The 112484-nt window shown below is 61.6% G+C and carries 107 protein-coding genes and 1 pseudogene (1 of these 108 only partly in view); 33 read left to right on the top strand and 75 right to left on the bottom strand.

Features of this window, described 5'->3' with window-relative positions:
• The 3 genes from R3355_RS01105 to recX form a co-directional block, all read left to right on the top strand.
• A protein-coding gene (locus R3355_RS01105; protein ID WP_318959700.1) for a CinA family protein crosses the window boundary here: on the top strand, positions 1-233 show its 3' end. Its footprint begins 280 nt before the window's first position; 233 of the gene's 513 nt are visible here — the last part of the coding sequence; the start codon falls outside the window, past its left edge; its stop codon occupies positions 231-233.
• A 90-nt stretch (positions 234-323) separates the two neighbouring features.
• The gene (recA, locus tag R3355_RS01100; RefSeq protein ID WP_318946111.1) at positions 324-1361 is read left to right on the top strand and encodes a recombinase RecA; all 1038 of its coding nucleotides are present in this window, start codon (positions 324-326) and stop codon (positions 1359-1361) included.
• Positions 1362-1551: 190 nt separating this feature from the next.
• Positions 1552-2016, top strand: a complete 465-nt coding sequence (recX, locus tag R3355_RS01095; protein ID WP_318959699.1) for a recombination regulator RecX — start codon at positions 1552-1554, stop codon at positions 2014-2016.
• Between the two features lie 117 nt (positions 2017-2133).
• Here the strand turns inward: recX and R3355_RS01090 are convergent, their stop codons facing one another.
• Positions 2134-3213 (bottom strand): LOG family protein, encoded by a 1080-nt coding sequence (locus R3355_RS01090; protein WP_318959698.1) that lies wholly within the window; start codon positions 3211-3213, stop codon positions 2134-2136.
• 505 nt (positions 3214-3718) lie between these two features.
• A complete protein-coding gene (locus R3355_RS01085) occupies positions 3719-5122 on the bottom strand; it encodes an MBL fold metallo-hydrolase (protein WP_318959697.1) in 1404 nt (467 codons plus the stop codon).
• A 129-nt stretch (positions 5123-5251) separates the two neighbouring features.
• On the opposite strand from R3355_RS01085, the gene R3355_RS01080 reads away from it, so the two are divergent.
• A complete protein-coding gene (locus R3355_RS01080) occupies positions 5252-7657 on the top strand; it encodes a xylulose 5-phosphate 3-epimerase (protein WP_318959696.1) in 2406 nt (801 codons plus the stop codon).
• A 112-nt stretch (positions 7658-7769) separates the two neighbouring features.
• On the opposite strand, the gene R3355_RS01075 is transcribed toward R3355_RS01080, so the two are convergent.
• Positions 7770-8168, bottom strand: a complete 399-nt coding sequence (locus R3355_RS01075) for a quorum-sensing-regulated virulence factor family protein (protein WP_318959695.1) — start codon at positions 8166-8168, stop codon at positions 7770-7772.
• A gap of 187 nt (positions 8169-8355) precedes the next feature.
• Between R3355_RS01075 and R3355_RS01070 the strand changes: the two genes are divergently transcribed.
• Positions 8356-9066: a tRNA-uridine aminocarboxypropyltransferase gene (locus R3355_RS01070; RefSeq protein WP_318959694.1), complete on the top strand. Its 711-nt coding sequence runs from the start codon at positions 8356-8358 to the stop codon at positions 9064-9066.
• Here R3355_RS01070 and R3355_RS01065 read toward each other — a convergent pair.
• The gene (locus tag R3355_RS01065; protein ID WP_318959693.1) at positions 9002-9955 is read right to left on the bottom strand and encodes a DMT family transporter; all 954 of its coding nucleotides are present in this window, start codon (positions 9953-9955) and stop codon (positions 9002-9004) included. The genes R3355_RS01070 and R3355_RS01065 overlap by 65 nt on opposite strands.
• Before the next feature lie 203 nt (positions 9956-10158).
• On the opposite strand from R3355_RS01065, the gene erdR reads away from it, so the two are divergent.
• Both erdR and R3355_RS01055 read left to right on the top strand, forming a co-directional pair.
• Positions 10159-10809 (top strand): response regulator transcription factor ErdR, encoded by a 651-nt coding sequence (gene erdR, locus R3355_RS01060; RefSeq protein ID WP_318959692.1) that lies wholly within the window; start codon positions 10159-10161, stop codon positions 10807-10809.
• Positions 10810-10933: 124 nt separating this feature from the next.
• Entirely contained in the window at positions 10934-11299 is a 366-nt protein-coding gene (locus R3355_RS01055; RefSeq protein ID WP_318959691.1) for a diacylglycerol kinase, read from the top strand.
• Positions 11300-11329: 30 nt separating this feature from the next.
• Here the strand turns inward: R3355_RS01055 and R3355_RS01050 are convergent, their stop codons facing one another.
• Entirely contained in the window at positions 11330-12256 is a 927-nt protein-coding gene (locus tag R3355_RS01050) for a LysR family transcriptional regulator (protein ID WP_318946121.1), read from the bottom strand.
• Positions 12257-12362: 106 nt separating this feature from the next.
• Between R3355_RS01050 and fpr the strand changes: the two genes are divergently transcribed.
• On the top strand, positions 12363-13142 hold the full coding sequence (fpr, locus tag R3355_RS01045) for a ferredoxin-NADP reductase (protein WP_318946122.1): 780 nt from the start codon (positions 12363-12365) through the stop codon (positions 13140-13142).
• 156 nt (positions 13143-13298) lie between these two features.
• Here fpr and R3355_RS01040 read toward each other — a convergent pair whose 3' ends face one another.
• From R3355_RS01040 to R3355_RS00985, 12 genes are all read right to left on the bottom strand, one after another.
• A complete protein-coding gene (locus R3355_RS01040) occupies positions 13299-14666 on the bottom strand; it encodes a bifunctional diguanylate cyclase/phosphodiesterase (RefSeq protein WP_318959690.1) in 1368 nt (455 codons plus the stop codon).
• A gap of 169 nt (positions 14667-14835) precedes the next feature.
• The gene (gene tsaA, locus R3355_RS01035) at positions 14836-15531 is read right to left on the bottom strand and encodes a tRNA (N6-threonylcarbamoyladenosine(37)-N6)-methyltransferase TrmO (protein ID WP_318959689.1); all 696 of its coding nucleotides are present in this window, start codon (positions 15529-15531) and stop codon (positions 14836-14838) included.
• 111 nt (positions 15532-15642) lie between these two features.
• Positions 15643-16431, bottom strand: coding sequence for a DUF2182 domain-containing protein (locus R3355_RS01030; RefSeq protein ID WP_318959688.1), 789 nt, complete (start codon positions 16429-16431; stop codon positions 15643-15645).
• A gap of 2 nt (positions 16432-16433) precedes the next feature.
• A complete protein-coding gene (locus R3355_RS01025; RefSeq protein WP_318959687.1) occupies positions 16434-17069 on the bottom strand; it encodes a DUF1326 domain-containing protein in 636 nt (211 codons plus the stop codon).
• A 128-nt stretch (positions 17070-17197) separates the two neighbouring features.
• Positions 17198-17968, bottom strand: a complete 771-nt coding sequence (locus R3355_RS01020; RefSeq protein ID WP_318959686.1) for an SDR family oxidoreductase — start codon at positions 17966-17968, stop codon at positions 17198-17200.
• Between the two features lie 284 nt (positions 17969-18252).
• Positions 18253-18714 carry a DUF1456 family protein gene (locus R3355_RS01015; protein WP_318959685.1) on the bottom strand — a complete coding sequence of 154 codons (462 nt, stop codon included), beginning with the start codon at positions 18712-18714 and terminating at the stop codon, positions 18253-18255.
• A 50-nt stretch (positions 18715-18764) separates the two neighbouring features.
• Positions 18765-19475, bottom strand: a complete 711-nt coding sequence (locus tag R3355_RS01010; RefSeq protein ID WP_318946129.1) for an rRNA pseudouridine synthase — start codon at positions 19473-19475, stop codon at positions 18765-18767.
• Positions 19476-19650: 175 nt separating this feature from the next.
• Entirely contained in the window at positions 19651-20352 is a 702-nt protein-coding gene (locus R3355_RS01005; protein ID WP_318946130.1) for an ABC transporter ATP-binding protein, read from the bottom strand.
• On the bottom strand, positions 20352-21119 hold the full coding sequence (gene livG / locus R3355_RS01000) for a high-affinity branched-chain amino acid ABC transporter ATP-binding protein LivG (protein ID WP_318946131.1): 768 nt from the start codon (positions 21117-21119) through the stop codon (positions 20352-20354). Before livG ends, R3355_RS01005 begins: the two co-directional genes overlap by 1 nt.
• Positions 21116-22384, bottom strand: coding sequence for a high-affinity branched-chain amino acid ABC transporter permease LivM (locus tag R3355_RS00995; RefSeq protein ID WP_413243467.1), 1269 nt, complete (start codon positions 22382-22384; stop codon positions 21116-21118). The genes livG and R3355_RS00995 overlap by 4 nt, the downstream gene beginning before the upstream one ends.
• Positions 22381-23304, bottom strand: coding sequence for a high-affinity branched-chain amino acid ABC transporter permease LivH (gene livH, locus R3355_RS00990; RefSeq protein ID WP_318959684.1), 924 nt, complete (start codon positions 23302-23304; stop codon positions 22381-22383). The genes R3355_RS00995 and livH overlap by 4 nt, the downstream gene beginning before the upstream one ends.
• A 123-nt stretch (positions 23305-23427) precedes the next feature.
• Positions 23428-24555, bottom strand: coding sequence for a branched-chain amino acid ABC transporter substrate-binding protein (locus tag R3355_RS00985; RefSeq protein ID WP_318959683.1), 1128 nt, complete (start codon positions 24553-24555; stop codon positions 23428-23430).
• 307 nt (positions 24556-24862) lie between these two features.
• Between R3355_RS00985 and R3355_RS00980 the strand changes: the two genes are divergently transcribed.
• Both R3355_RS00980 and R3355_RS00975 read left to right on the top strand, forming a co-directional pair.
• Positions 24863-25180, top strand: coding sequence for a DUF2288 domain-containing protein (locus R3355_RS00980; RefSeq protein ID WP_318959682.1), 318 nt, complete (start codon positions 24863-24865; stop codon positions 25178-25180).
• 70 nt (positions 25181-25250) lie between these two features.
• Positions 25251-25619: a DUF5064 family protein gene (locus tag R3355_RS00975; RefSeq protein WP_318959681.1), complete on the top strand. Its 369-nt coding sequence runs from the start codon at positions 25251-25253 to the stop codon at positions 25617-25619.
• Between the two features lie 8 nt (positions 25620-25627).
• Here the strand turns inward: R3355_RS00975 and phnE are convergent, their stop codons facing one another.
• Genes phnE through R3355_RS00955 form a run of 4 tightly spaced genes read right to left on the bottom strand, consistent with a single transcriptional unit; the run spans position 25628 to position 28891 of the window.
• Positions 25628-26410 (bottom strand): phosphonate ABC transporter, permease protein PhnE, encoded by a 783-nt coding sequence (gene phnE / locus R3355_RS00970; RefSeq protein ID WP_318959680.1) that lies wholly within the window; start codon positions 26408-26410, stop codon positions 25628-25630.
• Entirely contained in the window at positions 26407-27234 is an 828-nt protein-coding gene (locus R3355_RS00965; protein WP_318959679.1) for an ABC transporter permease, read from the bottom strand. The genes phnE and R3355_RS00965 overlap by 4 nt, the downstream gene beginning before the upstream one ends.
• The gene (locus tag R3355_RS00960) at positions 27228-28031 is read right to left on the bottom strand and encodes a phosphonate ABC transporter ATP-binding protein (RefSeq protein ID WP_318959678.1); all 804 of its coding nucleotides are present in this window, start codon (positions 28029-28031) and stop codon (positions 27228-27230) included. Before R3355_RS00960 ends, R3355_RS00965 begins: the two co-directional genes overlap by 7 nt.
• Complete coding sequence (locus R3355_RS00955) at positions 28028-28891, bottom strand: putative selenate ABC transporter substrate-binding protein (RefSeq protein WP_318959677.1); 864 nt, start codon at positions 28889-28891, stop codon at positions 28028-28030. The genes R3355_RS00960 and R3355_RS00955 overlap by 4 nt, the downstream gene beginning before the upstream one ends.
• A gap of 132 nt (positions 28892-29023) precedes the next feature.
• On the opposite strand from R3355_RS00955, the gene R3355_RS00950 reads away from it, so the two are divergent.
• The gene (locus R3355_RS00950; protein ID WP_318959676.1) at positions 29024-29914 is read left to right on the top strand and encodes an NAD(P)-dependent oxidoreductase; all 891 of its coding nucleotides are present in this window, start codon (positions 29024-29026) and stop codon (positions 29912-29914) included.
• Positions 29911-30696 carry a hydroxypyruvate isomerase family protein gene (locus R3355_RS00945; protein WP_318959675.1) on the top strand — a complete coding sequence of 262 codons (786 nt, stop codon included), beginning with the start codon at positions 29911-29913 and terminating at the stop codon, positions 30694-30696. The genes R3355_RS00950 and R3355_RS00945 overlap by 4 nt, the downstream gene beginning before the upstream one ends.
• A gap of 4 nt (positions 30697-30700) precedes the next feature.
• Here R3355_RS00945 and R3355_RS00940 read toward each other — a convergent pair whose 3' ends face one another.
• From R3355_RS00940 to R3355_RS00925, 4 genes are all read right to left on the bottom strand, one after another.
• Complete coding sequence (locus R3355_RS00940; RefSeq protein WP_318959674.1) at positions 30701-32377, bottom strand: ABC transporter substrate-binding protein; 1677 nt, start codon at positions 32375-32377, stop codon at positions 30701-30703.
• Positions 32378-32699: 322 nt separating this feature from the next.
• The gene (gene mdoH, locus R3355_RS00935) at positions 32700-35288 is read right to left on the bottom strand and encodes a glucans biosynthesis glucosyltransferase MdoH (protein WP_318959673.1); all 2589 of its coding nucleotides are present in this window, start codon (positions 35286-35288) and stop codon (positions 32700-32702) included.
• Positions 35285-36811, bottom strand: coding sequence for a glucan biosynthesis protein G (locus R3355_RS00930; protein WP_318959926.1), 1527 nt, complete (start codon positions 36809-36811; stop codon positions 35285-35287). The genes mdoH and R3355_RS00930 overlap by 4 nt, the downstream gene beginning before the upstream one ends.
• A 162-nt stretch (positions 36812-36973) precedes the next feature.
• Positions 36974-38227, bottom strand: coding sequence for an acyltransferase (locus R3355_RS00925; protein ID WP_318959672.1), 1254 nt, complete (start codon positions 38225-38227; stop codon positions 36974-36976).
• Positions 38228-38575: 348 nt separating this feature from the next.
• On the opposite strand from R3355_RS00925, the gene R3355_RS00920 reads away from it, so the two are divergent.
• A complete protein-coding gene (locus R3355_RS00920) occupies positions 38576-39904 on the top strand; it encodes an MFS transporter (RefSeq protein WP_318950173.1) in 1329 nt (442 codons plus the stop codon).
• 140 nt (positions 39905-40044) lie between these two features.
• Here the strand turns inward: R3355_RS00920 and rapA are convergent, their stop codons facing one another.
• Positions 40045-42888 (bottom strand): RNA polymerase-associated protein RapA, encoded by a 2844-nt coding sequence (rapA, locus tag R3355_RS00915; RefSeq protein ID WP_318959671.1) that lies wholly within the window; start codon positions 42886-42888, stop codon positions 40045-40047.
• A gap of 176 nt (positions 42889-43064) precedes the next feature.
• On the opposite strand from rapA, the gene R3355_RS00910 reads away from it, so the two are divergent.
• The 4 genes from R3355_RS00910 (at position 43065) to ccoM (ending at position 44603) form a co-directional block, all read left to right on the top strand.
• Positions 43065-43361: an aspartate-semialdehyde dehydrogenase gene (locus R3355_RS00910; RefSeq protein ID WP_318959670.1), complete on the top strand. Its 297-nt coding sequence runs from the start codon at positions 43065-43067 to the stop codon at positions 43359-43361.
• A 41-nt stretch (positions 43362-43402) separates the two neighbouring features.
• Positions 43403-44005, top strand: coding sequence for an alpha-ketoglutarate-dependent dioxygenase AlkB (locus R3355_RS00905; protein ID WP_318959669.1), 603 nt, complete (start codon positions 43403-43405; stop codon positions 44003-44005).
• Positions 44002-44163 (top strand): hypothetical protein, encoded by a 162-nt coding sequence (locus tag R3355_RS00900; protein ID WP_318950450.1) that lies wholly within the window; start codon positions 44002-44004, stop codon positions 44161-44163. Before R3355_RS00905 ends, R3355_RS00900 begins: the two co-directional genes overlap by 4 nt.
• Before the next feature lie 323 nt (positions 44164-44486).
• A complete protein-coding gene (gene ccoM / locus R3355_RS00895) occupies positions 44487-44603 on the top strand; it encodes a cytochrome c oxidase subunit CcoM (protein ID WP_289637062.1) in 117 nt (38 codons plus the stop codon).
• Positions 44604-44713: 110 nt separating this feature from the next.
• On the opposite strand, the gene R3355_RS00890 is transcribed toward ccoM, so the two are convergent.
• The 7 genes from R3355_RS00890 to R3355_RS00860 form a co-directional block, all read right to left on the bottom strand.
• Positions 44714-45823 carry an ABC transporter permease gene (locus R3355_RS00890; protein ID WP_318959668.1) on the bottom strand — a complete coding sequence of 370 codons (1110 nt, stop codon included), beginning with the start codon at positions 45821-45823 and terminating at the stop codon, positions 44714-44716.
• Positions 45820-46758 (bottom strand): ABC transporter ATP-binding protein, encoded by a 939-nt coding sequence (locus R3355_RS00885; protein WP_318959667.1) that lies wholly within the window; start codon positions 46756-46758, stop codon positions 45820-45822. The genes R3355_RS00890 and R3355_RS00885 overlap by 4 nt, the downstream gene beginning before the upstream one ends.
• Positions 46745-47710 carry an HlyD family secretion protein gene (locus R3355_RS00880; protein WP_318959666.1) on the bottom strand — a complete coding sequence of 322 codons (966 nt, stop codon included), beginning with the start codon at positions 47708-47710 and terminating at the stop codon, positions 46745-46747. The genes R3355_RS00885 and R3355_RS00880 overlap by 14 nt, the downstream gene beginning before the upstream one ends.
• A gap of 1 nt (position 47711) precedes the next feature.
• Positions 47712-48362, bottom strand: coding sequence for a TetR/AcrR family transcriptional regulator (locus R3355_RS00875; RefSeq protein ID WP_318959665.1), 651 nt, complete (start codon positions 48360-48362; stop codon positions 47712-47714).
• A 103-nt stretch (positions 48363-48465) separates the two neighbouring features.
• Positions 48466-48972: a DUF1993 domain-containing protein gene (locus R3355_RS00870; protein WP_318950463.1), complete on the bottom strand. Its 507-nt coding sequence runs from the start codon at positions 48970-48972 to the stop codon at positions 48466-48468.
• Between the two features lie 165 nt (positions 48973-49137).
• Complete coding sequence (locus R3355_RS00865) at positions 49138-49608, bottom strand: MaoC family dehydratase (protein WP_318950464.1); 471 nt, start codon at positions 49606-49608, stop codon at positions 49138-49140.
• Positions 49605-50567 (bottom strand): alpha/beta hydrolase, encoded by a 963-nt coding sequence (locus R3355_RS00860; RefSeq protein ID WP_318959664.1) that lies wholly within the window; start codon positions 50565-50567, stop codon positions 49605-49607. The genes R3355_RS00865 and R3355_RS00860 overlap by 4 nt, the downstream gene beginning before the upstream one ends.
• A gap of 225 nt (positions 50568-50792) precedes the next feature.
• On the opposite strand from R3355_RS00860, the gene fadD2 reads away from it, so the two are divergent.
• The 5 genes and pseudogenes from fadD2 (at position 50793) to hrpA (ending at position 60718) form a co-directional block, all read left to right on the top strand.
• A complete protein-coding gene (gene fadD2, locus R3355_RS00855; RefSeq protein WP_318959663.1) occupies positions 50793-52481 on the top strand; it encodes a long-chain-fatty-acid--CoA ligase FadD2 in 1689 nt (562 codons plus the stop codon).
• 367 nt (positions 52482-52848) lie between these two features.
• On the top strand, positions 52849-54537 hold the full coding sequence (gene fadD1 / locus R3355_RS00850) for a long-chain-fatty-acid--CoA ligase FadD1 (RefSeq protein WP_318959662.1): 1689 nt from the start codon (positions 52849-52851) through the stop codon (positions 54535-54537).
• A 156-nt stretch (positions 54538-54693) separates the two neighbouring features.
• Positions 54694-55521 (top strand): annotated as a pseudogene (locus R3355_RS24250) (cache domain-containing protein); the annotation flags it as partial.
• Between the two features lie 102 nt (positions 55522-55623).
• Entirely contained in the window at positions 55624-56379 is a 756-nt protein-coding gene (locus tag R3355_RS24245; protein WP_413243474.1) for a methyl-accepting chemotaxis protein, read from the top strand.
• 313 nt (positions 56380-56692) lie between these two features.
• Entirely contained in the window at positions 56693-60718 is a 4026-nt protein-coding gene (hrpA, locus tag R3355_RS00840) for an ATP-dependent RNA helicase HrpA (RefSeq protein ID WP_318959660.1), read from the top strand.
• A gap of 114 nt (positions 60719-60832) precedes the next feature.
• On the opposite strand, the gene R3355_RS00835 is transcribed toward hrpA, so the two are convergent.
• Positions 60833-61300 (bottom strand): Lrp/AsnC family transcriptional regulator, encoded by a 468-nt coding sequence (locus tag R3355_RS00835; RefSeq protein ID WP_318959659.1) that lies wholly within the window; start codon positions 61298-61300, stop codon positions 60833-60835.
• 132 nt (positions 61301-61432) lie between these two features.
• On the opposite strand from R3355_RS00835, the gene R3355_RS00830 reads away from it, so the two are divergent.
• Entirely contained in the window at positions 61433-62341 is a 909-nt protein-coding gene (locus R3355_RS00830; protein WP_318959658.1) for a DMT family transporter, read from the top strand.
• A gap of 258 nt (positions 62342-62599) precedes the next feature.
• On the opposite strand, the gene R3355_RS00825 is transcribed toward R3355_RS00830, so the two are convergent.
• The 3 genes from R3355_RS00825 to R3355_RS00815 form a co-directional block, all read right to left on the bottom strand.
• On the bottom strand, positions 62600-62863 hold the full coding sequence (locus R3355_RS00825) for a hypothetical protein (RefSeq protein WP_318959657.1): 264 nt from the start codon (positions 62861-62863) through the stop codon (positions 62600-62602).
• A 492-nt stretch (positions 62864-63355) separates the two neighbouring features.
• Positions 63356-63928 (bottom strand): hypothetical protein, encoded by a 573-nt coding sequence (locus tag R3355_RS00820; protein WP_318959656.1) that lies wholly within the window; start codon positions 63926-63928, stop codon positions 63356-63358.
• Positions 63929-64013: 85 nt separating this feature from the next.
• Entirely contained in the window at positions 64014-64718 is a 705-nt protein-coding gene (locus R3355_RS00815; protein ID WP_318959655.1) for a glutathione S-transferase N-terminal domain-containing protein, read from the bottom strand.
• 309 nt (positions 64719-65027) lie between these two features.
• On the opposite strand from R3355_RS00815, the gene R3355_RS00810 reads away from it, so the two are divergent.
• Positions 65028-65465 carry an HIT family protein gene (locus tag R3355_RS00810; protein ID WP_318959654.1) on the top strand — a complete coding sequence of 146 codons (438 nt, stop codon included), beginning with the start codon at positions 65028-65030 and terminating at the stop codon, positions 65463-65465.
• A 261-nt stretch (positions 65466-65726) separates the two neighbouring features.
• Here R3355_RS00810 and R3355_RS00805 read toward each other — a convergent pair whose 3' ends face one another.
• Positions 65727-68024: an ATP-dependent DNA helicase gene (locus R3355_RS00805; protein ID WP_318959925.1), complete on the bottom strand. Its 2298-nt coding sequence runs from the start codon at positions 68022-68024 to the stop codon at positions 65727-65729.
• Positions 68025-68050: 26 nt separating this feature from the next.
• Positions 68051-69712 (bottom strand): VRR-NUC domain-containing protein, encoded by a 1662-nt coding sequence (locus tag R3355_RS00800; protein ID WP_318959653.1) that lies wholly within the window; start codon positions 69710-69712, stop codon positions 68051-68053.
• Positions 69713-69966: 254 nt separating this feature from the next.
• Here R3355_RS00800 and R3355_RS00795 point away from each other — a divergent pair, with 254 nt between their 5' ends.
• Complete coding sequence (locus R3355_RS00795; protein ID WP_318959652.1) at positions 69967-70392, top strand: 3-isopropylmalate dehydratase; 426 nt, start codon at positions 69967-69969, stop codon at positions 70390-70392.
• Positions 70393-70581: 189 nt separating this feature from the next.
• Positions 70582-71535 (top strand): DUF808 domain-containing protein, encoded by a 954-nt coding sequence (locus R3355_RS00790; RefSeq protein ID WP_318959651.1) that lies wholly within the window; start codon positions 70582-70584, stop codon positions 71533-71535.
• Between the two features lie 43 nt (positions 71536-71578).
• On the opposite strand, the gene R3355_RS00785 is transcribed toward R3355_RS00790, so the two are convergent.
• A complete protein-coding gene (locus R3355_RS00785; RefSeq protein WP_318959650.1) occupies positions 71579-72421 on the bottom strand; it encodes an enoyl-CoA hydratase/isomerase family protein in 843 nt (280 codons plus the stop codon).
• Positions 72422-72743: 322 nt separating this feature from the next.
• On the opposite strand from R3355_RS00785, the gene R3355_RS00780 reads away from it, so the two are divergent.
• Positions 72744-73715, top strand: a complete 972-nt coding sequence (locus R3355_RS00780) for a YeeE/YedE thiosulfate transporter family protein (RefSeq protein ID WP_318959649.1) — start codon at positions 72744-72746, stop codon at positions 73713-73715.
• Between the two features lie 50 nt (positions 73716-73765).
• Here the strand turns inward: R3355_RS00780 and R3355_RS00775 are convergent, their stop codons facing one another.
• The 14 genes from R3355_RS00775 to R3355_RS00710 all read right to left on the bottom strand — a co-directional run bounded on the left by R3355_RS00775 (position 73766) and on the right by R3355_RS00710 (position 88607).
• Positions 73766-74149 carry a VOC family protein gene (locus R3355_RS00775; RefSeq protein WP_318959648.1) on the bottom strand — a complete coding sequence of 128 codons (384 nt, stop codon included), beginning with the start codon at positions 74147-74149 and terminating at the stop codon, positions 73766-73768.
• Between the two features lie 71 nt (positions 74150-74220).
• Positions 74221-74622, bottom strand: a complete 402-nt coding sequence (locus R3355_RS00770; RefSeq protein ID WP_318959647.1) for a methyltransferase domain-containing protein — start codon at positions 74620-74622, stop codon at positions 74221-74223.
• A 70-nt stretch (positions 74623-74692) separates the two neighbouring features.
• Positions 74693-75181: a GNAT family N-acetyltransferase gene (locus R3355_RS00765; protein WP_318959646.1), complete on the bottom strand. Its 489-nt coding sequence runs from the start codon at positions 75179-75181 to the stop codon at positions 74693-74695.
• A gap of 90 nt (positions 75182-75271) precedes the next feature.
• A complete protein-coding gene (locus tag R3355_RS00760; RefSeq protein ID WP_318959645.1) occupies positions 75272-76030 on the bottom strand; it encodes an ABC transporter substrate-binding protein in 759 nt (252 codons plus the stop codon).
• 383 nt (positions 76031-76413) lie between these two features.
• Positions 76414-76626, bottom strand: coding sequence for a DUF6434 domain-containing protein (locus tag R3355_RS00755; protein WP_318959644.1), 213 nt, complete (start codon positions 76624-76626; stop codon positions 76414-76416).
• Positions 76627-76839: 213 nt separating this feature from the next.
• Entirely contained in the window at positions 76840-77592 is a 753-nt protein-coding gene (locus tag R3355_RS00750) for a substrate-binding periplasmic protein (RefSeq protein WP_318959643.1), read from the bottom strand.
• 49 nt (positions 77593-77641) lie between these two features.
• Positions 77642-78922, bottom strand: coding sequence for a GGDEF domain-containing protein (locus R3355_RS00745; RefSeq protein ID WP_318959642.1), 1281 nt, complete (start codon positions 78920-78922; stop codon positions 77642-77644).
• Positions 78923-79410: 488 nt separating this feature from the next.
• Complete coding sequence (locus tag R3355_RS00740) at positions 79411-81402, bottom strand: patatin-like phospholipase family protein (protein ID WP_318959641.1); 1992 nt, start codon at positions 81400-81402, stop codon at positions 79411-79413.
• A 14-nt stretch (positions 81403-81416) separates the two neighbouring features.
• The gene (locus R3355_RS00735; RefSeq protein ID WP_318959640.1) at positions 81417-83672 is read right to left on the bottom strand and encodes a di-heme-cytochrome C peroxidase; all 2256 of its coding nucleotides are present in this window, start codon (positions 83670-83672) and stop codon (positions 81417-81419) included.
• A 27-nt stretch (positions 83673-83699) separates the two neighbouring features.
• Positions 83700-85313 (bottom strand): di-heme-cytochrome C peroxidase, encoded by a 1614-nt coding sequence (locus R3355_RS00730; RefSeq protein ID WP_318959639.1) that lies wholly within the window; start codon positions 85311-85313, stop codon positions 83700-83702.
• 615 nt (positions 85314-85928) lie between these two features.
• The gene (locus R3355_RS00725; protein WP_318959638.1) at positions 85929-86531 is read right to left on the bottom strand and encodes a GNAT family N-acetyltransferase; all 603 of its coding nucleotides are present in this window, start codon (positions 86529-86531) and stop codon (positions 85929-85931) included.
• 152 nt (positions 86532-86683) lie between these two features.
• On the bottom strand, positions 86684-87043 hold the full coding sequence (locus R3355_RS00720; protein ID WP_318959637.1) for a nuclear transport factor 2 family protein: 360 nt from the start codon (positions 87041-87043) through the stop codon (positions 86684-86686).
• Positions 87044-87461: 418 nt separating this feature from the next.
• Positions 87462-88091, bottom strand: coding sequence for a class I SAM-dependent methyltransferase (locus R3355_RS00715; RefSeq protein ID WP_318959636.1), 630 nt, complete (start codon positions 88089-88091; stop codon positions 87462-87464).
• A 30-nt stretch (positions 88092-88121) separates the two neighbouring features.
• Positions 88122-88607: a hypothetical protein gene (locus R3355_RS00710; protein ID WP_318959635.1), complete on the bottom strand. Its 486-nt coding sequence runs from the start codon at positions 88605-88607 to the stop codon at positions 88122-88124.
• A gap of 139 nt (positions 88608-88746) precedes the next feature.
• On the opposite strand from R3355_RS00710, the gene R3355_RS00705 reads away from it, so the two are divergent.
• Positions 88747-89787, top strand: coding sequence for an IS110 family transposase (locus R3355_RS00705; protein ID WP_318959634.1), 1041 nt, complete (start codon positions 88747-88749; stop codon positions 89785-89787).
• Between the two features lie 292 nt (positions 89788-90079).
• Here R3355_RS00705 and R3355_RS00700 read toward each other — a convergent pair whose 3' ends face one another.
• The 15 genes from R3355_RS00700 to R3355_RS00630 all read right to left on the bottom strand — a co-directional run bounded on the left by R3355_RS00700 (position 90080) and on the right by R3355_RS00630 (position 100295).
• Positions 90080-90499 carry a hypothetical protein gene (locus R3355_RS00700; protein ID WP_318959633.1) on the bottom strand — a complete coding sequence of 140 codons (420 nt, stop codon included), beginning with the start codon at positions 90497-90499 and terminating at the stop codon, positions 90080-90082.
• 151 nt (positions 90500-90650) lie between these two features.
• Entirely contained in the window at positions 90651-90884 is a 234-nt protein-coding gene (locus tag R3355_RS00695; protein WP_318959632.1) for a hypothetical protein, read from the bottom strand.
• Between the two features lie 149 nt (positions 90885-91033).
• A complete protein-coding gene (locus R3355_RS00690; protein WP_318959631.1) occupies positions 91034-91522 on the bottom strand; it encodes a hypothetical protein in 489 nt (162 codons plus the stop codon).
• Between the two features lie 99 nt (positions 91523-91621).
• Complete coding sequence (locus tag R3355_RS00685) at positions 91622-91966, bottom strand: hypothetical protein (RefSeq protein ID WP_318959630.1); 345 nt, start codon at positions 91964-91966, stop codon at positions 91622-91624.
• Between the two features lie 43 nt (positions 91967-92009).
• Positions 92010-92690, bottom strand: coding sequence for a DUF2268 domain-containing putative Zn-dependent protease (locus tag R3355_RS00680; protein WP_318959629.1), 681 nt, complete (start codon positions 92688-92690; stop codon positions 92010-92012).
• Positions 92691-92921: 231 nt separating this feature from the next.
• Positions 92922-93248: a hypothetical protein gene (locus tag R3355_RS00675; protein ID WP_318959628.1), complete on the bottom strand. Its 327-nt coding sequence runs from the start codon at positions 93246-93248 to the stop codon at positions 92922-92924.
• Positions 93249-93345: 97 nt separating this feature from the next.
• On the bottom strand, positions 93346-94224 hold the full coding sequence (locus R3355_RS00670; RefSeq protein WP_318959627.1) for a hypothetical protein: 879 nt from the start codon (positions 94222-94224) through the stop codon (positions 93346-93348).
• Positions 94225-94309: 85 nt separating this feature from the next.
• Positions 94310-94660, bottom strand: coding sequence for a hypothetical protein (locus tag R3355_RS00665; protein WP_318959626.1), 351 nt, complete (start codon positions 94658-94660; stop codon positions 94310-94312).
• Between the two features lie 714 nt (positions 94661-95374).
• The gene (locus tag R3355_RS00660; RefSeq protein ID WP_318959625.1) at positions 95375-95830 is read right to left on the bottom strand and encodes a hypothetical protein; all 456 of its coding nucleotides are present in this window, start codon (positions 95828-95830) and stop codon (positions 95375-95377) included.
• A 401-nt stretch (positions 95831-96231) separates the two neighbouring features.
• Positions 96232-97131, bottom strand: a complete 900-nt coding sequence (locus R3355_RS00655) for a hypothetical protein (RefSeq protein WP_318959624.1) — start codon at positions 97129-97131, stop codon at positions 96232-96234.
• Positions 97132-97213: 82 nt separating this feature from the next.
• Entirely contained in the window at positions 97214-97573 is a 360-nt protein-coding gene (locus R3355_RS00650; protein ID WP_318959623.1) for a hypothetical protein, read from the bottom strand.
• An 87-nt stretch (positions 97574-97660) separates the two neighbouring features.
• Positions 97661-97936, bottom strand: a complete 276-nt coding sequence (locus R3355_RS00645) for a hypothetical protein (protein ID WP_318959622.1) — start codon at positions 97934-97936, stop codon at positions 97661-97663.
• A 94-nt stretch (positions 97937-98030) separates the two neighbouring features.
• Positions 98031-98906: a DUF2806 domain-containing protein gene (locus R3355_RS00640; RefSeq protein ID WP_318959621.1), complete on the bottom strand. Its 876-nt coding sequence runs from the start codon at positions 98904-98906 to the stop codon at positions 98031-98033.
• A 107-nt stretch (positions 98907-99013) separates the two neighbouring features.
• Entirely contained in the window at positions 99014-100120 is a 1107-nt protein-coding gene (locus R3355_RS00635) for an LPO_1073/Vpar_1526 family protein (RefSeq protein WP_318959620.1), read from the bottom strand.
• Positions 100110-100295, bottom strand: coding sequence for a hypothetical protein (locus R3355_RS00630; RefSeq protein WP_318959619.1), 186 nt, complete (start codon positions 100293-100295; stop codon positions 100110-100112). The genes R3355_RS00635 and R3355_RS00630 overlap by 11 nt, the downstream gene beginning before the upstream one ends.
• Positions 100296-100524: 229 nt before the next feature.
• On the opposite strand from R3355_RS00630, the gene R3355_RS00625 reads away from it, so the two are divergent.
• Positions 100525-101490, top strand: coding sequence for an integron integrase (locus tag R3355_RS00625; RefSeq protein WP_318959618.1), 966 nt, complete (start codon positions 100525-100527; stop codon positions 101488-101490).
• Between the two features lie 224 nt (positions 101491-101714).
• Here R3355_RS00625 and R3355_RS00620 read toward each other — a convergent pair whose 3' ends face one another.
• The 4 genes from R3355_RS00620 to R3355_RS00605 all read right to left on the bottom strand — a co-directional run bounded on the left by R3355_RS00620 (position 101715) and on the right by R3355_RS00605 (position 107680).
• Positions 101715-103100 (bottom strand): alpha,alpha-trehalose-phosphate synthase (UDP-forming), encoded by a 1386-nt coding sequence (locus R3355_RS00620; RefSeq protein WP_318959617.1) that lies wholly within the window; start codon positions 103098-103100, stop codon positions 101715-101717.
• Complete coding sequence (locus R3355_RS00615) at positions 103082-104878, bottom strand: glycoside hydrolase family 15 protein (protein WP_318959616.1); 1797 nt, start codon at positions 104876-104878, stop codon at positions 103082-103084. Before R3355_RS00615 ends, R3355_RS00620 begins: the two co-directional genes overlap by 19 nt.
• Positions 104875-105696 (bottom strand): trehalose-phosphatase, encoded by an 822-nt coding sequence (gene otsB, locus R3355_RS00610; RefSeq protein ID WP_318959615.1) that lies wholly within the window; start codon positions 105694-105696, stop codon positions 104875-104877. Before otsB ends, R3355_RS00615 begins: the two co-directional genes overlap by 4 nt.
• A gap of 640 nt (positions 105697-106336) precedes the next feature.
• Positions 106337-107680 (bottom strand): erythromycin esterase family protein, encoded by a 1344-nt coding sequence (locus R3355_RS00605; RefSeq protein WP_318959614.1) that lies wholly within the window; start codon positions 107678-107680, stop codon positions 106337-106339.
• A gap of 326 nt (positions 107681-108006) precedes the next feature.
• On the opposite strand from R3355_RS00605, the gene R3355_RS00600 reads away from it, so the two are divergent.
• Complete coding sequence (locus R3355_RS00600) at positions 108007-108255, top strand: hypothetical protein (protein ID WP_318959613.1); 249 nt, start codon at positions 108007-108009, stop codon at positions 108253-108255.
• Positions 108252-108554 (top strand): cell division protein ZapA, encoded by a 303-nt coding sequence (locus tag R3355_RS00595; protein WP_318959612.1) that lies wholly within the window; start codon positions 108252-108254, stop codon positions 108552-108554. The genes R3355_RS00600 and R3355_RS00595 overlap by 4 nt, the downstream gene beginning before the upstream one ends.
• A 40-nt stretch (positions 108555-108594) precedes the next feature.
• Here R3355_RS00595 and R3355_RS00590 read toward each other — a convergent pair whose 3' ends face one another.
• On the bottom strand, positions 108595-109509 hold the full coding sequence (locus R3355_RS00590; RefSeq protein WP_318959611.1) for a LysR family transcriptional regulator: 915 nt from the start codon (positions 109507-109509) through the stop codon (positions 108595-108597).
• A 118-nt stretch (positions 109510-109627) separates the two neighbouring features.
• Between R3355_RS00590 and R3355_RS00585 the strand changes: the two genes are divergently transcribed.
• Together R3355_RS00585 and R3355_RS00580 are read left to right on the top strand one after the other, a co-directional pair.
• On the top strand, positions 109628-110068 hold the full coding sequence (locus tag R3355_RS00585) for a carboxymuconolactone decarboxylase family protein (RefSeq protein ID WP_318959610.1): 441 nt from the start codon (positions 109628-109630) through the stop codon (positions 110066-110068).
• Between the two features lie 5 nt (positions 110069-110073).
• Positions 110074-110493: a cupin domain-containing protein gene (locus R3355_RS00580; protein WP_318959609.1), complete on the top strand. Its 420-nt coding sequence runs from the start codon at positions 110074-110076 to the stop codon at positions 110491-110493.
• A gap of 690 nt (positions 110494-111183) precedes the next feature.
• On the opposite strand, the gene R3355_RS00575 is transcribed toward R3355_RS00580, so the two are convergent.
• Positions 111184-112410 carry an MFS transporter gene (locus tag R3355_RS00575; protein ID WP_318946687.1) on the bottom strand — a complete coding sequence of 409 codons (1227 nt, stop codon included), beginning with the start codon at positions 112408-112410 and terminating at the stop codon, positions 111184-111186.
• Positions 112411-112484 lie beyond the last annotated feature (74 nt).

Below are 112484 nucleotides of genomic sequence, written 5' to 3'. Positions count from 1 at the left end.
CGCAGAGCGGGGCGCGTTACGCCGTGGCGGTCAGTGGCGTGGCCGGGCCGGATGGCGGCTCGGCGGAGAAGCCGGTGGGCACCGTGTGGCTGGCCTGGGGTGACGGCGAGCGGCTGTTCAGTGCCCGTCGCCAGTTCGACGGCGATCGCGGCGAAATTCGCCGACAAACGGTTGAGGCCGCTCTGCAAGGGCTGCTGCGCGTGATTGCGCAAGAAAATCCAAATGCAGGGTAGGCGAGCGACTTGCCCTGTGGAATAATACTGTCTACTTATACAGTTGTTAGTGGCCGCTAGCAGGCCCTTCTTTATTACGTGAGGACTTCAATGGACGAGAATAAGAAGCGCGCCTTGGCGGCAGCCCTGGGCCAGATCGAAAAGCAATTCGGCAAGGGTGCGGTCATGCGCATGGGCGATCACGATCGCCAGGCGATTCCGGCCATTTCCACCGGTTCGCTCGGTCTGGACATCGCCCTGGGCATTGGCGGTCTGCCGAAAGGCCGGATCGTCGAGATCTACGGTCCCGAGTCTTCCGGTAAAACCACCCTGACCCTGTCGGTCATCGCCGAGGCGCAGAAGCTCGGTGCCACCTGCGCCTTCGTCGATGCCGAGCATGCCCTGGACCCTGAGTACGCCGGCAAGCTCGGCGTGAATGTCGATGACCTGCTGGTGTCGCAGCCGGATACCGGCGAACAGGCCCTGGAGATCACCGACATGCTGGTGCGTTCCAATGCCGTCGACGTGATCGTCATCGACTCGGTGGCGGCCCTGGTGCCGAAGGCGGAAATCGAAGGCGAGATGGGCGACATGCACGTGGGCCTGCAGGCTCGCCTGATGTCCCAGGCGCTGCGCAAGATCACCGGCAACATCAAGAACGCCAACTGCCTGGTGATCTTCATCAACCAGATCCGCATGAAGATCGGCGTGATGTTCGGTAGCCCGGAAACCACTACCGGCGGTAATGCCCTGAAGTTCTACGCCTCGGTGCGTCTGGACATTCGTCGCACCGGTGCAGTGAAAGAGGGTGACGAAGTGGTCGGCAGCGAAACCCGGGTCAAGGTCGTGAAGAACAAGGTGGCGCCGCCGTTCCGTCAGGCCGAATTCCAGATCCTCTACGGCAAGGGTATCTACCGCAATGGCGAGGTCATCGACCTCGGCGTGCAACACGGCCTGTTGGAAAAATCCGGTGCCTGGTACAGCTATCAGGGCAACAAGATCGGTCAGGGCAAGGCCAATTCGGCCAAGTACCTGGAAGACAACCCGGAAGTGGCACGCACCATCGAGGGCCTGATCCGCGAGAAACTGCTGGTAGTCAGCCCGCCAGTCAAGGCTGGCGCAGGCGATCTGGCCACCGCCGAGGCCTGAGAGGCTGTGAAAAAATCGCTTGCCTGCTGCGACCGTCGCCGGGCGGCTGCAACTGCGTTGCGCTACGCAAAAACTTCGGTCATTTGGCTCGCCAAACTCCCTCGTTTTCACGTAGCGCGCCTTGTTTCGCTCGCCCGACGGCGTCCTCGCGACGGCCTTCGATATTTTCCCAGCCTCTGATTCGTAGCTCATGCCTGTCGTACTGGATAACCTCGTCGCGGTGCGCCGCGCGGCCATGGACCTACTGGCGCGTCGCGAACATGGGCGTGTCGAGTTGACCCGCAAACTGGTTAAGCGCGGTGCCCCGCTCGAGTTGATTGACACCGCCCTCGAGCGCCTGGCGCAAGAGGGTTTGTTATCCGAGGCGCGTTATCTGGAAAGCTTTGTCGGCTATCGCGCGCGTGCTGGCTATGGGCCGTTGCGCATTCGTGAAGAGCTGATCCAGCGCGGCTTGCCGCGGGCCGATGTCGAGCAGGCATTGCGCGACAGCGGCATCGATTGGCGTGAACAACTGGAGCAAACCTGGCACCGCAAGTTTGCCGGTCAACTGCCGGGCGATACCCGTGAACGTGCCCAGCAGGGCCGCTTTCTCAGTTATCGTGGCTACCCGCCGGATCTGATCGCTCGTCTGTTGCGCGGCCTCGATCTGGATTGACGCACCCTGTGAACCCGGAGCCTGTGCTCCGGGTTTTGTGCATCTGGGCGGTGGTTGTTTGCACGGCTCTGCTGGCGGTACGCGTTACGGACAGTTGATATCGTTTGTCGATGATAATCAGCTTGGCTGTTCCCAGTGCTGCGGCTGGTTGATCAGGTTCAGCAATTCGCGCAGGCGGCCATGGTCGCGGCTAGTGAATGCGAATGCCAGGCGAGTCAGGTGGCAGAGTTCCGGCTCGTCCTGTTCGGACTCGCAATAAGTCTGCTGCTGGAAGCCACCGCTCTTGCACAGGTCGATGAACTCGCTATTCAGCTGCTGCATGGCCGCTTCATTGAGTGGGTGGTTGAGACGGATCACATAGCGATCCTTGAGCCAGCGGCTGGAGTGGTAATTGCGATAGAACTGGGCGATTTCATCGGCGGCCTCGGCGGCGCTGTGCACCAGGCGCACCAGATGCAGATCGCTGGGCAGGATGTAGCCGTTACCCACCAGTTGGTTGTCGATAAAGGCCATGGCCTCTTTCCAGAAACTGCCCCCCGGTTGATCGAGCAGTATCACGGGTACCAGTGGACTCTTGCCGGTTTGTATCAGGGTCAGCACTTCCAGTGCTTCATCCAGGGTGCCGAAACCGCCAGGGCACAGCACCAGACCATCGGCCTCCTTGACGAAGAACAGCTTGCGCAGAAAGAAGAAGTGGAACGACAGCAGATTGTTGGTGCCATGCACGGTGGCATTGGCCCCTTGTTCAAAGGGCAGGGTGATATTGAAACCCAGGCTGTTTTCCAGGCCGGCGCCCTCATGAGCGGCGGCCATGATGCCGCCGCCGGCACCGGTAACCACCATCAAGTCGTGCCGCGCCAGGGTGGCGCCGAGTTCGCGGGCCAAGGCATACAGCGGGTGATCGGGCGGCGTGCGGGCCGAGCCGAATACGGTCACTTTGCGCCGCCGTTTGAACTGTTCGAGCGAGCTGAATGCGTGCTCCATTTCACGCAGGGTTTGCAGCATGATCTTGGCGTCCCAGCGATTGCGGTCGGCCTGGGCCATGCGGATCACGGTGATCAGCATGTCGCGATACAGCGGCAGGTTCGGGCTGTCGCCAGGGGCGACCAGGTTTACCAGTTCGTCGACTTTGTCGGTGAGGTCGATACCGCTGGTCTGGAAGTGGCGGGATAAATAATCATCCGGTTCGTAAGGCATTCGACTTCTCCTTTCAGGATGCCGGCCGGATTCTTTCGCTGTCGTGAAAGCCCGGCCTTAGTCAGAGTATGGCTGGAGCTTGCGCCTTGGCGGGCTAAATAGCTGATCAGATTGCAGAAAATCTCCGGCCTGGGTAGGCGGCAGCAGATTCGGCTGGCCTGCCAGCGAATCTCTAACCGGCTCGCCAGCGCGAAGCAGTAGGGCTGAAGGGAGTGAAAATAACGCTCGTCTGCTGCAGTCCGGACGGCGATCCATGGCTGTCACTCGCCGCAGCCAATGCATCATGGTTAATCGGTGCGGCACAAAGTTGGCGGGCTGTTGCTGCGCTCCGAGGCCACCCTATCTCCGAACGGATCGCCGCCCGGGCCGGCCTAGGTTCCGAGCGGATCGCTACTCTGCGGCCGGGCTTGCGGGGACTGATTCGCTAGGCCCCAGGTGCGCAGGTAAAGCAGCCATGCACCTGTTGGCGAAGATGGCCCCGCAACCACTGCAGCTCCCGCATTGCTCAGATAGCGATCTGCTCGCCTGGCTCGGGAATACTGGCAATCCAGTTGAGGCGCTCGCGCAGGGCTTGCTGCAGCACCTGCATTTTCTCCAGTTCGCCATGCACCAGATACAGCTCGGGGTGATGGTCGAAATGACTGACCCAGTCGAGCAGCTGCGACTGCCCGGCATGGGCAGAGAAGCCGCCGAGGGTGTGGATCTGTGCTTTGACCGCGATGCGTTGGTGGAGCATTTTCACCGTGCTGGCGCCGTCGACTATGGCGCGTCCCGGGGTACCCCTGGCCTGGAAACCGGGGAACACCACATGGCAATTCTCGCGCCAGAGGTTGTGCTTGAAATGGTGGGCGATGCGCCCGCCGGTACACATGCCACTGCCGGCGATGATGATGGCGCCGCTCTTGACCCGGTTGATCGCCATGGACTCCTCCGGCGTCGGCGTGCAGCGCAGGATCGGCAGCCAGTCCTCGATGCGCCTGGCGGGCTTGTCCGCGATGGCCGCATGATCGTCCGGGTCGAACAGGTGTTGAAAGCGCGAATAGATGGCGTTGGCGCGAATGGCCATCGGGCTGTCGAGGAACACCGCCTGCTGTGGCAGTCGGCCTTCCTGGTAGAACCGCCCGAGGTAGTAGATCAGGTCCTGGGTGCGGCCGACGGCGAAGGCCGGGATCAGCACGTTGCCGCCGTCGCGATGGGCCTGTTGGAGAATTTCGGCCAGCTCATCCAGGGTGTCGTCGCTGTTGCGGTGATCGCGATCGCCATAGGTGGACTCGAGCAATACCAGATCGGCGCGGTCGAGCGTGGTCGGGGCGTGCATTAGCGGCGAGCAGGTGTTGCCGAGGTCGCCGGAAAACACCAGGCGCCGGGTCAGGTGGTGGTCCTGTACCAACAACTCGACGATCGCCGAGCCCAGGATATGTCCGGCATCGTGAAAGGTGACCTGTACGCCCCTGGCCACTTCGATTGGCTGGCCATAGGCCTGCGGGCGCCGTTGTTCGAGCGCCTGCTCGGCATCCTCGGTGGTATACAGCGGGCTGAGCGGCGGCTTGCCCAGGCGTGCACGCCACTTGTTCTCCCACTCGGTATCCTTCTCCTGGATCTGCGCCGCATCCAGCAGCATCAGTTCCATCAGCTCGCAACTGGCGTCGGTGGCGAAGATCGGCCCGCGATAACCGGCTCCGGCCAGTTTCGGCAGCAAGCCGCTATGGTCGATATGGGCGTGGGAAATCACCACGGCATCCAGACTCAGTGGGTCGAAGGGGAAGGGCGCGCGGTTGCCTTCCTCCTCCTCGCGACGGCCCTGGCGCATGCCGCACTCTAGCAGCACCTTGGCGCCATCGCGGCTTTCGATCAGGTAGCAGGAGCCAGTGACTTGCTGGATGGCGCCAAGGAAGCTGAGCAGAGCCATGTTGGAAATCCTTGATGAGGGTGAATGATCACAGGGTGCCGCGAACGGAGGGCGGCGGCCTTGATGCAGGTCAGGGTGTGGGCTGCTCTGCTTGTCCTAGACTGTGCGAAAACACCGGGAGAGCGTCCCATGCCGCAACTATTGCCGAGTGCCAGCGAGCTGGCCGCACATGCTCTGATCGAGCCCGGCTTCGCCGCATGGCAGCAGGGCTATGGCCCTGTACAGCATAGTCCAGAGACCTGTGCGGCGGTCTTTCGCATGGCCCACCAATTGGTCCAGGCGGGTCAGCAGCCCGACCTGGCCAGCGTCTATGCCCTGCTGCGCGCCCTGGACCGGCTGAACGCCGCCGGGTTATGGCTGGTGGTGCACATGACCTATGCCCGGCGCGTGCGCCTGGACGGTACAGACTTGGAACCTGACGACTTCAAGGTCAAGCCCGAGGGACACACCGGTGGTTCCTTGAACATGGTGCCCGGCTACGCCGCCTACCTGGCGTTGAATGCCCTGACGGGGGAAACCCGTGGCTGGCTGATGGGCCAGGGGCATTGTGTGGCGGCGGTCGAGGCGCTGAATCTGCTGACCGCCAACCAGCACCCCGAACAGGCCGCGCGTTACGGCTGCGATGAAAGTGGCATGAGCCGGCTGGTAGCAGATTTTTACAGCTATGCCCAGGCGCCCGATGGCGCACCGGGTGTGCCCCTGGGCAGTCACGTCAATCCGCATACCGCTGGCGGTATCGCCGAAGGGGGTTACCTGGGTTTTGCCGAGTTGCAGTACTGCCACTTGCCTCTGCCCGGAGAAAAACTGGTGGCCTTCCTGTCGGATGGCGCGGCCGAAGAGCAGCGCGGCAGTGATTGGATGCCGCGTTGGTGGCGGGCGGAAGACTGTGGCGTGGCGCTACCTGTGATGATCGCCAACGGCCGGCGTATCGAGCAGCGCACCGAGCTGGGTACGCAGGCGGGACTGGAGGGGTTTCGTCAGCATCTGCGCCACTGCGGTTTCGACCCGGTCAGTTTCGATGGACGCGACCCGGCGGCTTTCGTCTGCGCCCTGTGGCAGATGGAGCAGCGGCTGGGGCACCGGGTTGCCGAGTTGCACAGCGGCATCCTGCATTACCCGCTGCCGATGCCCTATGCAATTGCCGAAACCGAGAAAGGCTTCGGCTTTTATGGCGCCGGCAGCAACGCTGCGCACAACCTGCCGCTGCCGGCCAACCCGCACCACGACGCCGCCGCGCGTGCGCTGTTCAATCGGCATGCGGCCAATCTGTGGGTGGCGCCCGACGAGTTGACCCGGGTCTGTGCGCAATTCCGAGGTGGGCGCGCCGAGCGTCCGCTGGAGCGCGATCATCCGTTGGCGCTGCGCCAGCCGCCGGCGCCGCAGCTGCCCGAGTTGCACTATCACGGGCAAGACTGCTCACCGATGTCGGCGCTGGAGCGCTTTTTCGTCGAGCTGGTGCAGGCCAACCCGCAGCTGCGGCCGAGAGTGGGCAACCCGGACGAGCTGGCGAGTAATCGCCTGGAAGGTGTTCTGCATGCCCTCAAACACCGGGTCTGCGTGCCTGAAAGCGAGCTGGAAGCAGTGGACGGGGCGATCATTACCGTGCTCAACGAGGAAGCTGTGGTGTCCGCCTGCCTGGCCAATCAAGGCGGCCTGAACCTGGTGGCGAGTTACGAGGCCTTCTGCGTGAAGATGCTCGGCGCGGTGCGCCAGACCCTGATCTTCGCCAGGCAGCAGAAGGAGGTGGGGCGTCCCGCCGGTTGGCTTGGCTGGCCGCTGGTGGCGACTTCGCATACCTGGGAGAACGGCAAGAACCAGCAATCGCACCAGGACACCAGCTTTTGCGAGGCGCTGCTCGGCGAGATGAACGACATGCTGCGGGTGTTGTTTCCGGCCGACCATAACTCGCTGCTGGCCTTGCTGCCGGCGGTCTACCAGGCGCGCGGGCAACTGGCTTGCATTGTCAGTCCCAAGCGCGAACGCCCGGCCCAGTTCGATCGGCAGCAGGCCGAACAACTGGCCCGTGATGGTGCCCTCCTGCTGGACCAGCAGGAAGGCGCCGCCCCCGTGCTGCTGATCGCCACCGGCGCTTATCAGTTGAGCGAGATGCGCCGTGCGGCTGTGCGCCTGAGTGCGAAGAAATGCGCCTGGCGTCTGGTTTACCTGCAGGAGCCGGGGCGCTTTCGTGAGCCGCGCGATCACTGGGAAGCACAAGCCGTGGCGCCGGCCGCACTCTGCAACGCGCTGTTCCCGGCGCAGTATCCGTGCCGCGTGCTGCTGACCCATATGCGTCCGGAAGTGGCGCGTGGGCATCTCTGGCCGATCCTCGGCGATGCCCGCTGCAACCGGGTGCTGGGTTATCGCAATCGCGGTGGCACCCTGGATGAGGCGGGCATGCTGTTCGCCAACCAGGCTACCTGGGCGCACGTGTTGCAAGCGGTCGCAGAGCTGTTGGGTATCCCCGCACAGAAGCTCTTGAGTCGCGAGGAGCGGGCTGCGCTGGCTGGCCAGGGCAGCCCCGAATGCCTGCGCTAAAACCGTCCGGCAGAGGGCTGGAAATCAAGCGGCTGTGTGGACTGCAGCGCGGTGCGGGGCATCCGCGCGACATGGCAGCGCCGATCGCCATGCAGGTGCCCCGAAGCATGGCCTATTGGCCGCAGTCGCTGTTACTGAAGCGCTCGCTGACGACCGGGCGATTGCTCTTGTACTCGCTGAACTCGTAACGCAGAACGGCGCCGCGGGCCAATAACTGGCGATAACCCGGGTTGCGGCACACGCTGTTGGCCAGTTGCGCGCGCACGCTATCCGGGTTGCCGCGCATCTGTGCGGCGTGCTCGGGGCGCACACTCAGGTGATTGATCAGTTCATTGCCGTCGACGCTATAGCCTTGATCGAGAATATCTTCGTTGATCGCCCGTGGTGTGCCGACACTGCTTTCCTTGGCGACTTGTTCGAGGGTCTTGCTCAGCTCGAAGTTGTTCAGCGATGCGGCCTGAGTCAGCACGGGTAGGCTGAGGGCGAGGATTACAGCGATCATACGCAGCATGGAGTTCTCCAGAGTCAGTTCTGAACCCTTCGACAGGCATCGGCCCGCAGAGGTTCAGCAGGCCACTATCTTACTGGGCCGCCGGGGTTTGCCCCACCTGCAATAGTGGCGGCTTTGTTAGACTCGCGAGTTTTACCGTCCCAGGATCCAAGATGCCGTCCCTTTCTCGCCGTGGAACGTCGTGCCCATGAGCCATGCCGTCGCTCGTTTGCGCGCCGCGCGCATTGCCCGTAGTGAAAAACCCTTCCTGGCCCGTGGCTCCAAGGCCGTGCGTTGCCAGCGCTGCCGGCTGGCCCTGAGCCATTGCCTGTGCGCCTGGCGTCCGCAGATCGAGGCCAGGTCGGGCGTGTGCTTGCTGATGCATGATGTCGAGGCGCTCAAGCCAAGCAATACCGGCTGGCTGATTGCCGATGTAGTGGCCGATACGTCGGCCTTTGGCTGGTTGCGCACTGCGGTCGAACCCGCCTTGCCGGCGCTGCTGAGCGATCCGCAGTGGCAGCCCTATCTGGTGTTTCCAGGTGAATACGTCGAGCCTGGACGGGTGGTCAGTGAGGTGGATCATGCGCCTGGCAAGCGGCCACTGTTCATTCTGCTCGATGCGACCTGGACCGAGGCGCGCAAGATGTTCCGCAAGAGCCCCTACCTCGACAGCTTGCCGGTGCTCAGCCTGCAGCCCGAGCAATTGTCGCGTTACCGTCTGCGTCGTTCCACGCGCGACGATCATCTGTGTACCGCCGAGGTGGCGGCGCTCTGTCTCGAACTGGCTGGCGATCAGCATGCCGCCGATGCGCTGAACGCCTATCTGGATGTCTTCAGCCAGCACTACCTGGCGGCTAAAGCTCCACGTGCGGTTGATCTGGACGACGCCTTGCATCAGCACTTGCGGCTGTTTCTGTAACTAGTTGACTGGTTTTTTTCGGCCATAGTTGCGCCAGCAGCATGCCAGTGAGCATCAGCGCACAGCCGAAATAACCACGCAGTTGCAGCGCTTCGCCCAGTAGCCAGGCGCCTGCAATGGCGGCAAACACGGCTTCCAGCGAGAGGATGATCGCGGCGTGCGAGGCGATCGCATGCTTTTGCGCCACCACCTGCAAGGTAAAGCCGATGGCCACGCCGAACAGGCCGCCATACAGAATCGCCGGCCCGGCAGCGATAATCGAGTCGAGGCGGATGTCCTCGAAGATCAGCGCCAGCAGCAGGCTGATCAGCGCGCAGGTGGCGAATTGCACCACGGCCAGGCGCAAGGGGTCATGCCTTCTGGCGAAAACCCCCACCAGCAGCACATGCACGGCCCAGACGAAAGCACCGGCCAATTGCAGCCAGTCGCCGGAGGCGACCTGAAAGCCGTCGCCGACGCTGAGCAGGAACATGCCGAGCACCGCCAGCAAGGCGCCCAGCCAGATGCCCAGGCCAGTCTTGTGGCCGAGCAGCAGGCCGAGCAGGGGCACGATGATCACGTACAGGCCGGTGATGAATCCGGCGTTGGTGACACTGGTGAAGAGCAAACCGACCTGTTGCAGGTTGATCCCCAGGGCCAGTGCCAAACCCATCAGTCCGCCCCCCAGCAGCAGGTGGCGGTTCAGCGGCGCGATGGGCGTGCTGCGCGAGCGGCGCTCGAGCAGCGGTAGCAGAGGCAGCAGTATCAATACCGCCAGGGCAAAGCGCAGGCCGCTATAGAGGAAGGGGCCGATCGAGTCCATGCCCAGGCGCTGAGCGACGAAGGCCGAACCCCAGATCATCGCCGTGAGCAGCATCAAGAGGTCGGCGCGCAGGGCCTGGCTTCGCATAAAATAGCCTCGTTGGGAAAAAGTGCAGACTGTGCCGCAAAGTAACGCGCTTGACCACTCCGTGATCGCTCGGCATGCTGGGCGCCGCCTTAGGCGCATTTGCGCTTGGCCGTGTACTATGCGCGGCTCAATCGAGCGGCCTGTCATGTTTCATCCGGCAGGCCTGGGCTAGCGGTATTCACATAACAAGAACAGGACCTGCAATGGCCGCTTATGAAATCCTGATTGCCGACGATCATCCTCTCTTTCGCAGTGCGCTTCAGCAGGCACTGACCCTGGGTCTTGGCCCGCAGGTACGGTTGGTAGAAGCTGCCAGCATCGCCGAGTTGGAAACCTGCCTGGCGGCAAAAGCAGATTGGGATCTGGTTTTGCTCGACCTCAACATGCCCGGTGCCTATGGTTTCTCCGGCCTGGTGCTGTTGCGTGGGCAATACCCGCAGGTACCGGTGGTGATGGTCTCGGCGCAGGAAGAGGCGGCCGTGGTGGCGCGGGCACGCGAATTCGGCGCCAGTGGTTTCATTCCCAAGTCCAGCTCCCTGGAGAGCATCCAGCAAGCGGTGCAAGTGGTGCTCGATGGCGATACCTGGTGGCCGGAGCAAACCGAGGAGGCTGCGCAGGTCTCTGCCGAGGCCAAAGCCGCCAGCGCCGGCCTGGCCAGTCTGACCCCGCAGCAGTTTCGCGTGTTGACCATGGTCTGCGACGGTCTGCTGAACAAGCAGATCGCCTACGAGTTGAGCGTTTCCGAGGCAACGGTAAAGGCCCATGTCACGGCAATTTTCCGCAAGCTCGGTGTGCGCACCCGTACCCAGGCAGCCCTGCTGTTGCAGCAGATGGAATCGATCCCGAGCAGTTGAGCGGGTTGCCGAGGCGAGGCGCCCTCAGTGCAGTAGGTGCAGGCCGGTTTGTTTGTGCAGGTCTATAGTTCTCCTGCCAGCCGGCTTTTTTACACGCTGGGAAACTTTCTTGGGCAACTCTCTTATGTCGCCATTCAAGGGTCAGACGGGCTTCAAGCGTATCGTCAATGCCGCAGGCTATTCGTTGGCGGGTTTGCGCGTCGCGATTGCCGGCGAGGCCGCCTTCCGTCAGTTGATGCTGCTCAACCTGGTGTTGATTCCCCTGGCGTTCTACAGCGATGTCAGCCGGGGCGAGCGGGCCCTGATGGTGGGCGTCTGCCTGTTGGCGTTGATCGTCGAGTTGCTCAACTCGGCGCTGGAGGCGGCGGTCGATCGTATCTCTCTGGAGTTGCATCCCTTGTCGAAAAACGCCAAAGACATGGGCAGCGCCGCGCAATTCATGTCCTTGACGCTGATCGCCAGTGTCTGGACGGTGATTCTGCTGGGCTGATGGCGTGCGACCCGGTAGCGCCAAAGTCGCTCAGGCAATGTTTGGCAGCACTATCTCATCGCTGCGCCTGACCCCGGCTGTCAGCGCCCGGCATAGCTCGATAAATTCGCGCATGGCGGCGGTCTGGTACTTCTGTTTGTGCCAGATGAAATAGAACTGCCGGCGCAGATCCAGTTCGGGTGTTTCCACCGCCACCAGGCTGCCGCGGCGGAAGGCGTCGCGTAGCGCCAGGCGCGAGATGCAGCCGATGCCCAGGCCCGATTCCACCGCGCGTTTGATCGCCTCGGTATGTTCCAGCTCCAGGCGCACGTTCAACGAGCGCGGGTGATGGCGCATGGCCTGATCGAAGGTCAGGCGTGTGCCCGAGCCCTGTTCACGGAGGATCCAGGCTTCCCGGGTCAACTCGTCCAGGCTGGCTTCGCCGCGCTTGGCCAGGGCATGTTGCGGGGCGCAGAACACCACCAGTTCATCCTTGACCCAGGGTTGCACCTCGATATCCGGGTGCTGGCAGTCGCCCTCGATCAGGCCCATATCCAGCTCGTAGTGGGCGATCTGCTGCACCACATAGGCAGTGTTGTGGACCTGCAATTTCACTCGGCATTCGGGGTGGCGCTGCATGAAACTGCCGATCAGCAGGGTGGCCAGGTAGTTTCCCACCGTCAGGGTGGCGCCGACATTCAACGAACCGAAGCCGCTCTTGCCGCCCAACAGGCGCTCGATTTCCTTGGCCTGCTCGAGCAGGGCCAGCGCCTGGGGCAATAACTGCGAGCCCAGGGCATTGAGGATCAGGCGTTTGCCGGCGCGGTCGAATAGTTGACAGTCGGTTTGCCGCTCCAATTCACTGAGCGAAGTGCTGGCAGCCGATTGCGACAAGGCCAGCGAGTCGGCCGCACGGGAGACGTTTTCCTGCTGGGCCACGGCGACGAATACCTGGAGCTGTCTGAGCGTAAATCGCATATCTATATAACCGATAATCCATATCTTGATTATTCACTTAACAGATATTCTGCCCGCGTCTAGAATCCACTGCAACCGCCATTGCCCGTGATCTTGAGGACCTAGCATGAGCAACCTGAACGTCGAGCGTGTACTCAGTGTTCACCACTGGAACGACACCTTATTCAGCTTCAAGACCACCCGCGATCCGGGCTTGCGCTTCGAGAATGGCCAGTTCGTGATGATCGGCCTGCAACAGGACAACGGCCGGCCGCTGATGCGTGCCTATTCCATCGCCAGCCCGAACTACGAAGAGCACCTGGAGTTCTTCAGCATCAAGGTACAGGATGGCCCACTGACTTCGCAGTTGCAGCACCTCAAGCCCGGCGATGAACTGGTGGTCAGCCGCAAGCCCACCGGCACCCTGATACTCGACGATCTGTTGCCCGGTAAGCACCTGTACCTGCTCAGCACAGGCACTGGCCTGGCGCCTTTCATGAGCGTGATCCAGGACCCGGAAACCTACGAGCGCTACGAGAAGATCGTGCTGGTGCATGGTGTGCGTTACGTCAACGAAGTGGCCTACCGTGAGTTCATCACCGAGCACCTGCCGCAGAACGAATACTTCGGCGACGCCTTGAAGGGCAAGCTGATCTACTACCCGACCGTGACCCGCGAAGAGTTCGAGAACCAGGGCCGCCTGACCGACCTGATGCGCAGTGGCAAGCTGTTCCGCGATATCGGCCTGCCGCCGATCAACCCGCAGGACGACCGCGCGATGATCTGTGGCAGCCCTAGCATGCTCGACGAAACCGCCGCCGTGCTCGACAGCTTCGGCCTGAAGATCTCCCCGCGCATGGGCGAACCGGGCGATTACCTGATCGAACGCGCCTTCGTCGAGAAGTAAGCGCCAGGGTTTTATACATCGGCTCGGTGCAGACGCCATGCCGTTCACTTGCTCAAGTGAACGGCATTTTTGTAACTGGGATCTCATTCGGGAAACTCAGCGCCTGAATCCACCAGACCGGGCTCGGTCATTGCGGGCGTTGAAAGTCAGGGGACATCAGCTGGGGGGTGGATCTCGCGTGATCTGGAAGCGGTTGCCGCCGCTTCTCTTCGCGACGTACATGGCGTTGTCGGCACGACTGAGCAACTGGTGTGCATCATCACCATGCTGCGGATAGAACGCCACCCCGATGCTCGGCAGAACCTGGTGAGTCTGACCGTTGAGGTCGAATGGCTGGTTGAGCGCCACGCGGATCTTCTCGGCGACCAGCAAGGCATGATCCTGCGAGTGGACGTCCTCGAGCAGCACCACGAATTCGTCGCCACCCAGGCGTGCGACCGTGTCCGATTCGCGAATGCATTGCCTGAGGCGGTCGGCAACCATCTGCAGCAGTAGATCGCCGATGGCATGGCCGAAGGTATCGTTGACCTGCTTGAACTTGTCCAGATCGAGGAATAGCAGGGACAGTTGCGTTTGCTCCCGGCGTGCCCTGGTCAGTGCGGTGTGCAAGCGGTCATGGAGCAGGGCGCGGTTAGGCAGGTGGGTCAGTTGGTCGTATTGGGCCATGAACTGCAGGCGACTGAGCATCTGCTGGCGTTCGATGGCCGACGCCACCTGGGTCGAGACGAATTGCAGCAGTTCTTTGTCCTTGTCGGAGTAGCGCGCGCCGTGGGTATAGCTCTGGACTACCAGGGCGCCAATGGTGCCATTGTGCGAGGTGAGTGGCACGCCCAGCCAATACAGTGACGCGCAGTCGATCGCCTGCACATGCTCGGGCAGTGTCGTCAGTGTTTCGGGTGAGCGCAGCAAGGTCTGCCCGGTGCGGATGATTTCGGCGCTGAGGGTGGGCGCATCGCGCTTGTGCGGGTCCGGTGCCTGGTGGCGCTCATCGATATGATAGGGAAAGCTCAGCTGGTCATTCTGCTCATCGTAAAGGGCCACGGAGAAGTTGATGGCGGGCAGCAGTTCGCCGACGATCGAGTGAACCTTTTCGAACAGTCCGGGCAGATCCTTGGCCAGGTGCGCCGCTTCGGATATGGCATAGAGCGCCGCTTGCATTGTCTCGCTGTGTTTGCGTTCGCTGATGTCGTGGGCCACGGCAATCCGCAGTTGATCGTCCGCCGACCAACGCGCCGACCACATGATGTGAACGATCTGCCCATCCTTACGTACATAGCGATTTTCAAAGCTGGGTTTGCTGGTGCCCGCCATGATGTCGCTGGCCGTTTGCAGTGTTCTGGCGCGGTCTTCCGGCAATACCAGTTCGATCATGCTCCTGCCGACCATTTCCTCGGCCGTATAACCAAAGATCCGCTCGCAGGCCGCACTGACAAACACGAAGCGTCCTTCCTTGTCGACCACGCAGATGGCATCGAGCAGAAGGTCTACAAGGTCGCCTGATGGCACGTAAGACTGTTTTTTCATAAGGTAAATTATGGATTCTCGGAATCAGCCATGACCTGCGGGGGAGTGTGGCAATGAGCCGAAAGGTGCTACCCACGAGTGAACTTTAGCTGCAGCCCAGGCACTGCGGAAGCAATACTTCAATCAAGATGTGTAGTGGCTTTGCGCAGGCTAGTGATTTATCCGTGGCTCAGCAGGTCGCCACCACTTCCAGCACGCAGATCTTGCCCGGCTCGGGGTAGTGCCAGCGCACATCGACATCCCAGAGACGCGCGCCATAGTGCCGCTCGGGCGGCGGTACCTGATAGGCCGGGCGCGGATCCTGGGCCAGGCATTGCTCGATCAGCTCGACCAGGGGCTGGTCCAGGCGCAGGCCGTGGCTGCGCGCCTGGCCGAGGGCAGCGTCTCGCCACTGCACCTCGATCAGCTGCGGGGCAGCGTCGGCGATGCGGTTGCAGGCCCCCGCGACGCTGTCGGCATAGGGCACATAGGGCTTGATATCCAGCACCGGGGTGCCATCGAGCAAGTCGATCCCCGACAGCCAGAGCCTGTCCGGTTCGACCTTGTCCAGCTTGACCACCGATTGACCGATGCCGTTGGGGCGGTGGGTGGCGCGGCTGGCGAAGACTCCAACCGATTTATTTCCGCCCAGGCGCGGTGGGCGCACCTTTAGCCGCGGCTTGTCCTCCAGTGCCTGGTGAAACAGGAACAGCAGCCAGACGTGGCTGACCTGCTCCAGGCCCTGCACCGCCTCGCCAGTATTGAAGGGGGCGACCAGCTCCAGCACGCCACGGGCAGCCGGTGCCAACTGCGGCTGACGGGGGATGGCGAACTTTTCCTTGAAGCAGGAGCGGACGAAGCCTATGGGCGAGACGGAGTAGGGCATGGGTGGGTGGTCTGCAGTGGCGGGGGCTTATCTTACCTGTAATGCGCGGCGCTCTTAAGCAGTCGCTAGGGCCCGCCGTTGCGTCACGTCCGCGCCGAAACGGCAACAGCCCTAGCCAAGCAGCAGCCACAGGCTCCAGCCGAGCAACAGCAAACCGCAGATCCGGCCGAGCCAGAGTCCGTGCGGGAGGTTTTTCTCCAGCAGGACGAAGGCGCCGATCACGGCCACCCAGAGCAGGTTCATTACCCCGACCACGAACAGCAGGCCCATCAGGGCCCAGCAGCAGCCCAGGCAATAAGCGCCATGGGCCAGGCCCATGCGCCAGCCGCCGAGTACGCCGGGGCGCCAGTAGCCGAGCAGAAAATGTAGCGGCCCGCGACAATGCTCAAGGCACACCGCCTTGCTCGGCAGCCACTGATAGACGCCTGCGACCAGCAGCAGGCCGGCGCCCAGCGCGGTACTGCTGCTGCGCATCCCCGGACTGAGCAGGGCGAGCTGCTCGAGCGCCCATTGCAGCGCTGTGGCGCCCAGGGCGAAGCCGGCCCAGACCAGGCCATAGGCGCTGCAGAACAGCAGCAGGGCCAGGTGTCGCTGCGGCGCCGGCATGCGCTTGCGCAGCATCTGCTGGTAGATCAGCAGCATGGGCAGGGCGCTGGGCAGCATCATGCCGACCATCATCACTGCCCACATGGCGAACATCAGCAGAGCATCGGCCAGGCTCCAGGGCATGAGCATGCCGGCCATTGCCGCATCGGCCATGCCGCCAGGTGCGCTCATGTCGCGGGCCATTTGCAGCAGTATCAGCCAGGCCAGGGCGGTCAGCGCGAGCAGGCAGAGCAGGAACAGCAACTGCTCGCCCGTCAGTCGCCTGCCCGGCGTCGTCACCTCAAGTTCTGCCATCTTTACGGTTCTATGCCATGGCCGGTGAAGTGCACATGAGCGAGGTGGCTATGGCTGCCCTGGGATTGCAGCTTGAGGGCTGAATGAGTCTGATAGCTGCCACTGGCCACTTCGGCCTCAAGGAACTCGAAACCATCGGGCAGGGACAGGCGGACGCGATGGGGCGAACCGTCGATCGGGCTGCGGATCGGCTCGCCGCTGGCCTGCAGCGCGCCTGGAATGTCCAGGTGCGCCAGGCGTTGATCGACATCGATGGACAGTGTGATGGGCACGAATTGCGGGTCGAACATTTCAGTCATGGTGCTGCTGAATACCTGAAATACGTTGGCCCCGGGGTCGCTCTCCAGGCCGGAGAGGATGGTCAGCAGTGCCTGGCGTTGCGCGTCGTCGGCGCGTTCATCGATGAACAGCTGACAACTGCCGTTGCCCTCATGGATGGCGCCCGGCCAGGCGAAGGTGGCGGCCCAGCACAAGCCGTCCAGCGCCACCTGATTGAAATACCCGTGCTCCACTCGCATGGACGCCACCGCCTGGCAGTGGCCATGGGTCGGTGGCGCATCGAATTGACAGGGACAGCCCCAATTGCAGTTGCAGGCAATGAATTCGACGCCCTGCATGCGCCACTCGGCGATGGCCATGATCAACCTCCTTCACCTGGCAGGTGAAACGAAAGCCGCTGTTACCCCCCTCCATCAATTAACGCTAGCAGGGCGCGCGCATCGGGCAGGGGCTGCCGACCAAAGGTCGGCTTGCCCGCGGTCGCCGGTCAGAGGTGGAAGCCACCGTCGATAGGGATGATGTTCCCGGTCATAAAGGCGCCAGCGGTACTGGCCAGGCTGATCGCCAGGGCGGCCATTTCTTCCTCGCGACCCCAGCGCTTCATCGGGATCAGCGCGCAGTCTTCGGCCATGGCCGCATCGTCCTGGGCGATGAACTGGGTCATCTTGCTCGGGAAGCGCCCCGGTGCGATCACGTTGACGTTGATGTGCTGGCCGACCAGTTCACGGGCGAGCATGCGCGATAGCTGATGCAGCGCGGCCTTGCTCGGGCCATAGGCGTAGGCGTCTTCGCCATGGGAGGTGATGCCGGCGACCGAGCCGATATTGATCACCCGCGCCGGACTGGCCGCCGTGCCGGCCTTGCGCAGCAGCGGCAGCAACTGCTGGATGCAGCTGAACACCGAGGTCACGTTGAGCTGCATGACCTTCTCCCAGCCCTTGGCCGGGTAGGACTCGAGCGGCGCGCCCCAGGTGGTGCCGGCGTTGTTGACCAGGATATCCAGTTGGCCGATCTCGCCGGCCAGTTGCGCGGCCAGTGCCTGCACGCCTTCTTCGCTGGCCAGGTTGGCGGCCATGCCGTGGCAAGTGCCGAAGGCCGAGAGTTCGGCGGCGGTCTGCGCGCAGGCCTCGCCGTCACGGGCACAGACGTAGACGGTGGCACCGGCTTCGAGGAAGGCTTTGGCGATCATCTTGCCGATGCCGCGGGTGCCACCGGTGACCAGGGCGGTGCGGCCTTGCAGGGAGAAGTAAGGGTGCATGGCAAATCCTCTTGGGGGATGAATGCCACTAGCCTAATCGGCTGACTGTCGAGCGGCAGTCACTATTGCCCTTGGAAATACGCCGCCATGCGCCCAGGTAGTGCGAGTGACGAGCAGGCAGGTTGGGCCGGGCCACGTTCGCCGGGCCACGTTGGCTGAGGTGCGCGAAGCCCAACGGGGCGCCAATCGACGACACAGAGCTATAAGCATCGACGTTGGGCTTCGTCGCTGCGCTCCCTGACCCAACCTACGGAAGTCGGCCTATACGGTCAGGTGTGGCTGACTCAGCCGCGCACGCGCAGGGTCAGGCCCTTGAGGAAATTGCGCAAAAACTGATCGCCGCAGGTGCGGTAGTTGCTGTGGCCGAACTTGCGAAACAGCGCGCTCATCTCGGGTTTGGACACCGGGCAGTCGACGCTTTGCATGATCGCGTGCATGTCGTCTTCTTTCAGCTCGAAGGCCACCCGCAGCTTTTTCAGCACCATGTTGTTGGTCACCGGCAGCTCGAACGGCTGGGCCGGGCGGCTGTCGTCCTTGCCGCGCTTGAAGTACACCAGACCATCGAGAAAATGCGCCATCAGCTCATCTTCGCAGGCCACGAAGCCTTCCTCGTCCTCCTTTTTCAGCAAGGCGTCGAGTGTTTCCGGTTCGACCTCCTTGCCGCTGAGTCGAATGATTTCGGCCATCTGCACATCGTTGACGTCGAGCGTGTAGCGCAGGCTGCGCAGTACATCGTTATTGAGCATGGGGGTGTCCTGAAAAGGGCTGGCGCCCGAGAGGCGGCAGCTTGAAAAAGTTAGAAGCGTTCTTTGCCGGCGAGATAGCGCCACTGGCCGGGCTGGACTTTGGCCATGGACACGCCGCCGATACGGATGCGTTTCATGCCCAGTACCTTGAGGTCGACGCTGTTGCACATGAAGACGATCTGTCCCGGCTGCGGGTTCTTCAAGGCGAAGCGCAGGCGGGTTTCGTTCTGCCAGCTGACCTTGCACGGCGGCAGGGCGGTACCGTTGAAGCTCAAGCCATGGTTCAGGCGTTTCAGCTGGCTGTTACTGAGCGTGCCGAGCACCTCGACCACGTATTCCTGCTCCAGCTTGGCCTGATCTTCCTTGAGCTTGCGCTCGATACGCCAGTCCTGAGTCAGCACGTGCAGGCCATCGGCGCCGGCCTGCAGTGGCAGGCAGGTGACCAGGCGGGCGAAGTGGCTTTTCAGCGGGCGGATGGCGGAGTTGTCGTCCGGCCACTGGCTGGCCGGACTGACCGACTCGACCGCGCGATCCGGGAAGTGACCGGAGGGCACATGCAGCAACAGGGTAACCGGCTCGACCGGCGCCAGTACGGCGTCCGGCAGCAGTTCGACGCGCTGCGACTCGACCTTGAACTGCGGCTCTTGCACCACCACGCCGTCGACCAGCACCCAGCCGCCCTCGATATACAACTCAGCCTCGCGGCGTGAGCAACCGACCAGTTCGATCAGGCGTTTGGACAGGCGTATCGGGTCGGTCATGGAAAGAGTCGTCGGCAAAAAAGGGCGACCATTGTAACTGGCCAGGGACGCGATGCGCGGATCATTGGGCGAACGGCGGCGATAAAAAGCGTTTGCCCCATCCTGCGAGGTCATGGATTTCAGTGGGCTATTAAAAAACCGCTCCGAGGAGCGGTTTCAATAAAGGCGGGCGGTTTTAACCGCCCAGGTAGGCGTCGCGCACCTTCGGATCGTTGAGCAAGTCATGCCCGCTGCCCTGCATGACGATCCGGCCGTTCTCCAGCACATAGCCGCGGTCGGCCAGCTTCAGTGCCTGGTTGGCGTTCTGCTCGACCAGGAACACGGTCACGCCGTCCTCGCGCAGCTGTTCGATGATGCTGAATATCTGCTGGATGATGATCGGCGCCAGCCCCAGCGACGGCTCGTCGAGCAGCAACAGCTTGGGCTTGCTCATCAGTGCGCGGCCGATGGCGAGCATCTGCTGTTCGCCGCCGGACATGGTGCCGGCGCGCTGGCTCAGGCGTTCCCGCAGGCGCGGGAACAGCTGCAGGACCTTGTCCAGTTGCTCCTGGAACTCGGCCTTGGCGGTGAAGAACCCGCCCATCACCAGATTTTCCTCCACGGTCAGGCGGGAGAATACCCGGCGGCCTTCCGGGACCACGGCGATGCTCTTGCGCATGATGTCCGGGGTGTTCTGGCCGATCAGTTCCTCGCCCTGGTAGCGGATGCTGCCGCTGCTCGCCTGCGGTGAGCCGCACAGGGTCATCAGCAGGGTCGATTTGCCGGCGCCGTTGGCCCCGATCAGGGTGACGATCTCACCCTGGCGCACTTCGACGCTGACGTCGTGGAGGGCCTGGATCTTGCCGTAGAAGGTGGAAACCTTGTCGAAATACAGCATCAAGCTTCCCCCAGGTAGGCTTTGATCACGTCCGGGTTGGCGCGGATCTGCTCCGGCGTCCCATCGGCCAGGGGCGTGCCCTGGTTGATCACGTAGATATGGTCGGAAATGCTCATGACCAGTTTCATGTCGTGCTCGATCAGCAATACGGTGACGTCATGTTTATCGCGCAGCATGCGGATCAGGGCCTTGAGGTCGTCGGTTTCCCGCGGGTTGAGGCCGGCAGCCGGCTCGTCGAGCATGAGGATGCGTGGCCGCGTCATCATGCAGCGGGCGATTTCCAGGCGGCGCTGCTGGCCGTAGGCGAGGGTGCCGGCCGTGCGGTTGGCGAAGTCGGTCAGATTGACCTGCTCCAGCCAATGCGCGGCAAACTCCATGGCCTCGCGTTCGCTCTTGCGAAACGCCGGGGTCTTCAGCAGGCCGGCGAGGAAGTTGGTGTTGAGGTGGCGGTGCTGGGCGACCAGCAGGTTTTCCACCACGGTCATTTCCTTGAACAGACGCACGTTCTGGAAGGTCCGCACCACACCCTTGCGGGCGATCTTGTGGCCCGGCAGGCCCTCGATCTGCTCGCCATCGAGGCGAATATTGCCGCTGGTCGGCTGGTAGAAGCCGGTCAGGCAGTTGAACACCGTGGTCTTGCCGGCGCCGTTCGGGCCGATCATCGATACCACTTGCTTTTCATTGACGGTCAGCCCCACCCCGTTGACGGCCAGCAGGCCACCGAAGCGCATGGACAGGCCGCTTACTTCCAGGATAGGCCGGCTCATTGTTTCAGCTCCAGGTGGGGGCGCTGCATGGGCAACAGGCCCTGCGGACGCCAGATCATCATCAGCACCATCAGGGCGCCGAACATCAGCATGCGGTACTCGTTGAATTCCCGTGCCAGTTCCGGCAACAGGATCATCACGATGGCCGCCAGGATGATCCCCAGCTGCGAACCCATGCCGCCCAGCACGACGATGGCGAGGATGATCGCCGACTCGATGAAGGTGAAGGACTGCGGGCTGACCAGGCCCTGGCGCGCGGCGAAGAAGCTACCGGCGAAACCGGCGAAGCAGGCGCCCAGGGTGAAGGCCGACAGCTTGATCACGGTGGGGTTCATGCCCAGCGCCCGGCAGACGATTTCGTCTTCGCGCAGCGCTTCCCAGGCGCGGCCGATCGGCATGCGCAGCAGGCGGTTGATCACGAACAGGGTCAGCAGCACCAGGACCAGGGCGATCAGGTAGAGGAAGATCACCTTGTTGATCGAGGCATAGGCCACGCCGAAATACTCGTGGAAGGTCTGCATGCCCTCGGCGGCCTTGCGGTCGAACGACAGGCCGAACAGGGTCGGCTTGGGGATCGAACCGATGCCGTTGGGACCGCCGGTCAGCCAGGTCATGTTGTTCAGCAGGATGCGGATGATCTCGCCGAAGCCCAGGGTGACGATGGCCAGGTAGTCGCCGCGCAGCCGCAACACCGGGAAGCCCAGGATAAAGCCGAAGAACGCCGCCATCAGGCCGGCGATCGGCAGGCAGATCCAGAAGCTCAGGCCGAAGTAGAACGACAGCAGCGCGTAGCTGTAGGCGCCGACGGCGTAGAAGGCCACGTAGCCGAGGTCGAGCAGGCCGGCCAGACCGACCACGATGTTCAGGCCGAGGCCGAGCATCACGTAGATCAGGATCAGGGTGGCGATGTCCACCGCGCCTCGCGAGCCGAAGAACGGCCAGGCCAGGGCCACGATGATCAGTCCGATGATCACCCAGCGCTGGGTCGAGGGCAGGGTGAGGAAGTCGCTGGCCTGGCTCGGTACGCTCGGCAGCTTGGGCGCATGGCTCCAGGCGGCGCTCAGCTGGGTGCGGAACAATTGCCAGAAGAACATGGCAATCGAACTGCCGAGTATGGTCCAGAGCACGGCCGGGCTGGCACCTTGCACTTCCAGCTTGATGCCCACGGTGGAGAGCTTCAGGCCGATTACCGGATAGGCCACGGCCAGCACCAGCAGGGCGCTGAAGATGGCCGTCTTGAAGTTTTTCTTGATCGAGGTACTCATACTTTCTCAACCTCCGGACGACCCAGAATGCCGGTCGGGCGGAATAGCAGCACCAGCACCAGCAGGCTGAATGCCACTACGTCCTTGTACTGGTCGCCAAAGATGTCGGCACCGAAGGCTTCGGCGACGCCGAGCACCAGGCCGCCCAATACCGCGCCGGGGATGCTGCCAATGCCGCCGAGTACCGCGGCGGTGAACGCCTTGATCCCGGCGAGGAAACCCAGGTGCGGGTTGATCACGCCGTACTGCATGCCCAGCAGTATCGCGGCCACGGCCGCCAGGGCGGCGCCGATGACGAAGGTCAGGCTGATGATGTTGTTGGTGTTGATGCCCAGCAGGTTGGCCATCTTCAGGTCTTCGGCGCTGGCCCGGCAGGCCCGGCCGAGACGCGAACGGGAGATGAACAGGGTCAGGCCGACCATCACCAGGAAGGTCACGACGAAGATCAGCACCTGCATATAGGAAATAACCACGCCGTTCATGGTGCTTTCACCGAACACGAAGTTGCCCGGCAAGGGGTTTGGGATGGCTTTGTCCTTGGAGTCCTGGGACAGCAGCACAAGGTTCTGCAGGAAGATCGACATGCCGATCGCCGAAATCAGCGGGATCAAGCGGTTGCCGCCGCGCAGGGGGCGATAGGCGACCCGTTCGATGCTGTAACCATAGGCCGCGCAGACGATGATGCTGGCAGCGAAGCCCGCGATCATCATCAGGGGCAAGCTGTCCAGGCCGAACATGGCCAGGCCGGCGATCACGATGAAGACTACATACGAGCCAATCATGTAAACCTCGCCATGGGCGAAGTTGATCATGCCGATGATGCCGTAGACCATGGTGTAGCCGATGGCAATCAGGGCATAGGTGCTGCCAACGGTCAGGCCGTTAACCAGCTGTTGCAGGTAGTGATACAGATCAGGCATTGCCTAACTCCTGGGTCGTCACGCACGGCGGCGCTTGTGGCGCAGCGTGAGACCGGAATTCTTCTAATAAACAAAACCCACTGCGGCTGCAGTGGGCTTTGGGTTCGGGCGGGAAGCCGCTTGTCAGTTAAGCGGCGCTTCGGTCTTGCTGCCGTCCTGGTGCCATTCGTAGACCACGAAGCTGAAATCCTTCAGGTCGCCCTTTTCGTCGAAGCTGAGAACGCCGGTGGGGGTGTCGAAGCTGTTGGCGCGCAGGGCCGCAGCCACCTTGGCGGTGTCGGTACTGCCGGCTTTCTCGATGCCTTCGGCAATTACCTGCACGGCCGCATAGGCCGGGAAGACGAACGGGCCGCTGGAGTCTTCGTTCTTGGCCTTGAACGCCTCGACCAGCGCCTTGTTGCGTGGGTCCTGGTCGAACGACTTCGGCAGGGTGACCAGCAGACCTTCGGAAGCCGGGCCGGCGATGGCCGAGATTTCCTTGTTACCCACGCCTTCCGGGCCCATGAACTTGGCACTCAGGCCTTTTTCAGCCGACTGACGCAGCAGCAGGCCCAGTTCCGGGTGGTAGCCGCCGTAGTAGACGAAATCCACATCGGCTTGCTTGAGCTTGGCGATCATCGCGGAGAAATCCTTGTCGCCGGCGTTGATGCCTTCGAACAGGGCGACCTTGGTGCCCTTGGCTTCCAGGGTCTGCTTGACCGCGGTGGCAATGCCTTCACCGTACTGTTGCTTGTCGTGGATTACCGCAACGGCTTTCGGCTTGACGTGGTCGGCGATGTAGTTGCCGGCAGTCGGGCCTTGCAGGCTGTCCAGGCCGATGGTGCGGAACACCAGTTCGTAACCGCGAGCGGTAATGTCCGGGCTGGTGGACGCCGGGCTGACCATCAGGATGCCTTCGTCTTCATAGATGTCGGACGCCGGCTGAGTGGAGCTGGAGCAAAGGTGGCCGATCACGAACTTCACTTCATCGTTGACGATCCTGTTGGCCACGGCCACGGCTTGTTTCGGGTCGCAGGCATCGTCGTAGACCTTGCCTTCGAGCATGGCGCCGTTGACGCCACCGGCCTTGTTGATCTGCTCGATGGCCATCTTGGCGCCGATGAACTGCATCTCCCCGTATTGCGCGACTGCGCCCGTTACCGGGCCTGCCATGCCGATCTTGATGGTGTCAGCCGCTAGCGAGTAGCTGGCAACGCCGGCCATGGCCATGGCGGCAAACAGTTTGGATATCTGCTTAGTAGCCTTGTTCATAGTGCTCCACTCTTATTGGTTTTCTATCGGTTTTCGTTGTGTAGTTCTGGCGGCCAAAGTTGCATGACCGGATCGCTTCATCCGGTCATAACCCCGGCAACTTTACCGCTGCAGTGTAGAGCGCCGCTTTGCAGCTTGAAAGCCGGCCGTTGAGGGCAACGTATGTGGATGTCGCTTAATTGCAATAAATGTATAGAAAAACGGCGTGGTCTGCCTGCGTCCGAGCGCTTGCGGCGTACTTGCCTGATGCTTGCTCGGCGCTATCATGTTGCCCGAGCAAAACTCGGACTACTTCTGCGGACAAACCATGACTGAACAACCTAGCACCCTCTATGCCAAGCTGCTCGGAGAAACTGCGCCAATAACCTGGCAAGAGTTGCAACCTTTCTTCGCCCGCGGTGCGTTGCTGATGGTCGGGGGGACGCAAGACCTGATCGCGGTGGCCCAAGCCGTAGCGGAAAATGACCAGGCCAAGGTGAGCGCCTGGCTGGCCGGCGGCCAATTGAAAAAAATCGACGATGGCTGTGCCGCGGATCTGCTGGCGCGCGACCCGGCGCTGTGGGCGGTGGTGGTGGCGCCTTGGGTGCTGGTGCAGGAGCGGCGCGAGGCGCCTGTTGTGCACTGAATCGATGCGCCGGTGGTGGTGAAGAGGTCTAGACTGGTCCGAGTCGTTCCTCAATCGCTACGGAGTCAACATGTTCGAGCCTGGTCATCTGCATCGCGCGAACCCGGTCGCCACCCCCGACCAGCCGGCGTTCAGCATCGATCTCTACTACGAGGTGCGCCAGGATCCGGTCGAGGGGCCGATGTTGCACATGCGCCTGGCCGGCGACGTGGCGGGCAAGGCGTTCGAGGAGCAGTTCGAGCTGCACCGCGATACCGCCTTCAATTTCGCCAGCGTCGCCAGCCGTCTGGCGCTCAAGCATGGGATGCCGGCCAATTTCAGCCTGATCATGCGTGGCCACCAGGAATACGACCAGATGTTCGCCGATATCCGCACCAAGCTCGGCAGTCACACCGGCGATACGGTCGATCTCGATCATCTGGAAAAAGACGGGCTGTAGGAGGGGCGCTACGCGCTGACCCAGCGTTGACGCGCCCAGCCGCTGAAGGCATCGACGCCCAGCACCAGGATCAGCATCGCCAGGATCACCGTTGCCGCCTGGGCCTCCTGGAACAGGCTGAGGCTGACGTAGAGCATCTGTCCCAGGCCGCCGGCGCCGACAAAGCCGAGCACGCTGGCCATGCGGATATTGTTTTCCCAGCGGTACAGTGAATAGGCGATCAGCTGCGGCCAGACGGTCGGCAGAGTGCCATAGCAGAAGGCCGTCACGTGTCCGCCACCGTTCAGGCGAATCGCCTCGGCCGGTTCGTTCGGGGTGTTCTCCAGGGCCTCGGCGAACAGGCGACCGAGCACCCCGGTGGTGTGCAGGGCCAGGGCCAGGGTGCCGGCATTCGGTCCGAGGCCGGCGGCCAGCACCACCAGGGCCGCCCACACCAGTTCCGGGATCGCGCGCAGGGCATTCAAGAGCAGCCGTGAGCCACTCAGGGCCAACCAGCCAAAACGCCCGGCCGCCGGCAAGGCCAGGAGTAGGCCGAGCAGGGCCGCCAGCAGGGTGCCGATGGCTGACATGGCCAGGGTTTCCAGCGCGCCCTGGCCGATGGCCCGCAAGTGGGGCGCCGAGAAATCCGGGCTGAAGAAGTTGCCGGCGTAACGACCCATCTGGCTCAGGCTGTCGCCACTGACCAGTGCACCAAGGTCGATATCCAGGAAACTGAAGGACCCAACCACAGTCGCCAGCAAGGCCAGCAGCAGGGCGTAGTTGCCCAGGCGCTTATGCGCAGAAGGCTTCATAACAACCTCGCGCGCAGCAGGCGGCTGAGTTGGTCGGCGAGCAACACCAGCAGCAGGAAGGTCAGCAGCATGCTGGCCACCTCACCGCCGGCGAACATGCGCAGCGACAGGTCGATCTGCTGGCCCAGGCCGCCGGCACCGACGAAGCCCATCACCACCGAGGCGCGGATGGCGCATTCCCAGCGGTACACCGTGTAGGAGAGCATTTCCGCAGCGGCATTGGGCAGTATCCCGTAGGCGAAGGCGGCCAGGCGCGGGCTGCCGGCGATCAGCAGGGCACGGCTCGGACGCGGGTCGACCGACTCGAAGATCTCCGCGTAGACCTTGCCGAGCATGCCGCTGTAGGTGATGGCGATGGCCAGCACCCCGGCAGTGGGGCCGAGGCCGACGGCGCGCACGAACAGCAGGGCCCAGACGATTTCCGGCACGCTGCGCAGGACGATCAGCAGGCCGCGCACCGGCCAGCGCAGCGCCTGCGCCCACCAGGCCGGGCGGCCGCCGCGATGCACGGCAGACAGCGACAGCGCGCGGCTGGCCAGCAGGGCGCCGGGAACGGCGATCAGCAGCGCCAGAGCCATGCCGGCGGTGGCGATGGCCAGGGTTTCCAGGGTGGCACGGCCGAGCAACTGGAGGAACTCGAGGTCACGCGCCAGCGGCCAGAAGTCGGCGAGAAAACGCCCCATATTGGCCGCGTTCTGTTCATCGAACAGCACCGCCAGGTTCAGCTCGCTGAGCGTCAGGCCCGGCCACAACAGCAGCACTGCCAGCAGGGTCAGGGCCAGACGCGGCAAGGCTGCCGGGTCACGCAGTACCGGGTTCAGCATCGCGGGATCTGCACGCTCACAGGTGCCGGCGCTGCCGAGGCGGGCACGGTTGGCAATTGTTCGTTGGCGTACAGCGCATCCAGTGCGTTGGCGCTGATTGCCTCGGGCGGCAGGTCGAAGACGATGCGGCCCTCGCGCACGCCGATGATTCGCGGGAAATGTGTCAGGGCCAGCTCAACTGCATGCAGGCTGGCCAGCAGGGTCATGCCACGCCGGCTGACTTCCTCATTGAGCACGCTGAGGGTATGACCGGCGAGCACCGGGTCCATGGCCGACACCGGTTCGTCGGCAAGGATCAGTTCCGGCGCCTGATACAGCACCCGGGCGATGCCGACCCGTTGCAACTGGCCACCGGAAAGCTGATCGCAGCGCTCGAACAACTTGTCCGCCAGGTCCAGGCGACCGAGGGCCGCCTGGGCGCCGGGCATATCCAGCGGGTGCAGCAGGTTGAGCAGGCTCTTGCCCAGCGACCATTGGCCGAGCTTGCCCGCCAGTACTGCGGTGACCACCCGCTGGCGCGGCGGCAGGGGCGGTGACTGATGAATCAGGCCGATACGCGCACGCAACTTCTGCCGCTGACCGGCAGCAAGCTGCCAAGGTTGCTGGCCAAACAGGTGGATCTGTCCCGTGCTGGGTTGCAGATTGCTGGCCAGCAGGCGCAGCAGGCTGGTTTTACCCGCGCCCGATGGGCCGATGATGGCCACCCGCTCGCCGATCTTTACCTGTAGATCGACCTCGCTGAGCGCAACCTGACCGTTGGCGTGGGTCAGGCCCACGCCGCTGAGACTGACACTCACTTCAACAGGCCGGCCGCCTGGGCTGCTTCCTCGATACCCTGGTAATTTTCAGCCTTGGTCGCGATAAAGCGGCTGGCGGCTTGCAGGTCGAGGATGGCCTTGTGTTCCGGGTTGGCTGGGTCGAGGGCGAGGAACGCCGCCTGGATCTTGTCGCGCACGACCGGGTCGAGGGTGCCGCGCACTGTCCAGTTGTAATCGAAGTAGGGCGGGGTGGTGGCGATTACCTTGACCTTGTCGGTATCGACCTTGCCAGCGGCGACCAGCTTGTCCCACACCGAGGCGTTGAGCACGCCGCCGTCGGCCTTGCCGGCCTGCACCCAGGCTGCGGTGGCGTCATGCGCACCGGAGTAGGCGATGCGGCTGAAGAACTCTTCTGGATTGATTCCGTCCTTCAGCATGAAATAGCGCGGCATCAGGCTGCCGGAGGTGGACGACACCGAGCCGAAGGCGAAGGTCTTGCCTTTCAGGTCCTGCAGCGAGTGCACGGCCGGGTCGGCGCTGATGATCTTGCTGGTGAACTTCTCATCTTCGGCGCGCTGCACCAGCGGGATCGCGGGATGCGCAGTGTTGGCGGTTTTCAGGCGCGCCTGGACGAAGGTGAAACCGCCCAGCCAGGCCATATCGATACGGTCGGCGGCGAGAGCCTCGACCACTGCGGCATAGTCGGATACCGGGACAAACTCGACTTTCATGTCCAGTTGCTGTTCGAGGTAGGCGCCAAGCGGCTCGAATTTGCGCAACAGTTCGGTGGGGGCTTCATCGGGGATGGCCGAGACGCGCAATACATCGGCGGCTTGGGCGAATACGGCGGAAAAAGACAAGACAAGGCCGGCGGCCAGCGCAAAAGGACGCTTCAACATGGGGGTTCTCCGGTTCAATAGCGGGGAAAGCCGGCGGAGTATAGAGGGATTCATGGGTTTGTGAAGGTTGGGCTTCGCTGGTGCAGCGCCAAGCTACGTTAAGATAATCGCGATTTTTAGAGGAGTCTGATCATGACTGCAGCACGTCCCGCCCTGGCTTTCGCCGGCATCGGCCTGATGGGCCTGCCCATGACCCGCCGCCTGCTGGCCGCCGGTTATCCCCTGAGCGTGTGGAACCGTTCGCCGGACAAGTGCCTGCCGTTGCTCGAGCTGGGGGCGCAGCGCGCGCAAACCCCGGCAGAGTTGTGCACCGATGCCGGTATCGTGATGCTCTGTCTGGCCAATACCGAGGTGGTGCGCGAGGTGGTGTTCGGCCCAGGCGGCATAGCCGAGGGCGCCCGATCCGGGCAACTGCTGGTGGATTTCTCCAGCCTGGAACCGGCGGCGACCCGCGCCATGGCCGCCGAACTGGAGCAGCGCTGCGGCATGCGCTGGGTCGATGCGCCGGTGTCTGGCGGCACACCCGGTGCCGAGGCCGGCAGCCTGACGATCATGGCCGGCGGGCGCGAGGAGGATATCGAACGGGCGCGGCCGATCCTCGCCCACCTGGGTCAGCGCCTGACGCGCATGGGCGAGGTCGGTGCCGGTCAGGTGACCAAGCTGTGCAATCAGATGATCGTCGCCTGCAACGCGCTGGTGATTGCCGAGGTGGTGGCACTGGCGGAGCGAGCCGGGGTCGATGCCGGTCTGCTCGCCCCGGCCTTGGCCGGTGGTTTTGCCGATTCCAGGCCGTTGCAGATCCTCGCCCCGCAAATGGCCAACAGCCAGTTCGAACCGATCAAGTGGCATGTGCGCACCCTGCTCAAGGATCTGGACAGCGCGGTCAAGCTGTCCCGCGAGCTGGGTTCGGCCACCCCGCTCAGCGGCCTGGCAGCGCAGCTGATGCGCCTGCATGGCAGCCAGGGCAATCTGCAGCGCGATCCCGCCACCCTGGTCGAGTTGTACCGGGAGGGAGAGGCATGAAAATCGCTGCCAACCTGTCCCTGCTGTTTACCGAACTGCCGTTGCGCGAGCGCGTGGTGGCGGCCGCCGCGGCGGGCTTCGATGGTGTGGAGATCCAGTTTCCCTACGAGCTGGCGGCGATTCGCCTGAAGGAGGCGCTGGAGGCCGCGGGCATGCCACTGGTGCTGATCAATCTGCCAGCTGGCGACTTGCTCAGCGGCGGTGCCGGTCTGGCAGCGGTGCCGACGCGCCAGGCCGAGTTCGATGCGGCGCTGCAGGAGGCGCTGACCTATGCGGCGATGGTGCGGCCTGCCTGCGTCAATGTGCTGCCCGGGTGCCTGGCCGAGGGTGTGAGCCGAGAACGGGCGTTGGCGACCCTGGCCGCCAATCTGCACAAGAGCGCCGAGGCTTTTCAGGTGCTGGGGATCCGCGTGCTGGTGGAGGCGATCAACCCGCTGGACATGCCGGGCTTTTTGCTCAACACCCCCGAGCAGCTCGATGAGTTGTTGCGCAGGGTCAGCCATCCCAATCTGGCGGCCCAGTACGACCTTTATCACATGGCGCGCCAAGGCGTGGATCTGCAGGCGGGCATCGCCTTGCTGGCCGGGCGCATCGGTCACGTGCAGTTCGCCGATTGCCCCGGGCGTGGGGCGCCGGGAACCGGTCAGCTGGAGTTTGCGCCAGCCCTGGCGGCGCTCGAACGCAGCGGCTATCGAGGCTGGCTGGGCGCCGAATACCTGCCGGGCGAGGCGGGGACGCAGGCGGAGCTGGGCTGGCTGGCCAGCTGGCGCAACGCCGGCTAGCCCGTTACACCAGGGGCAGGATGGCGCAGGGAGAAAAGCGCTCGACCCGGTTGCGCCCCAGCTTCTTGGCGCGATAGAGCATCAGGTCGGCGCAGTGCACCAGCTCGCCCAAGCCTTGTCCGGGCTGCCACTGCGCCACGCCAAAGCTGGCGGTAACGCCGATGGTGCCGGTCAACGGTTCGGCGGCGAGTAGGGCGCGGAGCTTTTCCGCAATCAGGCAGGCCTGATCGAGGTCGGTGTGCGGCATGAGGATGATGAACTCTTCGCCGCCCCAGCGGCACAGGCTGTCGGAGTCGCGCAGGTGGGCCTTGATCCGTTGCGCCACGCCAGTGAGGACGCAGTCGCCGACGTCGTGACCATAGAGATCGTTGACTGCTTTGAAGCGGTCGATATCGAGAAACACCAGGGCCAGGGGGAAGCCATAGCGCTCGGCCCGCTTGATTTCGTTGTGCGCCAGCGCCTCGATCTTCAGTCGCGACCATTGCCCGGTCAGGCGATCGGTATTGGCCAGGCGTTCCAGTTGCAGGTTGCTGTCGCGCAGTTCCTGCTCGGCCTGTTGCCGGCGTTTGACCTCCAGGCGCAGCTTCTGCGTCAGCCGGGCAAAGCGAAAGGCCACTGCGCCCAGCAACAGCAGGGCCAGCAAGGCCCCGCCAAGCACCTGGTAGAGCAGGCTGTGGTCGGTTGTAACCTTGCGCTTGTAGATGAAACCGTCCAGTTCGATCGGTCCCTCGGCCATATCCAGGTCCAGGTAACTTTGTGCAATGGCTTGCCAGCGCCCCGGGTTCATGTGCCCCAGTTGCACCAACTCCGGCATGATCAACTTCTTCAATTGCTCGGCTTCAAAACGCAGATGTTCCAGGCTCTTGTCGGGGGCGTAGCGCTGATGGATCAGCTGGACGCTTTCCTCGATGTGTTCCAGGGCGTATTGCCAGCCCTTGAGGCTGGCCTGGATAAAGGCCTCGACCTGTACGGGACGCCGCAGCAGCAGGGTTTCGTGAGTGGCCAGTATATCGTTGTAAAAATTGACCCCGTATTCGCGCGGGTTGATCAGCCGGTAGGGCTGATTCTGTTGCTGCAGCCAGAACGGCTCGTTGGAAATATAACCGTCGAACGCATCGGTGTTGCCGTCGATCAGATCCTGCGGGTTGAAACTGGTCCGCTGCAGCTCCAGGTGAGTCAGATCGATGCCTTCACGGGCCAGGGTGATGCGCAATTCGGCGCTTTCCGGTGCCGGCATCAGCATCACCCGCTTGCCGGCAAGATCCTGTGGCGTGTAGATGCCCGAGTCGGCGCGCACGATCCACACGATTGGCGAGCTCTGCATGATCGCCGCCAACGCCACCAGCGGTTGGCCTTGCATGCGCGCGATGACCAGGCCGCTGTTGGCGATGGCAAAGTCGGTATCCCCTGCGAGCAGGAGGTCTAGCGGATTTGCTGTGCCGGGCCCGCCCGGGTGGATTTCCACCTCCAGGCCGGCCTGCGCATAGAAGCCTTTTTCCAGGGCCATGTAGTAGCCGGCGAACTGGAACTGATGTAGCCAGCGCAGCTGCAGGCGCATTTTTTCCGCGGCCATGGCCTCGGCCAGGCACAGCCACTGCACCAGCAACAGCAACAGACCGAGACCTAGGCGTAGCGAAGTGTTGCCCCGCTTGCCGGGTGGTGTGTGAACGGGTAAGGGCATGGCGACCTGCCGCTGACTCAACGTTTAAGCTGCCTTGCAAAAAACCACCAACAGCGGATGCGGTAACGACAACGGCCCTGGCTGTCAGTCGTAGATCACGCTCGCGTCGATTGTCGTCGCCGATTATGGGTAAAGTTTATGGCGATCTGGCATCAGTATAGTGAGTCTGTGCATAAGGCAAGTTGACAGTGGCCGGCGTGCTCAGAGGCAGGTACTTGCTGACCTGCGGTTTTTCCGCGGCAGGGCATGGTTAAGTCCGCCAAGTGGCTTGACCGCAGAACCTTCGGATGCGTGAGCCAGGCATCGCACCCGAAGGGTTGTATTAACCGGCTACCGGGCGGGAGGTATGGGGCAGGGGAAGTCTTGTCTGTGTGACCGGCACGCGGGCTTGCTGTTCTACGGCCTGGCTAAAGGCGTGCTGCCATGAGGGATGCTGCTCGGCCTGTTCCCAGAGCAGTGCATGCAGACGGTTGAGCGCCACGGGGTCGCTCAACAAGGCCAGCTTGCTGGGGCCGTCGAGCTTTTTCGGGCCGTTTTTCAGCGCAAGTTGCAGCAAGCGCTGACGGGCCGTTTCGAGGCGTGACGAGTCGCCATGGCGGGCGGTTGCCATGGCGCACGCCAGGGCGTTGGGGAACGGCCGCAACACTGCGGCGATAAACCCCTGGTGCAGGGCATGCTCGCGGTTGTGCCTGGCGTAGGCATAGGTGGACACCAGTTCCTGGGGCGGATTCGACTCTTCGGGGATCAGGAACAACTGGTTGCGCCGGGCACTCAGGCCCAGGCTCAGGCGGCTGGAAATCACCGAAACCGGGATCGACACCATCAGGGACACGACTATCGGCGCCAGCCACCAGAGAAACACCGGGTCGAGCCAGGCGACTCCGGCAGCCCAGAGGACACCCAGCAAGGCTTGCCAGCCGTGTCGGCGTACGCCGTCGCCCCAGGTGGTTATGCCATCGTCACGTTGGGGTGAGTTCCACTGCACCGACCAGCCGAGAAAGGCAGCGGTGACGAAGCGGGTGTGGAACAACATCCTGACCGGTGCCAACAGTACCGAGAAGAGCATTTCCAGGAGCATGCTGAGGCTGACCTTGAACGCGCCGCCGTAGGCGTGAGCACCCTTGATCCAGATCAGCAGGACGCTGAGCAGCTTGGGCAGGAACAGCAAGGTCAGGGTCGTGGAGAACAGGGCAATGGCTTGCTCCGGATTCCAGTGCGGCCAGACCGGGAACAACTGTCCTGGCACCAGAAAGTACTGGGGCTCCAGCAGGGTATGAGTCGCCAGCAACGCGGTGGAGAGCAGCAGGAAGAGGAACCACAGCGGTGCCGACAGGTAGGACATCACCCCGGTGAGGAACACCGCACGGTGTACCGGATGCATGCCCTTGACCAGGAACAGACGGAAATTCATCAGGTTGCCATGGCACCAGCGGCGATCGCGTTCCAGCTCGTCGATCAGGTTGGGCGGCAGTTCTTCATAGCTGCCGGGTACGTCGTAGGCGATCCACACGCCCCAGCCGGCGCGCCGCATCAGTGACGCTTCGACGAAGTCATGGGACATGATCGCGCCCGCGAATGCGCCCTTGCCCGGCAGCGGCGCCAGGGCACAGTGGTCGATGAAAGGCTGTACGCGGATGATCGCGTTGTGCCCCCAATAGTGCGATTCGCCGAGTTGCCAGAAGTGCAGGCCGGCGGTGAACAGCGGTCCGTAGGCGCGGGTGGCGAATTGTTGCAGGCGTGCATACAGAGTATTCATGCCGGCGGACTTCGGCGCGGTCTGGATAATCCCGGCCTGGGGATCGTTTTCCATCAGGCGTACCAGGCAGGTCAGGCTTTCGCCGCTCATGACGCTGTCGGCATCGAGCACCACCATGTAGCGGTAGTTGCTGCCCCAGCGCCGGCAAAAATCGTCGATATTGCCGCTTTTGCGTTTGACCCGGCGGCGCCGGCGCCGGTAGAAGATCCGTCCGAAGCCTTTGCAGGCCTGGCACAGCTCCAGCCAGGCGCTCTGCTCAGCGACGGCGATGTCGGCATCGCCGGTATCGCTGAGCACGAAGAAATCGAAGCGATCGAGATCGCCGGTGGCGGCCACCGACTCGTAGGTTGCGCGCAACCCGGCGAACACCCGCGGCACATCCTCGTTGCAGATAGGCATGATGATTGCGGTCCGCGCGTCGGCGGGAATCGGCTGATTACCCGCATGAGCGCCGGAAATTCCGTACCGGTCATAGCCGCGCAACAGCTCCCAGAAGCCCATCAAGGCTGTCCAGAATCCGGCGGAAACCCAGCAGAACAGGATGGAGAACAGCACTAGGATGCTGAACTGCACCACGTAAGGCAGAACCTGGATGAAACTTTGCTGCAGGCTCTGTTGCATGATTTCCTGCAGGTCGATCAGGGCCCAGCCCTGGTACGGCAGGATGCTGTTCATGTACCAGGTCGCCACTGCGGTTTGTCCGAGCATCAACAGCAGCAGGACGAGCCGACGGCGCGAGCCAGCCTGGCGCCAGGGAGCGGGTTCCAGCTGCTGCCGCGGCGGCGGCGGAGGGCTTTTCCGGCCGAGCAGTTTGCGCCAGGCACGTACCAGGATATTGGTGCGCCAGGGCTCGGGTGTCACATGGCTGCGGTGCAGGGGCGGAGTGGCCTCGATGCGCGGCCGGCCTGCGGCATCTTCACCGAGGATGCCAATGTCCGCCAGGTCGGTGCCGGCGCCCAGTTGCAGGCGGCGTGTCGCGGACTGGCAGGCGGCTTCGGCCGTGCTCTGCGCCGGCTGGCCGGACAGGCGCCGGTGCAGGTCGGCGAAGTCCTCGGCCTGGGCCAGCACCTCGCGCTCTGCGTCAGGCAGTGACAGTTCTGCCAGGTAGGCGTCCAGGCCCGGCTGGCGCGCGGGGGAGGTGTTCTGCGCGGTCATCGACTGATAGCCGTGTGGGCGGGTAATTGATAACTCCAGGTTTCACTCAGCGTCTGGTCGCCGTCAACCAGCGCCGCGCGCATTTCCACCGGCTGCTCGGGGTCTTTGACCTTGATCCGCAAGGTCAGGCGCCAGCCACGGGTGGTGGGGTTATAGCGCAGGCTGTTCTCCATCAGCTTGGCGTTGTCGCCGACGCTGACTTGCGAACTCGGTGCGGCATCTTTCGCCCGCTTGGCCAGTGCGGGGCCTTCGAAGTCGACCAGCAGGGCGATGCTGTCGTCCAGTTCGCGGATCAGGTTGGCCTGCTTGTCTTCACCCGGTGCGCGCAGGGTCTGGGCGACCCAGGCGTTGTCCGGCTGGTGCAGCGCCGGCTCGTCGCGGGTCCAGTGCATGCGGTAGGCAAATTCCAGGGGCTGGCCTTTTTCGGGCAATTTATCCGGAGCCCAGAATGCCACTATGTTGTCGTTGGTCTCGTCCTGGGTGGGGATTTCCACCAGCTTGATCCGGCCTTTGCCCCAGTCACCCTTGGGTTCGATCCAGGCGCTAGGGCGCAGGTCGTAACGGTCGTCGAGGTCTTCGTAGCGGGAGAATTCACGGCCGCGTTGCAGCAAGCCGAAGCCTCTCGGGTTATCCACCTGCCAGGTGCTGACGGCCAGGTGTTTCGGGTTGTTCAGCGGCCGCCAGAGCCACTCGCCATTGCCGGCATGGATCGCCAGGCCGTTGGAGTCATGCAGGGCAGGCCGGAAGCTGTGCTGCCTGGGTGGCTGTTTCGGGTCGAACAGGAACATGCTGGTCAGCGATGCCAGACCAAGTTCGTCGACTGCGTCGCGCAGGTACACGCGCGCTTGCACATCCACCACTGCATCCTTGCCCGGCCGCAGGATGAAGCGGTAGGCACCGGTCGCGCGCGCTGAGTCGAGCAGGGCGAAAATCACCAGGTGCTTGTCTTGCGGCTTCGGTCGTTCGATCCAGAACTCGCGGAAATAGGGAAACTCCTCGCCACTGGGCAGTGCGGTGTCGATGTTCAGGCCGCGCGCCGACAAACCGTACACCTGCCCTTTGCCGATCACCCGGAAGTAGCTGGCACCGAGCATGCTCATGATCTCGTCTTGCTTGCCCTTCTGGTTGATCGGGTACATCACCCGAAAACCGGCATAGCCGAGATTCTTGGTGGCTTGCTGGTCGAACTTCAGGTCGGCGAAATCAAAGCGATCAGGGTCGTACTTGATTTCCCTGACCGTGGTGCTGGTGATCTCGTTGATTTTCACCGGCGTATTGAAGTGCATGCCTTGGTGATAAAAGCTCAGTTTGAATGGCGTATCGCGCTCGCTCCACTCGAACTCTTCAGGGTGCGGTTGGATTTTTTGATAATCGGCGAAGGCCATCTCGCGGAATTCGGCGGGCAGATTGCTGGCCGGTGCGCTGTAGCCTTTTTCGCCGAGAGCCTTGGCCTTGGCGGCCACATCATCCAGCGAGAACGCCTGTACTTGAGCGGTGCAAAGCAACAAGGCGATAGAGGCCAGATGGAGTAGGGAGGGGAGGATGCCGTGGTGGGAAGAAAGTTTGACGATTTTCAATGACACGGGTTCACCAGACGAAGCAAGAAAAGTAGAGCGGCCCAGTTGAACCGGGTACTGAATTTCCGACCATGTTATCTATAAATGATTCCTCTTTGCTGGGGATCTTTACTGGACAGATACCGGCAGGCGCCTGAGCAACCATTTGCGTGCCGGGACTACTGCTTTTTCTTGCGCCCAGACGCACAAAGTAATCGTCAACAGCAGAAACAGCGGGTAGAACCACAGAGACAGCGGCTGCTCACCGGCTTGCCGGGCACAGCTGGTCCAGCGCTCGAAACACCCTGGTGAGGCAACGCCGAGGAGTTTTTCCGAGCGGGAAAATATAATGAAAGCCGGCACGTGCAGGACAAATAGCGGCAGCGATGCAGTCCCCAGGCGCTGTGACCAGTGGATCAGGCGCTCGTTGTCTGGCGTGGAGATCAGGGCGCACAGGTAGACCAGAGCCAGTTGCGCGGGCAACAGCAAGCCGTTGTGCAGCAGAAAGTACCAGAACCGTTCGCCCTTGAGCAGCCAGATCGCGACGCCGAAGCACAGCAGGCACAAGCCACCGAGTAGAACCTTGGTGCCCAGTTGTGGTGCGTATCCGCTGTCGCGCAACTGGCGGAACAACCCGTACAACAGAATGCCAGCGAGAAACTCCGGCAGGCGCAGCAGGGGCATGCGGTGCAGCATGCCGGTGTAGGGCATGCCGTATTCCTGGCTCTGGATCACCCAGAGCGGTGGCAGCAGGTAGATCAGGGTTATTGCTATCAGCCACCAGCCCTTGTGGCGTGCGCGCATCAGCCGCGGTGCCAGCAGGGGAAAGGTCAGGTAGAAGAAAAACAGCGTGGAAATCGACCACAGTGGCGCATTGAAGGTCAGGTAGTAGGGATTCCAGGCTTGCAGCATGAGCAACTGCAGGCCGGAGTTGAGCAGCAGTTCGCCGTTGCTCATGAAGTGTTCGAGGGTTTCCCGTGATGCGCCAGCCAGGTCTGCGTTGGTGTCATAAATCACGAAGCGCATGCTCGCCTTGCTGTCATCGGGCGGGATACCGAGGTTGCCGATGATCAACAGCACGCCGATCGTCAGCAGCAGAGAAAACAGGTGCAGCGGATAGAGGTTGGCGAAACGCCTGCTCCAGAAGCTGCGGGCTGGTTCGCGTAATTGCCCCTGTCGGCAGTACACATGGGCCAGGAGAAAGCCGGACAGCACGAAGAAGCTGCTGGTGGCAAAGAATCCGACCCCGGTCAGATCCGTCAGCCAGGACGGTTTCTGTTCATTCGGATAGCTATGCAGGGTATGGAATACCACCACATAGACGCCGAGCAGAAAGCGTAACCACTCCAGACCGATGAAATGTTCCTTGCCGATGCGCGCCACTCTGTACTCCTGTGATTGAACTGTCCCTATCCCCCGAGGAGGGAAAGGCATGGGTGGCCTGGAAGGCGCCGGCAACTCCCCTGGATGGAGTGCAAGAGGAGGGGGCGCACAGGCGTGCGAGGCCAAACCTGAAAACGTTCGACAGGTTTGATCGGCATTTGATCGGTGCGTCGCTTGTGCCGGAGGGCTTCGTACTGTGCGATTCACTGACATCAACACAACAAATAGTCACAGACAGCACAGACTGGAGGCTCTAGATTCCTTCATGCATGGGCGTGGCAGGAGCTGTTATGTACGCTTGGGCAGTCGCCGCCTCGTGCTTTGATAACTACAAGAGAGAAGCAACTCATGCCGCAAGATCACCAAAGGGCGAATGCCTGGCGCATTCTGTTCCTGCTATTTCTCGCCAACCTGTTCAACTTCTTCGACCGCACCATCCCGGCCATCATCATCGAGCCGATTCGCCTGGAGTGGGGCCTCAGCGACTTTCAGCTGGGCCTGATCGGTACCGCCTTCACCATCGTCTATGCCATCGCCGGCGTGCCGCTGGGGCGCATGTCCGACACCGGCGCGCGGCGCAAGATCATGGGCTGGGGGTTGGTGGTGTGGAGCGGGTTGACCGCGGTCAACGGCATGGCCTGGAACTTCTGGAGCTTCCTGCTGATACGCATGGGCGTCGGCATCGGCGAAGCCAGCTATGCACCGGCGGCCAACTCGCTGATCGGCGACCTGTTTCCGCCGCACAAGCGCGCCCGCGCCATGGGCATCTTCATGCTCGGCCTGCCACTGGGCCTGTTGCTGGCGTTCTTCACCATCGGCGCCATGGTCGAGGCCTTCGACAGCTGGCGCGCGCCGTTCTTCATCGCTGCCGTGCCGGGGATGATCCTCGCGCTGTTCATGTTCTTCATCAAGGAGCCCAAGCGCGGCGCGTCGGAAGCCGTGCAGGTGGCGACCACCGCGGTGGACAAGCCGCTGCGCAAGGTGCTGGCGATCCGCACCTTCTGGTGGCTGGTGCTCGCCGGCCTGACCTTCAATTTCGCCACCTACGCCTGCAACTCCTTCATGGTGCCGATGCTGCAGCGCTATTTCCTCCTGCCGCTGGAGCAGGCGGCGGTGGCCACCGGGGTAATCGTCGGCCTGACCGGCCTGCTCGGCTTGACCGCCGGCGGCTGGCTGGCCGATCGCATCCACCAGCGTTCGGCCACCGGCCGCCTGCTGTTCGCCGCCGCGAGCATGCTGATTGCCGCCGCTGCCACCGCCTATGCCTTGCTCGCCGGGCGTGTCGAGGTCGGCGTGTTCGTTGCGGTCTTCAGCCTCGGCTGGCTGCTCGCCTACAATTTCTACCCCTGCGTGTATACGGCCATTCAGGACGTGGTCGAACCGCGTCTGCGCGCTACGGCCATGGCGCTGTTTTTCGCCGGTCTGTACCTGCTTGGCGGCGGCTTCGGCCCCATCGCGGTGGGCCTGCTGTCCGATCATTTCTCCCAGGCAGCGATGCTCGCCGCCGGTGCCAGCGAGATGAGCGAAGACTTCAAGGCGGTGGGGCTGCACGATGCGATGCTGCTGATCCCGGTGGCGCTGTTTCTCACCATGCTGGCGCTGCTACAGGCCTCGCGCTGCTTTGTCGCCGACTCCGCGCGGATGCGCGCCGGCATGGCCGAGCCGCTGCCGGCGTGATGTGGGAGGGGCCGGGCGGCGCTCCGCTTTAGTCGCGACAAGCCAGGGGCGCGTCGAATCGCGGCTGAAAGCCCTCCCACAGCCCGTTACCCTGAAACGACAAGGCCCGCGATTGCGGGCCTTGTCGTTCAGCGGCTGACTCAGCCGGCCACCAGTACCCGGATCGCCTCCAGGCGCAGGGCCGCCTTGTCGAGCAGGGCCAGGCCCTGCTCGCGTTGCTGGCGCAGGGCGCTGAGTTCGCTGTCGCGCACGCTCGGGTTGACCGCTTGCAGGGCGGTCAGGCGCGCCAGCTCCTCTTCGGTATCGGCGGCCAGACGACGTTTGGCCTGCGCTACCCGTTCCAGGTGGCGCGTCGCGACCTTGTCTTCGCCGGCATTGATCAGCGGGTTGAGGCTGTCGCGCTGGGCCTGGACGAACTTGTTGGCGCTGGCGCGCGGCACGCTTTCCAACTGGTCGTTGAGGGTCTCGAAGGCCACCTTATGGGCCAGGTCGTTGCCGTTGCCGTCGAGCAGGCAGCGCAGCGCCGCCGGCGGCAGGTAGCGCCCCAGTTGCAGGGTGCGCGGGGCCACCACTTCGCTGACGTAGAGCAGTTCGAGCAGCACGGTGCCGGGTTTCAGCGCCTTGTTCTTGATCAGCGCCACGCCGGTGTTGCCCATCGAGCCGGAGCGCACCAGGTCCATGCCGCCTTGCACCATCGGGTGCTCCCAGGTGAGAAACTGCATGTCCTCGCGGGCCAGGGCCAGGTCGCGGTCGTAGGTGATGGTCACGCCTTCGTCGTCGCCGAGGGGGAAGCTGGCATCCAGCATCTTCTCGCTGGGGCGCAGGATCAGGGCGTTGTCGGAGTGGTCCTCGCTGTCGATGCCGAAGGCGTCGAACAGCTGCTCCATGTAGATCGGCAGGGCGAACTGGTCGTCCTGTTCGAGAATGGCTTCTACCAGGGCTTCGCCTTCGCCGGCACCGCCGGAGTTGAGTTCCAGCAGGCGGTCGCGGCCGGCGTGCAGCTCGCCTTCCAGGCGTTCGCGTTCGCCGCGGGCTTCGTCCACCAGGCTCTGCCATTCGCCGTCGTCGCCGCTTTCCAGCAGCGGCAACAGGCGGCTGCCGAACTGGTGTTGCAGGGCGTTGCCGGTCGGGCAGGTGGCCAGGAAGGCATTCAGCGCCTGGTGATACCACTGGAACAGGCGTTCCTGCGGGCTGTTCTCCAGGTAAGGCACGTGCACCTGGATGCGGTGCTTCTGGCCGATGCGGTCGAGACGGCCGATGCGCTGCTCGAGCAGGTCCGGGTGGGCCGGCAGGTCGAACAGCACCAGGTGATGGGCGAACTGGAAGTTGCGACCCTCGCTGCCGATTTCCGAGCAGATCAGCACCTGGGCGCCGAATTCCTCGTCGGCGAAGTAGGCGGCGGCGCGGTCGCGCTCGAGAATGTTCATGCCCTCGTGGAATACGGTGGCGGCGATGCCCTTGCGTACGCGCAGGGCGTCTTCCAGGTCCATGGCGGTTTCGGCGTGGGCGCAGATCACCAGCACCTTGACCCGCTTGAGCATCTTCAGGGTGTCGATCAGCCATTCGACGCGCGGATCGAAACGCCACCAGCGCTGGTCTTCGTCGAGGTCGGCCTGGGCCTGATAACTGACTTCCGGGTACAGGTCCGGGTGCTCGCCGATCGGCAGCTCCATGTACAGGTCCGGGCTCGGCAGCGGGTAGGCGTGCAGTTCGCGCTCGGGGAAACCCTGCACCGCGGCGCGGGTGTTGCGGAACAGCAGGCGGCCGGTGCCGTGGCGGTCGAGCAGCTCGCGCACCAGGCGCGCCGCGGCTTCGCTGTCGCCGTCGCTGACGGCACCGAGCAGGGCCTCGCCTTCGGCGCCGAGGAAATCATGGATGGTCTGGTGCGCGGCGGGCGACAGGCGGCCCTGATCGAGCAGCTCCTGCACCGCTTCGGCAACCGGCTTGTAGTTGGCGCTTTCGGCGCGAAAGGCGGCGAGATCATGGAAACGGTGCGGGTCGAGCAGGCGCAGGCGGGCGAAGTGGCTGTCCTGGCCGAGCTGTTCCGGGGTGGCGGTGAGCAGCAGCACGCCGGGAATCACCTCGGCAAGCTGTTCGACCAGGCTGTATTGCTCGCTGGCATGCTCCGGGTGCCAGACCAGGTGATGGGCCTCGTCGACCACCAGCAGATCCCAGCCGGCGGCGAACAGCGCATCCTGGGCGCGCTCGTCTTCGCACAGCCACTCCAGGGCGACCAGCGCCAACTGGCAGTCCTCGAAGGGATTGCTGGCGTCGCTCTCGATAAAGCGTTCGGCGTCGAACAGCGCCACATCCAGGTTGAAGCGCCGGCGCATTTCCACCAGCCACTGGTGCTGGAGGTTTTCCGGCACCAGGATCAAAATCCGTGAGGCGCGGCCGCAGAGTAGCTGGCGATGGATCACCAGGCCGGCTTCGATGGTCTTGCCCAGGCCCACTTCGTCGGCCAGCAATACTCGCGGGGCGATGCGGTCGGCGACTTCACGGGCGATGTGCAGCTGGTGCGCGATCGGTTGCGCGCGCACGCCGCCCAGGCCCCACAGCGAGGACTGCAACTGCTTGCTGGTGAATTCCAGGGTGCGGTAGCGCAGGGCGAACCAGGGCAGCGGGTCGATCTGGCCGGCGAACAGGCGGTCGCTGGCCAGACGGAACTGAATGAAGTTGGACAGCTGGGTTTCCGGCAGGGTGACGCTCTGGCTCTGCCCGTCGAGACCGTGGTAAACCAGCAGGCCATCGACGTCGTCGACTTCCTGGACGGTCAGCTTCCAGCCTTCGAAGTGGGTGATTTCGTCGCCCGGGGAGAAACGCACGCGGGTCAGCGGCGCGTTGTTCGCAGCATACTGGCGGGTTTCGCCAGTGGCCGGGTAGAGCACGGTGAGCATCCGGCCGTCCTGCATGAGGACGGTACCCAAGCCCAACTCCGCTTCGCTGTCACTGATCCAGCGTTGCCCCGGTTCATACTGCGCCATGCCCGTCTCCTGCGTGAAAAAGCCGACTATGGTAACGGAACGCCAAGCCAAGGCCAAAGGCGCAATGCTGCTTAACTGGCACTTATTAGACGTTACTCGAGTCGAAAGTGTAGCGAGGCCGTGCTCAAGTCGGCGTCCGGGTGGCCGACAGCCTGACCAAAGGAGGACTGAATAAAGTGCTACCGCCAATTCCGCACGGCATGGCGCCGGTCACCGTCCAGCAGGATGTGATCAAGCCCAGGCCCGATATTCCACCAGTTTCGCCGGCCGCGGCCAGCGCCAAGGAAAGTGGTGTGAGTCTGGATAAGCGCCATCCCCAGGAGGCTGCCGAGTTGTTGCGCGAGGAGCAGCGCCGGCGCCAGCGGCGTGGCTACAGCGCCGAGGAACTGGCCGAAGGCGAAGTGGCCGAGGCCGACGAGGCGGTAATCGACGAACTTCCCCGGCAGGGTTTGTGGGTGGATGTGGAAGTTTGAGCGGCGCACACTATGTGCTGGATAACCAAGCCCGATTGCCCGTGAGCCTATTCCCCGCTACCGATGTGCAGCTGCCCGACGCCACGCTGGATTTTCAGCCGCATTGGCTGGAGCAGGCGACGGCGGATCGCTGGCTCGCGCTGCTGCTCGAGCAGACGCCCTGGCAGCAGCCACAGGTGCGGCTTTATGGTCGCCAGCACCCGGTGCCGCGGCTGGTCGCCTGGTATGGCGATGCCGGGGCCAGCTACCGCTATTCCGGCCTGACCCATCAACCGCTGCCCTGGACGCCCCTGCTCGCAGAGATTCGCGCCCGACTGGTGGCAGCGGTCGGGCAGCCGCTCAACGGCGTATTGCTCAACTATTACCGCGACGGCCAGGACTCCATGGGCTGGCACAGCGACGACGAGGCCGAACTGGGTACCAATCCGCTGATCGCCTCGCTCAACCTGGGTGCGACCCGGCGTTTCGATCTGCGGCGCAAGGGGCAGAGCCGCATCGAGCACTCCCTGGCGCTCAATCACGGTTCGCTGCTGGTCATGGACGGGCCAACCCAGCATTATTGGCAGCACCAAGTGGCGAAGACGCGCAGTCCGTGCGCGCCACGCCTGAATCTGACGTTTCGTTTAATCCGGTCGCCATCATGAGCAACGACAACAAGCTGATCGACTTCAGCGCCGAGCGCGGCAAGCGCATCCACGACCTGCATGACAAGAAGCTTGACGAGATGCGTCAGGCATTCGAGCAGGCGCTGCCCCTGCCCAAGGGCAAGAAGAGCGGCAAGGGCAAGTCGAAAAAGCGCTAGCCAGGCCTGGTGTCGAGCGCCGTCGCCAGGGCGCAGCGACAGCCAGCCCGCTGTTGTGCCGCGCCGATCAACCCGGGTGCACTGCCGGCCGCAGGCGAGCGTCGTTTCACAAGCGCTGCGCGCCATCCATAAAGGCGATATCGCCTTGTGCAGTGCCTGTTCATCCGCCCCGTTCGGGGCCGATTCGTTGATCTGGATCAGTATCCGCTGCCATGCGCAGCCGGTCTCTGTGCACCCTTGACCTGGATCAATGAACCGCCCCGCAGCCCTGATAACTTGCAGCCATCCCCAACAGCCCAAGAGGGCTACCGCAGGAGGCAATCATGTTTATCGATGTCGTTGTTCTCGCCGGAATCGGCACCGTCGGTTTGATGGTCGCTTTCTTCGCAGGCGTTGGTTATTTCATCTGGAAAGACTCACACAAGCGCAAGGCGCCCTGAGCCATTCCGGAACTACGGGCACGCAAGGCAATTTGGGCGACTTCGGTTGCCCTTTTTTTTTGCGCGCGATTTGTTCCCAGGGCGATCCGGGGGGCAAGCAGCGTCGTTGCTCAATCCAGGTGTTTGCTCACCCGGGCTACCGCCAGGCTCAGCATCAGTACGGTGAATACCAGCAGTGCCAGTATCTCCGGCCAGAGCTCTATCAGCCCGGCGCTGCGCAGCATGATTCCGCGCGCCAGGCGCAGGAAGTGGGTTAGCGGCAGCAGTTCGGCGAACCACTGGGCGGCCTTGGGCATGCCGGCGAAGGGAAACATGAAGCCGGACAGCAGAATCTGCGGCAGGAAGGTGAAGAAGGCAACCTGCATGGCCTGGAACTGGGTCTGCGCCAGAGTCGAGATAAACACCCCTAGGGCCAGGCTGGCGGCGATGAATAGCAAGGAGGCGCCATAGAGTTCCAGTAACGAACCGCGGATCGGTACCTCGAACAGCAGGCGGCCGGTGAGCAGGATCACCGTCACCTGGATCAAACCGATGCCGACGAAGGGGAGAACCTTGCCGAGGGTCAGTTCCCAGGGTGACAGTGGCGTGGTGATCAGCATTTCCATATTGCCGCGTTCGCGTTCACGAACCAGGGCGATGGCGGTGAACATCACCATGGTCATGGTCAGGATCACCCCAATCAGCCCCGGCACCGTGTTTAGCGCCGCCAGACGCTCGGGGTTGTAGAAGTTGACCAGTTCGACCCCCTGGCGACTTTCCCAGCCCGGCAGCGGATAGTTCGCCAGCTGGCGCGCCGAGGCCTGCACGCTCTGATCCGAGCCATCCACTATCAGCTGTAGCGGCAGGCGGCCCTGCGACAGGCGATCCTGCGGCAGGCTTCTCTGGCTTTCCAGGCGCGCCTCGAAATCCTTCGGGATGACCAGGGCGGCGCTGATCTTGCCCTGGCGCAGCAGGCTATCGATCTGCTGGGGGTTGCTCAGCTGGTAGCGCAGATTGAGGATCTGGCTGGAGCCGATTTCCGCCACCACCTCGCGCGAGCGCTCAGTATTGGCCTGATCGAGCACGGCGGCGTCGATGCCGCGCACGTCCATGTTGATCGCATAGCCGAACAGCACCAGTTGCAGCAGGGGAATGCCGACGATCATGGCGAAGGTCAGACGGTCGCGGCGCAACTGCCGCAGCTCTTTGACGATGACCGCCGTCAGGCGCCGCAGGCTCATCGCTGGGCCTGCACGGGTTGGCGGGTGACGCTGACGAATACGTCCTCCAGGTTGGCTTCCGTGCTTCTTATCTGGGCATCGATGTGGGCGTCGCGCAGGCGCTGCTCGATAGGTCCGCGTGCGTCTTCGCTGGCGACCAAGACCCGCAGTGCGAGGCCAATCTGCGCCATTGCCAGCACGCCGGCGCAGTCGTGCAGGGCCTGTTTGGCCTGGCGCGGCTGCGCGCACTCGATCAGCAATGGCTGCCCGGGCAGGGCGTCGAGCAGCGCGCGCGGACTACCGTCGGCGACCAGGCGGCCGTCATCGAGGATGCCCAGGCGGGTGCAGCGTTCGGCTTCATCCATGTAGTGGGTGGAGACCAGCAGGGTGGTGCCGGCGTCGGCCAGCTCGAACAGCGATTCCCAGAACTCCCGGCGCGATTGCGGATCGACCGCGCTGGTGGGTTCGTCGAGCAGCAACAGGTCGGGTTTGTGCAGGACCGCGCCGGCCAGCGCCAGGCGCTGCCGCTGTCCCCCGCTGAGGGTGCCTGCCAGCTGCTGGCGCTGGTCGCCCAACCAGTAGCGCTCAAGCAGCTCGGCGATACGCTGACGCGCTGAAGCCTTGTCCAGCCCCTGCACGGTGGCGAGGAAGCTCAGGTTCTCGAGCACGCTGAGGTCCTCGTAGAGGGAGAATTTCTGGGTCATATAGCCGATGCGCCGCTTGAGGGCCTCGGCATCCCGGGGGATCTGGTAGCCGAATACCTCGATCTCCCCCGCGCTGGGCAGCAGCAGGCCGCAGAGCATGCGGATGGTGGTCGACTTGCCGGAGCCGTTGGGGCCGAGGAAGCCGAACACCTCGGCGCGACGCACACTCAGGTTCAGGTTGTCGACCGCGGTGAGCTGGCCGAAACGCTTGGTCAGGCCGCTGGCCTGAATCACCACGTCAGTGCCGGGCATTGGCGTCGCGCTCGGCGCTTAGCGGGAGCCCGGCCGGCAGCCGGCGTGCACCTTCGCCTTGCAGACGCAGTTCGGCGCGGAACATCAGGCGGCTGGCATCGTCGCCGCTGAGGGCGAAATAGGGGGTGAAGCTGGCTTCGCTGCGGATGCTGCTGAGGGTCGCGGTGAAGGGCTGCGCGACGCCCTGGACAGTCACGCGCAGGGTGTCGCCCAGCGCGAAGCGGGTGCGCTGGCTGGCTGGGATGTAGACCCGTGCGTAAGGCGCGTCGCCGACCAGCAGGCTGACCAACTCGGCGCCGAGCGGCGGTTGGTCGCCGGGCTTGAAGGGCAGGGCATCGACCCGTCCAGCCCGCGGTGCCCGTACGCTCAGGTGCTCGCGGTCGATCTGCAGGCGGGCCAGGTTGGCGCGCACAGCCTCCAGGCTGGCGGCGGCTTGTTGCAGTTGTTCCGGGCGGGTGCCGTGGGTCAGTTCGCGCAGTTGGGCGTCGGCAGTGCGGGTGGCGGCCATGGCCTGGTCGCGCCTGGCGCGGGCGCGATCGAGTTCGGCAATGGCCACCTGGCGATGCTGGTAGAGGGTGGCGAAGCGCTGGAAATTGCGCTCGGCCTCGGTCTGCTCGGCGTGGTTGCGGGCCAGGACGGCCTGGGCTGCCTCGATGGTTTCGATGCGCGCGCCGTTGCTCAGCTCGCTCAGGCGCGCTTCGGCCTGCGCCACCTCGCTCCGGGCCTGGGCGATACGGACGTCCTGGCGACGCGGATCGAGCTCCAGCAGCAGTTGCCCGGCCTCGACCCGGTCACCCTCGGCGACCTGCCAGCTGAGGATGGTTTCCGAGGCTTCGGCGGGTACGCCGATGCGATCCCACGCCAGGGTGCCGAGCAGGGCTTCGTCGCCTGCGGGTTCGCAGCCGCCGAGCAATGCGAGCAGGACCAGGCTTGGCAGCAGGTGTTTGCTCACGTCAGGTCTCCATTCCACGTTCGAGCAGGGCGAGGGTGTGGCGGGCGAGCGCCGCATCGTCCAGCTCGGGGTCCGTAAACAAGCCGCGCCAGATTGGCGCGGCGGCATAAGGGAACAGGGTCAGACCGATCAGCGAGACCACCAGCAGGCGCGGGTCGAGGTCGGGGTTCAGCGCGCCGCGTCGTTGCGCGCTGGCGAAGCGCTCGGCCAGCATGTGCGCCACTACCGGGCCCGCACGGCCCATCAGCAGTTCGCGCAAGCCGCCGCCTTCGCACAGCACTTCGCGCACCCATAGCGGCGGCAGCCAGGGGTGCGCCTGCACGGTTCGGCGCATGCCCTGAATGAAACCACTGACCAGCGCGATGGGCTCATCGCCGAGCTGGCGCAGTTCTTGGCCGAGTCCCATCAGCAGGGGGAGCACGCGTTCTTCGGCGACCGTTGCGAGCAGTTTGGATTTGTTGCCGAAATAATAATTGACCAGTGCGGGTGTGACCCCGGCCTGCTGGGCGATGCTGCGCAGGCTGGAGGCCTTGATGCCGTCATGGGCGAAGGCTTGCACGGCGACGTCGAGCAAGCGTTCGCGCTGGGCGGGCGAATCACCGGTCGGTCGGCCGGGGGCGCGGGAGGCGGTTGCGGTACTGGGTGTTTTCATGAATTAAAATTAAATATAAATATAAATAAACGCAACCAATAATTCTGCACCAAGGGAGCGCGCAAGGCGGCGACCGGCAAAGCCGGACGCCGCCGGGTGGTGCTTAGCGGGTGCCGAGGAAGTCGCGCTTGCCGATCGCCACACCGTTGTGGCGCAGGATGGCGTAGGCGGTGGTGACGTGGAAATAGAAGTTCGGCAGCACGTGATCGAGCAGGAAGGCCTGGCCCTGGAAGTGGGTGTCCTTGCCGCGGCGCGAGAGGGTCACGGTGCGTTCCTCACTGCCGTCGAGCTGCGCCGCGCTGATGCCTTGCAGGAAGGCCTGGACCTGGGCGATGCGCGCCTGTAGTTCGGTGAAGCTGGTTTCGTCATCGGCGAAGCTGGGGGCATCGACACCGGCCAGTAATGCAGTGCCGGCCGAGGCACCGTCGCAGGCGATCTGTACCTGGCGGCTCAGCGGGAACATGTCGGGGGCCAGGCGGGCATTGAGCAATACGCTGGGGTCGATCTTGCGGGTCTCGGCGTCGCTGGCGGCAAGGCCGAGGATGGTCGAGAGGTTGCCGAGCTGGCGGATAAACACCGGCACGGAGGCCTGGTACATGGACAGGGACATGGAGTTCTCCAGTGAAACAGTGGGGGCGGCTCGAAAGGGGTGTTATTGCAAGCAGCCAGGGCAGAGAGGGGAGGGCGAAGAGTGGGTCGGGCGGTGATCCGCTGCAGCCCACCCCATCATCGCGCCCGGCATCTGCGGAGACGGATATCGCCTCCGCACAAACCCTCAACCTATGTTGATTGGCGGCAGTTCGGTCAGTTCCACGGTCTGTTGTTTACGCGGGGCGAGGATTTCCGCCTCACCGTCGACTACCAGTTCGTCGTTCTGGTTGAACACCCGGGTGGCGATGCGCACACGGAATTTCGGCAGTTTCTCGAGGATCTCCAGACGCACGGTGAGGGTGTCGCCGAGTTTCACCGGCGCAGTGAAGCGCATCTGCTGGCCCAGGTAGATGGTGCCAGGGCCGGGTAGCTCGCAGGCCACTGCTGCGCTGATCAGGGCGCCACTGAACATGCCGTGGGCGATGCGCTGCTTGAACATGGTGGTGGCGGCGTATTCGGCATCCAGGTGCACCGGGTTGCGGTCGCCGGACACTGCGGCGAACAGCTGGATGTCGCGCTCTTCGACGGTCTTGCTGTAGCTGGCGGTCTGGCCTACTTCTAGAGCGTCGTAAGGCGTGTTGCTGCTTTGACTCATGGGTGTTTCTCCTGGGGCTGTGGGTGAAACTGGCGGGGATGGCTCAGGGCCTGCTCCAGCCAGTCGAGCAAGTCGGTGGTGACCTCGTCGCGGTTGCTCTCGTTGAGCAACTCGTGGCGGGCATCCGGATATATCTTCAATTGCACCTGGGTATGGCCGGCCGCGCGCAGGGCATTGGCCAGGTCGGCCAGACGTTTGCCGTTGCTGACCGGGTCGCGGGCACCGCCGATCACCAGCAGCGGCAGTTTGCAGTCGATCTGCGCCAGGTTGCGCGGCGGGGTGATCTGCAGCAGGCCGCCGAGCAGGTCGAGCCATAGCTGGTTGCTGCAGCGGAAGCCGCAGAGTGGGTCGTTGACGTAGGCATCCACCTCGGCAGGGTCGCGGCTCAGCCAGTCGAAGCGGGTGCGGTTGGGCCTGAAGGCTTTGTTGAACGAGCCGAAGGAAATCAGCTCGACCAGGGCGCTTTGCCCGGTCGGCCCCTGACGCCAGCGCTCGAAGCGGGCAATCAGCCTGGCCACGTGGTACAGCGCCAGCGGCTGGTAGTTGGAGCCGGACAGAATGGCCCCCTGCAGGCTGCAGCTGTGCTGCATCAGGTAGGCCTGGCCGATGTAGCTGCCCATGCTGTGACCCAGCAGGAAGATCGGCGCCTGCGGGTGCTGCTGGCGAATATGGTGATTGAGGCGGGCCAGATCGCCGACCACCAGGTCCCAGCCGTTGGCGTCGGCATAGTGGCCGAGGCGGCCGTGCTCGGCCGTCCTGCCGTGGCCGCGCTGGTCGTGGGCATAGAGTTCGAAGCCCGCCGCGACCAGCGCCGCACCCAGGCGGGCATAGCGTCCACTGTGTTCGGCCATGCCATGGGCCACCATCACCACCGCGTTCGGCGGCTGTTCGGCGAACCAGCGGTTCACATAGAGCGGTACGGCATCGCTGCTATTGAGCCAGAAAGCATTGTGCTGCATGGCGAATCCTTCGGCCTGCGAGAGTGCGGCATTGTAGAGCTTGCACGCAGGCTTTTCCCAGCCGAATGGGTGATCGAAGATTCACGCTGTCAATGACGCCCCGCAAGTATTTGCGCTACGGGCCGGAGCTGCTAACGTCCGCTCACCCCCTGCCGGCCACTGTAGCGCCTTATGCCACGGTGAGTTCCGCGGGGCAGATACTTCCAGGGCAAGAGGATAAAAATAATGCAGCCTGATTTCTGGAGCGACAAACGCCCGGCCGGCGTACCCAACGATATCGACCTGGGTGCCTACAAATCGGTAATCGAGGTGTTCGAGCGCTCGTGCAAGAAATTCGCCGACCGTCCGGCATTCAGCAATATGGGCGTGACCCTGACCTACGCCGAGCTGGATCGCCTGTCCGGCGCCTTCGCCAGCTACCTGCAAAAGCATACCGACCTGCAGCCCGGCGAGCGCATCGCCGTGCAGATGCCCAACGTCCTGCAATACCCGATTGCCGTGTTCGGCGCCATGCGCGCCGGGCTGATTGTGGTCAACACCAATCCGCTGTACACCGCCCGCGAGATGCGCCACCAGTTCAAGGACGCCGGCGTGCGCGGCCTGGTCTACCTGAACATGTTCGGCAAGCTGGTGCAGGATGTGGTGGCGGATACCGAGATCGACTACCTGATCGAAGCCAGGCTGGGCGACCTGCAGCCGAGCCTCAAGGGCTGGCTGGTCAATACGGTGGCGAAGAAGATCAAGAAGCTGGTGCCGGACTACCACCTGCCCCAGGCGATGTCGTTCAAGGCGGTGCTCAAGCAGGGCCATGGCCATGGGGTCAAGCCGGTTAAGGTCGGCCACGACGATATCGCCGTGCTGCAGTACACCGGCGGCACCACGGGCGTGGCCAAGGGCGCCATGCTGACCCACGGCAACCTGGTGGCCAATATGCTGCAGGTCGATGCCTGCCTGTCGCAGCACGGCAGTGACGGCAGCCCGCTGATGAAGCAGGGCCAGGAAATCATGATCGCGCCGCTGCCGCTCTACCATATCTATGCCTTTACCGCGAATTGCATGTGCATGATGGTCAACGGCAATCACAACGTGCTGATCACCAATCCGCGCGACGTTGCCGGCTTCATCAAGGAGCTGGGCAAGTGGCAGTTCTCCGCGCTGCTGGGCCTCAACACCCTGTTCGTCGCCCTGATGGACCATCCCGAGTTCAACAACCTGGATTTCTCCAAGCTCAAGGTCACCAACTCCGGTGGCACCGCCCTGGTCAAGGCCACTGCCGAACGCTGGCAGGCCATCACCGGCTGCCCCGTGGTCGAGGGCTACGGCCTCACCGAGACGGCACCGGTGGCCAGCACCAACCCTTACGGTGAAAAATCCCGCCTGGGCACGGTGGGCATTCCGGTGCCGGGTACGGCGTTCAAGGTCATCGACGACGACGGCAACGAGCAGCCTTTGGGCGAGCGCGGCGAGCTGTGCATCAAGGGCCCGCAGGTAATGAAGGGCTACTGGCAGCGCGAAGAGGCCACCAGCGAGGTGCTCGATGCCGAGGGCTGGTTCAAGACCGGCGATATTGCGGTGATCGACCCGGACGGCTTCGTGCGCATCGTCGATCGCAAGAAGGACATGATCATCGTCTCCGGCTTCAACGTGTACCCCAACGAGATCGAGGATGTGGTCATGGCCCACCCGCAAGTTGCCAGCTGTGCGGCGATCGGCGTACCCGACGAGAAATCCGGCGAGGCGGTCAAGCTGTTCGTCGTCGCCCGTAACGGCGGCCTTAGTGCCGAGGAGCTCAAGGCCTACTGCAAGGAAAACTTCACCGGCTACAAGGTGCCCAAGCACATCGTCTTCCGCGACTCCTTGCCGATGACCCCGGTGGGCAAGATCCTCCGTCGCGAGTTGCGCGATATTGCCTAGGTCGGAGCGGCGCCGAGTGAGCTTGGCGCCGTAGTCCGGATGCAATCCGGGGCCGATCTCCGGTTGCTTCGCCGAATCCCGGATTTGATCCGGGTGCGTCCTCGTCCAGGCTTGCGGCCCAAGCGCCGCAAGCCTTGTCCTACAAGCGCTGCGAGTGCTCGAGCAGTACGATCTTGAGATGACCAAAACATAAGCATTAGTCACTTTAGATACTGAGTAGGCAGTGTTTGGTGCTAGGCGCTCCCAGGCAAAGCTGCTACTCTCGGCCCGCTTTTTGGCCGTCTGTCAGGCCGAAAAGTGGGCAAACACACAATAAACAACCGCCTCTGCGCGGTGAAGATCAGCTGTTGCTTAGGAGTGGGCTTCCATGACCGAAAACTTTTGGAAGGACAAGTATCCCGTTGGGATTGCTGCCGAAATCGATCCCGACCAGTACCCGAATATTCAGGCGGTACTGAAACAGTCCTGCCAACGTTTCGCCGACAAGCCTGCCTTCAGCAATCTTGGCAAGACCATCACCTACGGCGAGCTGTATGAGTTGTCTGGTGCCTTCGCCGCTTATTTGCAGCAGCACACCGACCTGCAGCCCGGCGATCGCATCGCCGTGCAACTGCCCAACGTCCTGCAATACCCGGTCGCCGTGTTCGGCGCCCTGCGTGCCGGCCTCGTTGTGGTCAACACCAACCCGCTGTACACCGCGCGGGAAATGGAACACCAGTTCAACGACTCCGGCGCCAAGGCCCTGGTCAGCCTGGCCAACATGGCTCACCTGGTCGAGCAGGTGCTGCCCAAGACCGGGATCAAGACGGTCATCATCAGCGAAGTCGGCGACATGCTGCCGCCGCTCAAGCGCCTGCTGGTCAACAGCGTGGTCAAGTACGTGAAGAAGATGGTGCCGGCCTACAACCTGCCGCACGCCGTCAAGTTCACCGAAGCCCTGAGCAAAGGCCGCGGCAAAGCGGTCAGGGAAGCCAATCCGGCCAGCGGCGAGATCGCCGTGCTGCAGTACACCGGCGGAACCACCGGGGTGGCCAAGGGCGCGATGCTGACCCACCGCAACCTGATCGCCAACATGCTGCAGTCCCGCGCCATGATGGCGTCGAACATGAATGAAGGCAGTGAGATCGTGGTCGCGCCGCTGCCGCTCTACCACATCTACGCCTTCACCTTCCATTGCATGGCCATGATGCTGATCGGTAACCACAACGTGCTGATCACCAACCCGCGCGACCTGCCGGGCATGGTCAAGGATTTGTCGCGCTACAAGTTCAGCGGTTTCGTCGGTCTCAACACCCTGTTCGTCGCCCTGTGCCACAACGAAGATTTCCAGAAGCTCGACTTCTCGGCTCTGAAAATTACCCTGTCCGGCGGCATGGCCCTGCAATTGGCCACCGCCGAGCGCTGGACCCAGGTCACCGGCAGCCCGATTTGCGAAGGCTTCGGCATGACCGAAACCAGCCCGGTGGCCTCGGTCAACCCGATCCAGAACATTCAGTTGGGCACCATCGGCATCCCGGTGCCCTCGACTCGGTGCAAGGTCATCGACGACGAGGGCAACGAGTTGCCGCTCGGCGCCATCGGCGAGTTGTGCGTCAAGGGCCCGCAGGTGATGAAGGGCTACTGGCAGCGCCAGGACGCCACCGACGAAATCCTCGACGCCGATGGCTGGTTGAAGACCGGCGACATCGCGGTGATCCAGGAAGATGGCTACATGCGCATCGTCGACCGCAAGAAGGACATGATTCTGGTGTCCGGCTTCAACGTCTACCCCAACGAGCTGGAAGACGTGCTGGCGACCCTGCCGGGCGTGCTGCAGTGCGCGGCCATCGGCATCCCGGACGAGAAATCCGGTGAAGCGATCAAGCTGTTCGTGGTCGCCAAGCCGGGCGTGAACCTGACCAAGGAACAGGTCATGCAACACATGCGCGCCAACGTCACCGGCTACAAGGTGCCGAAGGCCGTGGAGTTCCGCGACGCGCTGCCGACCACCAACGTCGGCAAGATCCTCCGGCGCGAACTGCGCGACGCAGAGCTGAAGAAAATCGGCGCCAGGTAGGCCCACATGCCTGAAGAAAACCCGCTGCGGCGGGTTTTTTCTTGTCTATTGGCCAGCATGTCGTAGGATTGGCAAAAAATGCACATGGGTCACTGGTCTTACCAAAATTGCCGGTTTTTCATGTGCGCATAATCCTCACTGCCAAGGTACTGCCTCATGCTCGCCAGATTCCGCTTGCGTTCCAAAGTCCTGCTGTTGGCCCTGGTTCCGGTGCTGTTGTTGACCCTGGTGCTCAGCGCCATTGCCGTATTCACCCTGCAGCGGCTGGCCGATCAGCAGGAGGTGCAGACCCGCGGCAAGCTGATCCAGGACCGCCGCAGTGAAATAAAGCAGTACGTGGAGCTGGCGATGAATGCCATCGCGCCGCTCTACCAGGCCTCGGCCGCGGGCGATATGGCGGCGCGCGAGCAGGCGGTGGCCGTGCTCAAACGCCTGGCCTACGGCGCGGACGGCTATTTCTGGGGCTACGACGGCGAGTCCGTGCGGGTTTTGCAGGGCGGCACCGACGATCGCATCGGCCAGAGCTTCGCCGATTACCGTGACCCCAACGGGGTCTATGCGATTCGCGAACTGGTGCGCGCCGGCAAGGACGGCAGCCACTACGTCGACTACAGCTTCGTGCTCGGCGGCGGCGATGTGCTGGTGCCCAAGGTCGGTTACGCGCAGTACCTGCCCAAGTGGGATCTGGCGTTCGGCACCTCGGTCAATCTCGACGGGGTCGAGCGCGATGTGCAGCTGGCGCGGGCCGAGTTTCAGGGGCGCATCGACAACTTACTGTTGATCATGATCGGCTCGGCGCTTGTCCTGCTGCTGCTTATGGGGGGGATCGCCGTCGTCATGAGCAACTCCATTCTCCGCCCGCTGCTGCATATCAAGGCCAATCTCGATGACATGGCCGCTGGCAACGGCAACCTGACCTATCGCCTGCCAGTGACCACTCAGGATGAGCTGGGAGAGCTGGCGCTATCGTTCAACCTGTTCGTCGAGAAAATCCACGGCCTGGTGCGCCAGGTGGCCGCTACCACCACCCAGCTCTCCGCTCTGGTTGGTGCGGTATCCAGCCAGGCGCAACGCTCGGAGCAGGCCATGGAGGGGCAGCGCCAGGAAACCGACCAGGTGGCCACGGCGATCAATGAGATGTCCGCCGCCGCCCAGGAAGTCGCCAACAGTGCGCAGCACGCCGCCGAAGCGGCGCGCGAGACTGACCAGGAAGGCCAGTCCGCCAAACGTGTGGTGGATCAGAGTATCGAGAGCATTCACGATCTGGTGGGCGAGGTGCGTAGCAGCAGCACCTCGCTGGAAAATCTGCGCCAGGATGTGCAAGGTATCGTCGGCGTACTCGAGGTGATCCGCTCGATTGCCGACCAAACCAATTTGCTGGCACTCAATGCGGCGATCGAGGCGGCACGCGCCGGCGAGGCCGGTCGCGGTTTTGCCGTGGTCGCCGACGAAGTTCGCGCCCTGGCCAGTCGCACCCAACAGAGCACCGGCGAGATCCAGAGCATGATCAACCGCCTGCAGAGCGCCACCAGCGAGTCGGTGAAGGCCATGCAGCGTGCCAGTGAGATGGGTGATGAAACCCGTCAGCAGGCCACCTGTGCCGGTGCCTCGCTGCAAGTGATCGCCACCCTGATCGGCACCATCAACTCGATGAACGCGCAGATCGCCAGCGCGGCCGAAGAGCAGACCGCCGTGGCCGAAGAGATCAACCGCAGCGTGCATCTGATCGCCGTGGGCGTGGACGAGGTTGCCAGCGAAGCCGCTCAAGGTGCGCACACCTCGCGCGAGCTCAACCAGCTCGGCGAGCGCCTGCAGCGCCTGGTCGAGCAGTTCCATATCTGAGGGGGTGTGCAAAAGCGCCGGCCGGCCGCGACCGTCGCCGGGCGCTGCAACTGCTCCTGACGCGATGAACCCTGGCTGTTGTAGACGCATCGGGTTGGGTGGCGCCTGTCGGATCCAGGCGGCCGTGGCGAGGCCAAGGCTGTGGTTCGGTATTTCGACTTGGGGCGTTTTTTGCGCGTCTTGGCGGCGATCCTGAGTCCGGCAGGCCGCCAGCCTCACGTCGACGATCGGGCTGGCCGCCATTTCGGCTGGGGCGGTGACGGGTGAAATCTGCGACAATCGCGCCCTTTGCCGCCATCGCCCAAGTTGCCTGATGACCGATCCGATTACCGCCACCGACCACCTGCTGAACAACCTCGACCAGGTCCTGCTGGCCGACCGTCATCGCCTGCGCCGCCAGTTGCTCGAGCTGCGCAAGCAGAGCCCGGTGGACCAGGCCAAGCTGGCGCAGTGGCTGGAGCGCTTTCAGGCATCAAAGGCCAAGGTCGAGGCGCGCCGTCTCAGCGTGCCGGTCATGCGCTACGACGATGCCTTGCCGATCGCCGCCAAGCGCGACGAGATCAAGGCCGCCATCGCCAAGCACCAGGTGGTGGTGATCGCCGGCGAGACCGGTTCGGGCAAGACCACCCAGTTGCCGAAGATCTGCCTGGAGCTGGGCCGCGGCGTGCATGGCCTGATCGGCCACACCCAGCCCCGGCGTCTGGCCGCGCGCAGTGTGGCTACCCGGGTAGCGGAAGAAATCGGCACGCCCCTGGGCGAACTGGTCGGCTACCAGGTGCGTTTCGAGGACAAGAGCAGCGAGCGCAGCCTGATCAAGCTGATGACCGACGGCATCCTGCTGGCCGAGACCCAGCACGACCGCTACCTGGAAAAGTACGACACCCTGATCGTCGACGAAGCCCACGAACGCAGCCTGAACATCGACTTCCTCCTCGGTTACCTGAAAACCCTGCTGGTGCGCCGCCCCGATCTCAAGTTGATCATCACCTCGGCGACCATCGACCTGCAGCGTTTTTCCGAGCACTTCGGCGGCGCGCCCATCGTCGAGGTGTCCGGGCGTACTTACTCGGTCGACACCTGGTACCGGCCGCTGACGTCCGAGCAGGACGAGGACGGCAACCGGGTCGAGGAAGACCTCTCGGTCGATCAGGCGATTCTCGCCAGCCTCGACGAGATCGCCGCCTTCGAGAAAGCCGACGGCAAGCGCCCCGGCGATGTGCTGGTGTTCCTCCCCGGCGAGCGCGAGATCCGCGACTGCGCCGAGGTGTTGCGCAAGGCCAACCTGAGGTTCACCGAAGTACTGCCACTGTATGCGCGCCTCAGCCCGGCCGAGCAGCAGAAGATTTTCGCGCCCATGGGCGCGCGCAAGATCGTCCTGGCCACCAACGTCGCCGAGACCTCGCTGACCGTGCCGGGCATCCGCTACGTGATCGACAGCGGCACCGCGCGGATCAGCCGCTACAGCTACCGCGCCAAGGTCCAGCGCCTGCCCATCGAGGCCGTGTCCCAGGCCAGTGCCAACCAGCGCAAGGGCCGCTGCGGGCGGGTCGAGGCGGGCATCTGCGTGCGCCTGTACAGCGAGGACGACTTCAACGGCCGGCCGGCCTTCACCGACCCGGAGATCCTGCGCACCAACCTGGCGGCGGTGATCCTGCAGATGCTCCATCTGCGCCTGGGCGAGATCGAGGACTTTCCCTTTATCGAGCCGCCTGACGGCAAGGCCATCAGCGACGGTTTCAACCTGTTGCAGGAGCTCTCTGCGGTCAGCCGCGAAGGCCAGCTGACCGCGCTGGGCCGCCAGCTGGCACGCCTGCCGGTCGACCCGCGGCTCGGCCGCATGGTCCTGGAAGGCGCCAGCCAGGGCAGCCTCGAGGAAGTGCTGATCATCGCCAGCAGCCTGTCGGTGCAGGACCCGCGCGAACGCCCCTCGGATCGCCAGCAGGCTGCCGACCAGGCCCACGCGCAGTGGAAGGACGTCGATTCCGACTTCGCCGCGCTGATCAACCTGTGGCGCGGCTTCGAAGAGCAACGCCAGGCTCTGGGTTCCGGCGCGCTGCGCAGCTGGTGCCGGAAGAACTTCCTCAATTACCTGCGCCTGCGCGAATGGCGCGATGCGCACCGCCAGCTGGTGCTGATCGCCCGTGAGCTGAAACTCTCCGAAGGCCACGGCAACGCCGATGGGTATCGCTCCGCTCAACGCCATCCAGCGAAAGGCGGTGCGGCGCAGCAGGCGATCGACCCGGCGAATAGCACCGACAAGGACGAAGCCGCGCAGCGTGCCAAGGGCTACGCCGCGGTGCACAAGGCGATCCTCTCCGGCCTGCTCAGCCAGATCGGCCAGAAGACCGAAGACGGCGACTACCTCGGCGCGCGTCAGCGGCGCTTCTGGGTGCATCCCTCGAGCGTGATCGGCCGTAAGAAGCCCACCTGGATCATGGCTTCCGAACTGGTCGAGACCACCAAGCTGTTCGCGCGCATGGTGGCAAAGATCGAGCCGGACTGGATCGAACCCCTGGCGCCGCACCTGATCAAGAAGAACCACCTCGAGCCGCACTGGGAGAAGAAGCGCGGTCAGGTGGTGGCCTACGAGCAGATCAGCCTCTACGGCCTGATCGTGGTCGGCCGCCGGCCGGTGCATTACGGCCCCATCGACCCTGTGGTGTCGCGCGAGCTGTTTATCCGCGAGGGCCTGGTCGGCGGTGAAATCCTCTCCCGGGCCAAATGCCTGAGCGCCAACCGCAAGCTGCTGGAACAGCTCGACGAGCTGGAAGCCAAGGCCCGCCGCCGCGACATTCTCGCCGACGAGGAAACCCTGTTCGCCTACTACCAGGCGCGCCTGCCGGCCGAGGTCCATCAGGCCGCGACCTTCGACAGCTGGTACAAGACCGAAAGCCAGAAAGACCCGCAGCTGCTGATCATGCGCGAGGAAGACGTGCTGGCCCGCGATGCCAAGGAAATCACCGCCGCGCAGTACCCGGATACCCTGCGCCTGGGCGAGCTGACCTTGCCGCTGAGCTACCACTTCGAGCCCAATCACCCGCGCGACGGCGTCACCCTGCGTGTGCCGGCGCCGCTGCTGCCGCAACTGCCGGCCGAGCGCCTGCAATGGCTGGTACCCGGCCTGCTGGAAGCCAAGTGCATCGCCCTGGTGCGCAACCTGCCCAAGGCCCTGCGCAAGAACTTCGTGCCGGTGCCGGATTTCATTGGTGCCGCACTGAGCAAGTTGAGCGTCGGCGAGGGCAGTCTGCCCGCCGCCCTGGGCCGTGAACTGCAACGCATGACCGGGGTGCGGGTGAGCGACGAGGCCTGGGCCGAGGCCGAAGCGCAGCTCGACAGCCACCTGAAGATGAACCTGGAAGTGGTCGACAGCCACGGCAAGCTGCTCGGCGAAGGCCGCGATCTGGCCGAGCTGTGCGCGCGTTTCAGTGAGGCCAGCCAGGCCGCGCTGGCCTTGCCGCAGACCGAGAAGAATCAACAGTCGGTCGAGGCCAAGGCCTTCGTCGCCGTGGCCGAGAAAACCCAGCAGCAGATCGCCGGCTTGTCGCTGACGGTCTATCCGGCGCTGGTGGAGGAGGCCGGCACAGTCAAGGAGGGCCGTTTCCCGACCCAGGCCGAAGCCGAGTTCCAGCACCGCCGCGCCCTGCAACGTCTATTGCTGCAGCAGTTGGCCGAACAAGCCAAGTTCCTCCGTGGCAAGTTGCCGGGGCTGACCGAACTGAGCCTGCTGCATCGCGAGCTGGGTCGGGTCGAGGCGCTGGTCGAGGACATCCTCCTGGCCAGTCTGGACAGCTGCATCCTCGACGGCGAAGCCACGCTGCCCCGCGACGGCGCCGCCCTCGCGGCCCTGGCCGAACGCAAACGCGGCGACTGGAGCAGTCACGCCGAGCGCCTGGCCAGACTGTGCCTGGAGATCCTCAAGCTCTGGCACGGCCTGCAGAAGCGCTTCAAGGGCAAGATCGACCTGGCCCAGGCCATCGCCCTGAACGACATCAAGCTGCAACTGGGCAACCTGGTCTACCCCGGTTTCGTCCGCGAAACCCCAGGCGAATGGCTCAAGGAACTGCCGCGTTACCTGAAAGCCATCGAACAGCGCCTAGACAAGATCGGCGCTCAGCTGCAACGCGATCGGGTCTGGAGCGGCGAGCTGGCCGGCTACTGGGAACAGTACCAGGCGCGCCTGGGTAAGCACCGCCAGGAAGGCAAACGCGATCCGCAGCTCACCCTGTATCGCTGGATGCTCGAGGAATACCGGGTGTCGCTGTTCGCTCAGCAGTTGGGGACGAAGATGGCGGTGTCGGACAAGCGCCTGAGCAAGCAGTGGAACAGCGTCGAGACGTAGGGTGCGCCGTGCGCACCGAGGTATTCTCCGTAATTGGACGCTGGTGCGCACGGCCTAGGCGGCCCCGCGCACCCTACGGCTCGTGGCGAATCTGAACGATACCCATCGGGCCATTCACGACAGCCTCCCGGGCGCCTCTTTGCGCTGGCCGATGCCGGGCGGGCGGCGCCTGATCGGTTGCGACTTGACGATCGCCGTGCTGGTCTGCGCCTTGTCGGCGATGCGGTCGAGGATATGGTCGAGCTGGTCGATCGAGCGCACATGCAGGCGCACCACGAAGCAGTCGTCGCCGGTGACCTTGTCGCACTCGCAAAACTCCGGGGTGTCCTCGATCAGCTTCTGCACCACATGCAGCATGCCCGGCAGCGGCTTGACCCGGACGATGGCCTGCAACTGGTAGCCCAGCGCCTTGGGGTCGATCTCGATGGTGAAGCCGCGAATCACCCCGCGCTCTTCGAGACGGCGCACTCGCTCCGCGACGCTGGGTGCTGAAAGGCCGACCCGGCGGGCCAGTTCCTTCAGGGAAACCCGCGAGTCCTGCAACAGCGCTTCGAGGATGTTCTGGTCGATCTCGTCGATCATTTTTCGTTTCTCATGAAATCCGCCTGCATGGCTTAGATAATTAGGTTTATCTAGCTATATGCCTTTTTCAAGCCATGTAAATAGGCGCCGCCACATAATATTTTAGTCTCTGACCACTGGCGGAGGCGCACCATGAACAGCAAGACACGCGGCACGCTCGAGATGACCGCGGCGATGATGATTTCCGGAACCATCGGTGGCTTCGTCGTGCTCTCCGGCCAACCGGTGCTGGACGTGGTGTTCTGGCGCTGTGTGATTGGCGCGCCGGTGCTCTTGGCCGTATGTGCCGCACTGGGCATGCTGCGCGGCACCCTCACACCGCGCCTGCTGGCATTCGCCGCGCTGGGCGGCGTGGCCATTGTGCTCAACTGGCTGCTGCTGTTCGCCGCCTATTCGCGCGCCTCGATCGCCATCGCCACGGCGGTCTACAATACCCAGCCATTCATTCTGGTGGGGTTCGGTGCGCTGTTCTTCGCCGAGCGCCTGACCCTGACCAAGCTCATGTGGCTCGGCCTGGCCTTTATCGGCATGCTGCTGATCGTCCAGGCCAAACCAAGTGCGGGTTACGTCGGCAGCGACCATCTCGGCGGCATCCTCCTGGCCCTGGGCGCGGCCTTCTTCTATGCGCTGGCGGCGATCATCGCCAAGAAGCTTGACGGCACGCCGCCGCACCTGATCGCCCTGATCCAGGTCTGCGTCGGCACCCTGATGCTGGCGCCCTTCGCCAACCTGGCACAACTGCCCAGCGATATGGCCACCTGGGGCACGCTGCTGACTCTCGGCGTGGTGCATACCGGGCTGGTGTACATCCTGCTGTACGGCGCGATCCAGAAACTGCCGACCCACCTGACCGGGGCGCTGTCGTTCATCTACCCGATCGTCGCGATCCTGGTCGACTACCTGGCCTTCGACCATCGCCTGCACCCGCTCCAACTGGTCGGCATCGCCGCGATCCTGCTCGCCGCCGCGGGCATGACGCTCGGTTGGACGCTGGGGAAGAAGACCGAGGCGCCGGCGCAGACCGAGCAGGGGGGCGAGTGAGTGGGGGAGGGGCTGATAGCCAGGGACCGATTCCGCGTTGTAGCGGCGCCAGCTGTTTGTAGGAGATCCACCGTCGTCCAGACGCCGCGCTGTCGCGCAGCAAACTGGGGCAATAGCGTCTCTCGGCTTGTGGGTACTTGTAGGATCGGCGGGGACGCCTAGTCGGGGACGCCCAGTCCCATGCCCGCGATGCGATAGTGGCCGCACCGCAGGAAGTCGCGGCCTGCCTCTGTCACGGTTTCGCCCTACCGACCCCGATCAATCATCGTCATCGCATTTGACCTCTTTCTTGTACTCGTCGTACTTGGCCTCGATCTTGACCTTGCAGCCGCCGTCCCGGAACTCGTCCTTCCACTCGCCGCCACGCCAGTTGGCGCCGTGGCCGTTCGGGCATTTGACCTCTTCCTTGTATTCATCGTCTTTGGACTCGATCTTGACCTTGCACGGGCCGTCCCAGTACTCATCTTGCCACTCGCCATCTTCCTGCCCACCGCGCCGGTGATCGGCTAATGCCGGCGTCATAATGACCAGGCCAAGCGCAGCTACTCCCCACATGCCAAGCATGGATTTCGCCCTCATCTCACTACCTCTGCACTAGAAGACACTGCCGAGCCGGCTGGGCATTGCGTTTGAGCGTCGTTCGGCACGACAGCCGGCCTGCCTGTCGATACGACAACGCGCGGGGCTTGCTATATCCGTGCGGCGAGCCGGAGTCGGCGAGTGTAGCGAGGGCGCCCTATGCCGGGGCGGCCACCGTGTCGTTCATCACAGGTTACCCCGCCGGGGGAGATGATTACCTGGGTCCAGGAGGTCGGGCGACGCAGGAAGGCAACGCCGAGGGCCGGGGTGAGGGGCAGGATCAAAGGGCATTCGCAAGCTAAGGGGTGACATCGTCTTCTGGCTGGCGTGTGGCGGCGGGGCGCCAAGCCCATAGAGGAACCCGGCCACTCGGTGGCGCATCGCACACGTCATTTCTTCTGTTCTGGGCAACGGCAGGGCCGCCCCTGCCCGGTATTACATGAGCCCGTAGCCGGCCAGTTCCTGCGCCGAGAGCACGCGCATCTTGTGCGGTGCGATGCGCTGCATCTCGTCCGCCAGGCGGGTGGGGACATTCATTTCGCGGAAATAGGCGGCCGGGCTGTAGCGCTGGCCCTGGTGGGCGGCCTGGGCCCGAGCCGAATCACCGGCGGGAAAGGGCGGGCGGTGCAGGCCGACATGGCCGTGCACGGTCTTTTTATGGCCAGCGGCCAGCAGGTAGATGCAGCTGCCCTGGCAGACGCCGTCGGTGGGTATCAGGACGTCGAAGCCTGTTTCGCGCAGCAGGCGACCGATACGCATGGCTTCTGGAGCGCTGCCACCGATGCTGTCCAGCAGGGCAATCTTGCGGGCGAATTTGCCCGGGTTGGCACGCAGGCCTTTGAGCAGGGCTTCGTAGTCGCCCGGGGCGATGTCCTCGGAGATCCTGGCGGCCAGCACCGGGCCAAGGTTGTGCTGCTGCGCGGCTTCGACCTCGACCTTGGCCTGGGTGGCAACCGCGTAAAATGCGGCGGCGCAGAGGATAGCGGCGTGCAGGTGGGGTTTGCGCATGGGGCAGCCAGATCCTGGATAACAGCGGTGCGCAGACGATACCTGTAGCCGGCCGCCTGCGCACCCCCGGATTCCCCGCTGTAGTTCAGTCGCGCTGGGGGATGGCCAGCCCGCGGATCACCGCCGGGCGCGAGAGGAAGGCGTCCAGCACGCGGGTGACCTGGGGAAAGCGCTCGATCTGCACCAGTTCGCCGGCTTCGTAGAAGCCGAGCAGGTTGCGTACCCAGGGCCAGATCGCGATGTCGGCGATGCTGTAGCTGTCGCCCATGATCCACTGGCGGCCGCTCAGGCGCTGCTCGAGCACGCCGAGCAGGCGTTTGGACTCCTCGACATAGCGGTCGCGCGGGCGCTTGTCCTGGTAGTCCTTGCCGGCGAATTTGTGGAAGAAGCCGACCTGGCCGAACATCGGGCCGATGCCGCCCATCTGGAACATCAGCCACTGGATGGTTTCGTAGCGGCCGGCGGCGTCTTCGGGGATCAGTTGGCCGGTCTTCTCCGCCAGGTACAGCAGGATAGCGCCGGACTCGAACAGAGCCAGCGGTTGGCCGTCCGGGCCGCTGGGGTCGAGGATGGCGGGGATCTTGTTGTTCGGGTTGAGCGAGAGGAACTCAGGCGACAGCTGCTCGTTGTCGGCGAAGCTGACCAGATGCGGCTCGTAGGCCAGGCCGGTTTCTTCCAGCATGATCGACACCTTGACCCCGTTGGGCGTCGGCAGCGAATACAGCTGCAGGCGCTCGGGGTGCTGGGCGGACCATTTGTGGGTGATGGGGTAGGCGGAGAGGTCGGTCATAGCGCTTCCAATCATCATTCGGTGGGAAAAGACCGGGCCCGGTGCTGGGCGGCGCCGGTCGGGCAATATGCGGCGGCCTGCGGGCGCCGGCAGCCGGTGTGCCGCTCGGGGTGCTGAGGGCGGGTCGCTGCAGCGGACGCTGGTGCTGGGCCTTGCCGGAGGGATAAGACCACTATCGGCCGCTGCGCGAAAATCGATAGTCGTACTAGTGGGCATCAATCCGGTTGATGGACGGCGTGCCATGGTTCCCTGGGTTGGCGCGAGCCGGTATGGTTCAGCTCCATCGACCACCGTTAACGGAGAACCCCGATGAGCCTGCATGGCGATTACGACCCGCAGAACATCTTCGCCCAGATCATTCGCGGCGAGGCCCCCTGCTACAAGCTGTACGAAGACGACGACGTGCTCGCCTTCCTCGACCTGTTTCCGCAGTCCTATGGCCATACCCTGGTGATCCCCAAGCGCGCGGCGGCGCGCAATATCCTCGATATCGATGCGGACAGCCTGTGCAAACTGATGCGGGTGACCCAGCAACTGACCCGGGTGCTGGTGGACGAACTGCAGCCGGAGGGCGTGCAGGTGGCGCAGTTCAACGGTGCCCCGGCCGGGCAGACGGTGTTCCACATCCATATGCACATAGTCCCGCGCTTCGCCGGCCAGGGCCTGGGTGTCCACGCCAGCAGCAAGGCCGACCCGGGCGAACTGGAACAGCTGCAGGCGCGGCTGGTCAAGCGCCTTCGCGGCTGAGGGCCGCGCGCCAGGCGGGGGGCATCTTCGTTCCCATGCAGTCTGCTACCCGCTGTGTAGGATGTGGCGGGCCGCGCAGGTTTGCGGCGCCAACCTCCGAACGATCAGGCACCGCGATCGTGGCGCGCCGCGTAACCCACCAGGCGATAGCCCTGCGTTGCGCCGATGGTGGGTTACGGCGCAACGGATCTTGCGGGTTCAGCGCTATCGGCGGCGGGCGCCTAACCCGCCCTACACAACTTCATATTCTCGGACAGCCTGCTAGAGGCTTGGCTCGCTCAGCAGCGGCAGGCGGCAGCGTTCGACATGCCACCAGGTCGGCAGCAGGCGACGGATGACGGGCTGGTTGAAGCGGTCGTCGATCAGGTAGACCACGCCCTGGTCGTCCTGGGTGCGGATCACCCGGCCGGCGGCCTGCACGACTTTCTGCAGGCCGGGGTAGAGGTAGGTGTAGTCGTAGCCCAAGTGGTTGCCGAACATGCTCTGCATGCGCTGCTTGATTTCCTCGTTGACCGGGTTGATCTGCGGCAGGCCGAGGGTGGCGATAAAGGCGCCGATCAGGCGGTCGCCGGGCAGGTCGATGCCCTCGCCAAACGCACCGCCGAGCACGGCGAAGCCGATGCCCTGGCTGGTGCTGCTGAACCGCTCGAGAAAGGCCTGGCGCTGGCTCTCGTCCATCTGCCGTGACTGCTGCCAGGTCGGGATCTGCGGATGGGCGGCGCTGAATTCATCGAGCACCAGGCGCAGATAGGCGTAGCTGCTGAAAAAGGCCAGGTAGTTGCCTGGCCGCTCGGCGAACTGGCGCGCCATCAGCGCGGCGATCGGCGCCAGCGAGTAGTCGCGGTGGGCGAAGCGGGTGGACAGGTTGCTGACCGCCTGCACCTGCAATTGCTCGGCGCTGAACGGCGATTCGACATCGATCCACGGCGTCTGCTCCGGCAGGCCGAGCAGGTCGGCGTAGAAGTGCGCGGGGCTCAGGGTCGCGGAGAACAGGGTGCAGCTGTGAGCGGCGGCGAAGCGCGGGGCGAGGAAGGGCGCCGGCACTATATTGCGGATGCACAGGGTGGAAGTCGCCGGCCCGCCGGGGCTGTCGTCGCGGCTGATGTCGAACAGCGAATGGCTGTCGAAGGCCTCGGCGAGGCGACAGAACAGCATGGCGTCCAGGTAGAAGTGCAGCAACTCGGCCGCGTTGCCTGCCGGCTGATCGGTGAGGTGATCGGTGAGGGTGCTGACGGCCTTGTGCAGGGCCATGATGAACAGGTCCGGAGCGGCGGGGTAGACCTGATAGGCCGCTTCCTGGTCGCGCTGCAGTTGTTGCCAATGGCGGTTGACCCGTTCCAGCGGGCCTTTCATCACTGGTGGGGCGATGCGTCTGAGGGCCTCGAAGCGGGTTTGCTCGAGTTCGGCGGTGTACATGCCGCGGCCGCGTTCGATCAGGTTGTGCGCCTCGTCCACCAGCAGGGTCACGCGCCATTCGTTGAGCAGGGTCAGGCCGTGCAGCAGGCCGCCCATATCGAAATAGTAGTTGTAGTCGCAGACCACCACGTCGGCCCAGCGGCACAGTTCCTGGCTCAGGTAGTAGGGGCAGATCCGATGCGCCAGCGCGGTTTCACGCACGCTGTCCTGGTTCAGCCACTGGCGCTCCAGCGCGGCCTGGCGTGCGGCTGGTAGACGGTCGTAGAAGCCCTTGGCCAGCGGGCAGGAATCGCCGTGGCAGGCCTTGTCCGGGTGTTCACAGGCCTTGTCGCGGGCGACGTGTTCGAGCACCCGCAGCGGCATCGCAACTTCCTGGCTGCGCAGGGTGGCCAGGGCGTCCAGCGCCAAGCGCCGGCCGGGGGTCTTGGCGGTGAGGAAGAACAGGCGGTCCAGCGCCTGCTCGGGGAAGGCCTTGAGCTGCGGAAACAGGGTGCCGAGGGTCTTGCCGATGCCGGTGGTGGCCTGGGCCATCAGGCTGTGGCCATCGCGGGCGGCGCGGTACACCGATTCGGCCAACTGGCGCTGACCGCTGCGAAACTGCGGGTGGGGAAAGCGCAGGCGCTCCAGTGCCTGGTTGCGCAGCAGGCGATGCGCGCGCTCGCGTTCGGCCCAGGCGATGAAGCGACTGCAGTGCAGCTCGAAGAACGCGCGCAGTTCATCGGCGCCGCAGCGTTGATGGAAGGCGGTTTCGTGCTGGCTGAGGACGTTGAAATAGACCACCGCCAGGTCGATCTCGGCCAGGCCGCGTTGCTGGCACAGCAGCCAGCCGTAGACCTTGGCCTGGGCCCAATGCAGCAGCCGGTGGTTTTCCGGAATGCGCGCGATGTCGCCGCGGTGGGTCTTGATCTCTTCCAGGCGATTGTCGTTCGGGTCGTAGCCGTCGGCCCGGCCGCGCACCTGCAGGCCCTGGTAGTCGCCGGCGAGCGGCAGCTCCGCCTGATAGCCCGGGCCGCGCCGGGAAACCACGATGGCGTGGCCGGTCATGCCCTCCTGGGCGGTGGGCGAGGGGGTGAAGCGCAGATCCAGATCGCCGACCTTGGCGGTGAATTCACACAGCGCGCGCACCGCGACCTGGTAGTGCATGGCCCCGTTATTCACGACTAGTTGCTTCATGCGTCGGCCCATTGCACGTAGCAGACGTCCACTGGCATGCCGTGCTCGGCGCAGAACGCCAGCCAGCGGCGCTGGTTGTCCTGCAGGCGGTCGCCGGGGCCCTTGACCTCGATCATCCGGTAGCGCTGCTGCGCCGGCCAGAACTGGATCAGGTCGGGCATGCCGGCGCGGTTGGCGCGGATATCGCCCAGCAGGCGCTGGAACCAGGCCCGCAGGTGCGCCGCCGGCAGGCAGTCGAGGGCCTGTTCCAGCAGCTCCTGGTCGAGCACGGCCCAGAACACGAAGGGCGATTGGATGCCGTACTTGTCGGCATAGGTCTGGCGGATCACGTCTTTGTAAGCATCTGAATCCAGCTGCGCCAGGCAGGCGGCGAACAGTTCGGCGCGGCGCGCCTGGAAATCGGGGCTGAGCAGATCCAGCGGGCCGCTCTGGAACGGATGGAAGAAGGCGCCCGGCAGCGGGGCGAAGATCGCCGGCCAGCAGAGCAGGCCGAACAGACTGCAGATCAGGCCGTTCTCGACATAGTGCACCGGCGCGTCCGGCTCGCTCAGATGCAGCTTGACCCCGTATTCGACGCTGTGCGCGGCGGGACGCGGCAGACACAGGTCGAGGCGGGCCGGCGCGGGCGCCTTCGGCTTGGTCGGTTGCGCCAGGCCGAGCTGGCGGCCGAGGCGCGGCAGCATGCGCTCCAGCCCTTGCATCTCGGCCTCGTTTTCCGGCGCCGCGGCCGCCTGGCTGGCCAGGGCGTGGGCTTCGGCAGCGCGGCCCAGGCGTTCCAGCACGCGGATGCGGCGCAGGCGGGCGCCGGCAAACGGGCAATCGGCATAGCAGGCCAGGGCGCTTTCCAGCTCGCCGGCGCGTTCCAGATGCTGGCCCAGGCGAAACAGCAGCTTGGCCCTGCGCATGGCGAGAAAGGGCGTGGCACAGTCCAGCGCGGCGATCTGTTGCAGCACTTCGGCAATCGGCTCGCCGGCCTCGCCACGTTCGCGGCAGCGTTGCAGCGCCAGGTAGCAGTCCACCTCTGCGCGCCGGCGAAATACCCGGGAGTCGGCGCTCAGGGCGACCGGCTCGTAGCGGAAGATGCCGAGTTCGGCGAGGACGAACTCCGACCAGTCCTGCTGCAGGTTGCCGAAAAACATCAGGCGCAGGCGCTCGCACAGCGGTTCGATGGCCAGGCTGTACACCTGCTCGTCCAACCCTGGGCACCAGGCGGCGAAAGGGCGCGACTGGCCGTGTTCGGCGGCCAACTGAGCGAGCAACTCGGGTTTCTTCAAGGCTTTGTGCGCGCGCGCGGTGAAGGCCTCGAGCAGTTCTTCCTTGCGCAGCAGGTCGAACAGCTCCGCCAGCGCCAGCTCGGCGTCATTGCGGATCCAGCCGGCGTCGAGCAGCGCCTGGGCGGCGTGCCGCGGGCAGCCGATCTCCGCATAGGTCAGCTTGCTGGCGCGAAAATGCACGCCCTTGCGCATGATCATCCGTACCAGCAACGCCTGGCTGGGCAGCGCCAGTTCGCCGAAAAGGCGCAGAAACTGCTGCTCCTCGGCGAGCAACAGGTCGTGGTGACGCTCCCGGAGCCAGGCCAGGGCTTTACGGAAATTGGACAGGTAATACAGGCTGGGGTCGAGCTGAGGCTGCATGGGGAAACCGGATACTGTTTGCATATACAGATATCAGCGCGGCGCGTGCTTTGCAACGAGCAGGGGATGGGAGGCTCAGTCAGGCCAGTGCTCACCCGGCAAACCGGAGAACACCGGCGGTACCGCAGGATGGTGCAGGCCGCGTAGGCTTGAGCGTAGCGATACCCATCGGCGCGGCCCGGATTGACTGCATTACTTGAGCGCGGCCGCCGCACCGGCAATACTGAGCCGGCGCCCCGTGCGTCAGTACTTCGATAATCCACCCGTGAAGGATTCCCATGCGATTGATTTGTGCAGTACTGCCCCTGCTGGCGTTGGCCGGTTGTTCGTCCTTCCAGGCCGCCCCGGAAAAAGTCACCGCGGTGCCCGCCGAGCGGCTGCTGGCCTACCAGCAGCCGGTGGCGGGCAGCGGACTGATCGTGGTCAATCGCGACCTGGGCATGCTCGGCGGCGGATGCTATGTGGCCGTGCTGGTCGACCGCAAGGTGGCGGCGCGCATCGGCATGGGCGAAGAGGCGCGCTTGCATGTGCCGCCAGGTAAGCGGGTGGTCGGCATCGGCATTGACAAGGCTGACGATACCCTCTGCGGCAAAGGCCGTCTGCGCCGCGAGCTGGCGGTGCCCGTGGTAGCAGGCGAAAGCCAGCACCTGCGCATCGTCAGCGAGGCCAAGAGCGGCTTCGATATCCGGTTTGCCACGCCCTGAGGGCCTCGCCGCGGGCGTAGGGTTTGGCCTCGGCCATTCCCTTCCAGCCTGCAGAGCTGATTTACTATGCCTCCCCATAATTGGGCGCCGCTAGCAGGCTGTTGAAAACTACCTGCGTTGCCGATCCTGGGTTAAAAAGGCCCGCTAGCGAGTGCGCCCTTCAGAATCTGCTTGTCGAGGAAAATACCCGTGGCCGGAACCAGCTTGTTAGCCCTGCTCGACGATATCTCCAGCATGCTCGACGACGTGGCGCTGATGACCAAGGTCGCGGCGAAGAAGACCGCCGGCGTGCTCGGCGATGACCTGGCCCTGAATGCCCAGCAGGTCTCGGGGGTCAAGGCCGAGCGTGAACTGCCGGTGGTCTGGGCGGTGGCCAAGGGGTCGTTGCTGAACAAGCTGATTCTGGTGCCGGCGGCGCTGGTCGTCAGCCTGCTGGCGCCCTGGGCGGTCACGCCGCTGCTGATGCTCGGCGGCGCTTTTCTCTGTTACGAAGGCTTCGAGAAACTGGCGCACAAGCTGCTGCACAGCCAGGCGGAAGAGCAGCAACATAAAGTCGAGCTGACGGCGGCGCTGGTCAACCCCGCGGTCGACCTGGTCGCCTTCGAGCGCGACAAGATCAAGGGCGCGGTGCGTACCGACTTCATTCTCTCGGCGGAAATCATCGTCATCAGCCTCGGCACCGTGACCGGTCAGGCGCTGGGCACCCAGCTCGCCGTGCTCGCCGGTATCGCCCTGCTGATGACCATCGGCGTCTATGGGCTGGTGGCCGGCATCGTCAAGCTCGACGACGGCGGCCTGTACCTTTCCCAGCGCACTGGCAGCGGCCTGGGCGGGCGTCTGCAGCGCGGTCTCGGTGCCGGCATCCTCAGTGCCGCGCCCTATCTGATGAAGAGCCTGTCGGTGATAGGCACTGTGGCCATGTTCATGGTTGGCGGCGGCATCCTCAGTCACGGTATCCCGGCCGCTCACACGCTGATCGAAGGCTTTGCCCACGGCCTGCAAACCGTGCCCACGTTCGGCGCTGCGCTGGCGGTGATTACCCCGACCCTGCTGGACATGCTGCTGGGCGTGCTGGCCGGCGCCTTGGTGCTGGTCGGCGTCACGGCGCTGGGGCGCCTGTACCGGGTGTTCAAGCCGGCCTAGGCGACCAAGGGGCTGGTCTCGCCCAAGGACCGGCTGACGGGGATTAATCGACCCGCTCCAGCCCCTGCGGGTAACGCGCCAGCAGCGTGCCGAGGTCGCGCTCCATGGCGCCATCGGTCTGGCCGCCATTGGCCATCAGCCATTGCACGCGGTCGAGGGTGTCGGGCGCTGCCATGTCGGCGGCGAAACGCTGCGATTCCTCCACCAGCGCCGCGCCATCGGCGGCGCTGACGCCGTCCACTACTGCCTTGATGTGGGCGATACCGGCGGCCGGGAAACCGGCGATGCGCCGCGCCTGCGCCTGGATAAAACCCTCCAGCTCGGCATCCGCCACGGCGCGGTTGATCCAGCCGTAGCGCTCGGCGGTGTCGGCATCGAAGTCGGCGCCGCCCAGGCAGACTTCCAGCGCGCGACCGCGGCCGAGCAGTTGCGCCAGGCGCACCGTGCCACCGGCACCCGGCAACAGCCCGACCGCGACTTCCGGCTGGCCCAGCACGCCGCGTTCGCGGGAGGCGAAACGCATATCCAGGGCCAGCAGAAACTCGCTGCCGGCCCCGCGGGCGCGACCGCGCAACTCGCCGATGGTCACCTGGGGCAGGCGGCTGTATCGGCCGAACAGGGCGCTGAGCAAACTGGCCTGGCCTTCCGGCAACACCGGCGCGGGCTGGCCGAGCTGGCTGCCGAGGTCGTAATGGGCCAGGAAGAACTCCGGGTTGGCGCTGCGGAAGATCACCACGCGGGTCTGCACATCGCCTTCCAGGGCCTTGGCCAGGTTGAGCAGATCGATGACCACCTCGCGGTCGACCAGGTTGATTGGCGGGTGGTCGAAGGTGATGCTGGCCACGCCGTCGTGGTCATGCCGGGTCAGGGTGCGGTAGGTGCTCATGGTTTTTCTCCTCGTTCGATAAACCAGAGCCTGTGGCGGGGCAGGGGCGGGCCTCAAGCACTATCAGCCTGGGTGATGCCGGGCAGTCGGTGTGGCATCGATCGCAGCGGCGGCGCACGAGCAGGCGCCTTGCCAATACCCACGGATCCGCTCGCCTTAAGTACCGGTTGGCAGCGGGTGCTGTAACACCGCGAGCGGCTGGCGCTCCAATAGGCTGAAGCGTGGCTGGAGATGAACCCGATCCGCCGCGTAGCGAGAGGCCGGCGACCCGGACGAGACCCGGTTGCTCGAAGGTCGAGCGGACCGTAAAGGAGCGCAAGGCATGAGTGCCATGGCCTGTGTGGCATTGGCGGTATTGATGGGGTATGCCATCCAGCGCGGCGGCACCTGCACGGTGGCGGCCCTGGAAGAGGTAGTGCAGCAGCGCCGCTGGACGCGGCTGCGGGCGCTGCTGGAGGCCTCGTTGTGGGTGTTCGGCGGGCTGGTCCTGCTGCGTGCGCTGGGTCGTCTGCCGCAATTGCCGATGGGCTATCCGTTGCACTGGTACACCGCAGTCGGCGGGGCCTTGCTCGGGCTGGGCGCCTTGATCAATGGCGGCTGCGTCTTCGGTGTGGTGGCGCGGATCGGTTCCGGGCAGTGGGCCTGGCTGGCCACGCCACCGGGCTTCCTGCTGGGCTACGGGTTGCTGGAGCGCTGGGCCGGCGTCGCGGCGATCATGCCGCAGGCGCTGCCGGGGTGGTTGCGGGCGATACCCATGGGCTGGGGCCTGCTGGTCGTCGCGGCGCTGCTGGCGCGCCTGGCCTGGCTGCTGTGGCGCGCTGCCGGGCACTGGCGCCAGGGTAAGCGGGGCTGGTCGCCGCACCAGGCCACCCTGGTCATCGGCCTGGTGTTCCTCTTGCTGTTCGTCAATGTCGGCGCCTGGGCCTACACCGATGTGTTGGCGGAACTGGCGGGCGGCCGCTTCATGCAGTTGGGCCTGCGCGGCTGGCTGCTGCCGGCGATGTTCGCCGGTGCGCTGTACGGTGGCTGGGCGGCCGGGCTCTGGCAGCACCGCTGGCCCAGCCTGGTCACCCTGGCGCGCTGCTTCTGCGGCGGCCTGCTGATGGGCGCTGGCGCCGTGCTGGTGCCCGGCGGCAACGACAGCCTGATCCTGTTCGGCATGCCGTTGCTGTGGCCCAACGCCTGGCTGGCCTTCGCCAGCATGTGCGCGGTGGTGCTGCTGGCCTTGTGGTTGCGCGAGCTTTGGCCGCGAGCGCGAGGCCGCAGCCATGCGCGGCTGCCTGCGGGCAGGTAGGGCGCGAGGCACCGCTGGCTGAAGCGCTTCGCCCTGCGCGGCGGCACCGGTCAGCCGTCGATCTGGTAAGGCCGGGTGATGACCTCGAGCAGATGGCCGTCGGGATCCTCGAAATACACCCCGCGGCCGCCGAAGTGGTGGTTGATTTCGCCGGCGCCCTGTTTGCCGGGGTCGGCCCAGAAGTCGAGCCCGCGCGCCTGGATACGGGCGAAGATCTGCTCGAACTCCTCCTCGCTGGTCAGGAAGGCATAGTGCTGGGCGCCGATCTTGCCGTGCTGCGGGTAGAAATCGAGCGAAGCGCCGTTGCTCAGCGGCACCACCAGCATCGCCCCGAACGGGACGGCATCGGGCAGGCCGAGGATCTCGGTGAGGAAGGCCGCCGACTTCTGTTTGTCGCGGCACCAGACGATGGTGTGATTAAGCTGCACGCTCATGCCAGGAATCTCCTTGCCAATCGAGCCGGGCCCACCGAGGCGTCCCCGCAGGCTGCCCCTTGCCCAGCCTGCTAGGCGCCTCGAGGCGGCGCTTGCAACACCGCGTCGATCAGCGCGGTGTCGGCGTATTCGGTCAGCTCGACCACCTGGCCGTCGACCAGGCGGAAGATCCAACAATAGCTATTCTGGTACGGATCACCGGCCTTGCCCCAGTCGGCGACGTGCAGCTGCCCACCAGGCCGGAGCACTCGGAAAGCTTCTTGCGCCGTGCGCTGTTTGTCTGCCCAGGACAGGTGGTGGAAGAACAGGCTAGATAGAACCCGGTCGAAGCATGCCAACGGATAGGGACGCGCATAGGCCATCGCCGCGTCGAACTGCACCGAAACGGCAGCCTGCCTGGCCTTGCGGCCGGCCCGCACCAAGCCGGCCAGCCTTGCCGGGTACCGCCGGGACCTGGCAAGGCTGGCGTCCATACTCCTGCTGGCGTGCTCCACGACTGGATGGTTCAGGCGTCCGGATGAATGGAAAATACACTGGGGCCTGCTAGCCGCGCGCTACCCCATAGGCCATGTACTTGACCGAAAAGGGCAGGTGAGCAAACCGCTTGGTTTCGCCATGGGCGAACCCGAGTTTTGCATACCACTCCTGCAGCGCCAGGTGTTCGCCGATGACGCCGATGCTCAGCGTGCTGACCGCCTCGCTGCGCGCCTTATCGATAATGAAGCGCACCAGGTGCTCGCCGATCCCTTGGCGTCGATGCGCCGGCAGTACGGAGAGACGATTGAGGTAGGCCAGGCCCGGGCGTGGCGTTTCATAGGCAACGCAGGCCACGGGTGCGGGGCCTGCGTGGAAGATGAAGTAGCGTTCCCCGCGCTGGAAGTCCGCATCGATCCACGCGCCCGTGCAGAACGACGGATGCTTTGCACAGTTCTCCGCGTTCAAGCCGAACATGATCGCCACGTCCTGGTTGGATTCGCGGATAAGCATGGCGAGCGTGTCTGTATCGGCTATTTCGGCAGGTCTGATTGGCATAGGGGGCACATGGCAAGAGAGTGGGACAACGCGGGGTAGGGGCGGGAAGAACTCGAGTCGATATCGGCCAGACCGCGGCCGGAAGACTGGCTAATTATGGGCCGGCCGCGCCGGCAGAGCGATGTTCGGCAACCATTGCTCATGCAGGCGGGCCAGGCTGCCGTCGTTCCACATATCATCCAGCGCGGCCTGCCAGCGCTGGACCAGGCGCGCGTCGGTCTGCGGAGAAAAGACGATATAGCTGCTGCTCTGCATAAAGCTGTAGTGGCGTTCGAGCTCCGCCATCGAGCGGCCCAGTTCGGCCATCAGGCTGGGCAGCAGTTGGTCTTCATAGACCATCAAGGGAATACGGCCATGCAGGACCATCTTGAGCATGCCGTGCGGCTTGGATGTCCGGTACAGATTGCTGAACCCCTCGGCCTCAAGGAAGTGCTGCGAATACCAGTCGCGCGGTACGCCGATCGCCGCCACTTGCCGTGCATCGTCCAGGCTGTCGATATGCAGGCCGCTGCCGCTTCGGGCGTAGAAGCTGGTGGTGGTCGACAACAGCGGGCCGACCCATTGGAACAGCGCCTCACGCTCGGGCGTGCGCACTGTGATGAACAAGCCGACATTGGCGCGGCTTTGCGCGCGTGCATAACCGCGTGCCCAGGGCACCATCCGGATGGTGCCGCTGTCTCCGGTACGCCGCAGCAACTCGCGCACCGCCGCGACCGACAGGCCATCAGGCTGGCCGTCGCGGCTGAAGTTGAGCGGGGGATTTTCCTCGGTATACAGCTGCAGTTCGGTCGCTGCCGCCAACGAGCAGAACAGCCATGCACTCAACAGCCGCAATAACCAGACCGCCATGATCACAACCCTGTCCGTTTCCGATTGATCTAGAGATTGGCCCTGAGTGTAGTCGACCTCCCCGTAAGGCCCTTTCGCAGCTGAGGGGCAGGAACAGAGCACGCAGAGCAAGGGGGCACGCCCTGCATTTTGCATGCGGACAAAGCAGGGCGCCCAGCTACAAATGTCAAATGTGAGACCTGGCTCCGACCGCCGATACCTCTCGCAAGATGGACCGGCAGCAAGCAACGATCAGCAGGCGGTATTCCTTGCCTTAAAGCACGAGTGCTGATGCCAAAAAGGGCTGTTCAAGCGATGATTTGGCTACTATTTTTCGATGTTTATTTTCTGATTCAAGCGGTTACGTGGGTCCGACCCTGCGGGGGCTAGCGGAAATTGGCCAATTACTTTTTATGTCGCCGCAGCCACTCAAACGCAACCTCGCCCATTGTTTTGGATTTTCCGTCTTTTATCCAGGTCATGAATTCTCGGTCAAACTTGAAATCTGGTCCGCAAGCTTCAATCAGAAAACGGCGTACGTTCTGAGTATTCCGATAGGTATCGGTTACCAACGTTTTCTTCGTTATCCGACCACCATGCCAGTCAAAATCAGTCATCCGTGCTCCTTACTTGCAATGTTGCATTACGTTTGGTTCGGCTGGCTTTAGCCGGTCTCAGCGAGCGAAGTGAGCGACTTGTTGGCATGGGAGGGAAGACACTGCTCGAAGTGTATGCAGGTATGAGAATTGCCCTGATCCTATGAATTCAGGTTAGGCAGTTCCTACTGGCGATAGACTCTCAACCTTCCTCTGCGTGAATCCGTATTGGCACTACTCTTCAAGTGTTACGTTATACTTATTGAGAATCATTTTTTCTTTATTGCCCTTCAGTGACAAACGCCCCTCATTCCAGATTCTTATAAGTTCCTGTCTTTTTGCAGTAGGCATTTTTTTTGAAAAGATCGGAAATTCAACCAATTTATGTTCTAGACCGGGGCGCACGATCTTAAGGTCATCATTTAAATTCAGCTGATTTAATACATGCTGCAGGACGAGTTCGTTATCCACATATAAGTCGACTCTATTCTCTCTAATCATGTGGAAGACCCGGTCTACCACATCATCGTAACCAGCGATTACTTCAACAAAGCTCGAGTTTTTTGGGTCATCGATATAATTCTGGTAGTCGATACTCATTGAGCTGTAATCCCAGCCTGGCCCAGTTGCGATGCGTTTACCTTTTATAGATTGAATACCATTATAGCGCCACGGATCATCTCGCCTGACGACAAAGGCTGATGCGTATGCAAATGTTGCTTCGGTGGCATACACGAAGTCCTTTTCTGAATTCTTTGAAAATAGGTATTCCGGCAACATGTCGCAAAGACCCTCTGCTACCATGTCCAGTCCTCTTGCTAGGGGGACTTCATAGTATTTCAGTTTGTAGCCTTCTGCTGTGTATATTTGGTCCAGCATATCGATGACAACACCACGCGCAGAGGACTCCGCTGACGGAAATATTGTCATCGGGGCCCATTGGTCGTAGCAAACTGTTAATGTCGTAGCATGACTCATATTGGCCATGCTGGTTCCGACCAAAAAGAACATAAGGAAGAATTGGCTATACAGTTTTTTACTTTTCGACACGGTCGCGGCCCTTATCTTTCGCCCCATAAAGTTTCAAGTCGGCGCGTTTAAATAGCTCGTCAATTGAATGGCCTTGTGTCTCGGACGACTCAACGCCAAGGCTCACAGTGTAAGTGATCGTTTTACCTTCAATCTCAAAAATTGAATTGCCAATGGCCTTTCTTATTTTATCGGCAAGACGGAAGGCTTCATCAATTCCCGTATCAGGGAAAAATATTGCAAATTCTTCACCGCCAACTCTCCCAATAAGATCAGACTTTCTTAATAGATTTTGAGTTGTATGAATGAAATGAATGAGTACTTGGTCACCAATGAAATGGCCATGCGTATCGTTGATAATTTTAAAATGATCTAAATCCATCAAAACAAAGGACGCTGGGGAATTTTGGCGTTGGGAAAGAACGAGAAGACGTTGCGCAGTTTCAAAGAAATATCCTCGATTTAATGCACCTGTCAAAGAATCCCGTGTCGCTAGTTTTTTGAGTTTTTCATTCGAGATTTGTAACGCTTCTGTACGCTTTTTGACGGCATCCTCCAACCAGTTTCGCTTGGCTTGTTCGTCTTCCAGCAATCGTTCCCGATCTCTCTCTATCGCAGACAGCATCTTATTCATGTTTTCTTGAAGCTGGCTGAGTTCGTTATTCTCAATATTCGAAAGGTTAATCCGTTTACTTATATTTTGGCTTAACTGAACCTCGTTAACTTGAGACATTAGTTCTTTCAAGGGGTTTGCTAAATAACGATCAAAGGCCCAGATAAAAAGCCAAAACAAAACAGATAATTTTATAATTGCCGTAATTGCAATCAAAGAAAAACCGAACAAAACTCGATCTAAAATAACTTCTGACGATGAGTAAAGTGTAAGCGACCCAAGTAATATTTTTTTCTCATTAAGCATCCAGTATAAGTCTGATTTTGTATCGAAAACAGACAAGGGGGCTGAAGCCAGAGTGTAGGACCTTTTAGAAATCATATTTCCAGCATGCTTATCTAAAATATCGACGCCCTCTATAATTGGCATCTTGATGAGTCCGGAAACAAGTGAGTTCAGCTGGTTTTTATTGTACTGCCACAGGCTAGTAGCAATAGGGCCTCGGACTGTTTCTTCTAACTGTTTCAACTCATTTAAGATTGAATCCTGCGTTTTCAAATATTCGGTCAAGAACTGCATGCTTGTAATGAGGCAGGTCACACCCAAATAGATGGAAAAAATAACGCGCATCATTTTTTGGGATAGATTATTTGGACGAAGAAAACTTGAAAACATCAAATGTGCCCCTTCCCGATATACTTTAAACTTGAGGTGATCTTAGAACACTCCTGCGCTTAATGGAATAGACTGAGGGGGCACCCTGAATAATTCTCTCAAATGAGCGATAATACGGCCATCGTCAATCGCACAGGACTCGCCCTTCCGACGGATCCTTAGGTTATTTAGCTAGTCCCAGTGAGCCCAGCGAACGGCTTGAACCCTTGGTTAGGCTGGGATTAAAGCTGACGCTGAAAGTGACTACAACGCTTATGGCTTGGCCCGGCAGAACGCGTTTGGACACGGACTTGAGCCGAAGCGCCGCAAACCAACAAACCCACGCGAATGTTCAGAAAATACACTTTTGCACAATGCCCGAACAAAAGGGGACAACAAAAGAACAAAAGAAAAACAAAAGGGGACAGATTTGAATGGCACTTACTTAGCGCTAAGTAAGTGCCATTCAAATCTGTCCCCTTTATCGTCACCCGTGAGCAGCTGGCCGGCTAAACGGTCACCTGCTCAGTACGCTGAGTTCTACTGTGCAGGGAAAAGGTTTCCCCCTCCAGTGCCTTGAGCGCCATGCGGATGTTCTCCCGGCCCAGCTCGCGGTAGGCGTCGAGGTGGCGTTCGTCGAAGAACTGGTTGGCCAGGCCGTCGTTGGGGAAGCTGGAGTCCTGGTGGGAGAAGCTGATCACCTGGGCCGAGGATTGGCGGGTTAGCACCGATTTCACGTAGAGGATGCGGCCGCTGCGCCCCGAGGCGTAGTCGATGCTGCCCAGCGCGCAGCAACTGGTGTGCAGGCCGTTGTCCTGCTCCAGCAGTTCGCGGGTATCGAGCCTGATCTCGCAGCCGAAGTCGGCCTGGGCGCGTTGCAGCAGCAGGCCCAGGTCGCCCAGCTGGGTCAGCGGATCGCCGCCGGCATCGCTGGCGATGATCAGCGGGCACTCGCGCCGCAGCAACTCGTAAACGCCGAGGTTCTCGAAGTGGCCGCCATCGGTCAGGTGCAGGCTCGAGGCGTTTTCCTCGAGCCCCTTGGCGAACAGCTCGCGGAAGATCAGCCAGAACGGCATGCGGCCGAAATGCTCGCCGGCGCGGCGCGGATGCTGCACCCAGAAGCCCAGGCGGAAGTTGAGCAGGGTCAGCAGGATGCTCAGGGCCCGGTTGGCGGTCTGCGCCGTGTCCGGGTCGACCGCCGCACCACTGGTGGTGACCGCCTCGCCCAGGGTCAGGCGACCGGCCTGGAAGTGCGCGGTGCGGGCGAAGCCGGTGGCCGGGCAGCCGCTGAACAGCGGGCTCAGGGTGAAGCTGTCGCCCAGCCGGAAGCGGGCCAGCGGGCGCGTGGAGTTGACCGTCGACAGGGTGGTGTTGAGCAGCGGCAGCGGTGCGCCGCTGTCCGGTGCGATTTCGGCCAGCGGGACGTCTTCGATCAGCGGTTTGCCGGTGTAGAAGAACGCCTGCGCCAGTTGCGCCAGGTAGTAGCTGTGCATCGAGGTGCGGTTGACGCTGGCGAGGCTCGCCAGCACCAGGGCGAAGACGAAGAAGCCCAAGAACAGCGGTGTTTCGACTATCTCCAGGTCGAACACCAGGCGGTAGGCGAAGGCGGCCAGGCCGTAGAGCAGCAGGGTCAGGCCGAGCGCGGCCACCTTCGGGTTTAGGCGCCCCTTGGCCATCGCCCAGGCCCCGGTGATGAACGGCAGCGCGTAGTCCAGGTGCTTGCCCAGCCCCGCCAGCTTCTCCGAGTCGACCAGCGTCAGCAGGGCGTCATCGAGCTGCGCGACCAGCGGCAGGCTACCCACCAGCGCCAGGGCGATGGCCGTGCCCAGCAGGCGGCCCATGAACCGGCGCGGGGCGAAGCAGTGGGTCAGGTCGCCGCGCCGTCCCGCGCGCCACAGCGCCATGCTCGGGATGCTCAACAGGTAGAGGGCGAAACAGCCGGCGGAGGCGAGCAGCATCAGCAGGTAGCCGCTGTGGCCCTGGATCACTTCGCCGCCGGGCAGGTGCCAGTGTTGCGGCCAGAGGAAGCGGCTATGGGGCAACCCGGCCAGCCAGAATCCGGCCAGCAGGATCGGCAGCATCACCAGCAGGCTGAACAGTGACGACGACAAGATGCCGGCCGCCAGGGTGGCGCTGTTGATGCCGCGGCCGGCGACCAGATAGGCAGCATGGGAGCGCAGCCAATTGAGCACGGGGGCGCTGAACAGTTCCCGTGCGCCCTGTCCGCGGTGCTTAAACCACTGGTAGCAGCCGGCCATGTAGCCACCGCCGGATACCGACGACAGGTAATCCACCCGGTTCAGCCAGCCGCTTTCCGCCAGCCCCTGGAGGATGCCGAGTTGGAAGCAGGCGGAGCGGATGCCGCCGCCGGAGCAGGCCAGCCCGGTGATCGGCTGGTCCGGGTCGACCTCGGCGTGCTGGCGCCGGGTCGCGATCCACGCCTGCTCCTCGGCCTGGACCTGGGTAAAGTCCCGGCAGTAGTTCGGGTTGTTGTCGCTCATGACCTTCTGCCCCCTCAATCCTGTCCGCTCAGGCACGCCGGTGCCCCCTGGTAGGCATAGCCCGGCGGGTTGTCGCGGCGGATCTTCAGGTACTCCAGCAGGGCGTAGCGATCCTCATCGCTGAGCAGCGGTCCGATCACCCCCGACGGCAGCGGGTTGGCGCTCGGGTCGGCGCTATACGCCTGCCACTGCGCCGGCGTCGCCTGGAAGCTGTGGCCGCTGTTGTGGTTGCCGGTCAGGCTGGTGTCGAACCAGAAACCGTCGTACTCGCCGCCGGGAGCCTGGGCGGTGGTGTAACCCAGGTTGACCGGGTCGTAGTCGCGCGGGCCGACGAAGAAGCGCTGGTCGCGCTCGGTGGCGGGCACCAGCATCTGGTACAGGGTGGGCACCGAGCCGTTGTGCAGGAACGGCGGCGTCGCCCAGACCCCGGCCAGCGGCCGTGGCTTGTAGCCGACGATCTGCTGCGGCAGGTCGAGCGCGCCGAAGCCCTCCAGGCACGCCTGCTGCGCCTCGCTCAGGTTGTTGTCCTGGTAGTAGCGCTGTTTCAGCAGCAGGTCGATCAGGTTCAGCCCCAGCCCTTCGGTGATCTTGCTCGGGTCGATGGACGCCAGCAGGCTGGCGAACCCGGCCTGGGCGTAATCCAGGTCGTACCAGAGCGCGTTGACCTGGCACTGGCTGTCGCAGGCGAGCTGCGGATAGGCCGCGTAGCTGGCCGACAGCTGCACGCTGGGCTTGAGTTCGAACTGCTCCAGCGCGGCCTTGATGGCCGGTGCCGGCGAAGGCTCGAAGCCCTGGGCGGCGAGGCGGTCCGGGGCCGGGAAGGCGTCGGCCAGTGCGGCGAATGCGGCCTGCGCCTCGTCGCTCAGCGCTTCGTCGATGGCCAGTTCGCGCAGGCGCATCAGCATGTCGCGGGCCAGCTGCTTCTGCAGCAGCGGCTTGATCAGCGCCTTCACATCGGCCTGGGTGATGCCGGTGGCGGAGAGGTCGTAGGTTCTGTCCAGGAAGCTCTGCGCCTCGGTCGGGTCGGTGCCTATATGCTCGATGCCGATCACCTCGATCAGCCAGTGATCCTCGGGGCCGGCCTTGAGCGGCGCTTCGGCCTGCTGGCGGGCACGGCTGGACGGGTGCGGGCCGTGGCATTCGACACAGTGGTTCTGGAACAGCTGCTCGCCACGGGCGGCCTTGGCCTGATCGACGGCGCCGAAGATGTCCTCGGGCCACTGTGGCGGCGGCAACTGCTGCAGCGCCCGTTCGATCTGCTCGAGCCCGGGGATATTGACCGAGGAGCGGAAGCGCTCCTGCACCGGCAGTGGCGTGCCTTCCGCGTTCACCAGGCGGATCTCGGCGCCGACGCCCAGCGCCTCGCCGATGTTGCGGGCCAGGGGCTGGGCCACCGAGCCGTTGTACTGCACCCAGTTGAACTTCCACATGTTCCACAGGTAGGGGTAGCTCACCGGCGCCGACGAGGTCTGCAGGTTGGCGTCGCTCAGGTGCTCGCCGAACACCGTGTTGGCGATGCGCCCGAGTGCATCGGTGCGGCCGAAGCCTTCGCGGGTCGGATAGAGGTGCGCCAGCGGGTTGTTCTGCTGGATGGCGAGGAAGGTCTTGAGCGTCTCGCCCAGCTGCTCGTGCAACTGGCCAGAGTCGCCGCCGTCGGCCAGGACCTTGCCGGCGAAGCGGTTGAACTTGAGCGGGTTGGCCCAGGTTTCCGCCAGCGCGCTGATCAGGGTGGGGCCGAAGCTGCCGCGCTGCAGGTCGGTGAAGGCGTGCATCGCCTGGCCACCGTCGATGCGCAGGGCGTACTGCTTGCCCTCCTTGCGGTAATGCAGCTGGCCGGTATGGCAGGCAGCGCAGCTGATATCGAGCAGGTCCTCACCCAGTGAGGCGGAGTAGCGCGAGGCGAAGCCGACCGGCAGTTGGTCCGGGTGGCTGGGATCGAAGAGGAAATGGAAGCGCTGCAGGAAGCTGGGGTCGGCGAAGCGCTCCTGCGACAGCGGTTGCTCCAGGTTGAGGAACCAGTTGTAGCGCAGCGACCTGTCGCCCGCGCCCTGCGGCATCGAGGCACCCTGCGGGGTGTGGTAGTAGGTCTCTCGCGAAGACTGCTGCCAGCCGTTGTTCAGGTAGCGGTATTCGTCGACCGGCTCGAGGCGGGGTATGCGCGCCTTGGAGGACTGCACGTAGTAGACGAAAGCGCCCACCACGGCCAGTACCAGCAGCGCGATCAGTAACAGCACGCGCCCTAGCCAGCGCGATGCGATTGCCTTGCTCATAGATGTTCCCCAGCTTGGAATTTGTCGTTATAGGGTTTTCAGGTATTCGATCAGGGCGCGCTTGTCGGCCTCGGCCAGACGGGTGCCATAGAGGTGTCCGCCATTGCCGTTGCCCGGCAGGCGGGTGTCGAAGCGGCTCACCTGGGCCTCATCCAGCACCTGGCCGCTCAGCCCCACCGCCTGCGGGTCGAACTCCACCTTGCCCACGGCGAAACGGGGCGGGCGCTCGCTCGACAGCAGCGCCGCCAGGGTCGGTACCGAGCCGTTGTGCAGATAAGGCGCGCTGGCCCAGATGCCGGACAGTGGGCGCGCCTTGTAGTCGTAGGGGCGCTCGTGCAGGGGGGCGCTCTGCACCTTGTGGAAGCTGTACAGGCCCGCCTTGATCGACTCCCAGGGGTGTTCGAGCAGCGCGCCCAGCGCCGCGTGCACCACCAGTTCGATGGTAGGGGCCTCGGCACCAAGCGTGGCACCGCCGACGTACATCAGCTTCTGGCCTTCGAAGGCGCCGCTCTTGGATTTGGCATTGGTGAAGTTGCTGGCCATGGTGCTGTCGGTGCCCACGGCGTCGACCGCCACCAGCTTCGCGGTGAGCTCGCGATCCGGGTCCTGCTGATCGGACAGCACATGGCAGGTCTGGCACTGCTGCTGGTAGATCGCCGCCCCCTGCTGCGCCAACTCGCCGTCGATAGTGCCCAGGGTCTCCTGTGGCCAGGCGGGCGCGCTGAGTCGATACCAGAGGTCCTGGATGGTGCTGAGGTTCTCGATCTCGACCGTGGAGTCGTAGCCCATGCCGTCACTGTGGATGTTCAGGTCGCCGAACACCGCCAGCGCCGTGGTGGCGTTCTGTACCAGCGGCCCGGGGCCGGCATTGGGCGCCGAGCCGTTCCACTGCACCAGGTCCAGGTGCGCGGCGTCCCACAGCACCGGGTAGCTGACCGGCGCGTTGGGCTCGCGGCGATTCTCGGGAATCGCGAGGAAGTCGGCGGCTACCGCATTGAAGATCTGGCCGAAGGCGTCCAGGCGGCCACGGCCGTAGGCAACGTGGGTGGTATTCAGCGCCGCCACGGCGCTCAGACGCTCGCTGCGCGCCTGCACCGCCTGACGCAGCTCGGGGCCCGCCTGTAAGGCCTGGGCGAAGCGCAGGAACTTGTCTTCGTCGGCCAGGGTCACCTGGAGCGCAGCGATGATCTCCCGCTCGAACAGCTGGAAGTCGACCAGGGCCTGGCCTCCGTCGATATGCAGGCGCTCGCCGCGGTAGTAGACCTGCCCGGAATGGCAGGCCGAGCAACCCAGTCCCACCCACTGTTCACCCTTGTGCGGCGGCGTGGTGGCCAGGCCGATCGGCAGGCTGTGGGGGTTGGCTGCCGATTGGCCGGCCGAGGCAAAGCCGAAGCGGCTCAGGTTGTCCGGGCGACTGAAGCTCGCCTGGCTGTTGGCCTCTTCCAGTGCGAGAAACCAGGGCAGCGGGACGATCCGCGAGCCGAAGCTGGTGTACCAGGCTGTCTCGCGCTGCTGGTCGTTCCAGTCCTGGTTCAGCAGTTTCAGGCCGGATGCCGTTCTCGGGCTTGTGGTTGCCGGTTCCTCGTTATCGCAGCCAGTGAGAAACAGCGATGTCGCCAACAGTACTGAAGCTGACAACATATGTAGTGCACATCGAAACTCCCCCCTCACCCAAGGCTCCTTAGTTCTTATTTTTTCTGAGGAAATGATCTTGCTCTAATCAAGTAATCAATAACGGCAAGTTTTTAAAGCGGTTTTTAACATATCGGCGCAGGAACATCACACTGCTTTTTAACGATTTTGCTAATGTCCAGACATTTTCCGGTTAGCCAAATCAGCCACAGTCGAAGTGTCTCTTCATGTGTGACTTGATTAAGTGGTCAGGAAGTCCAGGGCGCGATGGCGGATAACTTCACTGCAACGCCGGGTCACGCAGATGGCGGCGCCGAGTGCATCGTTCACGACAAGGCGATTGTGGCCCTGGTCAATAACCCGCTATGGATATGCTTGGCCATTTGCTGCCGCACGCGACGCTTTAATGGCAACTGGCAAAGCCAGCAGATTGCCTGGCGGGGGGTATCAGCGTCTGCTGGTTGGCACCGGCGACGAAATCGGCAATGCATTGGTAGTGCTCAATGGTATCGAAGGTCTGGCGCCAGTAGACCTGAGTCCCTTGGCCAGACGGTCTCAACTCGATGGACAGGGTGAAGTGATCTCCAAGGTGTGCACTGGTCAACCTGTCCCGGCTTCGGGTTATTAATCCTCAACCTGCAAATTTTTCGTCATCAGAACCCAGTGCGTGCCGGGATGAACCCAGTGCTCCTTGACCATTGCTCGCTGCGCCACTTCCTGATAGCCGAGATGACTGTAGAGCCTTCGTGCGCCCAGGTTGGTGTCAGCGACGATCAGGCTCAGACCATGCTTACCGAGGCTGGTCGCGATGCCCTCGGCAAGGGCCAGAAGCTCATTGCCATAGCCATGACCTCGATGCGCTTGCTTGGTGGCCAGGACGTTGATGTACCAGGTGCCGGGGACCATGTCCTCCAGTTGCTGAAGGGGCACGAACATGGGCGGTATTTCCGAGTAATCCGCAGGAGCAGGGGCGTCTTCCAACGGATAGCCAATCAAGCAGGCAACGGCATCGTCGTCCACCAGGCGCAGGATCGCATTGCGGTAGGAGAAGGCACCTGAGTCCCTCTTGGCCCGACTACAGCCGACATCCCAAGCGGATTCACCGGCCGTGGCCATTTGCTCCCACAGATAGAGCGCCAAGCCTTCACCGGCCATGTTGACGAATTCGGCCAAGTCCTGCGCATCGTCTGGCGTGGCCTGTCGAAAGGGAAGATCAATGCTAAGCATGGCGCTTCCTCACTTTGAGTACCGTGGCATACCGCTATCAACTGCTTGCCTGCCAACGCGGATTCTGTGTGGCGATGAAGTGAAGCACAATGCACAAAAGGCCATTACGGCATGCGCGCGGCTGGATATACGAGTTATGTATCGAACATAACTCAGAATGCGCCTTTCCATTGTTCAGTGTCGATGAACCAGCGTTCCTCATAAATCTTGTCGTTTTCGAACTTGAAAAGAACTGACAGTTGAGAACTGGCAACTTTATCTGCTTTCCATTCAACAATGGAGACAACTTCATCTTTCCCTTCAAGCTGGCGAAGCCCGGTGATCTCGAAGCCTGGCGGGAGGATTTTTCCGAGTCCATCAAGCGCGGAACGAAATGCATCGCGCCCTTTCAGGCGGTCGGTCTGCCCGGGCATAATGAAGGTCATGTCTTCAACGTAGTCTGCTACCAGGCTATCAAAGTCTCCTGCGCCGAGTGCTTCCCAACCCTTCTGTACTATATCGGCTAAAGTCATCGACTTATCCTCGAATATTAGTCAATAGGACGTGGCTAAGTTGTTCAATAACACGAGTCCTCAAGGACACCTTGTAGTTGAACACTCTAACTATAGTATCTGCTTGCTGGAGGAGGGGGCGGCGACCCCTGACGTTTGTCCGGAGGGTCTGTGGTGGCGGGAGCGCTCGAGTGCTGGCATGGGCTCGCACGGCGATTCGTTCGGGTGATCATGCGGCACCTTGCTGATCCACGCGTTCGCGCCGCTAGCCGGGCCACGCAAATCGCGGCGCGTAACGATCACGACAAAGCGGGTCCTGGCCAACAGCCTGCTGGTCGGTCTGGTGCCCCCCGCGCCGCTGCAGCGGCAACTGCCACAGCCAAGCGTCCCTTTGATGGCAGGAATGATCGACAAGCCGTTACCTGTGGTTGGGCATCTTCTACCTTGCAACGCTTGCGCGAACCGCCCAAGCCTTTGCCGTCAAGGAGATCGACCCGTTCGCAGCGGTTGGCAGACGCTCCCTTAGGCGGCCCCGTAGGTGCGCCCTGGCGGTTTCGTCGAGCGACATGGCATAGGCGGGAGCCGGCCCCTGGCCGCCGAGGAACGGCTGCCAGTAGTCATCGAAGTCCGCAAAGGGTGTCGCTATGTCAATGGGCGCCACTTCGACCAGTTGCAGTCCGGTGCTGGAGAAAAGCGTTGCCAGTGCCTCGCGGCGACACAAGGGGAAGCGGGCGCCTTCATCGAGCTTCGCGGCGTGCGGGTCGAGCTCGCGGGCCGCATCCCAGAAGAAGCGCATAAGCTCCATCTTTCCCGCGTAATCCCAGACGTATGCGCCGATCGTGCCGCCCTTGCCGGTTACCCGCGCCATCTCAAGCAGTGCGGCGTGCTGATCTGGAATGAAGTTCAGGGCCAGCCCAGAGACCACCACGTCGACCGAGGCGTCGTCGAGTGGAATCGCCGTTGCGCTGCCCAGGTGCAGCGTCACCCGGTCCGCCAGAACCGCCCTCGCGGTCTGGATAAACGAAAGCGTTCCATAAACCGCATCAGGTTTAGAAAAAGCTTTGCTCACTACTTGTGGGGAGAGTCCATATACGCATTGTTAGGCATACTCACTGTATTCTTTGCTTTCCCAGCCATGTTTTGGGCTGAGCTGCGGTAACTTCTTGAGAAGATTTTCGATTATTACTTTGGCTTCGTGGTCTCTATAGGAATCTGGAACTTCGAGTGATTCACCAGATTTTAATTTTAATGTGAAACTTGTTCTTGTGGTGTGGCGGTTTCGGGTTTTTATAAATGATGAGATAGAGTTGTACTCAATGCTGTGCGTTTTTGATTTTCGCCTTTCCCTGATGCATATTTCTTTGTCAGTAAATTTAATTAGTGGAATTATGGCTAGTTTGCGGAGTTTGACGTGGCGGGTTATTTCAAATGGAATTGCTGCCGTTAAAGATACAGTTGCCATAAGCGCTGCTGTGTTTCCGCTAAAGTAGGCGGTGAATGTGAAAAATAGCATTGCTGGGAGTAATAGGACGTACAGGATAATTGCTCCTGTTGTGCCTTCTTCCTTTATTTCGATTTCTGACATGTTTGCCTAACGTTTAGGTTAAGGGGCTGCGGCACGCAGTCCCAGAGAGCGAAGCGAACGATTTGAATGCTGTAATGGACTCTCCCCGCGCCACCTTCTATACCGAGAGCGGTGGTGACTATTCATTGGGAACGTCGTGATGAAGCGAATTGCGGTTGATCTGGCCAAGTCCGTTTACCAAGTTGCCGAGAGTGTCCGTTCCGGCCAGGTGGAGCAGCGTAAGCGGCTGAACCGAGAGGCGTTTAGGCAATATATACAGGAGCAAGCCGAGCCGGTCGAGTGGGTGATGGAGGCCTGTGGCACAGCCCATTACTGGGGGCGGGTGGCGCAGTCCCTGGGCCATCGGGTAAAGCTGATCCATCCACGCTACGTACGGCCTTATCGACGCCGTAACAAAACCGACCGCAACGATTGCGATGCCATGCTGGAGGCCGCGCGCTGCAAGGATATTCATCCGGTGCCGGTGAAAAGCCACGAGCAACAACAGTTACAGCAACTGCACGGGCTACGCGAAACCTGGAAGAAGAGTCGCACCCAGCGTATCAACTTGTTGCGAGGCATCCTGCGCGAGGCGGGCATCGAAGCCCCAGCCTCCACCGCCGCGTTTATCCGTGCCGCCCATGAGCTGGTTGAACGTCCAGAGGTCGTGCCCTTGAGCCATCAACTGCATGTCGTCCTGGCGGAAATCAACCTGCACGAACAGTGCATGGCCGAGTGCGAGCAGCAACTCAAACGCTGGCATGCCGACGATGATGTCGTGCGCAAACTCGATGAAGTCAGCGGTATTGGCCTGCTGACCGCCAGCGCCCTGAAAACCGCAGTCGGCAAGCCCGAGCGCTTTGCCAATGGTCGCCAGCTCAGCGCCTGGCTGGGCATGACGCCACGCGAATTCAGCAGCGGCGATCGGCGCAAATTGGGCCACATCAGCCGCCAGGGCAACGTCTACGTGCGAACACTGCTGGTCCATGGCGCGCGAGCTGCCTTACTGGCGGCGCAACGGTGCCAGGCACGCACCCCGGAGAAACTGACCCAGTTACAGCGTTGGGCCGTCGAGACCGCTGCACGAATTGGCCACAACAAGGCGGCCGTGGCGCTGGCCAACAAACTGCGGATCTGCTGGGCGGTGTGGTGCCATGAGCGTCGTTTTAACGGTAACTGGCAAAGCGCAAGGCCCGCCTGACGGCGGGGGTAATCAGTAAGGTGTGATGGTTTTCTTGTGGTTGTGGTGAGCAGCAGCACTGTCGGAACAGGCGAGTCCTGCAGCGGAACAAGGCCGATAACAAGGCTGATCGATCGTGATCGATTGAACGCTTGGCCCCCGCTGCGCGAACTACAGAATGGCCAGGGCGAAGCGCCCAAGACAAGGCCGGATATACGAATGCAACCGCGCTGACGACAGGGTTGGAAAAGCTAATTCTCACTACTTGTGGGGAGAGTCCATATACCGCTTGTTAGGCGGACAAGCAACTTCCTTAAAGTGCATAGTTTCTAGTTTTAAACTTTATCATCAGCAATGCCAAGCACGATGCTATAAGCGGGCCGGCTGAAGAGATTGCGTAGTAAGGGTTTTCAAAAAAAATAGATGGATGGCTAAATGCGCCCATAAAAGACCAAAGAATTATAAGTGCAATTGTTCCAGACAGAATTCCCGGATAAATATACAATGGCACCTCGTAATCTATATATTCTTGCATGAGGATTACTACACTGCCGGCACTAAAAAGCCCAAACCCGCCTAGCGGAATTAAAAACAGCAACCAAGGGGCCTCCGATGAGGCGAGTAATATATAAATTGATCCTGGAACATATGACATGGCCATTGGGAGAAGTAAGATACATGAAATAATAGTTGAAACCGTAACCCCGTATTTGTCCAGCGTCTCCTTGACCACGCTTAATACTCCTGCAATCAAAACTACTAGCCTAACGATTAAGCTAAGGGGCTGGCTTTAGCCAGTCCCAGTGAGCGAAGCGAACGGTTTGAGCGCATTGTTATGTGGCAATTGCGCGGTAAAATTTGTGCTGGCTGATATTACTAACCCTTTAATTGCAGTTCACGCCGTAAGAAATTGTAGAATTGGTGGCTAATGCTGCCGTTGCAGCGTCGGCTGCTGATGCTGCAGCATCTGAAGCCTCAGAGGAAGCATTAGCTGCTTCGTAATATGCGTCCTCGGCATCACTAGCTGCGCTATAGGAAAAATAAAATGCACCTATTGCGCACAGTGCTGTGAATAAATTAGAGATTATTAATATTTTAAGTAATTTATTCGTCTCCATTATTTTTCCTAGAAGCGTAGTAAAAAGACAGGCTTTTGACACATAACGTTTGGTTAAGGGGCGGGCTTTAGCCCGTCCCAGTGAGCGAAGCGAGCGATTTGAACCACTTGTTAGGCTTTGCGGTGGTATTAAATACTCTCTAGGTAGTGCTAAAGCAGTCTCTTTGAGATGGACTGTGCCTCTTTTGTTAGGGTTTCAATTGTGTTCAGAAGCTCTCCGTATTGAGGACTTAAGTTTTCCATATAGTTCTCAGGGAGCTTTCCTTCGTTAGCCAACCTATATTCGCCTGCTTCCATGGCCATTTTTTGATATTTTCTTGCAGCATAAACAACATTGCTGATTTCATTGTCTAGATTCGGAAAGTACAGGCGACCAATTACGGTTATCTCATCTGTGGGGAGGGAAATGTTTTCTCGCGATCTCCCAAATATGTAACGATCATCCACTGTACTAGTCCATAGTTTTAGTTGGTAGACTAGAGCCATCAAATTCTCTAATTTTTCGCGACAAATTTGTTTGCGGCGATCACGAGTATCAACAAGATACTTGATCCCTGCGCCAAATAATGCGATGAGTGCGCCAGCGAGCACAGGTATAAGATTGATTAATTCTTCGATTATGCGAGATTCTATGCTCATGCTTTGCTGCCTAACGTATGGTTAAGGGGCGGGCTTTAGCTCGTCCCAGTGAGCGAAGCGAACGATTTGAGCGCATAGTTAGGAGATTTATACACATGACTATTTGCTCTTGGACTCAAAGGAGCCAGGAAGTATAGGCGACCATGCCTTTTTAGGTTTTCGTGTTCTTTTGATGGTGGCTTCAAGTGCCAATATTTCTTTTGATAGTTCCGTGCGCTCTGCTTCTATGTGGCTATCCCGTAGCTTGCTTTTTAATTCAATAAGTTTGGATTTTAGATTTTCAACCTTGTTGGTTTTTCGTGTTTTACTTTTGGTTCGTCGTTGTTTTTCGAGTTGAGCATATACGCTGGCTTGATACTCAGATGGAGTGCTTTCTAAGATGCTGACAGTCTTAGAGGCTTTTTTGACGGCGACGACTTTCCTCTCTTTGGGGGCGAACGCCATATGACTCTCCAAAATATCCTAACGTTTGGTTAAGGGGCGGGCTTTAGCCCGTCCCAGTGAGCGGAGCGAGCGATTTGAACCACTTGTTAGGGGGAGTGGTAAAAAACTCATCTGCGGGCAGGTTCGTCAATGTTGACGCAGGAAAGCCATGAACTGCAATGTAGGTTGCAACGATTGCAAAACCTAGGGAATATCCTGCCTGTCTTGGAAGGTATCCCGACCCATAGAACCATGCTGCGTGATCGTAGGTGGGGGCATTACGTGCATTTTCGAATTCAGTGAGCACTTGTATTTGCTCCTGATTATCTAAGCACTGCGCGTAAAAAGGGACGGTCCCATCGCACAATTCGGTTTCAAAATGGCACGCTAGGCCCTCACTAACGATAGCTTCTTTTAGTGTCGCTCCATATCCAGGCACCATCCACCGTGCACAATGGTGTAGTTCATGACCTAGTATAGAAATAAAATTTCTCTCAAAGTGTTCGTCAAATGAAAAGTGTTCTGGATCAACTGCAATGAACACACGATCATGACTCAGAGAGTAGCCACCTACACCAGTTTCAGGGATGACGAGTCTGCTATCCCGGTAAACGACAACATCAACGTTGGAGACTTTAATAAGTGCCTCGATAGAGGCTAACCCTTGCACGAACGTCGACTCAATTTTTCGTTTAACGTGGGATAGCTGGTTTGCAGAATTCAGAAGATGAAGTTGTGCGGGCACAAGATATTACCCCCTAACGTTTGGTTAAGGGGCGGGCTTTAGCCCGTCCCAGTGAGCGAAGCGAACGGTTTGAACCAATTGTTATGCATTTGCTACAACTGCAATAGTACTCAGCGAGACCCGTTACCAAATCGTTAATATTGAAAATTCAGATTATTTTTGCACATAGTTCGCATGGCTCGCGAAGGCCAGAGCGAGGCGAAATTTTAGCCATCGCTCTGACTGACTTTATCATGTGATTGATATGGATTTTGAAGAGCCAAAAGTCTCGGCCAAATCTAAGTCTAGAGGTTTATTCCAAGACATTCTGGTTGCTAAAGCGCCAGTTATTCTTGATATAGCATCTAATTTGTTCTTGATGTTTGTGTTTCTATTGATGTTAGGTGCTCGATCTAAAGTTACCTTTAATATTACACCGTAGTTGTCGATGACTTTAGGATTGCTCAAAGGCTCAACAGAGAAGTCAATTGTAACTCTGCATATCTCGCTATCATCTAAGTCGTGCAAGCTGAATTTTTTGACTTGCCCTGTGCCTCCGTCACAATAAAACAATTTCAAGATGCGCCTCCTTTCTAATGATTGTGTGCATAACGTTTAGGTTATGGGGCTGCGGCACGCAGTCCCAGAGAGCGAAGCGAATGGCTTGAACCGTTTGTTATATTTTAGCCACTGAAATTTCAGGGAATATTTTCGATTGTTCTTCAGAGCCAACTGCGTGATAACTCAATGTTTGCCCGTCGCCAGAGTCTTTCGCGATCATTTTTATATGGAATAGATAATCATCGTTTTGGCGAGTAATTGAAGCTATCTGAACACCACACAATTTTAGCTTTGATCTGCTCGCAGGTCTAAAGCAAGTATTGTAGCCCCCTTTTTTAGCAACTGATGGATAGCACCATGCATCATGAAAGTCTGGTGGCAAATCAAAGTAGTCTTTTGCAATTGACTCTGATATTCGATACAGATATTCAGTGCCTGACCCAACATCTCTAATAAATTCGTGACGTAAAAAATCTTGGATCATTCGTGACTTTAAAATTTCATCTTTTGAGAGCCCTTCAGGGTTTGAGGCCGCTCCTATGATCGTGACATTTACCGGTTCTAGTGCCTCGTAAACGATCAATGAAAAAAGTTGACCATCTTTTATCTTCATCTCCTCCACTGCAATGTGGGGGTGCATTGGAGATGTATAAAGTAACCCTTCTTTTTCTTTGTTCAATCGGCCAGCACTAACAATACTGCTCGGGGGCTCCCAGCAATCACATATTTTATTCATTGATTTCAATGGAATATTTCTATCACTCTCATCTATTGATCTTACCCTATAGAATCGAGTCCCGGCAGGGTAGCTTCCGGAGCCCGGCGTCAACACTGCAATATTTCCATGAGGCGTATTAAAGGTAATTACATTTGATATTTCATTCTGGACTTCTTGATAGGATAGTTTTTTAAAATCTAATTCTCTGAATTGGCATATTTTGTCGTGAAGCTCAGATAGGTCGACGTACCTTAGAAAATCTTGAATGGGGATCATATGAACTCGACAAAAATATAACGCTTGGTTAAGGGGCGGGCTTTAGCCCGTCCCAGTGAGCGAAGCGAACGGTTTGAACCATTTGTTAGGCATCACTTTGTTTCAGTGATATAGGAATGCTGAACTTGATACGACTAAGAGATGAACTTTCGGATTTTGACTCGCCGCCACTTCCTAGTGTTACAGCTCCTAGAAATACTCCAATGCCGCCTTTAGTGCCTGTGCCTTCTGACGCTGTGAGGGCTACATCAAACTCAACCATATTGGCGTAGCCATTTTCTGCCGAGAGTAGGCCGTGTTTTCCAAGCTCCATATATGTACCGGTTTTAATGCGGGGAGCGACTTCGCCCCCAAGAGTACTGATATTAGCTTGAGCTTCAGCTGCACCTTCGGCGATCTGTGTAAGAGTGTCTCGAATGAATTCCTTGAGATCCATGTTTTCTCCATAAGCCTAACGTTTGGTTAAGGGGCGGGCTTTAGCCCGTCCCAGCGAGCACAGCGAGCGATTTGAACCAATTGTTAGACGCTCGGATGTACGCATAGTTTGAAGCACCGCGTTCCTGCTTGTAACGCGTTACGCGACATTACTGGCGAAACGCGATAAATCTAATGTTTCGATGTTGCTGGCGAACCGCAATTTCAACGTGCCCCGATGGTGGCGGCGATGCTTCAGTAAACACAAGTTTTGAAACTGTGTGAAGCCTAAAGCAGTGGAGCGGGGCAGCGGTTTGACGCGGTTCAAAAACAAACTTTCAAAGTGAATTGTCTAACGTTTGGTTAAGGGGCGGGCTTTAGCCCGTCCCAGCGAGCGCAGCGAGCGATTTGAACCAATTGTTAGACGCTCGGATGTACGCATAATTTAAAGCACCGCTTTCCCGCTTATAGCGCGTTACGCGATGAACCTGGCGAAACGCAATAAATTTAATGTTTCGATGTAACTGGCGAACCGCGATTTTAACGCGCCCCGATAGTGGCGGCGGTGGCTCAGTAAACGCAAATTTCGAACCGCTGTAAACCCGAAAGCAATGGGGCGATGTGGCGGTTGTAGGCGGTTTAAAAACAAACATTCAAAATGCAATTGGCTAACGTTTGGTTAAGGGGCGGGCTTTAGCCCGTCCCAGTGAGCGAAGCGAGCGATTTGAACCAGTTGTTATGCATGCTCGAAATCACGGCATGACTCAAGCTTAAATTCTTTTACAAGACTCTCTTTCAGCTCACGTGCTTCGGTGGATATTTTTTCTGTCATGAACTCAACTCGAATTGGTAGAAATACACCATTTCTACCAATCAACTCGGTTTGGCAATGTTTGTAGTGTCCCCAGTGAACTCTATTTCTTACACCGTAAAAATTAGACATGGGAAAGGCTTTTTTGTTTATTTGAAAGCGGCCAATTAAGTTGGAGATGATAACTTGTGTTTTTGATATTTTTACAACCTTGTTACTCATTGTCTTGAGTAACAGAAAAAACCAATAGCTCCCTATGGCAAAAGAAAGTATAGGCGAGACCTTGGTAGCCCACATTGTTGTTGTAGCTCCGACAAGTAATATCATGGCTGCGTACTGAGGTTTTTTACGGTGCGGATGAAATTTCAGATCAATATTCATATGCATAACGTTTGGTTAAGGGGCGGGCTTTAGCCCGTCCCAGTGAGCGAAGCGAACGATTTGAACCGCTTGTTAGGCAGCTGCCCAGTAACTGGATATGTAATCTATTTCTCTTGATTTATGGGGGTTTCTAAGAGAGCCGCAAAAGTATAAGAATTATCAAGGTGTTCGTTAAGATTTTGTATGTTTATTTGATGGTCGGCGATCATTCGATAGTCCATAAATAGTTTTCGCTTTATCTTTGGATAGTGTGTCTTGTTTTTATTCTTTAAAATATTGTGCACGCCTTCTATCTCGCTCCACGTATAAGGCGATTGTTTTAGAAGATTAGATATGATTTCAATCTCTAAAAGAAGCTGATCGGCTATGTCGTCGACGGTGCGCATTGTTTTGCCTAACGATTAAGCTAACCGGCGAACAAAAGCGTAGCTTTTGTGAGTCCAGTGAGCGAAGCGAACGGGGTTGAGCGTATGGTTATACATGGACTCCTCTTGCTGCGCTTTGTCGGTGAGGTCAATTAGCACGGGAAGTTTGATGACCCCGGATTGAACTAGCGCTGTGAAGACTAAGATTAGCGTTAATAAAACCATTCTTTTTTGTAGTTTCACTGCTTCAGTGTGACGACGCTCTTCTTCTTCGTAGCGCTCAATTGCACTTATTGCACTGCCAGTCACCACGTATTCATGATTTATTTGAGATATCTCGCCTGACTGAGTTAGTGAGTCTAAATACAGCTCAAGTCTGCGCTCTTGTTCTTCGCGAGAGGGATGTAAGATCCAATTGATTGAATATAGATCGGTCATTAGTTGATGAAATCTGATTCCTGAGTGCGAGCGGTCCAGCTGAGATTCCATCATGAATTGTAATAGCTCTATTCTTTTCTTTGTTACTAGTTTCTTTTTGTTGAAGAAGTATTGGCTGATCGAGTCTAGTTTTTCGTGGAGCCAGATTTTTATATAAGACCATTTGGTCGCGTAATGGAATGCGGCGTCGCAGATACCTTTATAGGTTACTTCGTAAAGCCCGTAATAGTGTGTGATCCTAAGGTTTTTGTTTTCAATCTCTTGGATTGTAAGGGTGGTTTCATTTGCGTAGGAGTTTCCGTCCCATGCCAGTCCTGCTATTCGGTCGCCAGAGATTTCAGTAGCTATGAAAAATGGAGAGTCATTATTGTCTATGGATAATACATAGCAATTTACATTGGCCCCGGCTGCTCCTGATCTCGGGATGCGAGATTCACAAGCATTTGAAATGAATTTTGGGAACAACCAGTTGGCCAATAATTTCTGGATTCTTCTCATGACTCGGCCTACGTATAACGTTTGGCTAAGGGGCGGGCTTTAGCCCGTCCCAGTGAGCGAAGCGAACGATTTGAGCCACTTGTTAGAAGTACTTATTCCAGAACTCTGTATCTGGTTTTGCGCGAGTAACAGCGTTGAGCCATTTAGCAACTTCTTGAAGTTCGGTCTCGGCTTCTTGATCATTTATGTCGCCGTTTCGCCACTCTTTCCATACGTGCTCGAAAAGATCTTGCGTGATTTTTGGTGGGTAAATATTGTCATTGTTCATGATTGCTTGAATGGATTCGCCGCTCCATTCTGGATCTTGATTTTCTACCCATGTGGCTCTTGAAACTCTCGGGGACATTTTTATTTCCATGAAATCCCGATTGAGCTGAACCGTATACGTATCTTCGTTACCCCATCGTGGGCTGAAAATTTCAAGGTCAACTGTTGCTTTCATAGTGCCTCCTTCTAACGTTTGGTTAAGGGGCGGGCTTTAGCCCGTCCCAGCGAGCGAAGCGAGTGATTTGAACCATTTGTTAGAAGGCTACCACAGACGCTTTTTGTCGCGGTGGTAGCATTTGAAAGCCACCACCCAAGATGAAATTAACGCGATTAAGGCCGCTTTGTCGTACTGCTTAAGCAGCTTACCCGCGACCGCTTCTTCAAGCCCTTTGAGTGGGCCGGTGAATTGAAGGTTGCTCGTTAGGTGGCTGCCGAGAAGAGTTATGCCGATGGAGAACACGACGCCGAGGATAATTGCCCACTGCGTTTTCTTGGAAATTGCAATTACATATAAAATTTCCGTGAAGTATTCTTTCAAGCTGACCTCCTCGTACCTGCCGCCTTCTAACGTTTGGCTAAGGGGCGGGCTTTAGCCCGTCCCAGTGAGCGAAGCGAACGATTTGAGCCAGTTGTTAGGCTTTACTCGTGCTGATGGGTGGCATGCTGGATAAACAAATATTCTGCTGGAATAGTTTTTCCACTGCGTATTCGTAAAATTCTTGGTTTCTTTGCGCTCCGCAAATATTTACTAGCTCTTTTCCAGCCTGCGTAAAAAGCGCCTTTCCTAACTTAATTTCATTGTCTTCTTTATTAGTGAATTCTAGTAATGTTGGTAGGCCGAAGTAGAAAATTACGACTTTTTCTCCTAAGCCAAAACTCCGATATCCTGTAGTGGATTCAAATGAGATTAGCCCAATTGAGTCGAGGTGTTTTAAATCGGAAAAGTCAATACCATTTTTCTTGTATATTTCATCAGTATGTTCAAATATTAGAGGTACAGGAGTTCCTATTACCCAAGTAAACTGGCAAAACCTTGTAAATAACTCTGCATCTTTTTTGTCCATCGACGCTACAAAGTCAATTGTTCTTTTTGAGTACGTCCCTGGGGTTGTAGCCTCACCAGCTAGCAGGCTAGACCACAAGGACTGCATGTCTTTATCAGAGACTTTTTCGCACTTATCGAAAAAGTGCGCGACCCAATCTTCTTCTAAATCCTCAGTTTTTGCGTTAGGAGGCAGAGCTATAGCAGCTTGAGCTGTAATAGCTTCAATATTTTCTTGTTTTCTCGCCTCTTGATGCACCAATCGCTCAATGCCTCTTTGCTGGATCTCGGACAATTCTATTCCAGCTAAAGCTTTTATTTTCTCAGCCTCTGCTTCGGCCTCGGCCTTCTTTCTAATTCTTCTGGGTTCGTAAAGAACTCCAACGGCATTAGAAACTTTTTCGATGAGCACAGTGGCCGGCTTTGCCAAGTCGCCCAGATTTATAATCGAGTTTCCGTCTGCCATGTGTTCTCCTTTTATGCCTAACGTTTGGTTAAGGGGCGGGCTTTAGCCCGTCCCAGCGAGCGGAGCGAGCGATTTGAACCAGTTGTTATACCTCTGTCGCTCATATTTTAATCTAGAGGTGGTAGATTTTTATCACACCTTTGAGCATTAGAGTGTGCTAGCACCTTACCGACAGACGTGACAGTAAAGCTAGTGGCGATGTTATCCCACCATTCCCTAAGAGTTTTTAAGTTAGACCTTTTGTCCCATTCACTCAGGAATGAATTTACGTTATTTTGCCTTATATTTTCGTCCTTAGAGTAAAGTTCATATATGGAGTGGATTGCTTGCTTCTGTTCTTCAGGAAGATTTTGTTGAATGGTGGTTAATTTTCCGTCATGAATCATTGGGGTAGTTAGCGAAAGTTCATCAATGCTGTTTTTGCTGCGAACGCAAAGCCTAATGTAGTCACTATTAAAGGCGTGCTCAATTAATATGTTGGCTGATAGGTTGTGGCTTTTTAGTATGTCAATGGCTTTGTTATGATCCGTCGAGTTCTTTTCAATGCCTACATCAACATAGCCTGGTAATTGCTCCGGATAATACTGGCCTACTTTTTTTAAGCTCCCAAAGTGATTTAAGCGTACTGCATCCAATATGTCTAAGTGGTCAAGCCAGTCCTGACCAATTGGTAGATCCATATAGAGTATTTTCCCAAATAGATCATTTAAAACATCCAGTCCTTGATGAATATCTCCGCTTGTGGGAAGAAAGCTGTCTAATGCATGTCTTACAGTCAAGCCTAGTAGGGCATCATCAGAAACTTTATCTACAATCTCTACCGCAAGACTAATGCCTGCGCGTGCGATCCGATTCTCACCTTTTTGGAATCTATGTATTAGCAGTTCAGATAAAAGATCATAGTCTGCTGGCCTTTCAGTAGAAGCTGCGGCTTTTTGAGCTTCTACAAGAAGCAACTGGAAGCTAGGATCTGCAAATGCTTCCAATGCGCCTTCAACCTGAGTAATTTTAGACATTAGTCTGTTTTCGAACTCTGTAACTCTATAATTTGCAATATTGAGAGCTTCTTGACTGTAATCATTCCTCAACTGCAGAATCATTTCTTGGTAGATTTCTCTCGCGCGCTTTTCATCAATTCCAACATGTACTACCATTTGCTGAGCTTGAATATTGGTAGAGCTATCTCCGCCTTTTTGATTTTGGCTATTTATCATCCTTATTGCCGCCTATTTTAAAATTTCCACCAATTTGTATGTTTGTTGAGTTGTCACCGCTCTTCTGAATTTGTTTATTTCTTCGGCTGGAAATTAACCAGCTAATTATTGCAAGTGGTATTGCAATGGCGATTCCACTAAAGAGCCACTCTTTGTTTTTTAAAATCCATTCCATATGCATGCTCTTTGGCTATGATGTATAACAGTGATTAGATGGAATTCTTCGTTAATCCGATGGTAGTGGGTTCTGCATAAGCACGCATCAATTTGGATTTCGAAAAAACTTAAAGCCTTAAAGATCAACATGTTATACCAGTGCAACAGGTTTCTTCCTGTGTTCGCTTGACTTCCGCATTCTGCTCTACCATTGCTACTGTATGAAAAAACAGTAGTCAGGAGCCGACATGGACAGTTCACCCTCCAAACCCCGTCTGCGCGAGCAGGTGCGAGTTGTGATGCGGCTGCACCATTACAGCATTCGTACCGAGAAATCCTACTGGTACTGGATTCGCTACTTTATCCGCTTCCATCAGTTGCGCCACCCGTTGGAGATGGGGGCGGTGGAGGTCAATGCCTTTCTCAGTTGGTTGGCGGTTGAGCGCAAGGTGGCGGCGGCTACGCAGAATCTGGCGCTCAATGCGTTGGTGTTTTTGTATGCGAGGGTGTTGCAGCAGCCATTGGGGCAGGTTGGCGAAGTTGTGCGGGCCAAGCGTTCTGCACGTATTCCCACAGTGCTGACTCATGCCGAGGCCTCCGAGATCATTGCCTTGCTCGTGCAGCCTTATCAGTTGCTGGCTTCGCTGATGTACGGCGCCGGGCTCCGGGTGGTCGAGGCGGCGCGCCTGCGGGTGAAGGATCTCGACTTCGACAGGCAGGTGATCACCATACATGACGGCAAAGGCGGCAAAGACCGGACAACCCTGTTGCCTGCCACGCTGATCGGCAGTTTGCTCGAGCGCAAGCAACATATCTTCAACGCCTGGAAATGCCGGGAGCCGTTCTATCAAGCGCCGGTCAGTCTGCCGTTTGCCCTGCGCCGCAAGTACCCGAACGCGCCGTGCTCGTTCGAATGGCAATGGCTGTTTCCTTCCTCCAGCCTGTGCCCGGACGAGGATGGTCATATCGTGCGTCATCACATTCATGTCAGCTCCATCCAGAAGGCGGTCAAGCAGGCGCTGCGGCGCTCTTGCGTGCACAAGCCCGCCAGCTGTCATACCTTCAGGCACACCTTCGCCACCGAGTTGCTTAGGCGTGGCAGCGATATTCGTACCGTGCAGACGTTGCTGGGGCATGCGGATGTGCGAACCACGCAGATCTATACCCATGTGCTGGGTCAGGGGTTTGCCGGGGTGCAGAGTCCTTTGGGCTAGCTATGACTCGGGCAGGCTACCGCCGCCCCTGCGCACAACGGGGCTGGCGACTGCATGGCAAACAAAACAGGGAGTAACGGCGATCCTGGCCGGATGGGCGGGGTTGGCAGACATTCCCTTGGTCTGACCGAGCATAGTGCAGTGCGCCGTTCGAGCCAAGCCAAGGCGCCTGCGGCTTGGCAACGCACAGCTGTTGCCGTGGCAGGGTTGGCATATTCCGGCCATCACTCGGGCGGGCGTCCCGGCCAGGTCAGGGCCTTGATGAAGCTGCGGCCCCAGTTGCGGATGTGGTTGGCCTCGAGTACGGCGTACATCTCCCGGTGGCGCGCGCGGCGTTCCTCCAGCGGCATGTCCAGGGCGTGGTGGATGGCGTCGGCCATGGCGTCGCGGTCGTGGGGGTTGACGATCAGCGCCGCGCCCAGTTCGGCGGCGGCGCCGGCGAACTGCGAGAGGATCAGCACGCCCGGGTCGGCCGGGTCCTGGGCGGCGACGAACTCCTTGGCCACCAGGTTCATGCCGTCGCGCAGGGGCGTGACCAGGCCGATCCGCGCCATGCGCATGATGGTGGCGACTTCCTCGCGCCGGTGGTTGCGGCTGACGTAGCGCAGCGGCACCCAGCTGGCGGCGCCGAAGCGGCCGTTGATGTGGCCCACCTTGGCGCTGACTGCGGCATCGATGTCGATGTATTCGGGGATGTCGGTGCGGCTGCCGGGGGCGATCTGCAGGTAGCTGATGTGGCCGTGCCATGCGGGGTATTTCTCGAGGAAGCGTTCGTAGCCGTCGAGCCGGTTGACGATGCCCTTGGAGTAGTCGAGGCGGTCGACGCCGACCATCAGGGTTCGGCCGGAGAGGCTTTCGTCGAGATCCGCGGCGAAGGCGCTGTGCGTCGAGGTCTCGGCCAGGCGACGAAAGCCCGCGGCATCGATACCCACCGGGAACACGCCGACGCGAAAGTGTTGTGGGCCCAGGTGGTAGTGGCGGCCGTCGCGGGTGGTCGCGCCGATTACGCTGGTCAGGTAGCGGGTGAAGTTGCTGGCGTCGTTGTCGGTCTGGAAGCCGATCAGATTGTATTCGGTGAGTGCGCCGACCACTTCGGCGTGGTGGGGCAGGGCGGTGAGGACGTCGGGCGGGGGCATGGGGATGTGCAGGAAGAAGCCGATGGGGTTGCTGTGGCCGCGTGCGCGCAGGGCCCGCGCCAGTGGCATCAGGTGATAGTCATGCACCCAGAGGATGTCGCCCACCTCGAGGAGCGGATCGAGGCACTCGGCGAAAAACGCGTTGACTCGCCGGTAGCCGTCGAGACCGGCTTCGCTGAACTCCGCGAGATCGACCCGGTAGTGCAGGATCGGCCAGAGCACGCGGTTGGCGAAGCCGTTGTAGTACTCCTGGAAATCCTGCGGGCGCACGTCGGTGAGCACGTACTGCATGTGCCCGCAATTGACAGTCGTGGGGGGCGGCGGTGCGTCGGAGACCTGGCCGCTCCAGCCGAACCAGAGCCCGTCGTGCCCCTGCAGGGTCGCCTCCAGCGCCACGGCGAGGCCGCCCGGCGCCGGTCGGCCGTCCTCGTCGGGAAGGGCGACCCGGTTGGAGATCACCACGAGCCGCGACATAGGCCTTCCTCCCAGCTGATGGACAGGCGCATCGCGGTGTTGACCAGCCCGGCCATCGAGTAGGTCTGCGGGATGTTGCCCCACATCTCGCCGCTATGCGGATGCAGGTCCTCGGCCAGCAGGCCGTAGGTGTTGCGCGCGGCGACCAGCTCGGCATAGCGCGCACGGGCCTCGTCGCGGCGGCCGATCGCGGCCAGGGCGTCCAGGTACCAGAACTTGACCACCAGGAACGCGGTCTCGGGCAGGCCGAAATCGTCGGCCGTGGCGTAGCGCAGCAGGTGGCCGTTGACGTTGAGCTCGCGGCCCACGCAGTCCACGGTGGCGATGAAGCGCGGGTCGCTGGCGTCGATGATGCCCAGCTCGTTCATCAGCAGCACGCTGGCGTCGAGGTCGTCGTGGCCGAAGCTGCCGGTGAAGGACTGGCGGCGCTGGCTCCAGGCTTCGCGCAGGATGCGTTCGCGCAGGCGCTGCGCTTCCGCCTGCCAGCTCGCTGCCGCTGGGGCCAGGCCGAGCCGTGCGGCGATGCGCCCGACCCGGTCGCAGGCGACCCAGCACAGCAGGGCGGAATGGGTGTGCACGCGCTGGCGACCGCGATATTCCCAGATGCCGGCGTCGGGCTCGAAGGCGAGGCCGGCCGCCCGCGAGGCGAGCGACTCGAGCAGGCGCAACATGCTCTCATCGCCCGGATTCGGCAGGCGTTGGTCGACGAAGCTCTGCGCCACGGCCAGCGCCACGGAACCGAAGACGTCGTGCTGAATCTGCTCGGCGGCCTGGTTGCCGACCCGCACCGGCCCGTTGCCGAGAAAACCGGCCAGATCGGGCTCGATCCGTTCTGTGAGGTCCAGGTCGGGGACGATACCGTACAGCGGCTTGAGCTCGGCACCGCCGGCCGCCACCGTGGTGATGAAGTCGACGTAGCGCTCCATGGTCTTGGTCGCACCGAGGCGGTTGAGCGCCAGGATCACGAAATAGGCGTCACGCAGCCAGCAGTAGCGGTAATCCCAGTTGCGTTGCGAGCCGGGGGCTTCGGGGATCGAGGTGGTCACCGCGGCGATGATCGCGCCGGTCTCCTCGAAGCTGCACAGCTTGAGGGTAATCGCAGCGCGGATCACCACCTCCTGCCATTCGAAGGGGATTGCCAGCGCGCGCACCCATTCGTGCCAGCAGGCGCTGGTGCGCTTGAGGAAGCCCTTGACCACTTCTTCCGGGGCGTCGTCGAGCGGCTCGTCGACGCCCATCACCAGGCTGATCGGACGGGTGAGGGCAAACGGCGTCTCGCGCAGGATGTAGGACAGCGGTGCATCGGTGGTCAGGCGAATGGTGTCGGCACCGCCCAGGTAGCGGATGTGGCTGGACCCGGCGACGGCGTGGCAGGGCTTGCCGTAGCTGTGGGTCGGGCGCATGCGCAGGGTCACGCGGGGCAGCCCCTGCAGCGGCTCGATCAGGCGGCACAACTGGGCCGGGCGGAAGTTGCGGCCGTACTGGATGAAGCGCGGGGCGAAGTCGGTGATGCGCACGGCGTTGCCGGCCGCGTCCTCGAGGGTGGTGCTGATGATCGCGGTGTTGCGCAGGTAGGTCGAACGGCTGCTGCTCAGGCCATCGAGCAGGCAATCGCTGAAGCCCTTCTCCTCGTCGCCGGCGAGCAGGCGCGAGAAGGCCGGATCACCGTCGAAGTTCGGGTAACACCACCACACCAGGCGCCCCTGGGTATTGACCAGCGCGGCGACGCGGCAATTGCCGATGAGCCCGAGTTCCAGCGCACCCTGGTGCTTGATCATCGATCGGTCCCTCCTGTCGCGCGGATGAGGGCGGCCCGCACCGCCGCCGGATTGGCGAAGACGGCGCTGGCGCCGGGCAGCAGACGCCCGACCGACAGGGCCAGGCCGTTCAGCTCGGGCATCAGGGCCAGGGCGGGCTCGTCGGTCACGTCGTCGCCGATGAACAGCGGCCGCCGCCCGGCGAACGGCGCCACCTCGAGGAAACGCCTGATCGCCTGGGCCTTGTCGCTGCCATGGGCGATGACCTCGAACACCATCTTGCCGGGCAGCAGGCGCAGGCCCGCGGCCTCGGGCTCGCTGAGCAGTGCGTGCAGGGCAGCGGCCAGCGCCTGGCCGGCGACCGGTGCGGCGCGGAAATGCAGGGCGAAACTGCTGCCCTTGTCCTCGCTCAGGATGCCGGCATGGCTGCGCGCCAGGGCGTGCAGCCGCTCACGCACGGAAGCGGTCAGCGACGCCGCGGTCTCGTGGTGCAGCGGCTCGTCGGCATGCACTCGCCACTGGGCGCCGTGGACACCGCTGGCAGGCAGCCGCAGGGGGGCGAAGAGCCGGTCGAGGTCGTCGACCGGGCGGCCGCTGACCAGCGCGAGCGCTCCGCCGAGGCGACGATGCAGGCACTCCAGGGCCGCACGCAACTCGCGCGGAACGCAGACCGCAGTGGGGGAGTCGGCGATATCCAGAAGGGTGCCGTCGACATCGAGAAACAACGCGCCAGCCTGCCTGCGGTCGCTCAGCCAGGCGTCGAGCCGGGCACTTGCCGAAGCCTCGCCAGGCGAGGCACTGGCCGCGCCGGCCTGTCCGTGAACCATCGGACGAGACATGGGCCAATCTCCACATTGCCAACCCGCCGCTATACGTCTAGGCGAACGAGAGGAAGGGAAACCAAGAATAGCACCGCATGCCCGGGGCATCGACCCGAGGGCGGGGCGTCTGGATCGACTGCGGCGTACTCCATGGGGGCGGGTGCCGGGGCCTCCCGCCCGGCCCTGCTGAGCCGGGTAGGGTGCGCCGTGCGCACCGCTGGCAGACGAAGCCTGGTGCGCACGGCACAGCCTAGGTGCCATGGCAGCGAGTCCGGCATGGGGCGCCTTTTCCGCCAGCCTTCAGAGGCTTGTTTCACCCTAACGCGGATCACCCTGCCACCCATGCAGTTCGGCCCCTGCCCGATCCCGGTAGGGTGCGCCGTGCGCACCGCTGGCCGACGATGCTGGTACGCACGGCGCAGCCTAGGTGCCATGGCAGCGAGCCCGGCGCTGGGTGCCTATTCAGCCAGCCTTCAGAGGCTTGTTTCACGCCAACGTGGATCGCCCTTCCGCCCATGTAGTTCGGCACTTGCCCATCCGGGTAGGGTGCGCCGTGCGCACCGCTGGCAGACGAAGCCTGGTGCGCACGGCGCACCCTAGGTGCCATGGTCCGGGTGTGGATTGCTTTTTTGCCGAGTCTTCTGCGGCTTGTTTCAGCCTAGATCCCGAACGGGTAGGTCTCGTCATCGTGACTTGTGCTGCCGGGGGCGCTGAGCGGTTTGACCGGGTGGGTTTCGTCGAGCCAGATGAAGGCATCGAACTGATCGGCCAGCACGGCCTGGAAGTAGTGGCTTTGCAGCTCGGTCAGCGGCCGGTAGATGACGCCGATGGCGCGCTCGAGCAGGAGGGTGGACAGCCCGTCGCGCAGGGGTTGGCGCTTGGGATCGCGCCAGTCGAGCAGGGCGGCGCCGAGGCCGCTCTGGTGAAACTGATGCTCCCAGCTGTTCGGGCGCGCCGGGCGGATGTCCTTGATGTGCATGGCGCCATCCCAGTCGTCGGCGGCGGCCACCTGGCCATGGTCGGTGCCCATGCCGATCAGCACGGCGTCGTGCCCCCAGGCGATCCGGCTGAGTTGACCGATGTTGAATTCGCCGCGCCAGCCCATGGCGGTGGCGGCGGCATTGCCGATATGCGAGTTGTGCGCCCAGACCACGGCTTTCGCCGCGGGGCCGCGGTGCTGCAGCAGGGCCTGCAGGGTCTCGAACATATGCCGGTCGCGCAGGTTCCACGAGGCCGCGGAACCGCGGTACATGGCCCGGTAGTACTGCTCGGCCGCCCGCACCACCCGGGCGTTCTGCGCGGCATTGAAGAGGTCTTCGTGATCCTGTACGCAGGCTTCCAGGCGTTTGGCCAGCAGGCTGTTGAGCTGGGCGAGCACGGCCTTCTCGCAGGAATCGCCGTTGCCGTGTTCGACATACAGGCCATAGCGTGCCGGGTCGTCCTGCCAGGGCGACAGGCAGGCATAGCGCTGGCGTGCTTGCTGGGCCTGCTGCGGGTCGACCTGATCGAGATAATGCAGGACCTCGGCCATGGAGTTGCGCAGGCTGTAGACATCCAGGCCGCGAAACTCGACGCGCTGGTCCTCGAGCAAGGGTTGGTTGTGGTGGTGCAGCCAGTGGATAAAGCGCGATACATCGGTGTTGCGCCACATCCAGGTGGGAAAGCGGGTGAAGGCGCTTTGGGTCCAGGCCGAGACGTCGCGCTGCCGGGCGAAACGGTCGAGTTGCCCGGCATCCGGCCAGTCCGCCTCGACGGCGACTATGTTGAAGCCGTGTCGCTCGATCAGGCGCTGGGTAATGGCGGCGCGGGTCCGGTAGAAGTCCGAGGTGCCATGACTGGCCTCGCCGATCAGCACCACGCGGGCATCGCCGTAGCGGTCGAACAGTTCGGCGAAGGCGTTGCTGTGCAGATCCGGCAGGGGCTCGGCGTATTGGCGGATGAGCGCCGGCAGGTCGGCCGCCTGCGCGGGCGAATGCTTGGCTATTTCGACCGGGGATCCCATGACGCACCTCAGCTGACCAATGGATCACTTATCAGCGTAGTGCGGCCAGGCTCAGGGGCCATTGCGCGGCGACGAACGCACGCCGTTTGTGGCGGATGCACGGATCGTCTGCCGGTCAAGGGGAACTCGCGGCGGACCGCAGCTGTCGGACTCGATTGAGTTGTGCTGGTCCCGCGGGGATGGCGGCTCCAGGGCTCTGACCTCTATATAGGGGGCCACTGTCGATATGGGGTGACGTCTGATCGAAAACGGTGTTTGACGACACCTGGCTTCTCCCGGGGCTTTTCTTTATTGTGGCGGCCCGCCAAAAAGCTTGAGTAATCAATATGTTGGAAAATAGCCTAAGTCAGTTGGAACAGCTGGTCAGTGACCTTGTGCAGGCGAACAAGGCGCTGCAGAGCGCAAACGCGCAATTGAGCAACGAGCTGGCGCAGATCAAGGATGAAAACGAGACCCTGCAGTTGAGTGCGATCGAGCAGGAAGAGCTGCACAGCGCCACTGTCACGCGGATCCAGGCCCTGGTCGAACTGGCTACCGGCAGCAGCACTGTCAAGGCGAGCCCGGCTAACGTATGAGTGGTGACGGTGCAGCGATCAAGGTCATTTCAATCCTGGGCAGCGACTACAGCATCAAGGTGCCTGTCGGCAAAGAAGCGGAACTGAGCGCGTCTGTGCTGCTGCTCAAGCGCCTGCTGGCGGAGACCAAGGCCCAATCGTCGACCCTGATCGGCGAGCGCCTGCTGGTGCTTACGGCGCTGAAGCTGTGTGCCCAGCAGGTCGAGCTGGAGCAGCGCCATCAGCAGGACATCGTGCGTATCGAGGACGCGGTCAGCGCCAGAGTCGCGGATATCGCCGGTTTGATCCGCGAGGGGTGAGCCGGTGCGAGTCGGCCGGCGCTGACTCGGGCCGCCGCGGTCACAGCCGCCACAGTGGATGTTCGCCCATGACCGTCGTCGCCCAGTCGGCGAAGGCGCGCACACGCGCCGAAAGGTGGCGTGAGTAGGGGTAGACCAGGCTCATTGGCATGCTTGCCGGGGTCCAACCGGGCAGGACTTCGCGCAGGGTGCCGGCGGTCAGTTGCGCCTGGGCCTCGGCCAGCGGCACCGCCACCAGGCCGAGCCCGGCTTCGGCGGCGGCGATATAGGCGCCGCCGCTGTTGAAGCGCATTGCCGGCGCCTGTTCGATGGCGAAGGTATCCTCGCCCCGCTGCAGGACGACGCGGTACTGCCGGCCGCTGGCGGGGAAGACGAAGGCCAGGAAGCGGTGCCGGGCCAGGTCGGCGGGCGATTTCAGCGGCGGCGCGGCGTCCAGGTAGGCGGGCGCGGCGCAGAGGCTGAAACGCATCTGGCCGATGGGCCGGCAGACCAGGTCGGGCGTGCTGATCGGGCCGCCACGGATGGCGCAGTCGACCCCTTCCTGCACCAGGTCGACCACCCGCTCGCTGCAGCCGATGTCCAGCTCGATCTCCGGGTGGCGGGCGACGAAGCCGGGCAGGGCGGGAATCAGCAGGAAGCGGCCGACCGGCGAGGGCATCTCCACCCGTACCCGTCCGCGCGCCACGCTGCGACTGCGCGACATGCTGGCTTCCAGTTCGTCGAGCTCGTCGAGCAGGCTGCGCGCACGCTCGTAGTAGGCGGCGCCGTCGGTGGTCGGCGCCACCCGGCGGGTGGTGCGGTGCAGCAGCTTCACCCCCAGTTGGTTTTCCAGCGCCTGCAGCTGGCCGGAGACCGTGGTCTTCGGCATCGCCAGGGCGTCGGCGGCGCGGGTGAAGCTGCCCAGTTCGACGATGCGGCAGAAGGCGCGCATCGCATCGAGTCGGTCGAAGGCCATGATTGTCCGGGTTCCCGTTCAATGTTTCCTGGTTTTGCCAATTTATCCGGAAAACTCTGAGCAATACAGTGGCTCCAACGCCCCGGCCTCAGTCGCGGCAATCCAGCGGAGAACCACCATGAATACCCAACGCATTTACTATCGCGCGGTCGCCCCGCACACCTTCAAGGCCATGCTCGGCCTGGAGCAGGCCCTCGGCGAGACGCTGCTCGAGCACTCACTGCACGACCTGGTGAAGATTCGCGCCTCGCAGTTGAACGGCTGCGCCTATTGCGTCGACCTGCACAGCGCAGAGGCGCTCAAGGCCGGCGAGACCACGCGGCGCATCTTCGCCTTGCCGACCTGGGAGGAGACGCCGTTCTTCAGCGCCCGCGAGCGCGCCGCCCTGGCCTGGACCGAGACCCTGACCCTGGTGGCCGAGCGGCATGCGCCTGACGAGCTCTATAAAGAGGTCGCCGAGCACTTTAGCGAGCGCGAACTGGCCGAACTGACCTTTGCCATCGCCACCATCAACGCGTGGAACCGCCTGGGCGTCGGTTTCGCCCTGCAGCCGGAGTGACGGTCATGACCACGTCAGTTGGGTGGATCAGCGCCGCGCTGCTCCTGCTCGCCAGCGGCGCCGCGCTGGCTCATGGCGGCGCCGGCGAGGAGGACGTCAGGCCGCTGGCCGAGGTGCACTTGCCCGCCACGCCGGCTGCGCAGGCCACGGCGTTGCGTGTCGACTTCGCCCCCGGCGCCACGTCGCGGCCGCACAGTCATCCCGGCCCGGTATTCGTGGTGGTGGTCGAGGGGGCAGTCGAGTCCGCGCTGGACGGCGGCGTGGTGCAGCGCTTCACCGCCGGCGACACCTGGTACGAGGCACCCGGCCAGCTGCACCGCATCATCCGCAACGCCAGCCAGACTGCACCGGCTACGCTGGTGGCCTGGCTGCTGTCGGACGGCCAGGCGCCGCTGGTGCAGCCGTCGGCCGCGGGGTCGCCGTAGAGGCCTGCAAGCAGGTGCCCCGGGTAGCCGCCTGCTCGGGGCAGACCAGCCAGGCACCGTTACATCACGTCTGTTAAGGGCTACGTGGGAGACATGCCATGAGGGTCGAGACCATCGTAAGTCAGGTTGTTATCCAGGCGTTGCCGCCGCGCCTCGTAAGCCTTGCTGACGTAGGAGCGGGGGACGCCTAGTTCCATGCCCGCGAAGCGCATCGCGGGCATGGCCCGCTCCTACGGGTACCTACAAGCCGATAGACGCAATTGCCCCAAGTTTGCTGCGCGACAGCGAGGCGTCTGGACGACGGGGATCTCTTATCAAACAGAAAATAACTCATTGTTTTATATGTATAAATTTAATCTGCACAAAGACCTGTAGGTGCGTGGGGACGCCTAGTTCCATGCCCGCGAAACACATCGCGGGCATGGCCCGTTCCTACAGGTACCTACAAGCTGGTAGGCACAATTGCCCCAAGTTTTCTGCGCGACAGCGCGGCGTCGCAGACGGCGAACGAACTCCTACTAAATGCCCGAGAACCGTAGCCCGGAGGCAATACTGGAGCGATCTTCGGCCATTTCACCAAATCCCCCGGATTTCATCCAGGCTACAAAAGCCCGGCGGGTCCAACCCAGCGAGAGCGAAAGCGGAGGGCCGGATTGCATTCGGTCCACGGAGGTACGCAGGACGTGGGCCCTAGCTGTTTGCGGTTTTCCCAGTCGGGACGGTTTCTCTGGTCGGCTCCTGGGTTTGCCAGGCCCAGAAGAACACCAGCAGTCCGGCAACGGCAGTGGCGGCACCGATGTAGCCGGTTGATGTCCAGCCGAAGCCGGCACTGATCGCCAGGCCACCGAGCCAGGGACCGAGCGCGTTGGCGATGTTGAAGGCGGCATGGTTGGAGGCGGCGGCCAGGGTTTGCGCATCCTGGGCGACGTCCATCAGGTGGGTCTGCAGGGCGGGCGACAAGGCGACCATGGTGCCGACGGCGAATACCGCCGGGAACATGCTCCAGACCGACTGGGCCGCCAGCGGGAAGATCAGTAGCACGCAGGCGCTCCACAGCAGCAGCCAGGCGACTGCCTTGAAACGCAGTTTGTCGAACAGCCAGCCGCCGAACATATTGCCGAGGATGCCGCCCAGGCCGAACGCCGCGAGGGCGAAGGGTATCCAGCTTTGCGGCACCCTGGTTACGTCCATCAGCGTCGGCGCCATGTAGCTGAACACGCAGAACATGCCGGCGAAGCCGATCGAGCTGATGGCCAGTGCCAGCCACACGGGCGCGCGGTTGAACGCACGCAGTTCGCGCATCGGGTAGTTGCGCGGCTGCTGTTTATCCAGCGGCAGGAAGATCGCCAGCATCGCTACGGTGAGCAGGGCGATGACCCCGACCATGACGAAGGCGTAGCGCCAGCTCAGCCATTGACCGAGCCAGGTGGCGACCGGGTTGCCGATCAGGATGGCTACGGTCAGGCCCATCAGCACTCGGCTGACCGCCTTGGCGCGTTTGTGCGGCGGTGCCATGGACGCCGCCACCAGCATTGCCACGCCAAAGTAGGCCCCGTGCGGCAGTCCGGCGAAGAAGCGATACAGCATCAGGGTCTGGTAATCGGCAGCCAGGGCGCTGGCGAAGTTGCCGGCGGCGAACACTGCCATCAGCAGCAATAACAGGTGGCGGCGATACAGGTGCGAACCGAGGATCGCCAGCAGCGGCGCGCCAACCACCACGCCAAGGGCATAGGTGCTGATCACGTTGCCGACCTGCGGCTCGCTGATGCCCAGGTCCTGGGCGACGTTGGGCATCAGGCCCATGATCGCGAACTCGCCGGTGCCGATGGCGAAACCGCCCAGCGCCAGGGCCAGCTCGATCAGCAGGATCGCGCGGGCAGACAGGCGTGGCGGGGCGGTCGTGGTGTGTTCGGTCATGCTGTTCTCTCAGGCAGTGTCGGGTGCTTTCCGGCTCAGTGACCCAGCCAGTTCGCTGCAATGGTTCGAGGATT

The organism is Pseudomonas sp., assembly GCF_033723075.1.
In the GTDB taxonomy this organism is placed as follows: domain Bacteria; phylum Pseudomonadota; class Gammaproteobacteria; order Pseudomonadales; family Pseudomonadaceae; genus Aquipseudomonas.
The sequence above is the reverse complement of the archived record's forward strand: the minus strand, read 5'-3'. Positions and strand labels throughout refer to the sequence as shown.

What these genes read in the sequence shown, in the direction of transcription:
- recA (WP_318946111.1), top strand. Translation starts at nt 324, where the DNA reads ATGGACGAGAATAAGAAGCGCGCCTTGGCGGCAGCCCTGGGCCAGATC.
- recX (WP_318959699.1), top strand. Translation starts at nt 1,552, where the DNA reads ATGCCTGTCGTACTGGATAACCTCGTCGCGGTGCGCCGCGCGGCCATG.
- R3355_RS01090 (WP_318959698.1), bottom strand. Translation starts at nt 3,213, where the DNA reads ATGCCTTACGAACCGGATGATTATTTATCCCGCCACTTCCAGACCAGC.
- R3355_RS01085 (WP_318959697.1), bottom strand. Translation starts at nt 5,122, where the DNA reads ATGGCTCTGCTCAGCTTCCTTGGCGCCATCCAGCAAGTCACTGGCTCC.
- R3355_RS01080 (WP_318959696.1), top strand. Translation starts at nt 5,252, where the DNA reads ATGCCGCAACTATTGCCGAGTGCCAGCGAGCTGGCCGCACATGCTCTG.
- R3355_RS01075 (WP_318959695.1), bottom strand. Translation starts at nt 8,168, where the DNA reads ATGCTGCGTATGATCGCTGTAATCCTCGCCCTCAGCCTACCCGTGCTG.
- R3355_RS01070 (WP_318959694.1), top strand. Translation starts at nt 8,356, where the DNA reads ATGAGCCATGCCGTCGCTCGTTTGCGCGCCGCGCGCATTGCCCGTAGT.
- R3355_RS01065 (WP_318959693.1), bottom strand. Translation starts at nt 9,955, where the DNA reads ATGCGAAGCCAGGCCCTGCGCGCCGACCTCTTGATGCTGCTCACGGCG.
- erdR (WP_318959692.1), top strand. Translation starts at nt 10,159, where the DNA reads ATGGCCGCTTATGAAATCCTGATTGCCGACGATCATCCTCTCTTTCGC.
- R3355_RS01055 (WP_318959691.1), top strand. Translation starts at nt 10,934, where the DNA reads ATGTCGCCATTCAAGGGTCAGACGGGCTTCAAGCGTATCGTCAATGCC.
- R3355_RS01050 (WP_318946121.1), bottom strand. Translation starts at nt 12,256, where the DNA reads ATGCGATTTACGCTCAGACAGCTCCAGGTATTCGTCGCCGTGGCCCAG.
- fpr (WP_318946122.1), top strand. Translation starts at nt 12,363, where the DNA reads ATGAGCAACCTGAACGTCGAGCGTGTACTCAGTGTTCACCACTGGAAC.
- R3355_RS01040 (WP_318959690.1), bottom strand. Translation starts at nt 14,666, where the DNA reads ATGAAAAAACAGTCTTACGTGCCATCAGGCGACCTTGTAGACCTTCTG.
- tsaA (WP_318959689.1), bottom strand. Translation starts at nt 15,531, where the DNA reads ATGCCCTACTCCGTCTCGCCCATAGGCTTCGTCCGCTCCTGCTTCAAG.
- R3355_RS01030 (WP_318959688.1), bottom strand. Translation starts at nt 16,431, where the DNA reads ATGGCAGAACTTGAGGTGACGACGCCGGGCAGGCGACTGACGGGCGAG.
- R3355_RS01025 (WP_318959687.1), bottom strand. Translation starts at nt 17,069, where the DNA reads ATGGCCATCGCCGAGTGGCGCATGCAGGGCGTCGAATTCATTGCCTGC.
- R3355_RS01020 (WP_318959686.1), bottom strand. Translation starts at nt 17,968, where the DNA reads ATGCACCCTTACTTCTCCCTGCAAGGCCGCACCGCCCTGGTCACCGGT.
- R3355_RS01015 (WP_318959685.1), bottom strand. Translation starts at nt 18,714, where the DNA reads ATGCTCAATAACGATGTACTGCGCAGCCTGCGCTACACGCTCGACGTC.
- R3355_RS01010 (WP_318946129.1), bottom strand. Translation starts at nt 19,475, where the DNA reads ATGACCGACCCGATACGCCTGTCCAAACGCCTGATCGAACTGGTCGGT.
- R3355_RS01005 (WP_318946130.1), bottom strand. Translation starts at nt 20,352, where the DNA reads ATGCTGTATTTCGACAAGGTTTCCACCTTCTACGGCAAGATCCAGGCC.
- livG (WP_318946131.1), bottom strand. Translation starts at nt 21,119, where the DNA reads ATGAGCCGGCCTATCCTGGAAGTAAGCGGCCTGTCCATGCGCTTCGGT.
- R3355_RS00995 (WP_413243467.1), bottom strand. Translation starts at nt 22,384, where the DNA reads ATGAGTACCTCGATCAAGAAAAACTTCAAGACGGCCATCTTCAGCGCC.
- livH (WP_318959684.1), bottom strand. Translation starts at nt 23,304, where the DNA reads ATGCCTGATCTGTATCACTACCTGCAACAGCTGGTTAACGGCCTGACC.
- R3355_RS00985 (WP_318959683.1), bottom strand. Translation starts at nt 24,555, where the DNA reads ATGAACAAGGCTACTAAGCAGATATCCAAACTGTTTGCCGCCATGGCC.
- R3355_RS00980 (WP_318959682.1), top strand. Translation starts at nt 24,863, where the DNA reads ATGACTGAACAACCTAGCACCCTCTATGCCAAGCTGCTCGGAGAAACT.
- R3355_RS00975 (WP_318959681.1), top strand. Translation starts at nt 25,251, where the DNA reads ATGTTCGAGCCTGGTCATCTGCATCGCGCGAACCCGGTCGCCACCCCC.
- phnE (WP_318959680.1), bottom strand. Translation starts at nt 26,410, where the DNA reads ATGAAGCCTTCTGCGCATAAGCGCCTGGGCAACTACGCCCTGCTGCTG.
- R3355_RS00965 (WP_318959679.1), bottom strand. Translation starts at nt 27,234, where the DNA reads ATGCTGAACCCGGTACTGCGTGACCCGGCAGCCTTGCCGCGTCTGGCC.
- R3355_RS00955 (WP_318959677.1), bottom strand. Translation starts at nt 28,891, where the DNA reads ATGTTGAAGCGTCCTTTTGCGCTGGCCGCCGGCCTTGTCTTGTCTTTT.
- R3355_RS00950 (WP_318959676.1), top strand. Translation starts at nt 29,024, where the DNA reads ATGACTGCAGCACGTCCCGCCCTGGCTTTCGCCGGCATCGGCCTGATG.
- R3355_RS00945 (WP_318959675.1), top strand. Translation starts at nt 29,911, where the DNA reads ATGAAAATCGCTGCCAACCTGTCCCTGCTGTTTACCGAACTGCCGTTG.
- R3355_RS00940 (WP_318959674.1), bottom strand. Translation starts at nt 32,377, where the DNA reads ATGCCCTTACCCGTTCACACACCACCCGGCAAGCGGGGCAACACTTCG.
- mdoH (WP_318959673.1), bottom strand. Translation starts at nt 35,288, where the DNA reads ATGACCGCGCAGAACACCTCCCCCGCGCGCCAGCCGGGCCTGGACGCC.
- R3355_RS00920 (WP_318950173.1), top strand. Translation starts at nt 38,576, where the DNA reads ATGCCGCAAGATCACCAAAGGGCGAATGCCTGGCGCATTCTGTTCCTG.
- rapA (WP_318959671.1), bottom strand. Translation starts at nt 42,888, where the DNA reads ATGGCGCAGTATGAACCGGGGCAACGCTGGATCAGTGACAGCGAAGCG.
- R3355_RS00900 (WP_318950450.1), top strand. Translation starts at nt 44,002, where the DNA reads ATGAGCAACGACAACAAGCTGATCGACTTCAGCGCCGAGCGCGGCAAG.
- ccoM (WP_289637062.1), top strand. Translation starts at nt 44,487, where the DNA reads ATGTTTATCGATGTCGTTGTTCTCGCCGGAATCGGCACCGTCGGTTTG.
- R3355_RS00890 (WP_318959668.1), bottom strand. Translation starts at nt 45,823, where the DNA reads ATGAGCCTGCGGCGCCTGACGGCGGTCATCGTCAAAGAGCTGCGGCAG.
- R3355_RS00885 (WP_318959667.1), bottom strand. Translation starts at nt 46,758, where the DNA reads ATGCCCGGCACTGACGTGGTGATTCAGGCCAGCGGCCTGACCAAGCGT.
- R3355_RS00875 (WP_318959665.1), bottom strand. Translation starts at nt 48,362, where the DNA reads ATGAAAACACCCAGTACCGCAACCGCCTCCCGCGCCCCCGGCCGACCG.
- R3355_RS00870 (WP_318950463.1), bottom strand. Translation starts at nt 48,972, where the DNA reads ATGTCCCTGTCCATGTACCAGGCCTCCGTGCCGGTGTTTATCCGCCAG.
- R3355_RS00865 (WP_318950464.1), bottom strand. Translation starts at nt 49,608, where the DNA reads ATGAGTCAAAGCAGCAACACGCCTTACGACGCTCTAGAAGTAGGCCAG.
- R3355_RS00860 (WP_318959664.1), bottom strand. Translation starts at nt 50,567, where the DNA reads ATGCAGCACAATGCTTTCTGGCTCAATAGCAGCGATGCCGTACCGCTC.
- fadD2 (WP_318959663.1), top strand. Translation starts at nt 50,793, where the DNA reads ATGCAGCCTGATTTCTGGAGCGACAAACGCCCGGCCGGCGTACCCAAC.
- fadD1 (WP_318959662.1), top strand. Translation starts at nt 52,849, where the DNA reads ATGACCGAAAACTTTTGGAAGGACAAGTATCCCGTTGGGATTGCTGCC.
- R3355_RS24245 (WP_413243474.1), top strand. Translation starts at nt 55,624, where the DNA reads ATGGAGGGGCAGCGCCAGGAAACCGACCAGGTGGCCACGGCGATCAAT.
- hrpA (WP_318959660.1), top strand. Translation starts at nt 56,693, where the DNA reads ATGACCGATCCGATTACCGCCACCGACCACCTGCTGAACAACCTCGAC.
- R3355_RS00835 (WP_318959659.1), bottom strand. Translation starts at nt 61,300, where the DNA reads ATGATCGACGAGATCGACCAGAACATCCTCGAAGCGCTGTTGCAGGAC.
- R3355_RS00830 (WP_318959658.1), top strand. Translation starts at nt 61,433, where the DNA reads ATGAACAGCAAGACACGCGGCACGCTCGAGATGACCGCGGCGATGATG.
- R3355_RS00825 (WP_318959657.1), bottom strand. Translation starts at nt 62,863, where the DNA reads ATGACGCCGGCATTAGCCGATCACCGGCGCGGTGGGCAGGAAGATGGC.
- R3355_RS00820 (WP_318959656.1), bottom strand. Translation starts at nt 63,928, where the DNA reads ATGCGCAAACCCCACCTGCACGCCGCTATCCTCTGCGCCGCCGCATTT.
- R3355_RS00815 (WP_318959655.1), bottom strand. Translation starts at nt 64,718, where the DNA reads ATGACCGACCTCTCCGCCTACCCCATCACCCACAAATGGTCCGCCCAG.
- R3355_RS00810 (WP_318959654.1), top strand. Translation starts at nt 65,028, where the DNA reads ATGAGCCTGCATGGCGATTACGACCCGCAGAACATCTTCGCCCAGATC.
- R3355_RS00805 (WP_318959925.1), bottom strand. Translation starts at nt 68,024, where the DNA reads ATGCACTACCAGGTCGCGGTGCGCGCGCTGTGTGAATTCACCGCCAAG.
- R3355_RS00800 (WP_318959653.1), bottom strand. Translation starts at nt 69,712, where the DNA reads ATGCAAACAGTATCCGGTTTCCCCATGCAGCCTCAGCTCGACCCCAGC.
- R3355_RS00795 (WP_318959652.1), top strand. Translation starts at nt 69,967, where the DNA reads ATGCGATTGATTTGTGCAGTACTGCCCCTGCTGGCGTTGGCCGGTTGT.
- R3355_RS00785 (WP_318959650.1), bottom strand. Translation starts at nt 72,421, where the DNA reads ATGAGCACCTACCGCACCCTGACCCGGCATGACCACGACGGCGTGGCC.
- R3355_RS00780 (WP_318959649.1), top strand. Translation starts at nt 72,744, where the DNA reads ATGAGTGCCATGGCCTGTGTGGCATTGGCGGTATTGATGGGGTATGCC.
- R3355_RS00775 (WP_318959648.1), bottom strand. Translation starts at nt 74,149, where the DNA reads ATGAGCGTGCAGCTTAATCACACCATCGTCTGGTGCCGCGACAAACAG.
- R3355_RS00770 (WP_318959647.1), bottom strand. Translation starts at nt 74,622, where the DNA reads ATGGACGCCAGCCTTGCCAGGTCCCGGCGGTACCCGGCAAGGCTGGCC.
- R3355_RS00765 (WP_318959646.1), bottom strand. Translation starts at nt 75,181, where the DNA reads ATGCCAATCAGACCTGCCGAAATAGCCGATACAGACACGCTCGCCATG.
- R3355_RS00760 (WP_318959645.1), bottom strand. Translation starts at nt 76,030, where the DNA reads ATGGCGGTCTGGTTATTGCGGCTGTTGAGTGCATGGCTGTTCTGCTCG.
- R3355_RS00755 (WP_318959644.1), bottom strand. Translation starts at nt 76,626, where the DNA reads ATGACTGATTTTGACTGGCATGGTGGTCGGATAACGAAGAAAACGTTG.
- R3355_RS00750 (WP_318959643.1), bottom strand. Translation starts at nt 77,592, where the DNA reads ATGGCCAATATGAGTCATGCTACGACATTAACAGTTTGCTACGACCAA.
- R3355_RS00745 (WP_318959642.1), bottom strand. Translation starts at nt 78,922, where the DNA reads ATGTTTTCAAGTTTTCTTCGTCCAAATAATCTATCCCAAAAAATGATG.
- R3355_RS00740 (WP_318959641.1), bottom strand. Translation starts at nt 81,402, where the DNA reads ATGAGCGACAACAACCCGAACTACTGCCGGGACTTTACCCAGGTCCAG.
- R3355_RS00735 (WP_318959640.1), bottom strand. Translation starts at nt 83,672, where the DNA reads ATGAGCAAGGCAATCGCATCGCGCTGGCTAGGGCGCGTGCTGTTACTG.
- R3355_RS00730 (WP_318959639.1), bottom strand. Translation starts at nt 85,313, where the DNA reads ATGTTGTCAGCTTCAGTACTGTTGGCGACATCGCTGTTTCTCACTGGC.
- R3355_RS00725 (WP_318959638.1), bottom strand. Translation starts at nt 86,531, where the DNA reads ATGCTTAGCATTGATCTTCCCTTTCGACAGGCCACGCCAGACGATGCG.
- R3355_RS00720 (WP_318959637.1), bottom strand. Translation starts at nt 87,043, where the DNA reads ATGACTTTAGCCGATATAGTACAGAAGGGTTGGGAAGCACTCGGCGCA.
- R3355_RS00710 (WP_318959635.1), bottom strand. Translation starts at nt 88,607, where the DNA reads ATGTCAGAAATCGAAATAAAGGAAGAAGGCACAACAGGAGCAATTATC.
- R3355_RS00705 (WP_318959634.1), top strand. Translation starts at nt 88,747, where the DNA reads ATGAAGCGAATTGCGGTTGATCTGGCCAAGTCCGTTTACCAAGTTGCC.
- R3355_RS00695 (WP_318959632.1), bottom strand. Translation starts at nt 90,884, where the DNA reads ATGGAGACGAATAAATTACTTAAAATATTAATAATCTCTAATTTATTC.
- R3355_RS00690 (WP_318959631.1), bottom strand. Translation starts at nt 91,522, where the DNA reads ATGAGCATAGAATCTCGCATAATCGAAGAATTAATCAATCTTATACCT.
- R3355_RS00685 (WP_318959630.1), bottom strand. Translation starts at nt 91,966, where the DNA reads ATGGCGTTCGCCCCCAAAGAGAGGAAAGTCGTCGCCGTCAAAAAAGCC.
- R3355_RS00670 (WP_318959627.1), bottom strand. Translation starts at nt 94,224, where the DNA reads ATGATCCCCATTCAAGATTTTCTAAGGTACGTCGACCTATCTGAGCTT.
- R3355_RS00665 (WP_318959626.1), bottom strand. Translation starts at nt 94,660, where the DNA reads ATGGATCTCAAGGAATTCATTCGAGACACTCTTACACAGATCGCCGAA.
- R3355_RS00660 (WP_318959625.1), bottom strand. Translation starts at nt 95,830, where the DNA reads ATGAATATTGATCTGAAATTTCATCCGCACCGTAAAAAACCTCAGTAC.
- R3355_RS00655 (WP_318959624.1), bottom strand. Translation starts at nt 97,131, where the DNA reads ATGAGAAGAATCCAGAAATTATTGGCCAACTGGTTGTTCCCAAAATTC.
- R3355_RS00650 (WP_318959623.1), bottom strand. Translation starts at nt 97,573, where the DNA reads ATGAAAGCAACAGTTGACCTTGAAATTTTCAGCCCACGATGGGGTAAC.
- R3355_RS00640 (WP_318959621.1), bottom strand. Translation starts at nt 98,906, where the DNA reads ATGGCAGACGGAAACTCGATTATAAATCTGGGCGACTTGGCAAAGCCG.
- R3355_RS00635 (WP_318959620.1), bottom strand. Translation starts at nt 100,120, where the DNA reads ATGATAAATAGCCAAAATCAAAAAGGCGGAGATAGCTCTACCAATATT.
- R3355_RS00630 (WP_318959619.1), bottom strand. Translation starts at nt 100,295, where the DNA reads ATGGAATGGATTTTAAAAAACAAAGAGTGGCTCTTTAGTGGAATCGCC.
- R3355_RS00625 (WP_318959618.1), top strand. Translation starts at nt 100,525, where the DNA reads ATGGACAGTTCACCCTCCAAACCCCGTCTGCGCGAGCAGGTGCGAGTT.
- R3355_RS00620 (WP_318959617.1), bottom strand. Translation starts at nt 103,100, where the DNA reads ATGTCGCGGCTCGTGGTGATCTCCAACCGGGTCGCCCTTCCCGACGAG.
- R3355_RS00615 (WP_318959616.1), bottom strand. Translation starts at nt 104,878, where the DNA reads ATGATCAAGCACCAGGGTGCGCTGGAACTCGGGCTCATCGGCAATTGC.
- otsB (WP_318959615.1), bottom strand. Translation starts at nt 105,696, where the DNA reads ATGTCTCGTCCGATGGTTCACGGACAGGCCGGCGCGGCCAGTGCCTCG.
- R3355_RS00605 (WP_318959614.1), bottom strand. Translation starts at nt 107,680, where the DNA reads ATGGGATCCCCGGTCGAAATAGCCAAGCATTCGCCCGCGCAGGCGGCC.
- R3355_RS00600 (WP_318959613.1), top strand. Translation starts at nt 108,007, where the DNA reads ATGTTGGAAAATAGCCTAAGTCAGTTGGAACAGCTGGTCAGTGACCTT.
- R3355_RS00595 (WP_318959612.1), top strand. Translation starts at nt 108,252, where the DNA reads ATGAGTGGTGACGGTGCAGCGATCAAGGTCATTTCAATCCTGGGCAGC.
- R3355_RS00590 (WP_318959611.1), bottom strand. Translation starts at nt 109,509, where the DNA reads ATGGCCTTCGACCGACTCGATGCGATGCGCGCCTTCTGCCGCATCGTC.
- R3355_RS00585 (WP_318959610.1), top strand. Translation starts at nt 109,628, where the DNA reads ATGAATACCCAACGCATTTACTATCGCGCGGTCGCCCCGCACACCTTC.
- R3355_RS00580 (WP_318959609.1), top strand. Translation starts at nt 110,074, where the DNA reads ATGACCACGTCAGTTGGGTGGATCAGCGCCGCGCTGCTCCTGCTCGCC.
- R3355_RS00575 (WP_318946687.1), bottom strand. Translation starts at nt 112,410, where the DNA reads ATGACCGAACACACCACGACCGCCCCGCCACGCCTGTCTGCCCGCGCG.